The 115,343-nt window shown below is 71.2% G+C and carries 91 protein-coding genes and 1 pseudogene (2 of these 92 only partly in view); 59 read left to right on the top strand and 33 right to left on the bottom strand.

Going from position 1 to position 115,343, the window contains the following annotated elements:
* The 3 genes from kdpA to ACQEVZ_RS56285 form a co-directional block, all read right to left on the bottom strand.
* Nucleotides 1-493: the 5' end (the start) of a potassium-transporting ATPase subunit KdpA gene (gene kdpA / locus ACQEVZ_RS56295; protein WP_433384370.1), read on the bottom strand. 1,169 nt of this gene lie to the left of the window's left edge; the window shows 493 of its 1,662 coding nt (coding positions 1-493); it begins with the start codon at nt 491-493; its stop codon lies off the left edge, out of view.
* A complete protein-coding gene (gene kdpF, locus ACQEVZ_RS56290) occupies nt 493-582 on the bottom strand; it encodes a K(+)-transporting ATPase subunit F (protein ID WP_344502038.1) in 90 nt (29 codons plus the stop codon). Before kdpF ends, kdpA begins: the two co-directional genes overlap by 1 nt.
* Before the next feature lie 261 nt (nt 583-843).
* Nucleotides 844-1,302, bottom strand: a complete 459-nt coding sequence (locus ACQEVZ_RS56285; protein ID WP_433384367.1) for a hypothetical protein — start codon at nt 1,300-1,302, stop codon at nt 844-846.
* Between the two features lie 159 nt (nt 1,303-1,461).
* Between ACQEVZ_RS56285 and ACQEVZ_RS56280 the strand changes: the two genes are divergently transcribed.
* On the top strand, nt 1,462-3,852 hold the full coding sequence (locus ACQEVZ_RS56280; RefSeq protein ID WP_433384364.1) for an ATP-binding protein: 2,391 nt from the start codon (nt 1,462-1,464) through the stop codon (nt 3,850-3,852).
* On the opposite strand, the gene ACQEVZ_RS56275 is transcribed toward ACQEVZ_RS56280, so the two are convergent.
* Entirely contained in the window at nt 3,818-4,483 is a 666-nt protein-coding gene (locus ACQEVZ_RS56275; protein ID WP_433384361.1) for a hemerythrin domain-containing protein, read from the bottom strand. The two genes, ACQEVZ_RS56280 and ACQEVZ_RS56275, sit on opposite strands and share 35 nt — an antisense overlap.
* Before the next feature lie 212 nt (nt 4,484-4,695).
* Between ACQEVZ_RS56275 and ACQEVZ_RS56270 the strand changes: the two genes are divergently transcribed.
* On the top strand, nt 4,696-7,119 hold the full coding sequence (locus tag ACQEVZ_RS56270; protein WP_433384358.1) for a phosphoketolase family protein: 2,424 nt from the start codon (nt 4,696-4,698) through the stop codon (nt 7,117-7,119).
* Between the two features lie 32 nt (nt 7,120-7,151).
* Here ACQEVZ_RS56270 and ACQEVZ_RS56265 read toward each other — a convergent pair whose 3' ends face one another.
* Entirely contained in the window at nt 7,152-9,032 is a 1,881-nt protein-coding gene (locus tag ACQEVZ_RS56265) for a glycoside hydrolase family 15 protein (RefSeq protein WP_433384355.1), read from the bottom strand.
* A 138-nt stretch (nt 9,033-9,170) separates the two neighbouring features.
* Entirely contained in the window at nt 9,171-9,602 is a 432-nt protein-coding gene (locus tag ACQEVZ_RS56260) for a DUF7144 family membrane protein (protein ID WP_433384352.1), read from the bottom strand.
* A 221-nt stretch (nt 9,603-9,823) separates the two neighbouring features.
* Here ACQEVZ_RS56260 and ACQEVZ_RS56255 point away from each other — a divergent pair, with 221 nt between their 5' ends.
* From ACQEVZ_RS56255 to gdhA, 3 genes are all read left to right on the top strand, one after another.
* The gene (locus ACQEVZ_RS56255; RefSeq protein WP_433384349.1) at nt 9,824-10,789 is read left to right on the top strand and encodes a YihY/virulence factor BrkB family protein; all 966 of its coding nucleotides are present in this window, start codon (nt 9,824-9,826) and stop codon (nt 10,787-10,789) included.
* A gap of 107 nt (nt 10,790-10,896) precedes the next feature.
* Complete coding sequence (locus ACQEVZ_RS56250; RefSeq protein WP_344502047.1) at nt 10,897-11,532, top strand: class I SAM-dependent methyltransferase; 636 nt, start codon at nt 10,897-10,899, stop codon at nt 11,530-11,532.
* Between the two features lie 277 nt (nt 11,533-11,809).
* Entirely contained in the window at nt 11,810-13,156 is a 1,347-nt protein-coding gene (gene gdhA / locus ACQEVZ_RS56245; RefSeq protein WP_433384346.1) for an NADP-specific glutamate dehydrogenase, read from the top strand.
* A 126-nt stretch (nt 13,157-13,282) separates the two neighbouring features.
* Here the strand turns inward: gdhA and ACQEVZ_RS56240 are convergent, their stop codons facing one another.
* Complete coding sequence (locus ACQEVZ_RS56240) at nt 13,283-14,326, bottom strand: phosphotransferase family protein (protein ID WP_433384343.1); 1,044 nt, start codon at nt 14,324-14,326, stop codon at nt 13,283-13,285.
* Nucleotides 14,319-15,506, bottom strand: a complete 1,188-nt coding sequence (locus tag ACQEVZ_RS56235) for an acyl-CoA dehydrogenase family protein (protein WP_433384340.1) — start codon at nt 15,504-15,506, stop codon at nt 14,319-14,321. The genes ACQEVZ_RS56240 and ACQEVZ_RS56235 overlap by 8 nt, the downstream gene beginning before the upstream one ends.
* 105 nt (nt 15,507-15,611) lie before the next feature.
* Between ACQEVZ_RS56235 and ACQEVZ_RS56230 the strand changes: the two genes are divergently transcribed.
* The 5 genes from ACQEVZ_RS56230 (at nt 15,612) to ACQEVZ_RS56210 (ending at nt 19,603) form a co-directional block, all read left to right on the top strand.
* A complete protein-coding gene (locus ACQEVZ_RS56230) occupies nt 15,612-16,205 on the top strand; it encodes a TetR/AcrR family transcriptional regulator (protein ID WP_433384337.1) in 594 nt (197 codons plus the stop codon).
* A gap of 248 nt (nt 16,206-16,453) precedes the next feature.
* The gene (locus tag ACQEVZ_RS56225) at nt 16,454-17,065 is read left to right on the top strand and encodes a hypothetical protein (protein WP_344502052.1); all 612 of its coding nucleotides are present in this window, start codon (nt 16,454-16,456) and stop codon (nt 17,063-17,065) included.
* A gap of 215 nt (nt 17,066-17,280) precedes the next feature.
* Nucleotides 17,281-17,559, top strand: a complete 279-nt coding sequence (locus tag ACQEVZ_RS56220; protein ID WP_433384334.1) for a hypothetical protein — start codon at nt 17,281-17,283, stop codon at nt 17,557-17,559.
* A complete protein-coding gene (locus tag ACQEVZ_RS56215) occupies nt 17,451-18,689 on the top strand; it encodes an LLM class flavin-dependent oxidoreductase (protein WP_433384331.1) in 1,239 nt (412 codons plus the stop codon). The genes ACQEVZ_RS56220 and ACQEVZ_RS56215 overlap by 109 nt, the downstream gene beginning before the upstream one ends.
* A 209-nt stretch (nt 18,690-18,898) precedes the next feature.
* On the top strand, nt 18,899-19,603 hold the full coding sequence (locus tag ACQEVZ_RS56210) for a FadR/GntR family transcriptional regulator (RefSeq protein WP_433384328.1): 705 nt from the start codon (nt 18,899-18,901) through the stop codon (nt 19,601-19,603).
* On the opposite strand, the gene ACQEVZ_RS56205 is transcribed toward ACQEVZ_RS56210, so the two are convergent.
* Entirely contained in the window at nt 19,589-20,392 is an 804-nt protein-coding gene (locus tag ACQEVZ_RS56205; protein WP_344502058.1) for an amidohydrolase family protein, read from the bottom strand. The genes ACQEVZ_RS56210 and ACQEVZ_RS56205 overlap by 15 nt on opposite strands.
* Complete coding sequence (locus tag ACQEVZ_RS56200) at nt 20,389-21,531, bottom strand: acyl-CoA dehydrogenase family protein (RefSeq protein ID WP_344502059.1); 1,143 nt, start codon at nt 21,529-21,531, stop codon at nt 20,389-20,391. The genes ACQEVZ_RS56205 and ACQEVZ_RS56200 overlap by 4 nt, the downstream gene beginning before the upstream one ends.
* A gap of 87 nt (nt 21,532-21,618) precedes the next feature.
* Between ACQEVZ_RS56200 and ACQEVZ_RS56195 the strand changes: the two genes are divergently transcribed.
* The 7 genes from ACQEVZ_RS56195 (at nt 21,619) to ACQEVZ_RS56165 (ending at nt 28,086) form a co-directional block, all read left to right on the top strand.
* Nucleotides 21,619-22,821: a thiolase family protein gene (locus tag ACQEVZ_RS56195; RefSeq protein WP_433384323.1), complete on the top strand. Its 1,203-nt coding sequence runs from the start codon at nt 21,619-21,621 to the stop codon at nt 22,819-22,821.
* Nucleotides 22,818-23,582, top strand: a complete 765-nt coding sequence (locus tag ACQEVZ_RS56190; protein WP_433384320.1) for an SDR family NAD(P)-dependent oxidoreductase — start codon at nt 22,818-22,820, stop codon at nt 23,580-23,582. The genes ACQEVZ_RS56195 and ACQEVZ_RS56190 overlap by 4 nt, the downstream gene beginning before the upstream one ends.
* Nucleotide 23,583: 1 nt before the next feature.
* A complete protein-coding gene (locus ACQEVZ_RS56185; RefSeq protein WP_344502062.1) occupies nt 23,584-24,405 on the top strand; it encodes a crotonase/enoyl-CoA hydratase family protein in 822 nt (273 codons plus the stop codon).
* 21 nt (nt 24,406-24,426) lie between these two features.
* Complete coding sequence (locus ACQEVZ_RS56180) at nt 24,427-25,188, top strand: enoyl-CoA hydratase/isomerase family protein (RefSeq protein WP_344502063.1); 762 nt, start codon at nt 24,427-24,429, stop codon at nt 25,186-25,188.
* 194 nt (nt 25,189-25,382) lie between these two features.
* Nucleotides 25,383-26,453, top strand: a complete 1,071-nt coding sequence (locus tag ACQEVZ_RS56175) for an ABC transporter substrate-binding protein (RefSeq protein ID WP_433384315.1) — start codon at nt 25,383-25,385, stop codon at nt 26,451-26,453.
* Nucleotides 26,454-26,479: 26 nt separating this feature from the next.
* Nucleotides 26,480-27,256 carry an ABC transporter ATP-binding protein gene (locus ACQEVZ_RS56170; protein ID WP_433384312.1) on the top strand — a complete coding sequence of 259 codons (777 nt, stop codon included), beginning with the start codon at nt 26,480-26,482 and terminating at the stop codon, nt 27,254-27,256.
* The gene (locus tag ACQEVZ_RS56165) at nt 27,253-28,086 is read left to right on the top strand and encodes an ABC transporter permease (RefSeq protein WP_344502066.1); all 834 of its coding nucleotides are present in this window, start codon (nt 27,253-27,255) and stop codon (nt 28,084-28,086) included. The genes ACQEVZ_RS56170 and ACQEVZ_RS56165 overlap by 4 nt, the downstream gene beginning before the upstream one ends.
* Nucleotides 28,087-28,143: 57 nt before the next feature.
* Here the strand turns inward: ACQEVZ_RS56165 and ACQEVZ_RS56160 are convergent, their stop codons facing one another.
* The 4 genes from ACQEVZ_RS56160 to ACQEVZ_RS56145 are packed head-to-tail and all read right to left on the bottom strand — an operon-like array spanning nt 28,144 to nt 34,401.
* Nucleotides 28,144-30,093: an FAD-dependent oxidoreductase gene (locus tag ACQEVZ_RS56160; protein ID WP_433384309.1), complete on the bottom strand. Its 1,950-nt coding sequence runs from the start codon at nt 30,091-30,093 to the stop codon at nt 28,144-28,146.
* Complete coding sequence (locus ACQEVZ_RS56155; RefSeq protein WP_433384306.1) at nt 30,093-32,192, bottom strand: acetate--CoA ligase family protein; 2,100 nt, start codon at nt 32,190-32,192, stop codon at nt 30,093-30,095. The genes ACQEVZ_RS56160 and ACQEVZ_RS56155 overlap by 1 nt, the downstream gene beginning before the upstream one ends.
* Nucleotides 32,193-32,218: 26 nt before the next feature.
* The gene (locus tag ACQEVZ_RS56150) at nt 32,219-33,220 is read right to left on the bottom strand and encodes an NADPH:quinone oxidoreductase family protein (RefSeq protein WP_433384303.1); all 1,002 of its coding nucleotides are present in this window, start codon (nt 33,218-33,220) and stop codon (nt 32,219-32,221) included.
* A complete protein-coding gene (locus ACQEVZ_RS56145; RefSeq protein ID WP_433384300.1) occupies nt 33,217-34,401 on the bottom strand; it encodes a CaiB/BaiF CoA transferase family protein in 1,185 nt (394 codons plus the stop codon). The genes ACQEVZ_RS56150 and ACQEVZ_RS56145 overlap by 4 nt, the downstream gene beginning before the upstream one ends.
* Nucleotides 34,402-34,583: 182 nt before the next feature.
* On the opposite strand from ACQEVZ_RS56145, the gene ACQEVZ_RS56140 reads away from it, so the two are divergent.
* The 4 genes from ACQEVZ_RS56140 to ACQEVZ_RS56125 all read left to right on the top strand — a co-directional run bounded on the left by ACQEVZ_RS56140 (nt 34,584) and on the right by ACQEVZ_RS56125 (nt 38,320).
* Nucleotides 34,584-35,336, top strand: a complete 753-nt coding sequence (locus ACQEVZ_RS56140) for an SDR family NAD(P)-dependent oxidoreductase (RefSeq protein ID WP_344502071.1) — start codon at nt 34,584-34,586, stop codon at nt 35,334-35,336.
* 45 nt (nt 35,337-35,381) lie between these two features.
* Nucleotides 35,382-37,010 (top strand): AMP-binding protein, encoded by a 1,629-nt coding sequence (locus tag ACQEVZ_RS56135; protein WP_433384297.1) that lies wholly within the window; start codon nt 35,382-35,384, stop codon nt 37,008-37,010.
* 66 nt (nt 37,011-37,076) lie between these two features.
* Nucleotides 37,077-37,922: an FAS1-like dehydratase domain-containing protein gene (locus ACQEVZ_RS56130; RefSeq protein ID WP_433384294.1), complete on the top strand. Its 846-nt coding sequence runs from the start codon at nt 37,077-37,079 to the stop codon at nt 37,920-37,922.
* 23 nt (nt 37,923-37,945) lie between these two features.
* Nucleotides 37,946-38,320, top strand: coding sequence for a CoA transferase (locus ACQEVZ_RS56125; RefSeq protein WP_433384291.1), 375 nt, complete (start codon nt 37,946-37,948; stop codon nt 38,318-38,320).
* A gap of 24 nt (nt 38,321-38,344) precedes the next feature.
* Here the strand turns inward: ACQEVZ_RS56125 and ACQEVZ_RS56120 are convergent, their stop codons facing one another.
* On the bottom strand, nt 38,345-39,193 hold the full coding sequence (locus ACQEVZ_RS56120) for a sugar phosphate isomerase/epimerase family protein (RefSeq protein WP_344502074.1): 849 nt from the start codon (nt 39,191-39,193) through the stop codon (nt 38,345-38,347).
* A 9-nt stretch (nt 39,194-39,202) separates the two neighbouring features.
* Nucleotides 39,203-40,363, bottom strand: coding sequence for an acyl-CoA dehydrogenase family protein (locus ACQEVZ_RS56115; RefSeq protein WP_344502339.1), 1,161 nt, complete (start codon nt 40,361-40,363; stop codon nt 39,203-39,205).
* Nucleotides 40,364-40,502: 139 nt separating this feature from the next.
* On the opposite strand from ACQEVZ_RS56115, the gene ACQEVZ_RS56110 reads away from it, so the two are divergent.
* Genes ACQEVZ_RS56110 through ACQEVZ_RS56090 form a run of 5 tightly spaced genes read left to right on the top strand, consistent with a single transcriptional unit; the run spans nt 40,503 to nt 44,827 of the window.
* Complete coding sequence (locus ACQEVZ_RS56110) at nt 40,503-41,405, top strand: HpcH/HpaI aldolase/citrate lyase family protein (protein WP_344502075.1); 903 nt, start codon at nt 40,503-40,505, stop codon at nt 41,403-41,405.
* A complete protein-coding gene (locus ACQEVZ_RS56105) occupies nt 41,402-41,869 on the top strand; it encodes a MaoC family dehydratase (RefSeq protein WP_344502076.1) in 468 nt (155 codons plus the stop codon). Before ACQEVZ_RS56110 ends, ACQEVZ_RS56105 begins: the two co-directional genes overlap by 4 nt.
* Entirely contained in the window at nt 41,866-43,011 is a 1,146-nt protein-coding gene (locus tag ACQEVZ_RS56100) for an acyl-CoA dehydrogenase family protein (protein WP_433384287.1), read from the top strand. The genes ACQEVZ_RS56105 and ACQEVZ_RS56100 overlap by 4 nt, the downstream gene beginning before the upstream one ends.
* Nucleotides 43,011-44,102: an acyl-CoA dehydrogenase family protein gene (locus ACQEVZ_RS56095; protein WP_344502078.1), complete on the top strand. Its 1,092-nt coding sequence runs from the start codon at nt 43,011-43,013 to the stop codon at nt 44,100-44,102. Before ACQEVZ_RS56100 ends, ACQEVZ_RS56095 begins: the two co-directional genes overlap by 1 nt.
* A complete protein-coding gene (locus tag ACQEVZ_RS56090; protein WP_344502079.1) occupies nt 44,099-44,827 on the top strand; it encodes an enoyl-CoA hydratase-related protein in 729 nt (242 codons plus the stop codon). The genes ACQEVZ_RS56095 and ACQEVZ_RS56090 overlap by 4 nt, the downstream gene beginning before the upstream one ends.
* A 46-nt stretch (nt 44,828-44,873) precedes the next feature.
* Here ACQEVZ_RS56090 and ACQEVZ_RS56085 read toward each other — a convergent pair whose 3' ends face one another.
* From ACQEVZ_RS56085 to ACQEVZ_RS56065, 5 genes are all read right to left on the bottom strand, one after another.
* Nucleotides 44,874-46,028 (bottom strand): CaiB/BaiF CoA transferase family protein, encoded by a 1,155-nt coding sequence (locus ACQEVZ_RS56085; RefSeq protein WP_433384283.1) that lies wholly within the window; start codon nt 46,026-46,028, stop codon nt 44,874-44,876.
* Nucleotides 46,021-47,562: an AMP-binding protein gene (locus ACQEVZ_RS56080; RefSeq protein WP_433384280.1), complete on the bottom strand. Its 1,542-nt coding sequence runs from the start codon at nt 47,560-47,562 to the stop codon at nt 46,021-46,023. The genes ACQEVZ_RS56085 and ACQEVZ_RS56080 overlap by 8 nt, the downstream gene beginning before the upstream one ends.
* Before the next feature lie 85 nt (nt 47,563-47,647).
* A complete protein-coding gene (locus ACQEVZ_RS56075; RefSeq protein ID WP_433384277.1) occupies nt 47,648-48,034 on the bottom strand; it encodes an AtuA-related protein in 387 nt (128 codons plus the stop codon).
* Complete coding sequence (locus tag ACQEVZ_RS56070; protein WP_344502083.1) at nt 48,031-49,374, bottom strand: acyclic terpene utilization AtuA family protein; 1,344 nt, start codon at nt 49,372-49,374, stop codon at nt 48,031-48,033. The genes ACQEVZ_RS56075 and ACQEVZ_RS56070 overlap by 4 nt, the downstream gene beginning before the upstream one ends.
* A 30-nt stretch (nt 49,375-49,404) precedes the next feature.
* Nucleotides 49,405-50,433, bottom strand: coding sequence for an LLM class flavin-dependent oxidoreductase (locus ACQEVZ_RS56065; RefSeq protein ID WP_433384273.1), 1,029 nt, complete (start codon nt 50,431-50,433; stop codon nt 49,405-49,407).
* A gap of 73 nt (nt 50,434-50,506) precedes the next feature.
* Between ACQEVZ_RS56065 and ACQEVZ_RS56060 the strand changes: the two genes are divergently transcribed.
* The 7 genes from ACQEVZ_RS56060 (at nt 50,507) to ACQEVZ_RS56030 (ending at nt 58,038) form a co-directional block, all read left to right on the top strand.
* Nucleotides 50,507-51,658 carry an acetyl-CoA C-acyltransferase gene (locus ACQEVZ_RS56060; RefSeq protein WP_433384270.1) on the top strand — a complete coding sequence of 384 codons (1,152 nt, stop codon included), beginning with the start codon at nt 50,507-50,509 and terminating at the stop codon, nt 51,656-51,658.
* A 157-nt stretch (nt 51,659-51,815) separates the two neighbouring features.
* On the top strand, nt 51,816-52,892 hold the full coding sequence (locus tag ACQEVZ_RS56055) for an ABC transporter substrate-binding protein (protein WP_354891150.1): 1,077 nt from the start codon (nt 51,816-51,818) through the stop codon (nt 52,890-52,892).
* Complete coding sequence (locus tag ACQEVZ_RS56050) at nt 52,892-54,034, top strand: ABC transporter ATP-binding protein (RefSeq protein WP_433384266.1); 1,143 nt, start codon at nt 52,892-52,894, stop codon at nt 54,032-54,034. The genes ACQEVZ_RS56055 and ACQEVZ_RS56050 overlap by 1 nt, the downstream gene beginning before the upstream one ends.
* Nucleotides 54,024-55,772, top strand: coding sequence for an ABC transporter permease (locus ACQEVZ_RS56045; protein WP_433384263.1), 1,749 nt, complete (start codon nt 54,024-54,026; stop codon nt 55,770-55,772). Before ACQEVZ_RS56050 ends, ACQEVZ_RS56045 begins: the two co-directional genes overlap by 11 nt.
* Before the next feature lie 4 nt (nt 55,773-55,776).
* The gene (locus ACQEVZ_RS56040; RefSeq protein ID WP_433384260.1) at nt 55,777-56,277 is read left to right on the top strand and encodes a nuclear transport factor 2 family protein; all 501 of its coding nucleotides are present in this window, start codon (nt 55,777-55,779) and stop codon (nt 56,275-56,277) included.
* Between the two features lie 31 nt (nt 56,278-56,308).
* On the top strand, nt 56,309-56,683 hold the full coding sequence (locus ACQEVZ_RS56035) for a hypothetical protein (RefSeq protein WP_433384257.1): 375 nt from the start codon (nt 56,309-56,311) through the stop codon (nt 56,681-56,683).
* Nucleotides 56,680-58,038 (top strand): FAD-binding protein, encoded by a 1,359-nt coding sequence (locus tag ACQEVZ_RS56030; RefSeq protein WP_433384254.1) that lies wholly within the window; start codon nt 56,680-56,682, stop codon nt 58,036-58,038. Before ACQEVZ_RS56035 ends, ACQEVZ_RS56030 begins: the two co-directional genes overlap by 4 nt.
* A 35-nt stretch (nt 58,039-58,073) precedes the next feature.
* On the opposite strand, the gene ACQEVZ_RS56025 is transcribed toward ACQEVZ_RS56030, so the two are convergent.
* The gene (locus ACQEVZ_RS56025; protein WP_433384251.1) at nt 58,074-59,750 is read right to left on the bottom strand and encodes a copper resistance CopC/CopD family protein; all 1,677 of its coding nucleotides are present in this window, start codon (nt 59,748-59,750) and stop codon (nt 58,074-58,076) included.
* Complete coding sequence (locus ACQEVZ_RS56020; protein ID WP_433384248.1) at nt 59,747-60,520, bottom strand: YcnI family copper-binding membrane protein; 774 nt, start codon at nt 60,518-60,520, stop codon at nt 59,747-59,749. Before ACQEVZ_RS56020 ends, ACQEVZ_RS56025 begins: the two co-directional genes overlap by 4 nt.
* A 182-nt stretch (nt 60,521-60,702) precedes the next feature.
* Between ACQEVZ_RS56020 and ACQEVZ_RS56015 the strand changes: the two genes are divergently transcribed.
* Entirely contained in the window at nt 60,703-60,927 is a 225-nt protein-coding gene (locus ACQEVZ_RS56015; protein ID WP_344502098.1) for a tautomerase family protein, read from the top strand.
* Between the two features lie 87 nt (nt 60,928-61,014).
* Here ACQEVZ_RS56015 and ACQEVZ_RS56010 read toward each other — a convergent pair whose 3' ends face one another.
* Nucleotides 61,015-61,794 carry an IclR family transcriptional regulator gene (locus ACQEVZ_RS56010; protein ID WP_433384244.1) on the bottom strand — a complete coding sequence of 260 codons (780 nt, stop codon included), beginning with the start codon at nt 61,792-61,794 and terminating at the stop codon, nt 61,015-61,017.
* On the opposite strand from ACQEVZ_RS56010, the gene kduI reads away from it, so the two are divergent.
* The 8 genes from kduI to ACQEVZ_RS55970 all read left to right on the top strand — a co-directional run bounded on the left by kduI (nt 61,711) and on the right by ACQEVZ_RS55970 (nt 74,311).
* Nucleotides 61,711-62,772 carry a 5-dehydro-4-deoxy-D-glucuronate isomerase gene (gene kduI / locus ACQEVZ_RS56005; RefSeq protein WP_433384241.1) on the top strand — a complete coding sequence of 354 codons (1,062 nt, stop codon included), beginning with the start codon at nt 61,711-61,713 and terminating at the stop codon, nt 62,770-62,772. The two genes, ACQEVZ_RS56010 and kduI, sit on opposite strands and share 84 nt — an antisense overlap.
* A complete protein-coding gene (gene kduD / locus ACQEVZ_RS56000; protein ID WP_433384238.1) occupies nt 62,769-63,524 on the top strand; it encodes a 2-dehydro-3-deoxy-D-gluconate 5-dehydrogenase KduD in 756 nt (251 codons plus the stop codon). The genes kduI and kduD overlap by 4 nt, the downstream gene beginning before the upstream one ends.
* A 100-nt stretch (nt 63,525-63,624) precedes the next feature.
* A complete protein-coding gene (locus ACQEVZ_RS55995; RefSeq protein WP_344502101.1) occupies nt 63,625-64,710 on the top strand; it encodes a sugar ABC transporter substrate-binding protein in 1,086 nt (361 codons plus the stop codon).
* A 2-nt stretch (nt 64,711-64,712) separates the two neighbouring features.
* A complete protein-coding gene (locus ACQEVZ_RS55990; RefSeq protein WP_433384235.1) occupies nt 64,713-65,708 on the top strand; it encodes an ABC transporter permease in 996 nt (331 codons plus the stop codon).
* On the top strand, nt 65,705-67,222 hold the full coding sequence (locus ACQEVZ_RS55985) for a sugar ABC transporter ATP-binding protein (RefSeq protein WP_433384232.1): 1,518 nt from the start codon (nt 65,705-65,707) through the stop codon (nt 67,220-67,222). Before ACQEVZ_RS55990 ends, ACQEVZ_RS55985 begins: the two co-directional genes overlap by 4 nt.
* Before the next feature lie 82 nt (nt 67,223-67,304).
* Entirely contained in the window at nt 67,305-68,285 is a 981-nt protein-coding gene (locus ACQEVZ_RS55980) for an ABC transporter permease (protein WP_354902620.1), read from the top strand.
* 28 nt (nt 68,286-68,313) lie between these two features.
* Entirely contained in the window at nt 68,314-69,810 is a 1,497-nt protein-coding gene (locus ACQEVZ_RS55975; protein ID WP_433384228.1) for an aldehyde dehydrogenase family protein, read from the top strand.
* A gap of 205 nt (nt 69,811-70,015) precedes the next feature.
* Nucleotides 70,016-74,311, top strand: a complete 4,296-nt coding sequence (locus ACQEVZ_RS55970) for a LamG-like jellyroll fold domain-containing protein (protein WP_433384225.1) — start codon at nt 70,016-70,018, stop codon at nt 74,309-74,311.
* A 90-nt stretch (nt 74,312-74,401) separates the two neighbouring features.
* Here the strand turns inward: ACQEVZ_RS55970 and ACQEVZ_RS55965 are convergent, their stop codons facing one another.
* Nucleotides 74,402-75,331 carry a helix-turn-helix transcriptional regulator gene (locus ACQEVZ_RS55965; RefSeq protein WP_433384222.1) on the bottom strand — a complete coding sequence of 310 codons (930 nt, stop codon included), beginning with the start codon at nt 75,329-75,331 and terminating at the stop codon, nt 74,402-74,404.
* On the opposite strand from ACQEVZ_RS55965, the gene ACQEVZ_RS55960 reads away from it, so the two are divergent.
* Nucleotides 75,308-76,366 carry an alpha/beta fold hydrolase gene (locus ACQEVZ_RS55960; RefSeq protein ID WP_433384219.1) on the top strand — a complete coding sequence of 353 codons (1,059 nt, stop codon included), beginning with the start codon at nt 75,308-75,310 and terminating at the stop codon, nt 76,364-76,366. The genes ACQEVZ_RS55965 and ACQEVZ_RS55960 overlap by 24 nt on opposite strands.
* Nucleotides 76,367-76,786: 420 nt before the next feature.
* A complete protein-coding gene (locus ACQEVZ_RS55955) occupies nt 76,787-78,145 on the top strand; it encodes a hypothetical protein (RefSeq protein WP_433384216.1) in 1,359 nt (452 codons plus the stop codon).
* Nucleotides 78,146-78,392: 247 nt separating this feature from the next.
* Here ACQEVZ_RS55955 and ACQEVZ_RS55950 read toward each other — a convergent pair whose 3' ends face one another.
* A complete protein-coding gene (locus ACQEVZ_RS55950) occupies nt 78,393-82,358 on the bottom strand; it encodes a LamG-like jellyroll fold domain-containing protein (protein ID WP_433384213.1) in 3,966 nt (1,321 codons plus the stop codon).
* A 318-nt stretch (nt 82,359-82,676) separates the two neighbouring features.
* On the opposite strand from ACQEVZ_RS55950, the gene ACQEVZ_RS55945 reads away from it, so the two are divergent.
* Together ACQEVZ_RS55945 and ACQEVZ_RS55940 are read left to right on the top strand one after the other, a co-directional pair.
* On the top strand, nt 82,677-89,477 hold the full coding sequence (locus ACQEVZ_RS55945) for a polymorphic toxin-type HINT domain-containing protein (RefSeq protein WP_433384210.1): 6,801 nt from the start codon (nt 82,677-82,679) through the stop codon (nt 89,475-89,477).
* A 1-nt stretch (nt 89,478) separates the two neighbouring features.
* Nucleotides 89,479-89,706 carry a hypothetical protein gene (locus tag ACQEVZ_RS55940; RefSeq protein ID WP_433384207.1) on the top strand — a complete coding sequence of 76 codons (228 nt, stop codon included), beginning with the start codon at nt 89,479-89,481 and terminating at the stop codon, nt 89,704-89,706.
* A gap of 97 nt (nt 89,707-89,803) precedes the next feature.
* Here ACQEVZ_RS55940 and ACQEVZ_RS55935 read toward each other — a convergent pair whose 3' ends face one another.
* Nucleotides 89,804-91,246 (bottom strand): hypothetical protein, encoded by a 1,443-nt coding sequence (locus tag ACQEVZ_RS55935; protein WP_433384205.1) that lies wholly within the window; start codon nt 91,244-91,246, stop codon nt 89,804-89,806.
* A gap of 53 nt (nt 91,247-91,299) precedes the next feature.
* Here ACQEVZ_RS55935 and ACQEVZ_RS55930 point away from each other — a divergent pair, with 53 nt between their 5' ends.
* From ACQEVZ_RS55930 to ACQEVZ_RS55900, 7 genes and pseudogenes are all read left to right on the top strand, one after another.
* Complete coding sequence (locus tag ACQEVZ_RS55930) at nt 91,300-91,632, top strand: hypothetical protein (RefSeq protein ID WP_433384202.1); 333 nt, start codon at nt 91,300-91,302, stop codon at nt 91,630-91,632.
* Between the two features lie 223 nt (nt 91,633-91,855).
* Nucleotides 91,856-92,605, top strand: coding sequence for a hypothetical protein (locus tag ACQEVZ_RS55925; RefSeq protein ID WP_433384200.1), 750 nt, complete (start codon nt 91,856-91,858; stop codon nt 92,603-92,605).
* 464 nt (nt 92,606-93,069) lie between these two features.
* Nucleotides 93,070-93,564 (top strand): hypothetical protein, encoded by a 495-nt coding sequence (locus ACQEVZ_RS55920; protein ID WP_433384197.1) that lies wholly within the window; start codon nt 93,070-93,072, stop codon nt 93,562-93,564.
* A 69-nt stretch (nt 93,565-93,633) separates the two neighbouring features.
* The gene (locus ACQEVZ_RS55915) at nt 93,634-94,125 is read left to right on the top strand and encodes a hypothetical protein (protein ID WP_433384194.1); all 492 of its coding nucleotides are present in this window, start codon (nt 93,634-93,636) and stop codon (nt 94,123-94,125) included.
* A gap of 1,853 nt (nt 94,126-95,978) precedes the next feature.
* Nucleotides 95,979-102,137, top strand: a complete 6,159-nt coding sequence (locus ACQEVZ_RS55910; protein WP_433384191.1) for an RHS repeat-associated core domain-containing protein — start codon at nt 95,979-95,981, stop codon at nt 102,135-102,137.
* A gap of 410 nt (nt 102,138-102,547) precedes the next feature.
* On the top strand, nt 102,548-103,984 hold the full coding sequence (locus ACQEVZ_RS55905; RefSeq protein WP_433359550.1) for an IS1380 family transposase: 1,437 nt from the start codon (nt 102,548-102,550) through the stop codon (nt 103,982-103,984).
* Between the two features lie 208 nt (nt 103,985-104,192).
* Nucleotides 104,193-104,496: pseudogene (locus ACQEVZ_RS55900) on the top strand (ArsR/SmtB family transcription factor).
* A gap of 221 nt (nt 104,497-104,717) precedes the next feature.
* Here ACQEVZ_RS55900 and ACQEVZ_RS55895 read toward each other — a convergent pair.
* Both ACQEVZ_RS55895 and ACQEVZ_RS55890 read right to left on the bottom strand, forming a co-directional pair.
* Entirely contained in the window at nt 104,718-105,746 is a 1,029-nt protein-coding gene (locus tag ACQEVZ_RS55895) for a tyrosine-type recombinase/integrase (RefSeq protein ID WP_433384188.1), read from the bottom strand.
* Nucleotides 105,736-106,200, bottom strand: a complete 465-nt coding sequence (locus ACQEVZ_RS55890) for a hypothetical protein (RefSeq protein WP_433384185.1) — start codon at nt 106,198-106,200, stop codon at nt 105,736-105,738. Before ACQEVZ_RS55890 ends, ACQEVZ_RS55895 begins: the two co-directional genes overlap by 11 nt.
* A gap of 446 nt (nt 106,201-106,646) precedes the next feature.
* Between ACQEVZ_RS55890 and ACQEVZ_RS55885 the strand changes: the two genes are divergently transcribed.
* The 4 genes from ACQEVZ_RS55885 (at nt 106,647) to ACQEVZ_RS55870 (ending at nt 108,406) form a co-directional block, all read left to right on the top strand.
* Nucleotides 106,647-106,907: a hypothetical protein gene (locus tag ACQEVZ_RS55885; protein WP_433384182.1), complete on the top strand. Its 261-nt coding sequence runs from the start codon at nt 106,647-106,649 to the stop codon at nt 106,905-106,907.
* 275 nt (nt 106,908-107,182) lie between these two features.
* On the top strand, nt 107,183-107,452 hold the full coding sequence (locus ACQEVZ_RS55880; RefSeq protein ID WP_433384179.1) for a hypothetical protein: 270 nt from the start codon (nt 107,183-107,185) through the stop codon (nt 107,450-107,452).
* Complete coding sequence (locus ACQEVZ_RS55875) at nt 107,449-107,853, top strand: hypothetical protein (RefSeq protein ID WP_433384176.1); 405 nt, start codon at nt 107,449-107,451, stop codon at nt 107,851-107,853. The genes ACQEVZ_RS55880 and ACQEVZ_RS55875 overlap by 4 nt, the downstream gene beginning before the upstream one ends.
* A 46-nt stretch (nt 107,854-107,899) precedes the next feature.
* Complete coding sequence (locus ACQEVZ_RS55870; protein WP_433384173.1) at nt 107,900-108,406, top strand: hypothetical protein; 507 nt, start codon at nt 107,900-107,902, stop codon at nt 108,404-108,406.
* 50 nt (nt 108,407-108,456) lie between these two features.
* Here the strand turns inward: ACQEVZ_RS55870 and ACQEVZ_RS55865 are convergent, their stop codons facing one another.
* Complete coding sequence (locus ACQEVZ_RS55865) at nt 108,457-109,416, bottom strand: phytanoyl-CoA dioxygenase family protein (protein WP_433384170.1); 960 nt, start codon at nt 109,414-109,416, stop codon at nt 108,457-108,459.
* 148 nt (nt 109,417-109,564) lie between these two features.
* Entirely contained in the window at nt 109,565-110,815 is a 1,251-nt protein-coding gene (locus ACQEVZ_RS55860) for an MFS transporter (RefSeq protein WP_433384167.1), read from the bottom strand.
* 193 nt (nt 110,816-111,008) lie between these two features.
* Between ACQEVZ_RS55860 and ACQEVZ_RS55855 the strand changes: the two genes are divergently transcribed.
* The gene (locus ACQEVZ_RS55855; RefSeq protein ID WP_433384164.1) at nt 111,009-112,325 is read left to right on the top strand and encodes a hypothetical protein; all 1,317 of its coding nucleotides are present in this window, start codon (nt 111,009-111,011) and stop codon (nt 112,323-112,325) included.
* Between the two features lie 20 nt (nt 112,326-112,345).
* Nucleotides 112,346-113,605, top strand: coding sequence for an ATP-grasp domain-containing protein (locus ACQEVZ_RS55850; RefSeq protein ID WP_433384161.1), 1,260 nt, complete (start codon nt 112,346-112,348; stop codon nt 113,603-113,605).
* On the opposite strand, the gene ACQEVZ_RS55845 is transcribed toward ACQEVZ_RS55850, so the two are convergent.
* Nucleotides 113,592-114,956 carry an iron-containing redox enzyme family protein gene (locus ACQEVZ_RS55845; RefSeq protein WP_433384158.1) on the bottom strand — a complete coding sequence of 455 codons (1,365 nt, stop codon included), beginning with the start codon at nt 114,954-114,956 and terminating at the stop codon, nt 113,592-113,594. The genes ACQEVZ_RS55850 and ACQEVZ_RS55845 overlap by 14 nt on opposite strands.
* Nucleotides 114,953-115,343, bottom strand: the end of a protein-coding gene (locus tag ACQEVZ_RS55840) for a 50S ribosomal protein L11 methyltransferase (protein ID WP_433384155.1). 671 nt of this gene lie beyond the right edge of the window; the window shows 391 of its 1,062 coding nt (coding positions 672-1,062); the start codon falls outside the window, past its right edge; the stop codon is at nt 114,953-114,955. Before ACQEVZ_RS55840 ends, ACQEVZ_RS55845 begins: the two co-directional genes overlap by 4 nt.

Below are 115,343 nucleotides of genomic sequence, written 5' to 3'. Positions count from 1 at the left end.
AGTTGCCGAGCTGCTCGGTCCTGGACCGGGCGAACCCGCGGACGAGGGCGACCGCGACGGCGACGCCGACGGCGGCGGAGGTGAAGTTCTGCACGGCGAGCCCGGCCATCTGCACCAGGTGACCCATCGTCGACTCGCCCGAGTACGACTGCCAGTTGGTGTTGGTGACGAAGCTGACCGCCGTGTTCCACGCCTGGTCGGGCTTGACCGGGTCGAAGCCCAGCGACAGCCACAGGTGGTTCTGGACCCGTTGGAACAGGTACAGGGCCAGGATCGAGACGGCGGAGAACGCCAGGACGCTGCGGGCGTACACGCCCCAGGACTGCTCGCCGTCGGGGTTCACGCCGACGGCCCGGTAGACGAGCCGTTCGGCGCGGGTGTGCCGGGCCGAGGTCACCGACCGGTACATGTGGTCACCGAACGGCTTGTACACCAGCACCAGGGCGAGGATCAGCGAGGCGATGAAGACGACGCCCGCTCCCGCGGTGCCCATCAGAACCGCTCCGGGAAGAGCAGGGCCGTCACCAGGAACGCGGTCAGGGCGACCGCGAGGACGAGACCGACGAGGTTCTCGGCGTTCACAGCCGCTCCACCGCCCGCACCACCAGGCCGAGGACCGCGAACAACGCGATCGTCAGCAGCACGAACCACAGGTCAGCCACGAGGGATCTCCTCCTTGATTCCACTTCGCGCGGCCGACGTCCGGCCGCATCCGAAGTGAAGCCCCGGCGGCATGCCCTGCCCAGATGCGTTGATGCGATCCATACGCCGCGACCGCGTCCTTGACGGTTTCTTAACGCCCGCCCGAGCTCGGCCCCGGCCCCGCGGCCGTCCCGGGCGGCGTCACCGCGGGGTGAGCGTCGTGCGCCGCAGCCGCTGTACCCCGAGGTACGTCGCCGTGACGAGCAGCCCGACGTAGACGTCGTTCTCGAACCACCCGAACGTCGTCTGCTGCCGCGGCCCGAACGTCGTCGGGTAGTAGAAGACGGAGATCGCCAGCAGCGCCGTGAGGTAGGCGAGCACCGCCGCCTGCGCCGCGCGCCCGGTCCGCCGGGCCAGCACCGCCGCCCCGAACCCGACGACGTAGAACGCCCACGCGAGCGGGGTGGTCACGGTGAACGTGGGGTCCTCGATGCCTTCGACGCTCGCGTAGACGGTGTGCCCCGCCGACAGCGTGAAGGCCGCGACGAGCACGTTGGACATGTGGCGGCCGTACGGTGCCGTCCGCCTCCCGCTCGCGGTGCCGGTGCCGGTGCCGGTGGCGGTGGCGGTGTTGGTGGCGGTGGCCGGTGTCGTGGTCATGGTCTGTCCTCTCGTCGTGAGGGCGGGGATGCCGTCGGCTCCCAGCCTCGGGCCGCGCCGGGCGCCACCCCACCCACAGCGGGCCCACACCGGCACCACAGCCGGTCGCCCTCCCGTGTCGCGGCCGCCCACGGCACCCGCGCGACTAGCATCTGAGCTGTGGAGGGGGCGGCGGCATCCGGCGAGTTCGCCGCCGTGCTGCGCCGGCTGCGCGAGGCGCGGTCGCTGACCCAGGAGGAGCTCGCCGAGCGGTCGGGCCTCACGGCGAAGGCGATCGGCGCCCTCGAGCGCGGCGAACGGCGCCGGCCCTACCCGCACACGGTGCGCTCGCTCGCCGACGGGCTCGCCCTCGACGACGGCGACCGGGCGGCCCTCGTCGCCGCGGTCCCCAGCCGGGAGGCGTCCCCGCCCCCGGCCCCGTCCTCGGCAGCGGGTGTGTTCCCGGCCGCGGGTGTGTCGCCGGCCGCGGCCGCTGTCCCGTCGCCGGCCCACGTTCCGGTGGGTCCTGGCACGCCGCTCATCGGCCGCGACGGCGAGCTCGCTGTCCTGCTGGCCCTCGTCCGCTCGGGCACGCGCCGGCTGGTGACGGTCACCGGCCCCGGCGGGGTGGGCAAGACCAGGCTCGCGATGGAGGCGCTGCGCCTCGCGGCACCGGGCTTCCCCGGCGGCGCCCGGGCCGTCGACCTGTCCGCGGTCCGGGAGCCGAAGCTCGTCGTGCCCGGGATCGCCGCCGCGCTCGGGCTGCCCGACGAGGTCGGCCTCGACCCGCTCGACGCGCTCGTGCCCCACCTGGCCGGCCTGCGGATGCTGCTGGTGCTCGACAACCTGGAGCAGCTGACCCAGGCGGCGCCGGCGCTCGCCGGCCTCGTGGCGCGCTGCCCTGAGCTCGTCGTGGTGGCGACCAGCCGCGCGCCGCTGCGGGTGCGCGCCGAGCACGAGCTCGTGCTGGGGCCGCTCACCACGCCCGCCGGCGACGACGTGGACGCGGTGGCCTCCTCGCCCGCCGTCGCCCTGCTCCTCGACCGGGCCGCGGCCGCCGGGTCCCCCACGGCCGTCACCGCCGCCGACGCTCCCGCCCTGGCCGCGATCGTCCGGCGGCTCGACGGGCTCCCCCTCGCGGTCGAGCTCGCGGCGCCCGGCCTGCGGCTGCTCACCCCGCCGGCCCTCCTCACCCGGCTGGAGCGGCAGGGCCCCGGCGCGGGTCCGCGCGACCTGCCCGAGCGGCACCGCACGATGGCCGCGGTGCTGGAGTGGAGCATGGATCTCCTCGAGCCCGAGGAGGTCGCCCTCTTCGAGCGCCTCGCGGTCCTCAGCGGCGGGTGCTCCCTCGACGCGATCGAGGCCGTCGCCGGCGAAGACGCCGACGTGCTGCCCGCCCTCGGCGCGCTCGTCGACCAGTCGCTGATGCTCCGGGTGCCGTCGCCCGACCCGCAGCCCCGCTTCCGGCTGCTGGAGCCGGTGCGGCAGTTCGCGATGCGGCGGCTGCACGCGTCTGGGCTGGCCACCGCGACCGCCGACCGGCACGCCGCGCACTTCCACGCGCGGGCCACGGCCTCGGCGGTACTGCTGGAAGGGCCGGACCTCGCGGCCGAGCTCGACCGGCTCGACGCCGACCACGCCAACCTGCGCTCGGCCTTCCTCCGCCTGCTCGAGCTCGACCGGGACGTCGACGCCGCCGAGCTCGCCGGCAGCGTCTGGCTCTACCTCGCGCTGCGCGGCCACGCCCGCGAAGGGCTCGCGTGGCTGGAGCGGATCGGCCCCGGGGCCTCCGACGTCGCCCGCTGCCGCGCCCTGGCCGGCCGGCTCGGGCTGCAGTTGCTGGCCGGCGACACCGCCTCGATGCTGCGCGACGCCGGCGACGCGGTGGCGCTGGCCGGTCGGGTGGCCGAGCCGACCGTGACGTGCGAGGTCCTGACCCTGGCCGGTCAGGCGGCGGTCTTCGCGGGCGCCCTCGACGACGCCGACGCGCTGCTGGGCCGCGCGCTGGCGCAGGCGGAGGCCGCCGGACGTCGCTGGGTGGCCGTGCACGCCCGGCTCGCGCGGTGCCAGCTCGCCCTCGTCGCGGGCGACCTCGCGACGGCCGGGCTGACCCTGCCGGAGACGGTGCGCGCGGCCCGCGCGGCCGGCAACGCCTTCACCCTCGCCACCGCGCTCAACGTGCACGCGACGCTCACCGAGCTGCTCGGCGACGAGCCGGCGACCGCCACGCTGCTCGGCGAGGCGGTGGCCCTGTCGCTCGCCGCCCGGATGAGCTGGACCCTCGGCTACGCGCTGCCCGCCCTGGCGAGCCTCGCGCAGCGGGTCGGCGACCCGGTGTCCGCGGCCTGGCTCTTCGGGGCGGGCGCCTCGATCTCGGCGGCCGACGCCGTCGACCCCACCTTCCCGGTCTCGCGGGCGCTGTCCGACCGCGGGCTCGACGCCACCCGGGCCGCCCTCGGGGACGAGGCGTTCGCCCGCGAGTGGGACGCCGGGCGGGCCGCGAGCGGTGCCGAGATCCAGGCCCGTGCCGCGGTGGTCACGACGCGCGCAGGCGGCGGACGTAGCGCCTGAACTGCCAGGCGCCGGCGGTCTTCAGCAGCAACCGGACCGGCAGCGGGAGGTTGCCGAGCATGCGGGCGCGCTCCTCGCCGTCGGCGTCCTGCAGCACCAGGCCGAACATGACCGGCAGCTGGCTGGGGGTCATCGTGTCCTTGCCGTGCTGCCCCATCTGGTTCCACTCGGCGGCGGTGACGTGGCGCGAGGCCAGCGGCAGCACCTCGCGCTCCTCGAGGTCGAGGTGCTCGAGCAGGGCCGCCGTGAACCGCTCGCAGAGGGCCGCGAGGCGCTCGCCGGCGGCCCCGGTCGGGGCGGCCTCCCAGGCGGCGAGCGCGGGGGTGATGGCCTCGACGAGCTCGTCGATGCCGTGGTGCTGGGCCTGCATCGTCTCGACGAGCCCGGTCGACGGCGCGGACCGCTCGAGCAGCAGCGGCCAGAGCACGATGTCCTCGCCGGTGTGGTGCATCTCGAGGCCGGCGGCGCACAGGCGCAGGTGCTCCGCGACGATCCTCGCGCGGCGGGTGTCGCCCGCGGGGGTACTGCGGACAAGGCCGGCGGCGGCGCCGAACTCCCGCCGGAAGGCGCGGTGGACGACCACCATCTCGTGGACGTCGGGACGCCGGTCGGTGCGGGTCAGGGCGGTCACGGTGACTCCTCGTGGCTGGACGGATCTGGTGCGTCCAGCCTCCCGGCCGGTGCCGTCCCCACCCCACCCACAGCGCCCACACACTCGCCCCACAGACCCGCGATCCCGAGGGTGAACGGCCGGGTTATGCCCGCCGTCGCGATCACCATCCTTGCGGGACAAGGCCGACAATTCGGATAGCGCGATCAGCCGTTCCCGGAGGTAGGCCCGCAATGCTCAAGTTCGACGTGCAGCACTCCAGCGCGGTCCGCACCACGGAGGAGCGCGAGGCCGCGGCGGCCGGGCCGCTCCCCCCGACCCTGCTCGACCAGATGCAGCGGTACTGGCAGGCCGCCAACTACCTGACCCTCGCGCAGATCTATCTCCGCGACAACCCCCTGCTGCGCGAGCCGCTGCGGCCGGAGCACGTCAAGCCCCGGCTGCTCGGCCACTGGGGCACCTCACCCGGCCTGAACCTGGTCTACGTCCACCTCAACCGGCTGATCCGGGAGCGCGACGCCGACGTCATCTACCTGGCCGGCCCGGGCCACGGCGGACCGGCGCTGGTCGGCAACGCGTACCTCGAAGGCACCTACTCGGAGGTCTACCCCGAGGTGACGCGGGACGCGGCGGGCCTGCGGCTGCTGTGCCGCCGCTTCTCGACCCCCGGCGGGATCCCCAGCCACGTCAGCGTGCAGACCCCGGGCTCGATCCACGAGGGCGGCGAGCTGGGCTACGTGCTGGCCCATGCGTTCGGCGCGGCCTTCGACGCGCCGGACCTGATCGTCGCCGCGGTGGTCGGCGACGGCGAGGCGGAGTGCGGGCCGCTGGCCGGGGCCTGGCGCAGCACCGCCTTCCTCAACCCGGCCCGCGACGGCGCGGTGCTGCCGATCCTGCACCTCAACGGGTACAAGATCAGCGGACCCGCCGTGATCGCCCGCGACAGCGACGCCGACATCGCGGCGTTCCTGCAGGGCAACGGTTACGACGCCCGGTTCGTCGAGGGCGACGACCCGCGGCACGTGCACCAGGCGTTCGCGGCGACGCTCGACTGGTGCTACGACCGCATCCGCGGCATCCAGCGCGACGCCCGGGCCGGCGGCGTGACCGGGCGGCCCCGCTGGCCGGCCATCGTGCTGCGCACCCCCAAGGGCTGGACGGGCCCGAAGGAGGTGGACGGGCAGCCCGCGGAGGGCACCTTCCGGTCGCACCAGGTGCCGATGGCGGACATCCGCACGAACCCGGCGCACCTGGCCCAGCTGGAGTCCTGGATGCGCTCCTACCGGCCGGATGCGCTGTTCGACCGTGACGGCACACTCGTGCCCGACCTCGCCGCCCTCGCGCCGCGGGGCGACCGCCGCATGAGCGCCAACCCGCGGGCGAACGGCGGCACGGTGCTGGTCGACCTGGACCTCCCGGACTTCCGCGACTACGCCATCGCCGTCGACCGGCCGGCCGTGGTGCGGCGGGAGTCGACCCGGCAGCTGGGCAAGCTGCTGCGCGACGTGTTCGTCCGCAACGCCGGGGCGGCGAACTTCCGGCTGTTCTGCCCGGACGAGACGAACTCCAACCGCCTCGGCGACGTCTTCGAGGTGGAGAACCGGTGCTTCGTCGGCCCCGGCCTGGACGTCGACGACCACCTGTCGGCGGACGGCCGCGTCATGGAGGTGCTGAGCGAGCACCTGTGCGAAGGCTGGCTGGAGGGCTACACGCTGACCGGCCGGCACGGGCTCTTCGCCACCTACGAGGCGTTCGCGATGGTCTCGGCGTCCATGACGGTGCAGCACACCAAGTGGCTGCAGGAGGCGAGGAACCTCCCGTGGCGGGCGCCGGTCGCCTCGCTGAACATCCTGCTCACCTCGACGTGCTGGCGCAACGACCACAACGGCTTCAGCCACCAGGGTCCCGGCCTGATCGACGTGATGCTGTCCAAGCGGGGCAGCGTGACCCGCATCTACCTGCCCCCCGACGCCAACTGCCTGCTCTCGGTCGCCGACCACTGCCTGCGCAGCCGCGACTACGTGAACCTGATCGTGATCGACAAACAGCCGCAGCTGCAGTTCCTGGACATGGCGGCGGCGATCGAGCACTGCGCGAACGGCGCGTCGATCTGGCACTGGGCCGGCACCGACGACGGCGGGGAGCCGGACGTGGTGCTCGGCTCGGCCGGTGACATCCCGACGCTGGAGACGCTCGCGGCCGCGTGGTATCTGCGCCGGCTCGTCCCGGACCTGCGCGTCCGCGTCGTGAACGTGGTCGACCTGATGCGGCTCTTCCCGGCCCGGCACCACCCGCACGGCATGACCGAGGCGCAGTTCGTCGACCTGTTCACCGCGGACAAGCCGGTCGTGTTCGCGTTCCACGGCTACCAGCGGGCGATCCACGAGATCGTGCACGGGCACCCGGACGTCGACCGCATCCACGTGCGCGGCTTCAACGAGCAGGGGACGACCACCACGCCGTTCCAGATGGTCGTGCTGAACGAGATGAGCCGGTTCCACCTGGCGGCCGAGGCGATCCGGCGCGTGCCGCGGCTGCGCGACCGCGCTCCCGGGCTGCTGGCCGAGTGCGACGCGCGCATCGCCGAGGCCAACGCGTACGCCCGCGAGCACTTCGAGGACCAGCCCGAGATCCGCGACTGGGTGTGGAGCGACTGAACCCCGGAGCGCGGGCCGGTGCCGTCGGCCCGTCAGGCCGATGAGGTCGCCATGCCGTGGCGCAGCACCGGTTCGACGACTCTGCCCGCGCCGTGGTCGAGCTGGTAGTCGAGGTTCATCGCGGCGCTGATGAGGGCGAGGTGGCTGAAGGCCTGCGGGAAGTTCCCGATCTGCTCGCCGGTCGGTGCGATCTCCTCGGCGTACAGCCCGAGATGGTTGCTGTAGGTCAGCATCTTCTCGAAGGTCAGCCGGGCGTCGTCCAGCCGGCCCGCGCGGGCGAGGGCGTCGACGTACCAGAAGCTGCACATCGTGAACGTGCCCTCGGAGCCGCGCAGCCCGTCCGGGGACGCCATCGGGTCGTAGCGGTAGAGCAGGCTGTCGGCGACCAGCTCCTCCTCCATCGCGCGCAGCGTGGTGTGCCACATCGGGTCCGTCGGTGCGAGGAAGCCGACCAGCGGCATGTACAGCAGCGACGCGTCCAGCACCTCGGTGTCGTAGTGCTGGACGAACGCCTCCCGCTTGGGGTGGAAGGCGCGCTGGATGACCTGCCGGTAGACCATGTCGCGCATGTTGGTCCAGCGACCGAGGTCGGCGGGCCGGGCCCGGTGCTGGGCGAGCTGGATCGCCCGGTCGAAGGCGACCCACGACATCACCCGCCCGTAGGTGAAGTCCTGCCGGCCGCCACGGGTCTCCCAGATCCCGTCGTCGGGCTGGTCCCAGTGCTCGCAGAGCCATTCGATCACGTGCGAGACGTGCTGCCACGCATCGTGGGACAGCTGCAGTCCGTGCGCGTCGGCGAGGTGGAGCGAGTCCAGGGCCTCGCCGTAGATGTCGAGCTGGAACTGGTTCGCGGCGGCGTTGCCGATCCGCACCGGGGACGACTGCTGGTACCCCTCCAGGTGATCGAGGATCTCCTCGTCGAGGTCCGGGGAGCCGTCGATCCGGTACATGATCTGCAGGGGCGACGAGTGCTCGCTCGCGTGCTGCACGCGGTCGTTGAGCCAGTTCAGAAACGCCTGCGCCTCGGCGGTGAAGCCCAGCCCCAGCAACGCGTAGACGGAGAACGAGGCGTCGCGGACCCAGGTGTAGCGGTAGTCCCAGTTCCGCTCGCCGCCGATCTGCTCGGGCAGCCCGGCGGTCGGCGCCGCGACCAGCGCTCCGGTCGGCGCGTAGGTCATGAGCTTGAGCGTCATCGCGGCGCGCTCCACCATCTCCCGCCACCGCCCCTTGTACCGGGACCGGCCGATCCAGCCGCGCCAGAAGTCGCGGGTCTGCTGGAACATCTCGACGATCTCGTCGGCGGACACCGCCCGGGGTGGTCCCGCGGGCTGGGTCTCCAGGACCAGGCCGCCGACGTTGCCGGCGGACAGGGTGCCGATCAGGCGGAGGCCGTCGTCGCTGCGCTGGATGTCCTCGGGCCGGAAGAGCTGTTCGCCGCGGCGGGCGGGGTTGACGTTCACGGTGAAGCCGGGGCTGCGGAACGCGACGCCGTCAGGGGTGATCTCGACCTCGTGCGCGTCGCGCCCGTAGTTGAACCGTGGGTGGCACTCGATCCGGAACCGCATCTGGCCACGGACGACCCGCACCATACGGACGAGGCGGTGCACGTCGGTGGCGTGGTCGCCCGCGATCGGCATGAAGTCGATCAGCTCGCCGACGCCGTCCGCGCTGAGGAAGCGCGTGATGAGGATCGGCGTGCCGGGCAGGTAGAGCTGCTTGCTGACGTACGAGATGCCGTCCGGGACGACCTGGAAGTAGCCGCCCTTGCTGCGGTCGAGCAGCGAGGCGAAGATGCTCGGCGAATCGAAGCGCGGTGCGCAGAACCAGTCGATGACGCCGTCGTTCGTCACGAGGGCCGCGGTCTGCAGGTCGCCGATCAGCCCGTGATCCTCGATGGCCGGATATGCGTTCACGGCGGGCCTCCCGACTCGTGCTGCTGCGGCGCATCCCCGCACGCCTGCTGTCGTGCGTGCGGGTGCCCAACTGCAACCGTTGTCGCGCCGCCGCCGGGCCGCCTCGCCCGAAAGGAGTGACGATCGCCGCGCCGGCCGTCACTCCGGGACGCTGCGGCCCTGCACGGCCAGCGCCCAGATGATGAACACGTCCAGCGCGATGATCAGCAGCGACCACAGCGGGTAGTAGGGCAGGAACATGAAGTTGGCGATGGCGCTCAGCCCGGCCAGGACGATGCCCACGACCCGGGCCCACAGCCGTCCGGTGAACACCGCGCAGCCGGCCAGGAGCACCACGACGCCCACGACGAGATGGATCCATCCCCACCCGGTCACGTCGAACGTGTACAGATAGTCCGCCGTGACGACGAAGAACTTGTTCTCGATGATCGCCGCCAGGCCGGTGGCCAGGTGGAACAGGCCACCGATGATCATCATGATCCCGGCGAAGACGGTGAAGCCGCCGGCCCATCCGCCCGGGGGCTCCTCCCGGACGGCCACCGTCTCCTGCTGCGCGCTCTGTTCAGCCATGCTCGGCACTCCCTCCACTCAGCGGGCGCCGGACGACAGGTCACGCCCGTGCGTGACCCTGGTCAGCGTCCACAACGCCGGATGCGGGACAGACGGGACGGGCCTACCCCCGCGGACCGCGGACAATCCTGCCGCGACCGCCTTCGTCCCGGACGCCGCACGGGGCGGACGCCGGGCGTGACGCTGGGACGGCGGGGTAACTGGTCGCGGTGGTCGCGTGGTTGGATCGTTTCCAGCGTCGGCACGTCTGGCTGGGATTCCCGCTGGCGGTGGTCTACAAGTTCGTCGACGACCGTGGCCCGTACCTCGCCGCGATGGTGACCTACTACGGCTTCGTCTCGCTGTTTCCGCTGACGCTGCTGTTTCTCACCGGGCTGGGCTTCTTCCTGGAGGCCAACCCCGAGCTGCACCAGGAGCTGGTGCAGTCGGCGGTGGGGGACCTGCCGGCCATCGGGCCGGAGCTGCAGCGCAACGTCAGCGGGCTGGTCGGCAGCGGCACCCGCCTGGTGCTCAGCGTCCTCGGCGCGTTGTACGGCGGGCTGGGCGCGATGCAGGCCGCGCAGGCCGGCATCAACCACATCTACGGCGTCCCGCGCAACGAGCAGCCCAATCCGATGCGGTCCAGGCTGCGCAGCCTCGGGCTGCTGCTGATCCTCGGCGGCGCGGTGCTGCTGTCGGCGGCGGCCGCGACGTTCGTGGCCTTCGCCAACGAGCTCACCGGCCGGTCCGGGCCCAGGCTGCAGATCCTCGGCTACCTGCTGACGTTCGTGATCAACGCCGTCCTGTTCACCGCGGCGATGCAGCTGCTGACCGCCCGGAAGCTGCGGGTGCGCCAGGTCATCACCGGCGGGTTGATCGCCGCGACCTCCTGGATGGCGCTGCAGACCGCCGGCGCCCAGTACGTCGCCGCCCGGCTCAGCCGCGCGAGCGAGCTCTACGGCACGTTCGGGCTCGTCCTGGCCGCGCTCGCCTGGATCTACCTGCAGGCGCTCGTGCTGATGCTCTGCGCCGAGATCAACATGATCCTGACCTACCGCCTGTGGCCCCGGGCCCTGCTCACCCAGTTCACCGACGACGTCGAGCTGACCGAGGCCGACCGGCGCATCTACACGTCGTTCGCGACCGCGCAGCGGTTCAAGGCCTTCGAGACGGTCGAGGTCGACTTCGGCCCGCCGCCGCGAGGGTAGGCGCCACGACCCGCGCACTTGAACGGCGGCGCCGAGGGGCCGACCATCATGGGGTGCCGCCGGCGCCGCCGGCGGTGACCGCTCCTCCCCGCGCCGAAGGGACCACCGTGACCAGGGACGCCGAGACGCCCACGGCCCGCCAGCAGCGGGTGTGGGACCGCAACGCACCCGGCTACGACAAGCAGATCGGCTTCTTCGAACGGGTCTGGTTCACCGGCGGACGGGAGTGGCTCGGCGGACGCGCACACGGCCGGGTCCTCGAGGTCGCTGTCGGCACCGGCCGCAGCCTGCCCCACTACCGGCCCGGCGTCGTCCTCACCGGCATCGAGCTGAGCCCCGCGATGCTGGCCATCGCCCAGCGGCGCGCCGCCGACCTCGGCCGCCCCGCCGACCTGCGGCAGGGCGACGCCGAGCGGCTGCCCTTCGCGGACGGCACCTTCGACACCGTGGTGTGCGCGCTGTCGCTGTGCACCATCCCGCACCCGGCCGCCGCGATCGCCGAGATGCACCGCGTCCTCGTCCCCGGCGGCACCCTGCTGCTGCTCGACCACATCGGCAGCAGCTGGCCGCCGGTCCGCGCCGCCCAGTGGCTGCTCGAGCAGCTCACCGGCCGCGCGGCGGGGGAGTACTTCACCCGCCGCCAGCTGCCCCTGGTGCGCGCCGCCGGCTTCGACGTCGAGGAGGCGGAACGGCACAAGGCCGGCACCATCGAACGCGTCCACGCCCGCAAGCCGGCCGCCTGAGCACTCCTGGCAGCCGCGTCGCAGCAGGTCGCCTGGCGCCGTCCACCCCCGAGGCCGGCCCGTCCGGCGACGGCCGGGCTGTGTGCTGATCAACACGGACGGTCGCGCCTGTGGTTGCAGTGATGCAACGATGAACGGGAGGCAAACACGCGATGTTGCTCGGCCTGGCCTTCAGCAGGGCACGGCCCCGCGCGAGGCGAGACCGATCCACAACGGTGTGGGTGTCCCGGCACTCGGCTCAGCGGGTGCTCGGACAGGCCAAACCGGAAGGACGACGGTGTCGGTACAGGACAAACTTGACTCGATCTTCACCGCGGTGGTCCACCGCAACCCTGGTGAGAGCGAGTTCCACCAGGCGGTTCGCGAGGTGCTCGACAGCGTCGCCCCCGCGCTGGGCAAGCACCCGGAGTACGCCCAGGCCAAGATCATCGAGCGGATCTGCGAGCCGGAGCGGCAGATCATCTTCCGGGTGCCGTGGGAGGACGACCGGGGCGAGGTGCACATCAACCGCGGCTTCCGGGTCGAGTTCAACTCCGCGCTGGGTCCGTACAAGGGCGGCCTGCGGTTCCACCCGTCGGTCTACCTCGGCATCGTGAAGTTCCTCGGGTTCGAGCAGCTGTTCAAGAACGCGCTGACCGGCATGCCGATCGGCGGCGGCAAGGGCGGGTCGGACTTCGACCCGAAGGGCCGCTCCGACCGTGAGGTGATGCGGTTCTGCCAGTCGTTCATGACCGAGCTGTACCGGCACATCGGCGAGTACACCGACGTGCCCGCCGGCGACATCGGCGTCGGCGGCCGGGAGATCGGCTACCTGTTCGGGCAGTACAAGCGGATCACGAACCGGTACGAGTCCGGGGTGCTCACCGGCAAGGGTCTCGTGTACGGCGGTGCCCAGGTGCGCCGGGAGGCGACCGGCTACGGCGCGGTGTTCTTCGCCGAGGAGATGCTGCGGGCCGCCGGCGACGGCATCGAGGGCAAGCGCGTGGTGGTGTCCGGCTCCGGCAACGTGGCCATCTACGCGATCGAGAAGGTGCACCAGCTCGGCGGCCTCGTGGTGGCCTGCTCCGACTCGTCCGGCTACGTGCGCGACGACAAGGGCATCGACGTGGCGGTCCTCAAGGAGGTCAAGGAGGTCCGGCGGGAGCGGATCGAGCAGTACGTCCGCCACCGTCCCGGGGCGACCTTCACGCCCGGCGGCGGGCTGTGGCGGGACGTGCCGTGCGCGGTCGCCATCCCGAGCGCCACGCAGAACGAGATCGACGCGGACGACGCGGCCGCGCTGGTCGCCGGCGGCTGCGTGGCGGTGGTGGAGGGGGCGAACATGCCGACGACGCCGGCGGCGGTCCGCGTGTTCGCCGGGGCCGGCGTGCGCTTCGCGCCGGGCAAGGCGGCCAACGCCGGCGGGGTCGCCGCCAGCGCGCTGGAGATGCAGCAGAACGCCAGCCGCGACTCGTGGACGTTCGAATACTCCGAGCAGCGGCTGCACGGCATCATGCGCGACATCCACGCCCGCTGTTACGCCACCGCGGAGGAGTACGGCATGCCGGGCAACTACGTCGCCGGCGCCAACATCGACGGCTTCCGGATGGTCGCCGAGGCGATGCTCGCCCACGGCCTGATCTGACCCACCGGCGCCACGAGCGCCGCACACACGTCGCGGGACCGGTCCTCATCGCGGGCCGGTCCCGGCCCGGCGCCGAGGCGGCTGTGGTGGCGATCAGCAGCTCGATGAGCTCGTCCGCGGTGCGGCTCAGGCGCCTGACCCGTCCAGCCGGCGCAGGCCGCGGGCCACGAGCACCGGCACCGCGGCGCCGACGTTGTCGTAGCCGGCGGTGACCGTCTTCCCGCCGAGGAACCGCGCGTGCACGCCCTCCAGGATCACCGCGAGCTTCATCGCGGCGAGCGCCAGGTGGAACGGCAGGGTCGTCAGGTCGCGGCCGGTCCGCAGGGCATACCGCTCGGCCAGCTCGTGGGTCCGCGGGAAGCCCTCGTGCGCGGTCACGCCGGCGGCCACCGGGATCAGGCCGCGCTCGTCGTCGCCGGGGTCGTGCCAGTAGGACAGCGCCACGCCGAGGTCGGCGAGCGGGTCACCCAGGGTGCACAGCTCCCAGTCCAGCACGGCGGTGATCCGCGCCGGCCCGGTCAGGTCGACGACGGTGTTGTCGAGCCGGTAGTCGCCGTGCACCAGCGCCGACCCGGCCTGCGCCGGCAGCCGCTCGGCGAGCCGGGCCAGCAGGCGGTCCATGTCCGGCAGGTCCCGGGTCCGCGACCGCTCCCACTGCCCGCCCCAGCGCCGCAGCTGGCGTGCCGCGTAGCCGTCCGGCCGCCCGTAGTCGGCGAGCCCCACCGCCGCCGGTTCGATCGCGTGCAGGTCGGCGAGCGTGGTGATCAGCCGGTCGGCCAGCTCGGACCGCACCGTGGGGGACAGCTCCGCGGTGTCCGCGGCGGTGCGCAGCACCCGCCCCCGCGCCTCGGTCATGACGTAGAACGGGCAGCCGAGGACCTCCTCGTCGGTGCACAGCACCAGCGTCCGCGGCACCGGCACGGCCGTGCCGCCCAGCGCGGTGAGGACGCGGTGCTCGCGGCGCATGTCGTGCGCGCTCGGCAGCACCTCACCCAGCGGCGGCCGGCGCAGGATCACCGCCTCACCGCCGGCGGGCACGATCCGGTACGTGATGTTGGACAGCCCGCCGGAGATGAGCTCGGCGTCCCAGCCGCCGGGGAAGCGCTCCGGCAGGTGCTCGCGCAGCCACGGCCCGATCCGGCCGGACGGCAGTCCCGGAAGCTCAGGCATCGGTGGTCCTCCGGCCCTCGGCGCGCCGCACGACCCGGCGGGCGATGGACATCCGGTGCACCTCGGAGGCGCCGTCGTAGATGCGGAACGCGCGGATGTCGGCGTAGATGCGGCCGATGACGAGCTCGTCCGACGTGCCCATCCCACCGGCCAGCTGCACCGCGCGGTCGACCACCCGGCAGGCCGCCTCGCTGATGAAGACCTTGGCCCGCGACGACTCCTCGGTGCCGCGGGCGCCCTCGGCGATCTGCCAGCAGGCGTGCCACAGCAGGGCCCGCGCCGCGGCGAGGTCGATCTCGTTGTCGGCGATCAGCTGCTGTGCCATCCCGTGACTCGCCAGCGGGGCGCCGAAGAGCTCCCGGCCGAGCGCCCGGTCCAGGGCGATCCCGTGCGCCCGTCGGGCGGCGCCGAGCCAGCGCATGCAGTGGGTCAGCCGGGCCGGGGCGAGCCGCACCTGGGCGTACCGGAAACCCTGCCCCGGCTCGCCGAGCACCGCCGCGTCCGGGACGAACGCGCCGTCGAACGTCACCTGGCAGTGGCCGCCGGGCATGGTGGCGTCCAGGGTCCGCGCGTGGGCGCCCACCGTCATGCCCGGGTTGTCCGCGTCGACGAGGAACATGCTCGCGCCGTCGCGGTCGTCGTGCCGGGCCATGACGATCGCGAAGGCCGCGCCGTCCGCGCCGGTGATCAGGTGCTTGTGGCCGTTGATGCGCCAGCCGCCGGGCGCGCGGGTGGCGCTGGTGCGCAGCGCGGCCGGGTCCGAGCCCGCGCCCGGCGGCGGCTCGGTCATCGCGAAGCAGGACCGGACGTCGCCGGCGGCCAGCGGCCGCAGGTACGCGTCCCGCTGGTCGCCGGTGGCCACCGCGTCGAGCAGGTGGATGTTGCCCTCGTCGGGTGCCGCGCAGTTCAGCGCCAGCGGGCCGAGCAGGCTGGTGCCGGCCTCCTCGAGCAGCACCGCGGCCTCGTCGAAGCGGAACCCGCCGCCGCCCAGCCCGGCGCTCACCTGCGGCGCCCACACGCCGGCCGCGCGCGCGGCCCGCTGCAGCTCGGCGCGCAGCGCGTCGGTGACCCCATTGGCGAACGCGTCCTGCTCGCGGGGGATCACCTCGTCGCGGACGAACGCGGCGATCCGGTCCCGCCACTCGGTGGTCCGCTCGCTCAGCGAGAAGTCGAAGCTCATGACCCCTCCCGTCTCCGGCCCGCCGTCCGCTTGCTAACCATCATTAGCGCAGTTTAGGTATGCTGCTACGAGCAAAGTCAAGCAATAGTGACGAGTAGGCTAACGATGATTAGCGAGCCAGGCCTGGAGGCGGCGGAGATCCGCCGTGCCGCGCTGCGCCTCTTCGCCGACCGCGGCTACCGCGCCACCACCATGGCCGACGTCGGCGCCGCGGTCGGCGTCCGCGGGCCGAGCCTCTACCGGCACGTCAGGTCCAAACAGGACCTGCTGGTCGCCGTCATGGTCGAGACCATGGAGGCGCTGCTGGACGCGCAGCGCGCCGCCGCCGGCGCCGGCGGCGGACCGGTCCTGCGGCTGCGCCGGATGGTCGAGGCCCACGTCCGCTACCACGCCGGCCACCGCGACCAGGCCTTCGTCGGCAACCGTGAGATCGGCAACCTGGAGCAGCCCGCCCGCGACCGGATCCTGGCCATGCGGGCGGCCTACGAGCGCACCCTGCGCGGCGTGATCGAGGAGGGCCGTGACGCGGGCGTCTTCGCCGTCGAGCACCCGCGCCTGGCGTCGTACTCCATCCTCGACATGGGCATCGGCGTGGCGGCCTGGTTCCGCCCGGACGGCCCGCACAGCGTGGAGCAGGTCGCCTACACGTACGCCGACCAGGCCATCCGGATGCTCTCGCCGGCCCCGCCGGAACGATGACCTCCGGCGTGCCCTCCCCGCGACACCCTCAGATGCCCCCGATTCCGGACTTTCCGGCCGGTCGGGTGTGCCGATAGCATCGGGCGTCACCACGCCCGGGTGGTCGGTCTTCGGCGAGCCTTCCGTCCCGGCGGCAGCCGAACGCGCCCCCAGGAGCTGTGATGCCACCCCGTTCGCCGAGTCGCGCCCGTCCGTTGCCTGCCCGCGCCCGTGCCACCGGCGGCGGTGGTTTTCGGTGGCGGCCCGTCGTGATCGCGGCGGCCGTCGCGCTCGTCGTCGGCGGGCTGATCGGGGGTCTCGTCGGCGGCGCCGTCGCCGACCCGCGCAGCGACACGCAGCGGCGCATCGACGAGCTGCAGGTCGCGGAGGTCAAGCGCGACGCCGACCAGGTCGTGGCGCTCACCGACCAGGCGCGCCGGATCCTGGAGCTGCTCGGTCCGGCCGTCGAGCAGCTGGCCACGGCGCTTCCGCCCAAGGGTGCGCCGGGACCGCTGGTCGAGCAGGGCAAGGTCGACGGATGGAAGGCGGCCACGCGCAAGGGTGTCGAGGAGTTCAAGGACCCGCCGTCGGCCGGGACGGCGGTCAACATCGCCCGGGGCAGCCTCGCCGGCGGCGCCCGGCAGCTCGACCTCGCGGTGGACACGTACGCCGCCGCGGTCAAGGCCCCCGAGGCGGACCGGGCGGCGCTGCTGAGCCTCGCCAGCCGCCAGCGTGACCTGGCGGTCGCCGGCTGGTCGGTCGGCGCCACGCAACTCGACCAGCTCAACGTCGACATCGGCCGGGGGCACCAGCACGCCTTCCTGCCGTCGGCTCCCGGTCAGGAGGCGATGACCTCGGACGGCTCGAAGGAAGGCGAGTGACCGGCTACCGCGCGCAGTCGTACAGGGTGTAGAGCCCGGTGCTGAACCCGTCGACGAGTCGGCAGGACGGCCCAGGGGACGTAGCCGAACATGAAGCTGAATATGTGAAGAGTTGCGCCATCCGCGTCGGCGCCCCTTTGGGGGCGCGCCCGGAGCTGCCCGTGGACCGGTTGCCGCCGGAAACCGGCCGAGCGAGGATTGAATGTGGACCCCGGATGCCGGCGGGGGTGGTCGCGGTGGAGTTCGCCGTCTTCTTGATCGTCCTGATCTTCGTGGCGATCCTGTCGTCCGGCAGTGCGTGGATCGCCAGGCGCCGGAGCCGGGAGTCGCTCGGGTTCTCGCCGGCGTCGCCGCGGGCCGAGCGGGCCGAGGCCGTGCTGACCGAGTGGCTGCTCGCCGGCTACCTGTCGGCCGAGCAGTACCGGCGGGACATGGCCACGCTCGCCGCGCGGGAGGCGGACCGCCATCCGCCGCCCGCCCCGTTCGGTCCGTGACCGCCCACCCGGAGACGACCGGGCGAACGCCCTTGTGCACTCTCGCTTGCTGGCGACAATATCCTTATAATCGTTATATCGTGCAGCAGCGTTGGGCGTCGAAGGGGTTACGGGCCGTGAAGTTCGGATTAGCGATCATGAATGACTTCCCGCAGGGGACCATTGCCGCCGAGCGGGTCGGCGAGCTCCGGGAGCAGGTCTCCGTGGCGCGGGAGTGCGGGATCGACAGCATCTGGCTGCTGCACCACTACCTCGGCAGCATGCCCACCCTCCAGCCCATTCCCACCCTGGCGGCGCTCGCGCAGCAGGCGGAGGGGATGGGGATCGGGACCAACATGTTCATCCTGCCGCTGCACCACCCCGTCCAGGTCGCCGAGACGTTCGCGACGCTCGACCACCTGAGCGGCGGACGGGCGATCGCCGGCTTCGGCATGGGCTACCGGGAGAACGAGTTCGCCGCGTTCGGCATCCCGCTCGACGAACGCGTCTCGCGCTACACCGAGAGTGTCGAGATCATCCGCGGGCTGTGGTCCGGTGAGCCGGTGACCTACGCGGGCAAGCACTACTCGCTCGACGACGCGCGGATCAGCCTTCCCCCGGTGCAGCAGGGTGGGCCGCCGATCTGGGTCGGCGCCGGAATGCACAAGGCGGGCGCCAGGCGGGCCGCTCAGCTCGGCGACGCCTGGATCGTGCCGCCGCACGCGTCGGTGGCGAAGCTCGCCGAGCTCGTCCAGGTGGAGCGGGCGGAGCGCGCGCGGCTCGGCCGGCCGCTCAACGGTGAGGTGGTCGTCCGCCGCGAGCTCGTGCTCGACCCGGACCGGGAGCGGGCCCGCGAGCGCGGCCTCCGCGCCCGGCTCGGCGTGACCCAGCAGTACGCGAAGTACAACGCCCCGGATGCGACGGCCCAGTATCGTCACCTGCAGAGCGAGGCGGCCGCCGCGGAGGTGGCCGACGAGGCGTACCTCTTCACCGACCCCGCGACGTGCGTCGCCAGGCTGCGCGAGCTCGAGGAGGCCGGCGTGACGACGGTCATCCTCCGGGCGCAGTGGTACGACCTGCCTCACGAGGACATGCTCGCCACCCTCAAACTGTTCGCCGACGAAGTGCTGCCCGCGCTGGGTCGGCGCTGATCGTATTGACGGCGGTCACGCAGCGCGATAGGGATGGTCACATTCCTCGCACATTCTCGACATCGGGGGGAAATGCGGACGCCGGGCTGGTGGGGGCGGGTAGCGAACACGCCCTTTCGCTGAATATCATAGGAAGCAATGAGCCTCAGGGGAGGCCGACGCAGAAGGGGGGTGCGGCAGTGAACCGTGACCGTCCGCAGAAGACCGCCATGCTCGTGGCGCAGCGCATCGTCAACGAGATCAGCAGGCAGGGCCGGCAGGTCGGCGACAGGCTCTCGCCCGAGCGGGTCATGCTCGAGGAGTACCAGGTCGGCCGCGGCACCCTCCGGGAGTCGCTGCGGTTTCTCGAGTTGCAGGGCGTCATCTCCCTCAAGCCGGGGCCGGGCGGCGGTCCGATCGTAGAGAAGCCCGACGCCTCTCATCTGGCGACGTCCCTGATTCTGTTGCTGCAGTTCGAGCAGGCGCCATTCCGGTCCATTCTGGAGACCCGTGCCGCCCTCGAGCCGCTCATGGCCCGGCTCGCCTCGCAGCGCATCGACGCCGAGCGGCTGCGCCAGCTCGAAGAATCGGTGCAGAAAATGGGCGAGCACATCGCAGACCAGGGCGTTTTCCTGGAGACGAACAAGAGCTTCCACGACGTCATTGCCTGGGCGTCGGGAAACACCGTGTTCGGCTTCCTGGTCGACGCGCTGCTCGACATCCTCGACGGCACGGTGCTCGGGGTCGACTACCCCGAGCACCGCCGGGGGACGGTGCTCAAGCGGCACCGGTCCATCTACGACGCCATCGCCGCCAGCGACGGTGACGTGGCCGAGGAGTCCATGCGCGAGCACATCGCGGAGATGACGCGCTACCTGGAGAAGAAGTTCGCCTCCACCATGGACGCCTCGATCACCTGGTCAGTCGTGCGCTAGCGGCGCGATCCCGAGGAGGCGGGCCAGGTTGCCACCGAGGATCGCCTCCTCGTCCGCGGGCGGGAGCCCGAGCGCGCGCACCGCCGCGATCTCCGTCGCCGGATCGCTCATCGGCCAGTCACTGCCGTAGATGATCCGGGACGCGCCGTGCCGCGCGATGATCTCGCGCACCCGGTCGGCGTCCAGCCCGCGCAGGGTGGGCGGCCACGAGGTCTCCAGGTGCACGTCGGTGCCGAGCACGGCCTGCTCGGCCTCGTCGAGCCGGTGGTATCCGCCGAAGTGGCACGCGATCAGCTTGAGGCCCGGCACCGTGTCGATGATGGTGCGCAGATGGTGCGGGGCGCCCCGGTCGTTGGCCTGCGCGTCGCCGCCGGCGCCCGCGTGGGTGATCACGACGATGCCCTCCGCGGCGAGCCCGTGCAGGATCTCGTGCACCGCGGGGTCGGCGAGCGAGAGCCCCTGGAAGAGCGGGTGCAGCTTCACCCCGCCGATGCCGTTGTCCCGCAGCGACGCGATGTTCGCGGCGACCGGCAGGTCCGGGTGCACCGTGCCGAACGGGATGAACCGCGACCGGTCGACGCCGCCGATGAACTCGTTCGTCCGCGCGACGTTCTTGGCCACGGTGGCGACCGCGAGCGTCATCGCGAGGTCGATGCCGGCCTCGTCCATGGTGCGCCGCAGGCCGTCCAGCGTGCCGTCGTGGCGCGGGTCCAGCCCCGCCGGTCGTTGCGCGAGCACCTGCGGGGCGATGTGGTCGGGCCACACGTGACAGTGCGCGTCGATGATCATGACTGCAGTCCCTTCAGCAGTTGCTTCGCCAGCGAATCGAGGATGACCTCGGTCGACCCCTCGTAGATGCGCATCGGCCGCGCGCCCCGGTAGAGCCGTTCGATGAGGCCGCCGCGCACCAGCCCGAACCGCCCCATGACCTGGACGGCGCGGTCGACGACCCGGCCCGCGGCCTCGGTGGCCCCGACCTTCGCCATCGACGACAGGTTGAGCGCCGCGAGGGGGTCGCGGCTCGCGGCCGCGGCGGCGCGGTAGGCGAGGCTGCGCGCCATCTCGATCTCGACCCACGAGGTCGCGAGCATCGAGGGCACCGGGCCGAGGCGGGCCACCGGCACGCCGAACTGCTCGCGGCCGGCGGTGTGGCGCAGCGCCTCGTCGAGGGCCGCCTGCGCGAGCCCGACGGCCGCGCCCGCGACCGAGACCCGGAAGGTCGCCAGCGTGGCGAGCACCAGCGAGAAGCCCTTGCCCGGCGGGCCGACGACGTGGTCGGCCGGCAGGCGCACGCCGTCGAGGTGCAGGTCGCCGAGGACGTGCGGCGCGATGATCTGGTGCGGGTTGCTGGCCGAGAAGCCCGGCGCCCCGGCGGGCACGAGGACCAGCGTGAACCCGTCGCCCTGGCGGCCGAGGACGAGATAGAAGTCGGCGTCGCCGCCGTTGGTGATGAACGACTTGTGCCCCGTGACGACGACGTGGTCGCCGTCGGTCTCCACGGTCGTCGCCAGGTTCCGCAGGTCGGAGCCGACCTGCGGCTCGGTGAGCGCCAGCCCGGCGATGGCCCCCAGCGTGGCGACCTTCGGCAGCCACTCCGCCTTGACCCGCTCCGCGCCGCCGACGCCCAGGCCGTAGCTGCCGATGCCCTGCATCGCGAAGAGGGAGTCGAGATGGGCGCTCTCCGCGGCCAGCGCCTCGCGCACGACGGTCACGGCGAGGGCGTCCACCTTCTCGTGCCGCCCGCCGTACGCGGCCGGCACGACCAGATCGGTGAGCCCGCTCGCCGCCAGCTGGGCGCGCATGTCGGGGTCGATGTGGTCGGCCTCGTCGGCCCGGGCGGAGAACGGCCGCACCGCTCTGGCCAGCGCCTGGGCCTGCTCCTGCAGCGCTCTGTACGCCTCCGGCAGCTCAAAAAGTGCCTCGCTCACGGGGCCTCCGTCCTGTAGTCCTGCACCCGTATCTGTGATATTGGTTTATATAGTTAACGTCGGTCAAGCGGCTCGCAGGAGGTTCTCGTGACTGGTGCCGTCATCGTCGACGCGGTGCGCTCTCCCATGGGGAAGGGCAAGGCGTCCGGCTCCCTGGCCGGGCTCCACCCCGTCGATCTGCTCGGGCAGGTGCTCGCCGCGCTCCTCGAGCGCAACGGTGTCGATCCTGCGCTGGTGGAGGACGTCATCGTTGGCTGCGTCGGTCAGGTCGGCGAGCAGTCGGCGACGCCGGGCCGGCAGGCGTGGCTGTCCGCCGGCTTCCCTGATCATGTCCCCTCGGTGACGGTCGAGCGCAAGTGCGGCTCCGGCCAGCAGGCCGTCGACTTCGCGGTGTGGGGCGTCCTGGCCGGTGCCTACGACGTCGTGATCGCCGGCGGCGTCGAGTCGATGAGCCGGGTGCCGATGGGCTCCGGTCGCATGGACGCCGACCCGTTCGGCCCGCGGACCCGCGCACGCTATCCCGGCCTCGTGCCGCAGGGCGTGGCCGCCGAGCTGGTGGCCGCCAAGTGGGGCCTCACCCGCGAGCAGCTCGACGCGTACGCGGCCGAGTCGCATGCGCGGGCCGCCGCGGCCCGCACCGGTGGCGCCTTCGACCGCGAGATCGTCCCGATCCGGGTGCCGGACGGTGCGGGGGAGCGGGTCGTCGACGCGGACGAGACGATCCGCCCGGGCAGCTCCGTGCAGACCCTGGCGAACCTGTCGCCGGCCTTCGCCACCGACCCCTACACCCGGCGGTTCCCCGAGGTCGACTGGAAGGTCACCGCGGGCAACTCCTCGCAGATCACCGACGGCGCGAGCGCGCTGCTCGTCATGAGCGAGGAACGGGCGTCGGCGCTGGGCCTGCGGCCGCGGGCACGGATCGTCGCCTCCGCCGTGGTCGGCGACGACCCCACCCTCATGCTCACCGGGCCGCTCCCGGCGACCCGCAAGGTGCTCGACCGGGCCGGGCTGCGCATCGGCGACATCGACGCGATCGAGGTCAACGAGGCGTTCGCGAGCGTCCCGCTCGCCTGGCGGGCCGAGTTCCCGGTCGACGCCGGGCGCCTGAACCCGCGCGGCGGAGCCATCGCACTCGGGCACCCGCTCGGCGCGTCCGGAGCCCGGCTCATGACGACCCTCATCAACCACCTCGAACAGACAGGCGGCCGGTACGGGCTGCAGACGATGTGCGAGGCCGGCGGCATGGCCAACGCCACCATCATCGAGATCCTTCAGGAGTCGCCCCGATGAATCTTCAGGGAAACAGTGCCGTCGTCACCGGAGGCGCCTCGGGCCTCGGCCTGGCGACGGCCCGCCGGCTGGTCGACGCGGGGGCGCACACCGTCATCCTCGACCTGCCGACGTCGGCCGGCGCCGAGCGGGCCGCGGAGCTGGGTGACCGGGCGTGCTTCGTGCCCGCCGACGTCACCGAGCCCGACCAGGTCGCGGCCGCCCTCGACGCGGCCGAGCGGGTCGCCCCGCTGCGGGCGCTGGTGCACTGCGCGGGCCGCGGCGGCACCGTGCGCCTCGTCGAGCGCGACGGCTCGCCGGGGTCGCTGGAGCTCTACGAGACGCTGGTCCGCCTCAACCTCGTCGGCACGTTCAACGTGCTGCGCCTCGCCTCGGCCCGGATGGCGGCGAACGAGCCGGTCGACGGCGAGCGCGGGGTGTGCGTGCTCACCGCGTCCGTCGCCGCGTGGGAGGGGCAGGTGGGCCAGATCCCGTACGCCTCGGCCAAGGCGGGCGTGGTCGGCATGACCCTCGTCGCGGCCCGCGACCTCGCGACGAAGCTCATCCGCGTCTGCACGATCGCGCCGGGCATCTTCGACACGCCGATCCTCGACCGCTTCTCCGACGAGATCAAGCAGGGGCTGGCCCGGACGGTGCCCAACCCGGCCCGGCTCGGGCAGGCCGACGAGTACGCGGCCCTCGCCGTGCACATCATCGGCAACGCGTACCTCAACGGCGAGACGATCCGCCTCGACGGCGCCGTCCGGATGCAGGCCCGCTGAGATGGTCGACCACATCATGGAGCGGGTCGCCGCCCCGGCCGTGGCCGGGGACGACCGGTGCCCGCCGCCGGTGCTCGTCGAGGTGTCCGACGGCGTCCTCGTCGTCACCATCAACCGGCCCCAGGTCCGTAACGCCATCGACCTCGCGACCGCGCGCCGGATCGCCGCCGCCATGGAGCGGCTGGACGCCGATCCGGGCATCACCGCCGGTGTCATCACCGGCGCCGGCGGGACGTTCTGCGCCGGCATGGACCTGCAGGCGTTCCTGGCGGGGGAGCGGCCGTCGGTCCCGGGCCGGGGCTTCGCCGGCCTCGTCGAGCGCCCGCCCGGCAAGCCGCTCATCGCCGCGGTGGAGGGCTTCGCCGTCGCGGGCGGGTTCGAGATCGTGCTCGCCTGCGACCTGGTGACCGCCGCCGAGGGCGCACGGTTCGGCCTGCCGGAGGTGAAGCGGGGACTGCTCGCGGGCGGCGGCGGCCTGCTCCGGCTGCCGTCGCGGGTACCGCTGCAGCTGGCGATGGAGTGGACGCTCACCGGCGACACGTTCACCGCGGAGAGAGCGGCCGAGGTCGGGCTCGTCAACCGGCTCACGCCGCCGGGAGGGGCGCTCGACGCGGCGCTCGAGCTGGCGCGTCGCGTCGCCGCCAACGGGCCGCTCGCGGTCCGGGCGACGAAACGGATCATCGTCGAGTCGCGCGACTGGCACTCCTCGGAGGCGTTCGCCCGGCAGGCGGAGATCTACGAGCCGGTGCGGTCGTCGGAGGACGCGAAGGAAGGCGCGCGCGCCTTCAAGGAGAAGCGGCCCCCGCGCTGGCACGGCCGGTGAGCGGGCACCGAAGGAGACGACATGGCTGACATCGAGGTCGAAGAGCGCGGTCACGCCCTGTGGGTGACCATCAACCGTCCGGATCGCCGCAACGCGTACGACCTGGACATGGCGCGGGCGATGACCGCGGCCGTCGAGGGCGCCGCCCGGTTCGACGCCGTCGTGCTGACCGGGTCCGGCGGCGCGTTCTGCGCCGGCGGCGCGCTGGCCAACCTGGGCGATCCCGACCCGGACGCCCTGCGTGAGCTGTTCACGGCGTCCTTCCGGCTCGTCGACGCGATCCGCAACTGCCCCCGGCCGGTCATCGCGGCCGTCGACGGTGCGGCGGCCGGCGGCGGCAACGAGCTGGTCATCGCCTGCGATCTCGCGATCGCCACGCGGCGCTCGACGTTCGGGCAGACCGGCCCGAAGGTGGGCTCGGCCCCGGTGCTCGGGGCGACGAACGTCCTCGGGGTCCAGATCGGCGAGAAGCGGGCCAAGGAGATGGCGATGCTGTGCCGCCGCTACCCGGCCGAGCAGGCCCTCGCGCTCGGCCTCGTCAACGAGGTCGTGCCCGACGGCGAGCTGGAGCCGGCGGTGGAGGCGATGCTCGCCGAGATCCACCGGCTCAGCCCGCGCTACCTGGAGATCACGAAGATCAGTTCCAACCTCTGGTGGAACGCGTCGAAGGACAACATGGCCGCCGGCGTCGGGATGCTCATCCAGGCCATCGGCAGCCCGGACATGGTGGAGGGCGCCCGGGCCTTCCTGGAGAAGCGCCGGCCGAACTTCCGCGGCGACTGACCGGGCTCACCCGCGCCTGCCGGTACGCCGGAGGCCCCCGGCGCGACGCACACCCCTGCGGCGTCGCGGGTGTCTCCCCGAGATGTCCGAACGGTTACCAGGTTGAGCCGTTCGAATTCCTTGTAATGTTGACCACACCCCAATTCATGATTATGGTAACCATAATCCCTTGGTCTTGATGAAAGGAGCGTCGAATGCTCGGCGTTCGCCTCCCCCGGCTCGCCGGCCGCACCGGCGCCGCCGTCGCCACGGCCCTCGCCGTAGCGTTGTCGCTCAGTGCCTGCGGTTCCGATCCCCAGTCCTCGAAGTCGGACGGCACCGGCGGTCCGACCACGGTCCGCGTGGGGATCACCTCCAGCATCAACAACGCGACGATGAACCTCGCCATCGACGGCAAGCTCGGCGACGCGCACGGCATCTCCCTGCGCCGGCAGAACATCGCCGGCGCCGGCAGCACGAACCAGGTGGCGGCGCTGCTCGCCGGCGACGTCGACGTCGCGGTGGGCGGCACCAACACCGTGATCGACGCGATCGCCAAGGGCGCGGACGTGCAGATCATCGCCGGCATGGCGCCGCTGCTGTTCAGCCTGACGATGCGCAACGAGGCGGCCCAGAAGACCGGCGTCGCCCCCGACGCGCCGATCGAGAACCGGCTCAAGGCGCTCAAGGGCCTGCGGATCGCGGTGAGCCCCAGCGGCTCGACCGGCAACATCGTGCTGCGCACGATCCTCGAGGGTGTCGGCCTCAAGCCCGACACCGACGTCCGCTTCGTGCCGCTCAACGACCTCGGCGCCATCCCCGCCGGTCTCATCCAGGGCACGTTCGACGCCAGCTTCGCCGCGGTCGGGAGCGGCGAGGTGGCCGTGGCCCAGGGCAAGGCCGTCACCTGGGTGTCGCTGCCCAAGGGCGACGTCACGTCGCTGAAGGACTACCAGGGCATCGTGACCTATGCGTCGCGGTCGTACATCGAGAAGAACCCCGACACCGTCAAGGCCGTGCACGACGCTCTCAACGACGGCCAGAAGATGACCGTCGACCAGCCGGACAAGGCCGCGGAGCTGTTGAAGAGCAACGTCTTCAAGGAGATGGACAAGGCGGTCTTCGACAACATGTGGGCGCAGTGCAAGAGCGCCTACCCGGCGGGCAGCAACTTCACCGAGGTCAACTGGAAGACGCTCGTCACGCTCTTCGACGCGACGTCGGAGAACGACTACGCCGCACTCAAGTACGACAAGCTCGTGGCGCCCGTCGCCCGGGGGAACTGATGACGGGGCAGGGCACGATTTTCGAGGTGCAGGACCTCGCCATCGGGTTCGGTGAGCGCGACGACATCCTCCACGGAGTCGACCTCACCATCGAGCGCGGTGAGTTCCTCACGCTGCTCGGGCCGAGCGGCTGCGGCAAGACGACGATCCTCAACCTCGCGGCCGGGCTGCTCCGGCCGCGGGCCGGCCACGTCCGGTTCGCGGGGGAGCCGATCAACGGGGTGAACCGCAACGTCGGCTACATGACCCAGGACGACACCCTGCTGCCGTGGCAGACGGTGCAGGCGAACATCGGCCTGCCGCTGCGGATGCGCAAGGTGCCCAAGGCCGAGATCGCCCGCCGGGTCGGCCGGTACCTGGAGATCCTCGACCTCGGCCACGCCGCGAACCTCCTGCCCGGACAGCTCAGCGGCGGCATGCGCCGGCGCGCGCTGCTGGCCCGCAGCATGATCTACGAGCCCAAGTTGCTGCTCATGGACGAGCCGTTCGCGGCGCTCGACGCGCAGATGCGTCACCAGATGCACATCGAGCTGCGCGAGACCGTCAAGCGCGCCGGTCAGACGGTCATGTTCGTCACGCACGACATCACCGAGGCGGCGAAGATCTCCGACCGGGTGCTGATCGTCGGCGGCGGCCCTCCGGGCGGGATCGTGGCGGAGTACCGGCTGCCGTTCGGGGTCGAGCGAGACCTCGACGCGCTGCGGTTCACCGACGAGTTCGCCCGGGTCGAGCAGGAGCTCAACCGTGGTCTGCTCGACGCCAGGTCGAAGGCCACCGCTGACGGAGGAGGCAACGGGTCATGACCGACACGCTCGTCGGGAACCGCCCGGCCCAGAAACGCAAGGCGACGCAGCGCCGCTCGGCCCGCCGGCACCGCCTGATGGTGCTCGGCATCCAGGCGCTCGTCATCGCCGTCGTGCTCGTCGCGTGGGAGCTGGCGTCCGGCCGCGTCGTGCAGGAGCTGCTCATCAGCCGGCCCTCCGAGTTCCTGCCGACGCTGTGGGGCTGGGTGACCGACGGCACCCTGCTGACCAACGCGGCGGCGACCTTCCGCAGCGCCGGGCTCGGCCTGCTGTGCGGCGGCCTGCTCGGCATCCTGGTGGGTGTCGTGCTCGGCCAGGCCAAGACGCTCGCCGAGATCTTCGAGCCGATGATCACCGCTCTCTACACGATGCCGAAGCACGCGCTCATCCCGCTGTTCATCATGTGGGTGGGCATCGGCAGCGGGCTGGGCGTCCTCACCGCGGCCGTGATCGTCTTCTTCCTGGTCTTCTTCAACACCTTCTTCGGCATCCGAGAGGTGCGGCCGTCGCTGGTCAACTCCGTGCGCATCATGGGCGGCTCGGAGATCGACGTCATGCTGCGGGTCCGGCTCCCCTCGGCCCTCATCTGGGTCGTCGCGGCGCTCAAGCTCGCCGTGCCGCAGGCCGTCGTGGGTGTCGTGGTGGCCGAGATGCTCGCCGGCGACAGCGGCCTGGGCTACCTCGTCGCCCGCAACGCGGGCATGTTCAACAGCGCCGGCACCTTCGCGGCGCTGGCCACACTGCTCATCGCCGGGTTCCTCATCGACCGGCTGATGAGCTGGGTGACGAAGAAGCCGCTGGAGTGGAAGAACAACAACAGCGCCATGTGACACGAGGCGGAAAACCGGCGAGGCCCCCGAAACGCTCGCGTTTCGGGGGCCTCGCCGTCAGCGGTCCAGGCCGGCGAGCAGCCGGGCGATGACCAGGGCCTGCCGCGTGGCGAAGACGAGCCGGCGCGGCGCGTAGGCGTCGCCGAGCACGTGCACGTCGGCCCGGCCCTGCTCGCGTGCCAGCGCGTGCAGGCCGGCCTCGGAGGTGCCGCCGCACGCGAGCACGACGGTGTCGAACCCGGTCAGCTCGTGGGCGCGTCCCGAGTACGTGTGGCGCACGTGCACCACCCCGTCCCCGATCGCCACGACCTCCTCCATGATCCGCACCTGGACGCCGAGCGAGTCGAGCCGGCCGAGCACCGAGCCGACGATGTAGCGGCCGAGGAGCTGGGCGGGCACGTGCGTGGAGTAGAGCAGCGTCACCTCGCAGCCGCGGTGCGCGAGGGCCTCCGCGACGGCGAGCGGCGCCAGATGGTCGTCCTGCACGACGACGGCGACCCGCCGGCCCACCGGTGCGCCGCGCAGGGCCGCCCGGCCCCCGACGACGTGGGGGAGGTGCACGCCCGGCAGGTCGGGCACGCGTTCCCGCGCGCCCGTGGCCACGACCAGGGCCGCCCCGGGGTCCGCCGCGGCGAGGTCCGCCGCGCCGAAGGCCGTGCCGAGAAGCACCTGGACGCCGAGCGAGCCGAGCCGGCGCTCCTGCCAGTCGAGGTACTCGCCGAGCCGTCCGAACGACGGGGCGAGCGCCGCCGTGCGCAGCTGCCCGCCGAGCGCGTCGGCCCGCTCGACCAGCGTCACCGCGGCGCCGGCCTCGGCGGCGAGGGCAGCCAGCTCCATCCCGGCCGGTCCGCCGCCGACGACGAGCACCGGCCGGTCGACGCGTGCGCCGTTTGGCCACGGACCGTCGACCTCGCGGGCGGTGTGCGGGTTGACGGCGCAGCCGAACGGCAGGCCGTCGACGTAGCGCCGGTTGATGCAGTCGTTGCCGCCGACGCACGGGCGGATCGACTGGTGCTCGCCGGCCCGCGCCTTGACGAGCAGCTGCGGGTCGGCGACGTGGGCCCGGGCCATCCCGACGAGGTCGGCGTCGCCCCGCGCGACGATCTCGGCGGCCAGTCGGGGGCTGTTGACCAGCCCCGTGTAGACGACCGGCACCGACAGCGTCTCCCGGTACCGCCGGGCGAGCCCCGACCAGGTGCCGGGCTCGTAGAAGTGGGGCTGGATGTAGCTCGGGTGTCCCCAGGTCGAGCCGTAGACCATGTGGAAGTAGTCGACCAGGCCGGTCGCCTCGATGCGGCGGGCGATCTCGACGCCCTCGTCCAGCTCGTAGGACCCGGGCACCGCCAGGTTCATCCGCACGCCGAGCGCGCCGTCGCGGCCGAACGCCGCGCGGGCGCGCTCCAGCACCTCGATCGGCAGGCGCATGCGGTTCTCCAGGGAGCCGCCGTAGTGGTCCGTGCGGTCGTTGGTGCTGGGGGAGAGGAACTGCTGGGTCAGGTCCTCGTGGTTCATGTGCAGTTCGAGCACGTCGATGCCGGCCTGCCGGGCGGTCCCGGCCGAGAACTCGTACTCGTCCAGCAGCAGCGCGAGCTCGTCCACCGTGATCGCGTGCGGGGCGAGGAAGTTCACCGGCGTCGCGAACCGGTCCGACGGGGCGTGCGGGTAGCCGCCGTTCATCGTCAGCTGCGTGGCGGCCAGCGCGCCCGCCTCGTGCATCGCCGCGCTGTACCGGCGCACCCGCTCGACGTAGTTCGCGCCGCGGAATGCCCCGTGCACGACGGCGCTGATGCCGGACGGCTCGAACCCGGGCGCCAGGACGTTGCTGATCCGCCCCGGGATCGTCGACCAGGCGATGCCCGCCCGCGCCCGCTCGGCGAGGTACGCGATCGCCTGCCCGGCCTCCGCCTCGGTGCCCCAGAGGTTCCCGATCGCCGAGGAGTGCGGCGGCATGACGACCCGGCTCCGCGCGGTGAGCGCGCCGATGCGGATCGGTGTGAACAGGTCCATCAGACCTCCCGGACGTGCACGGCGGCGTCGACGGCGACGGCGCCGGTGGCGCCGACGATGACGGGGTTGAGGTCGAGGGCGGCGATCCAGTCGCCGCCGGCGAGCAGGTGTGACACGCGGGAGATCAGCTCGGCGAGGGCGGCGACGTCGTGCCGGGCGCCGCGGTAGCCGTCGAGCACCGGCCAGATCCGCAGCCCGCGCAGCATGGCCTGCGCCTCGTCGGCGGTCACCGGGCAGCGGGCCAGCACCCGGTCGCTGAACACCTCGGTGAGCACCCCGCCGGCCCCGACGAGCACCATCGGGCCGAAGTCGGGGTCGCGCACCCCGCCGACGATGACCTCGGCCCCGGTCGCCTGCTCCGCGAGCAGGATGCCGTGCGGCTGGAGGTGGTGCGTGTCGACGGCCGCGGCGAAGCTCTCGACGGCCGCCCGCACCTCGTCGTCCGTGCGCAGGCCGACGGCCACGAGCCCGAGGTCGCTCTTGTGCTCGATCCCGACGCAGAGCTGCTTCGCGACGAGCGGCCGGCGCAGCCCGGCGGCCGCGCCGAGCACGTCGCCGCCCGGGGCGACGAGCACCTCGCGGGCGACGGCGACGCCGTGCCCGGCGAGGAAGCGTTTGGCGGCGTCCTCCGTCGGCGCGCCCCCCGCCCATGCCGGCGGCGGTGCGGTGCCGACCGGCTGCGGCGCGGGACGGCGGGGCCGCCGCGGGCGCGCGACGACGCCGAGGGCGCGCAGGGCGGCGTCCGTGTCGGTGAACGCCGGCACCCGCGACGTCCGCAGCAACCGCTCGACGGTGGCCGTCATCGCACCCGCCGACCAGCTGGAGACGACGGTCGGCACGCGGGTCGCCGCGGCCGCGTCGAGGATCACCGGCAGCAGGCGCTCGGCGTCGTGCGCGCTCCAGGTGGGCAGCGCGACGAGGACCGCGTCGAACGCGTCGCCGGCGGTCGCCTCGTCGAGCATCCGCCGCAGCAGCGCCGGGTCGCCGATGACGGCGCCGGTGAGGTCGAGCGGGTTGCCGGGCGTGCCGAAGCGCATGAGCCGGCGTAGCCGGTCGGTGCGTTCGGCGTCCAGCGGCGGCGCCGACAGCCCGGCCGCCTCCGCCCGGTCGGCGGCGTAGCTGCACTCGCCGCCGGAGGGGGACACGACGAGCAGGCGGTCGCCGCGCGGGAGCACACCGCGGGACAGCAGGTCGGCGACGTCGACGAGCGCTTCGAGGGAGTCGACGACGTGGACGTCCTCCTCGGCCATGACGGTCCGGAAGACGTCGTGCGAGCCGGTCATCGCGCCGGTGTGCCCGAGCGACGAGCGCGCCGCCGCGTCGCTCGCGCCGACCTTGAGGGCCACGAGGTGCTTGCCGGCGTCGCGCGCGGCGCGGACGGCGGCGACGAACGCGTCCGCCCGCCGCACCTGTTCGAGGAAGAGCGCGATCACCGACGTGTGCGGGTCGCCTGCCAGCGCCGTGACGAGGTCGGCGACGTCGACGTCGCACTCGTTGCCGACGCTGATCAGGGCGCGGGTCCCGAGGCCCCGGGCCGTGGCGAGGTTGACGACGTTGACGCCCATCCCGCCGCTCTGGCTGACCACGGTCACCGAGCCGGGGAGCAGGTGCTGGGCGATGTTGAGGGTCGGCGTCGCGATGACGCCGTCGACGGGGCTGAGCACGCCGATGCAGTTCGGGCCGACGATCCGGGTGCCGGTCGACCGGGCGATCCGGCTCAGCTCGGCCTGCGCCGCCCGGCCGGCCGCGCCCTCCTCGGCGAAGCCGGACGTGCAGACGACGACGTGCGCGACGCCGGCCGCCGCGCACTGCCGGGTGACGTCGAGCACGCGGTCGGCGCCGACGAGCACGTACGCGGTGTCGACCGGCCCTGCGTCGGCGATCGACGGGACGCACGGCAGCCCCAGCACCTCCTGGTACTTCGGGTTCACCGGGACGATCCGCCCGGGGTAGCCGGTGCGCAGCAGGTTGGCGATCGCCCGGCCGGGGTGCCGGTCGACCCCTGGTGAGGCGCCGACGACGGCGATGGATCGCGGGGCGAGCAGCCCGGCGAGGTCGAGCGCGGGCCGGCTCGCAGTAGCGACGGTATCGGCGGTCACGGCGTCCTCCGGAGGGGTGTGGGTGGTCAGCGGGTGAGCAGCACGACCTTGCCGGCGGCCCGGCGCTCCTCGATGTCGAGGAGGGCCTGAACCGCCCGGTCGAGCGGGTAGGTGGCGTGGATCTGCGGGCGCAGGGACCCGTCGGCGAGGCCGGGGGTCAGCGCGGCCCATTGGGCCGCCGGGAAGTCGGGGTGCAGGCGGGTGTACGGCCCCCACGCGACCCCGCGCACGTCGATGTTGGCGAGCAGCAGGCGGTTGAGCCGCAACGCGCCGATGGAGCCGGACGCGAAGCCGAGCACGAGCAGCCGCCCGAGCGGGGCCAGGCAGCGCACCGAGTCGAGCGCGAGCTCGTCGCCGCCGACGGTGTCGACGACCACGTCGACGCCGGCGCCGCCGGTGACGTCGCGGGTCTGGCGCAGGAAGTCGGACGCCTCGACCACGTGGTCGGCGCCCGCGCGGCGGGCCGTCCCGGCCCGGCCGGGGCTGGACACCACGGCGACGACCTCGGCGCCCAGCCACTTGGCCACCTGGACCGTCGCCGTCCCGACGCCGCCCGCCGCACCGTGCACGAGCACCCGGGTCCCGGCCCGGACCTCGCCGCGCACGACGAGCGCGTAGTGGGCGGTGAGGTAGTTGAGGGGCAGGCAGGCGCCCTCGGCGAACGACGTGGCGTCCGGCAGGGGGAAGACGTGCGTCGCCGGCGCCGCGACGGCCTCGGCGGCGGCGCCGACGGGCAGCCAGCCGGCGACCCGGCCGCCGGGGGCGATCCCGGCGCCGGGCGGGGCCTCGCGCACGACGCCGGCGAAGTCGACCCCCAGCGTGAACGGCAGGTCGGGCTTGAGCTGGTAGCGCCCGCGGCTGAGCAGCAGGTCGGGGAAGGCGAGGCCGACCGCGTGCACGTCGACGAGGTAGTGCCCCTCCGGGCGGACCGGCGCGGGCACGGTGGCGACCTCGAGGGCCGCGGGCCCGTCGAGGCGGGTCACCCGCACGGCGCGCACGCTGTGCACGCCGGGGTCCCCGGAGCTCATGCGGCGGCGGGTGCCGACACGACGCCCGCGGCCTGCAGCAGCCCCAGCTCCTCCTCGCTCATGCCGAGGCGGTCGAGGAGCACCTCGCGGGTGTGCTCGCCCACCCCCGGGACGCCGGCGTACGCCGGGCCGTCGTAGCCGTCGATGTGCAGGATCGGCCCCGGCACGACCACGTCGCCGAGGACGGTGCCGGTGAGCGGCCGCAGGGTGCGCTCGCGGAAGTGCGGGTCGCCGGCGATGTCGCTGGCGTCGTTGACCGCCGCCGCGACGACCTCGTGCCGTTCGAGGATCGCCAGCACCTCGTCCCGGCCGTGCTCCTGGATCCACGCCGTGACGATCTTCTGCAGGCTCTCGTTGTTGGTCATCCGCGCGGTGTTCGTCGCGTAGCGCGGGTCGGTCTTGAGGTCGGCGCGGCCCATCGCGTCGAACAGGCGCATCGCGATCGTCTGGTTCGACGCCGCGATGGCCAGCCAGCCGCCGTCGCCCGCCTGGTAGATGCCGCGCGGCGAGGCCGCGCCCGAGGAGTTGCCCTGCCGGCGCATGATCTCGCCGGACGCGGTGTAGTGCAGGACCGCGTCGCCGAGCATGAACATGAGCGGTTCGTAGAGCGCGATGTCGACCTCGGAGCCCTCGCCGGTGATGCCGCGGCGGTACAGCGCCATCGCCGTGCCGTAGGCGGCGGAGATGCCGGCGATGGAGTCGGCGAAGCCGAACGGCGGGGCGGTGGGCGGGGTCTCCGGCCAGCCGTTGAGGAACGCGTATCCGGCGATGACCTCCGCCACCGTGCCGAAGCCGGGTCGCTCGCGGTTCGGGCCGTCCTGCCCGTAGCCGCTGACCCGGCACATCACGAGCCGCGGGTTGATCTCGCGGAGGGCGGCGAAGCCCAGCCCCCACGCCTCCATGCGGCCCGGGCGGAAGTTCTCGATGAGCACGTCGGCGTGCGCGACCAGCCGCTTGACGACCTCCCGCCCCTCGGGGGCGCGCAGGTCGACGCCGACCGAGCGCTTGCCGGAGTTGAGCCGCGCGAAGCCGATCGACTGGCCGAGGTGCGCCGGCTGCCATTGCCGCGCGAAGTCCCCGGCCGCCGGGTCCTCGACCTTGATGACGTCGGCGCCGAAGTCGCGGAGCATGCGGCCCGCGGTGGGCGCCGCGTACATCGACCCGAGCTCGACAACCGTCACTCCTGCCAGGGGTCCTGTCAACCTGACCACGCTCCTTCACTGAATTACTAGGCGCATGATATACATAGATCGACCCGGGGGCGAGCCCCCGTGGCGCCGAAGGAGCCAGCGCGACGGCGTCGCCGGTCATGCCCTGTCCGTCGACGGCGGATACGTGTCCCGCTGACGGAGGGTGGTCCACCATGCACCAGCAGTTCGATCTCACCGGGCGGGTCGTCGTCGTCACGGGCGGCAGCCGCGGTCTCGGGCGGGCGATGGTCGAGGCGTTCGCCGCCGCCGGCGCCGACGTCGTCATCGCCAGCCGCGACGGCCAGGCGTGCGCCGACTACGCGGCGGACCTCTCCGCGCGGACCGGCCGCCGGGCGCTCGGGCTCGGCGTGCACGTCGGCCGGTGGGACGACCTGGAGCCGTTCGTCGACCGGGTCTACGAGGAGTTCGGCCAGGTCGACGTGCTGGTGAACAACGCGGGCATGTCGCCGCTCTACGACGGCGTCGAGAACGTCACCGAGGCGCTGATGGACAAGGTCCTCGACGTCAACCTCAAGGGCCCGTTCCGGCTCACCGCGCTGGTCGGCACCCGGATGGCCGCCGGTCGCGGCGGCAGCGTCATCAACATCTCCAGCGCGGCCGCCACCCGTCCCCGCCCCGGGCTGCTGCCGTACGCCGCCGCGAAGGCCGCGCTGAACGCGCTGACCACCGGGTTCGCGCACGCCTTCGGCCCGTCCGTGCGGGTCAACGCGATCGTCGCCGGCACGTTCCTCACCGACATCAGCCGGTCGTGGGACATGGAGGCCTTCGCGCGGCGGGCGGAGACGTTCGCCGCGAAGCGGGGCGGTGAGCCGCACGAGATCGTCGGCGCGGCCCTCTACCTCGCCTCCGACGCCGCCAGCTACACCACCGGCGCACTGCTGGCCGTCGACGGCGGCCAGCCGTAGCACAGGGCCTGGCCCTCCACACCCCAACCGCACGAGGGAGGACGCGTGCTCACCTACAACGACCTGACGATCCCGATCAAGGATCCGGGCGACTGGACACTTGCCAACGTGCTGCGAGGCCAGGCGGCCGAGCGGCCGGACGCCGTCTACCTCGACGCACCCGAGGAAGGGCGCACCTGGACGTACGCCCAGGTGCTCGACATCAGTGAGAGTGTCGCCTCGACGATGCTCGACGCGGGGCTCGTCGTCGGCGACCGGGTGCTCATCCAGGCGGGCAACTCCTCCAAGCTGGTCTTCACCTGGTTCGGGTCGATGGTCGGCGGGCTCGTCGAGGTGCCGATCAACACGGCGTACGAGTACGACTTCCTCGCCCACCAGGTGCGCACGAGCGACCCGCGCTGCGCGGTCATCGACGACGTGTTCGCCCAGCGCTTCGTCGACGTCGCCGACGCCTGCGCGGGCATCACGCGCTACTGGGTCATCGACACCGGCCACCTGGACGAGGCGCTGGCCACCCTGCGCGGCGCCGGCTGGCAGGCGGACCCCTTCGACGACCTCCTGGAGCGCCGCGACGTCACGCTTCCCGTGCCGCGCGGCCGCGAGCTCGGCGCCATCTTCTTCACGTCGGGCACGACGGGCCCGTCGAAGGGCGTCGCGATGCCGCACTCGCAGTTCTACTTCGACGCGTGCGAGAACGTCGCGCTGACCCGGCTGACCGCCGACGACGTGTACATGGTGACGACGCCGCTGTTCCACGGCAACGCGCAGTGGCTCGCCGCCTACCCGGCGCTCGTCGCCGGCGCCCGGTTCGTGCTGCGTCGCAAGTTCAGCGCCAGCCGGTGGATCGACTGGGTGCGCGAGAGCGGCGTGACGGTGACCAACTTCCTCGGCGTCATGATGGACTTCGTCTGGAAGCAGCCGGAGCGGCCGGACGACGCCGACAACGCGCTGCGGTGCATCTTCGCGGCCCCGACCGCGAGCAGCATCCTCGACGGCTTCCGCAAGCGGTTCGGCGTCGAGGCGTTCGTGGAGGTGTTCGGCCTCACCGAGACGTCGATGCCGATCCTCTCGCCGTACGGGGTGGAGCGCCCGCCGGGCGCCGCGGGGCTGCTCGTCTCGGACTGGTTCGAGATCCAGCTCGTCGACCCGGAGACCGACGAGGAGGTGCCGGTCGGCGAGGTCGGCGAGATGGTCGTGCGGTCGAAGTACCCGTGGACCCTCAGCTCCGGCTACTACGGCATGCCGGAGAAGACCGTCGAGGCATGGCGCAACCTGTGGTTCCACTCGGGTGACGCGCTGCGGCGCGACGAGGACGGGTGGTACTACTTCGTCGACCGGTACAAGGACGCCCTGCGCCGCCGCGGCGAGAACATCTCCAGCTACGAGGTGGAGCAGGCGATCCTCGCCCACCCGGGCGTGGTCGAGTGCGCGGTGGTCGCGGTCCCGGCACCGGTCGAGGCCGGCGAGGACGAGGTGCTCGCCTGCGTCGTCGTCACCGGCGCGGCCGACCCCGCCGAGATCCGCGAGTTCGCCTCCCGCCGGATGCCGGCGTTCGCGGTGCCCCGCTTCATCCGGGTCGTGGACGCGCTGCCCCGGACCCCGTCGGAGAAGGTCCAGAAGAACGTGCTGCGCCAGGCCGGGGTCACCCCGGACACGTACGACGCTCTCGCCTGAGAGACCAGGAGGGCCGCTCGGCGGGCGGCCCTCCTGCTACATCGATCGGCCACAACGGAGGTGGACATGTCGAGCCAGTCGAACTCTTCCGGCCGGCTGACGGATCAGGACCCGGTGGCGGCCGGCGCCCCGTTCCGGTTCGTGGTGGAGGAGGGCAAGGTCCACGAGTTCGCCCGGGCGACCCGGTCGCGGTGCGAGGAGCACCTGCGGCCGGAGGACCCGCTCGCGCCGCTGACCTTCCTCACGGCGTCGCAGCTGTGGATGGCCCCGGAGCACAGCGCGTGGCACGGCGTGGAGCGCGACTTCCGCTCCGTGCTGCACGGGGAGCAGGAGTACGTCTTCCACGCCGGGCCGCTGCGCGCCGGCGACGTGCTGACCGCCCGGCAGTTCATCGAGCGGACCTACGAGAAGGCGGGTCGGCGCGGCGGGACGATGCGGTTCACGGACGTCGTGACCCGGTTCTGGCGCGCCGGTGAGGCGGAGCCGGTCGCCGACATGCGGACGGTGACGATCACCGTGGAGTCGACCGCCGGCCCGGCCGCCGCGGCGCCGGCCGCCGCCCCCGTCGCGGGCGACGAGCCGCCGCTCACCGTGACCGACTTCGTCCGCTACCAGGGCGCGTCGGGCGACTTCAACCCGATCCACCACGACCCGGGCTTCGCCCGGGCCGCCGGCTACCCGGGGCCCTTCGCGGTCGGGATGCTCGCCGCCGGCGTCGCGGCGAACCGGATCGCCGAGCGGGCCGGGACGGCCGCCGTCCGCCGCCTGCGGATCCGGTTCCAGTCGACGGCCTGGCCGGGCGACGTCCTCTCCTACGTGGTCAGCGAGGACGGCCCGACCCTCAGCGCGACGGTCACGCGGCCGGACGGGTCGGTGCACCTGACCGCCGGCGCCGAGCTGGGCGCGTCCTGAGCGGGCCGCTGCGCGGCGTCCGCGTGGCGGCGATCGAGCCGCAGTTCTTCGCGGCCCTGCTCGACGGGCTGGGCCTGGCCGCCGAGGGCGACCAGCACGACCGGACCACGTGGCCGGCCCTGCGCGCCCGGATCGCCGGCCGCGTCGCCTCGCGCACCCGCGACGAGTGGGTCGAGATCTTCGCGGGCCGCGACGCCTGCGTCTCGCCCGTGCTGTCCTTCGCCGAGGCCGCCGCCCACCCGCAGGCCCGGGCCCGCGACGCGTTCGTCACCGTCGACGGTGTCGTCCAGCCGGCTCCGTCGCCCCGCTTCGCCCGCACCCCTGCCGCCCCGCGTGGCACCGCCCGGGACACAGCGCCCACCGATCTCGGCACCGTCGTCGCCGCCTGGCGCCCCTGACAGGAAGGGCGCCGGGCGGCGGCTTCAGTGCGCGGCGCTGCCGCCGTCGCGGGCGGCGGCGAGCACGGCGCGGGTGGCCTCGAGGCCGAGCCGGGCGCGTTCGGGCACCGGCAGCGCGCGCATCCGGTCGCTGAGGACCTCGACGCCGACCGGTGCCGTGACGCCCAGCGACTCGACCAGGCGCATCAGGCCGGCGAGGTCGAACTCGCCCTCACCGGGCAGCTCGCGGCGCTGGAAGGTGTCGTCGAGGTGGCCGCCGACGACCTCGTGCCGGCCGTCGCTGATCTGGATCGTGAGGATCCGCTCGGGCGGGATCGCCCGCAGCATGTCCTCGGTGGTGCCGCCCCGCCGCAGGTGCCAGGTGTCGAGCACGATGCCGCCGTTGCCGCGGCCGGCCTGTCGCACCAGGTCCCAGCCGAGGCCGAGGTCCGGGACGCCGGTCCACGGCAGGCACTCCAGGGCGACCTTCAGCCCGTGCCCGGCGGCTCGGTCGCAGACCGCCGCGAACCTTTCGGCGAGCATCTCAAGGGCCTGTTTGGGGGGCAGGTCGACTGCGCCGGTGATGAACAGGACGTGCCGGGCGCCGACGGCCTCGGCCAGCTCGTAGAGTGCCCGCTCGTGCGCCACCGCCCGGGCGCCCTGCTCGCCGTCGGCCCACCAGTCGGCCGCGAAGCCGACCTCGATCACCTCGAGGCCGTGCTCGTCCAGCCGGGCCCGCAGGTCGGCGTCGGTGCGGCCCGCGGCGCGGTCCTCCTTGACGTGGGCCGGCCGCAGCCCGATGCCGTGATACCCGGCGGCGGAGGCCGCCGCCAGGCGCTCGTCGAAGGACGCCTCATTCACCATCGAGGCGCAGAGATAGATCTCCCGTAGCACGCGGCCTCCTCAGTACGACCTGGGCAGGCCGAGCACCTTTTCGCCCAGGTAGGCGAGCACGAGCTCGTTGGCGATCGGCGCGATCCGCTCGATGCGGACGTCCCGCCAGTAGCGCTCGACGTGGTACTCCTTCGTGTAGCCGTATCCGCCGTGCACCTGGATGGCCCGGTCGGCGGCCTCGAAGGCCCACTCCGACGTGAGGTACTTGGCCTCGTTCGCCTCCTTGGCGCACGGCAGCCCGTTGTCGTAGAGCCAGGCGGCCTTGCGGATCAGCAGCTCGGCCGCGTCGAGCTTGGCGAGCGAGTCGGCGAGGGGGAACTGCACGCCCTGGTTCATCCCGATGGGACGGCCGAACACCACCCGCTGCTTCGTGTACTCCACCGCGCGGCGCAGCGCGGCGCGGCCGATGCCGAGGCAGACCGAGGCGACGATGATGCGCTCGGCGTTGAGGCCGGCCAGCAGGTACTTGAAGCCCTGGCCCTCCTCGCCGATGCGGTCCTCCTCGGGCACGAACAGGTCGTCGATGAAGAGCGTGTTCGTGGACACGACGTTGCGCCCCAGCTTCGGGATCGGCTGGACGTCGATGTGTGCACGGTCCATCGGCGCGAGGAAGAGCGTCATGCCCTGCGTCGACTTCTCGACGTCCTTCTTGGGCGTGGTACGGGTGATGAGCAGCACGCGGTCGGCCTGCTCCGCGCGGGAGATGAAGATCTTGCGGCCGTTCACCAGGTAGCCGCCGTCGACCTTCTTGGCGAACGTCGTGATGCTCGTCGTGTCGGTGCCGGCGTCGGGCTCGGTGACCCCGAAGCAGACCTGCAGCTCTCCGGCCGCCGCCGCGGGAAGGAAGCGCTGCCGCTGCGCGTCGCTGCCGTACTTGACGACCGGCTCCAGCCCGAAGAGCGCCACCTGGACCATCGTCGCCGCGTTGAGACCGCCGCCGTTGCCGGCTACCTCCTCGATGAGCAGCGCCGCCTCCTGCACGCCGGCGCCGCCGCCGCCGTACTCGGCCGGGGTGCAGATGCCGAGCCAGCCCGCCTTCGCCATCGCGTGGTAGAAGTCCCAGGCGAACTCGTGGTCGCTGTCCTTGCGCATCCAGTACTCGTCCGGGAAGTCCTTCAGGACCGCCCGCACGCCCTCGCGGATGTCCCGCTCGGCTTCGGCGCTCAACATGTCGACCACGTGGCGACCTCCCCAACTTGGCAATTCATGATTATGATACGTAGCATACCGTCCGGTCGACGCCTTGGGAACGCCCGGGCGCGGGACGATGTGGGGAGCCCAGCCGACGATGCTGCGACCGTACCGATCAATGCTGTTCCTGCCGGGACACCGCCCGACCTGGGTGGAGAAGGCGATCCGCGCCGGCGCGGACGCGATCTGTCTCGACCTGGAGGACGCCGTCCCGGCGGGGGAGAAGGAAGCGGCGCGGGCCGTGGTCGCCGAGTCGGTCGGCCGCGCCAAGCGGCTCAAGCCGAACATCGGCGTCCTCGTGCGGGTCAACGGCCTGCCGACCGGGATGACCGGATTCGACCTCGAAGCGGTGATGGTGCCGGGCGTCGACGGGATCTTCGCGCCGAAGATCGAGGACGCCGCCGACGCGCTGCGCTTCGACACGCTCGTCGAGTGGTTCGAGCGGCGCAACGGCGTCAGCGACGTCGGCCTCGCGATCCCCATGGAGACCGCGAAGGCGTTCGCGAACGTCGAGGCGATCGCCGCGTCGACCCCGAGGATCGGCATCATCCTCGGCTCGACCGCCGAGCACGCCGACGTCGCGCGGGAGATCGGCTTCGAGTGGACCCCGCAGGGGCTGGAGACGCTCGCCCACCGGGCGCGCGTGCTGCTCGCCTGCCGCGTCGCCGGGGTGCACGCGATGACCGGGCTGTGGGAACGCATCCACGACCTCGACGGGCTGCGGGCCTTCTGCGACCAGGGCCGTCAGATCGGCTTCCGCGGGCAGATCGCCATCCACCCGTCGCACGTGGACGTCATCAACCAGGCGTTCGGCCCGTCGCCGGAGGACATCGCCTTCTACCGCGGGCTCGTCGAGGCGTACCAGGCGGCGGCCGACGCCGGCAGTGGCGCGGCCGTCTACCGCGGCCGCCACATCGACAAGGCGCACGTCGACAAGGCGACCGAATGGTTGGCGCGCGCCGAGCAGGTCACGGAGTTCGACGCGGCACCGGCCGCCGAGGGAGAGGGGCAGCACGCATGACGCTCAAGGGTCTGTACTTCGAGGAGATGGAGATCGGGGCGGAGTTCAAGCACGAGCTCACCCGCACGGTCACCGAGATGGACAACGTGCTCTTCACGTCGTTGACGATGAACGTCGCGCCGCTGCACCTCGACGCCGAGTACACCAAGACGCTGCCGTACGGCCAGCGCCTGGTCAACAGCCTCTACACGGTCGGGCTCATCGGCGGCATGACCGTGCCCGGCCTGGTCTTCGGCACGTCGCTGGGCAACCTCGGGTACACGCTCATCGAGTTCCCGAACCCGGTCTTCCACGGCGACACCCTGCGCGCCGAGACGACGATCCTCGACAAGCGCGAGTCGAAGAGCGACCCGACCCGCGGCATCGTGTGGTTCGAGCACCGCGGCTACAACCAGCGCGACGAGGTGGTCTGCCTCTGCAAGCGCACCGGCATGATCATGCGCCGCCCACCGGCCGAAGGATGAGCCTCGTTCCCGCCGGCGGCATCGAGGGGCCGGTGCTCACCGAACTGCGTGCCGAGGTGCGGCGGTTCCTCGCCGAGGAGATCGCCACCGGGGCGTTCGTGCCGCGCGTCGACACGTGGGTCACCAGCTGGGACGTCGAGTTCACCGGCCGGCTCGCCGCCCGCGGCTGGCTGGGCATGGTCATCCCCCGGCGGTACGGCGGCCAGGAACGCACCTTCCTCGAACGGTTCGTCGTCACCGAGGAGCTGCTCGCCGCCGGTGCCCCGGTCGCCGCGCACTGGATCGCCGAGCGCCAGATCGGCCCGTCGCTGCTGAAGTACGGCACCGAGGAGCAGAAACACGCCTACCTCCCCGGCATCAGCCGGGGCGAGATCTTCTTCGGCATCGGGATGAGCGAACCCGACTCCGGCTCGGACCTCGCCAGCGTGCGGACCCGCGCGGAGCGGGTCGACGCGGGGTGGCGGCTCACCGGCACGAAGGTGTGGACCAGCGGGGCGCACCACGCCGACGCGTTCTTCGCCCTGGCCCGCTCCGCGCCGCTGGACCCGGCGCGCCGCCACGACGGCCTGTCCCAGTTCATCGTCGACCTGCACGCGCCCGAGGTGCACATCCGGCCGATCGTCTCGATGGGCGGCGACCACCACTTCAACGAGGTCCACCTCGACGGGGTCTTCGTCCCCGACGACCGGGTGCTCGGGGCGATCGGCGACGGGTGGCGGCAGGTGACCTCCGAGCTCGGCTTCGAGCGCAGCGGGCCCGAGCGCATCCTGTCGACGTACCGGCTGCTCGCGGCGACCGCCTCGGCGATGGCCGACGGCCGGCTGCCGCGCGACGCCGGTCTGGGCCGGCACGTCGCCCGGACGGCCGTGCTGCACCAGATGTCGTTCGCCGTGTCGACCGCACTGGAGGAACACGCCGACGCCGACACCGCCGCCGCGCTGGTCAAGGTGCTCGGCACGACGGGGGAGGGCGACATCGCCGACTACGTCGACATGCTCATCGGGACCGGCCGGGCGCCCGGCGACGAGGAGCTGGTCCGGCTGCTGCGCTCGGCGGTGCTGCAACGGCCCGGATTCACCCTGCGCGGCGGCACGAACGAGGTGCTCCGCGGTGTGATCGCACGAGGACTGGGGCTGCGCTGATGACCGATCGCCCGACCGAGCTCGTGACGCCCGTGGTCGCGGACCCCGACGTCGTCGCGCTGCTCAATGACATCTTCGGCCGGTACCGCAAGGAACGGCCGCCCCGGCAGGCGGACGCCGACCTGGACCGCGACCTGTGGCGGCAGCTCGACGACCTCGGGCTGACCCGGCTGTCGGCGCCCGAGGCGAGCGGCGGCAGCGGCGCGAGCTGGGCCGAGGCCGCCGCCCTGCTGTCGGTCGCCGCGGGCGCCGCCGCGCCGGTGCCGCTCGCCGAGCACGACGTGCTCGGCGCGTGGCTGCTCGACACCGCCGGGCTGCCCCACGACGGCGCGCTGCGCACGGTGTGCCGGCCCGACCCCGCGGGCGCCGCCGCCGACGTGCCGTGGGCGCGCTCCGCGGACGCCGTGGTGGCCCTCTGGCGGGACGACCGTGACCGGTGGCTGGTCGCCGACGTGCCCGCCGCGCGGCTCGCCGTCGACGAGCGCCGCAACCTCGCGGGCGAGCCGTCCGACACGGTGCGGTTCGACCGCGCCGACCTCGCGGCGGGCGTCGAGGTGCCGCCGGCGGTCGCCGAGCAGTTCCGCCTGCGCGGCGCCCTGGCCCGCACGGCGCAGGTCGCCGGCGCGATGGAACGGGTCCTGGAGGTGGTGCTGACGCACGCCAACGAACGGGTCCAGTTCGGCCGCCCGATCGGCAGGTTCCAGGCCATGCAGCACCTCGTGACGGACATCGCCGCGGAGACCGCGCTGGCCCGGGCCGCGACGGACGCCGCGGTCGCCCGCGCGGTGGCGTCGGACTGGCAGGATCCCGGGATGCTCTTCGCGGTCGGCGTGGCCAAGTCCTGTGCGGGCCACGCCTCCTCCGTCGTCGTCCGCGGGGCGCACCAGGTCGTCGGCGCCATCGGCACCACCCTGGAGCACGAGCTGCACACCCTGACCCTGCCGATCCTCGTCCGGCGCGGCGAGTACGGATCGGTGCACCACTGGGACGAGACCATCACCCACCTGGCGGCGTCCGCCGGCCACGACGGGCTGTGGACACTGATCACCACGGGCCGTTCCGGCCAGGAAACCGAGGAGGTTCGCGCATGACCGAGATCCGCTACGAGGTCGGCGACGGCGTCGCCCGCATCACCCTCGACGCCCCCGACCGGCGCAACGCCCTGTCGGTCGAGATGTCGCGGGAGCTGACCGACGCGGCGCTCACCGCCGGGGCCGACAGGTCCGTGGGCGCGATCGTGGTCAGCGGCGGCGCCCACTTCTGCGCCGGCGCGGTCCGCAGCGTGCTCGCCGACGCGGGCCGGGACCCGGCGGAGGACGGCGCCTACCGCAACCTGGAGACGGTCTACCAGGCGTTCACGACCGTCGGCTCGGTCGGCGTGCCGACCGTCGCCGCGGTGCGGGGTGCGGCCGTCGGTGCCGGCCTCAACCTGGCGCTGGCGACCGACCTGCGCATCGTCTCCCGCACCGCCCGGTTCCTGCCCGGCTTCGCCCAGATCGGCATCCACCCCGGCGGCGGTCACTACACGCTCCTCGCCCGGGTGGCCGGCCGCGAGGCGGCGTCCGCGCTCGGTCTCTTCGGCGACGAGGTCGACGGCGAGCGTGCGGTCGCGCTCGGGCTGGCCTGGGCGGCGTACGACGACGGCGAGGTCGAGGAGCAGGCCCTGACCATGGCGCGGCGCGTGGCCCGGGACCCGGAGCTGGCGCGGCGCATGGTCGCGAACTTCCGCCGCGAGACGACCTCGGGCGGGGTGTCGTGGGACGTCGCCGTCGAGCTCGAACGCCCCGCGCAGATGTGGTCCCTGCGCCGCCGATGACCGAATGGGTGCCCCGTGCCGCCTGGCTGCACGGGGCACCTTGCGCTCACCGTCCGGCGACGGCCCCGTCGGCCAGCAGCTGGTCGATCTTCGACGGCGGATAGCCGAGGCCCGTCAGCACGGTCCTGGTGTCGGCGCCCGGACCCGACCCGCGCGGCGGGACAGGGGTGCTGCTCCTGGAGAAGCGCGGCGCCACGCTCGGCTGGTGGTGCTCGCTGTCAGGGATCGGGACGTACGACATCCGGGCGGCGCTCTGCGGATGGAGACGGGCCTCGTCGAGGTCCAGCACCGGCGTGACGCACGCGTCGACGCCGTCGAACGCCCGGGCCCACTCGTCTCTCGTCCGGGACCTGAACGCATCCGTGAGGAAGGCCCGGAGTGCCGGCCACCGGTCACGGTCCTTGTGCGCGTCGGCAAGCTCCTCGTCGGCTCCGCCGAGGACCGCGAGCGCGTTGCGGAAGAACCGCTCCTCGATGGCGCCGAAGGCGACCCACCGGCCGTCGGCGCAGGTGTAGACGTCGTAGTAGGGGCACCCGCCGTCGAGCAGGTTCGAGGCCCGCTCGCCGGACCAGCGGCCCTGCGCCCGCAGCCCGTGGACGAGGCCCATCAGGCCGGCGGTCGACTCCAGCACGTTGGCGTCCACGACCTGCCCGTGCCCCGAGCCCCTCGCCTCCCACAGCGCGCAGACGATCCCGAACGCGAGCGACGCGGCCCCGCCACCGAAGTCGCCGATCAGGTTGAGCGGCGGGACGGGCGGCTCGCCGGCGCGTCCGATGCTGTGCAGCGCGCCGGACATGGCGATGTAGTTGATGTCGTGGCCGGCGACCTGGGCCAGCGGCCCGCTCTGCCCCCAGGCGGAGAGCCGGCCGTAGACGAGGGCCGGGTTGCGCGCGTGGCAGACGTCGGGGCCGAAGCCGAGGCGTTCGGCGACCCCCGGGCGGTAGCTCTCGACCAGGACGTCGGCCGCCGCGACCAGGTCGAGGAGGACCGCGAGGCCGGCGTCGGTCTTGAGGTCCACCGCGATCGACCGCCGCCCCCGCTCGATCACCGGGTTGGGCGTGTAGTCGGGGTTGGGCCCGCCGGTCCGGTCGACGCGGACGACGGTGGCGCCCATGTCGGCGAGCAGCATGACGGCGAACGGTCCCGGCCCGATGCCGGCCAGCTCGACCACCCGCACGCCCGCGAGGGGTCCGCTACTCATCGGTGCCCGCCTCGGCCAGCAACTGGCGGCGGAGCGTCGCCTTGGCCACCTTGTCCAATGTGGACCGCGGCAGCGCCGTCACGACGCGGATCTCGCGGGGGCGTTTGTACGGGGTGAGCAGCTCCTCGCAGCGGTGGGCGGCGGCGGCGACCGACACCTCCTCGCCGGGACGGGCGGTGACGAAGGCGACCGGGACCTCGCCGAGCATCGGGTCGGGCCGGCTCACCACCGCCGCCTCGCTCACGCCGGGGACGCCGAGCAGCACCCGCTCGACCTCGGGGGCGCCGATGTTCTCGCCGCCGACCTTGAGCACGTCGGAGTCCCGTTCGAGGAACCACACGCTGCCGTCCTCGGCCACCCGGACCCGGTCGCCGGTGTGGAACCAGCCGTCGGCGTCGAAGGCCGCCGCGGTCAGCTCGGGCGCGTCGAGGTAACCGGCGAAGAGGGAGACGCCCGGCACGCCGCGGACCAGCAGCTCGCCGGTGGCGGCGGTGCCGGCGGGGACCTGCGCGCCGTCCTCGGCCAGCACGGCGACGTCGTACTCGGGCGCCACCCGGCCCATCGACCCGGCGGCGACGGGGTGGTGCGGGTCGCTGACCACCGGGTGCGAGACCGTCTCCGTCATGCCGAACCAGCCCATGACGGGGACGCCGCCGGTGGCGGGGCCGGCGTCGACGACGGAGCTGCTGGCCCAGCCCCGGAAGCGGTGCCGCTCGGGCACCTCGTGCACCCGCAACGCCCGCAGGCAGAAGCTCACCACCGACGTCCAGGTCGCGCCGTGCTCGACCGCGGCGGGCCAGAACCGGCTCGCGGAGAACCGGGGCTGGAGCACCACCGACCCGCCCGACCACAGCGACGACAGGAACGAGTAGGACAGCGCGTTGGTGTGGAACAGCGGCAGGTGCACCAGGTTGACGTCGCCGGGGGACAGCCGCTGATGGGCCGTGCCGGTCTGGCCGCTCCACAGGCAGTTGCCCTGGGACCAGATCACGCCCTTGGGCCGGGCCGTGGTGCCCGACGTGTACTGCACGCTGGCCGGGTCGGACCAGTCCGTCCGCACCGCCGGCGCGGCCAGGCCGGCCGCCAGCAGCGCCGCGAAGCCGTCCGGGCCCGGGTCGCCGTCGACGATCACGCGGGGTCCCGCGGCGGCGACGTCGCCGGCCCGGTCGGCCGTGGTGAGGGCGAACGTGGAGCGGCTGTGGCCCAGCGCGTACGCCAGCTCGTCGCGGGACGACTTCGGGTTGAGGCAGACCGCGACCGCGCCGAGGGAGGTGACGGCGCACCAGGTGATCAGGAAGGCCGGGGAGTTGGGCAGCACGATCGCGAGCCGCCCACCGGGGCGCAGCCCGGCGGCGGCCAGGGCGCCGGCGACCCGGTCGACGTCGTGGGCGAACTGCCGGCGCGTCCAGGTCCGTGCCTCGCCGTCGAACGGCGCCCAGGTGAGGAAGGGCCGGTCGGGCGTCCGCCGCGCCCACGTCTCGACCAGCCACCGCACGTCGCGGCCGAGATAGCGCGGCAGCACAGTACCGCTCACGCCGTCACCTCCGCTTCGCTCCGGTGCCGCCGCGAGCCAGGCACTGCACCCATGGTTCGCAGCCCTCCGCTGCGCTCCGGGCCGCTCACGCTGCCGGCTCCAGGTCGATGTCCAGGTCGATGTCCAGGTCGATGTCCAGGTCGATGTCCAGGTCGATGTCCAGGTCGATGTCCAGGTCGAGGATGAGCGACTGCAGTGCCTTGCCGTGGGGGTCGACCCGCAGGGTCATCGAGACCCCGCCGCCGAGGGCCTGCTGCAGCACGAAGTTCAGCCCGTGCACCCGGGGCAGCTCGTAGCGGGTGACCGGGCCTCGGGCGATCGGCCCGAACGCCGCCGCGACCCGCTCGGCGGTCAGCTCCCGGACCAGCGCCGGATAGTGCGCGGGGTCGTAGACGAAGACGCAGATGTTGCTGACGTCGCCCTTGTCCCCGGACCGGCTCGCCGCGATCTCGCGGAGCTTGACGGTGCTCACGACTCGCTCACCTCCACCTCGATCGGCACCAGCTCCCGCGGCAGGTAGGCCGGCGTGACCCCGATCGCCGGGACGATCGAGGTCGTGTTGCCGCCACCGCCGGCGGGCCCGAAGTACAGCAGCTCGGTCTCGTGGGCGGCCGTCGCCGCCACCTCGCGCGACCGCGACCGGACCGCCAGCCGCAGCCGCACCTCGCTCGGGGCGCCCCCGCGTAGCTGGTCGCCGTACAGCGAATCCACCCCTTGCAGGTCGATGCGAAGCTCGTCGATGTCGGCGGCGTACGGCTCCAGCCGCCGGCGCACGATCTCCTCGGCCCGGCGGGCCCGCGCGACACAGCCCGGCCCGCCGTAGGACATCTCGCCGACCGCTCGCCAGCCCTGGTCCACGCCGACGAGCACCTTGAGAGTGTCGGGCCGGGCCCGGCCCCTGGCGCCGGTGACCCGGACCCGGTCCCCGCCGAGGTCGTCCACGTCGACGGCGCTGAAGTCGGCGGTGACGTCCGGGGTGAGGTACGTGGCCGGGTCGTGGATCTCGTAGTACAGCTGGGTCTTCATCGTCATGGCGTCGACCAGGCCGCCGGTGCCGGGCAGCTTGGTGATGGTCACCGCGCCGTCGGTGATCTCGCCGATCGGGAAGCCGAGGTTGTGCGGGTCGGGCACCACCCGGTAGGGCGGGTCCTCGAAGTTGCCGCCGGTCGAGTGGACGCCGCATTCGAGCAGGTGCCCGGCCAGGGTGGCCAGGCCGACGCGGTCCCAGTCGTCCAGCGCCCAGCCCAGCTCGTGGCAGATCGGCCCGACGAACAGCGACGGGTCGGCCAGCCGCCCGCCCAGGATGATCTGCGCGTCCTGGCGCAGGCAGTCGACGATGCCGTCGGCGCCGATGTAGGCGTTCGCCGACACGACCCGGTCGCCGAGCTCCTTGACGGTCACCCCGAGCTCGGGCAGCTCCACGTCGTGCTCGGCCAGCACGTGCCGCACGTCGTCGCCGTGGATCGTGCCGATGCGCACGCCGCTCAGGCCGAGCCGGGCCAGCCCGCGGGCGAACTCGTCCCGGGCGGCGCCGGGGTTGGCCGCCCCGAAGTTGCCGACGACCCGGCCGCCGGCGGCGAGATAGCGGTGCAGCAGCGGCAGCAGCGCGCCGATGCGCCGGTCGTGCCCCGCGGCCGGGTCGGCCATCCGCCGGATCTGGGCCAGCGCGAGCGTGCGCTCGGCCAGGCAGTCGAATCCCAGATAGGTGACCCGTCCGCTGTCGGCCATGGCCGCGACCGCGTCGAGCCGGTCGTCCGCGTACGCCGACCCCGAGCCGATGCTCAGGACCGCCGCGGGTTGCCGAGCGACCACTGCGAACCTCCTTCGTGACGTGGGAGAAACTCAGACCCGCACGACCCGGTCGACCGGGGTGAGCCCGGCGACCGCGGGCACGATGTCGCGGCCGAGGTCGTCGAGGTAGGCGACGACGTCATCGCCGCTCATGGTCGGCCACTGCGCCCGGACCAGGATCGGGTCAACCGGGAAGACCTGCGCGAACTCGGCGATCTGGCGCACGCACTCGTCGGGCGTGCCGATGAAGGTCTCCTTGCGGGCGACCTCCCGGAACTCGCGGTCGAGCTCGCCGGCGTCGCGGGTGGCCAGCTGCCGGTTCGCGTACGCGAGCAGCCGCTCCTTGGCCATCGCCTCGAACCGCTCGTAGGCCGCCTCGGTGCTGGCGGCGGGGATGATCTCGCGCCGGAGCGGGTTGCGCACGAGCGGGCGGCCGAGCCGGATCCGCTCGTCCTCGTAGAGCGACATCAGCCGGACCAGCTCGGGGCCCCGGATCTCGGGCGTGACCGGCCAGCCGTCGCCGAGCCGGGCCGACCGCCGGACCCCCTGCTCGCCCATGGCGCCCAGCCACAGCGGCGGATGCGGGCTCTGGAACGGCCGGATGTGGGTGTGCCCGTCCTGCACGGTCCAGTACCTGCCGGCGTAGGACACCTCGTCCTGCGTCCACACCTGCTTCATGATCGTGATGCTCTCCTCGAGCATCCGGAACCGCTGGGTGTAGTCGACGCCGAGGGCGTCGAACTCGTCGCGCCGGTAGCCGGCGCCGATGCCGACGACGAGCCGGCCGCGGGTGAGGATGTCGAGCGTGGCCAGGTCCTCGGCCAGCATCACCGGGTGGTAGAGCGGTGCCTGGACGATCGTCGTGGCCAGGGTGACGTGCTCGTCCAGCTCGGCGGCGAGGCGCGCGAGCGTCGGGATCGGCTGGAGCCAGCGCAGGTCGCCGTAGAGGAAGTGCTGGCCCATCGTGATGTGCGAGAAGCCGTTGCGCTGCGCCGCCTCGACCTGGCGCAGCAGGGCGTCGAGGTGCTCCGCCGGCGGCAGGCTCTTACGGACATCGCCCAGGATCACTCCGAGTCTCACGCAACTCCCCGATCGATCGGCATAATCTATGCTCATCATAGTTATGAGAGCAATGGAAGGGAAGGTGGGTCGCGTGGTCTTCCAGGCATTCATCGTGGGCGCCGTGCGCTCGGCCGTCGGGCGCCGCAACGGGGCGCTGGCCGGCGTCCATCCGGTCGACCTCGGCGCGGCCGTGCTGTCGGAGCTGATGACGCGTACGGGCGTGCTGCCGGCGGCCGTCGACGACGTGATCTGGGGCTGCGTGGGCCAGGTCGGCCCGCAGGCGTCCAACATCGGGCGGGCCACCGCCCTGTCCGCCGGCCTGCCGGAGTCGGTGCCCGCCACGACCATCGACCGCCAATGCGGATCGTCGCAGCAGGCGGTGCACTTCGCCGCCCAGGCGGTCATGTCCGGCACCCAGGACCTCGTGGTGGCCGGCGGGGTCGAGGTGATGAGCCAGGTCCCGATCGCCTCGCCGACCACGATGGGGGTCGAGCGCGGGATGGCCCACCCCCGCGGCGGCCGGCGCTGGGCCGAGCGCTTCGGCGACGAGGAGATCTCCCAGTTCCGTGGCGCCGAGTGGATCGCGCGGCGGTGGGACCTGTCCCGTGCGGCGATGGAGGAGTACGCGCTGGAGAGCCACCGCCGCGCCCTGGCCTCGACCGCGGCGGGCGAGTTCGACGCCGAGATCGTCGAGGTGCACGGTCTCCGCCGGGACGAGGGGCCCCGCCCCGACTCGACGGCGGAGAAGCTGGCCGCGCTCGGCCCGCTGCGGGAGGGTGGCCGCATCACGGCGGCGCTGGCGAGCCAGATCTCCGACGGCGCCGCCGCCGTCCTGGTCGCCTCGGAGCGGGCGGTGCTGCGGTGGGGCCTGACCCCCCTCGCGCGGGTGCACACGCTGACCGTGGTCGGCTCGGACCCGGTCGCGATGCTGACCGGGCCGATCCCCGCGACCGCCGCCCTCCTGGAGCGGTCCGGGGTCGCCCTGACCGAGATCGGCTCCTACGAGGTCAACGAGGCCTTCTCCAGCGTGCCGATGGCCTGGCTCGCCGAGACCGGGGCCGACCCGGCCCGGCTCAACCCGCAGGGCGGCGCGATCGCGCTCGGCCACCCGCTCGGCGCGACCGGCGCCCGGTTGATGACGACCCTGGTGCATCGGATGCGCCGGGAGGGGCAGCGGTTCGGGCTTCAGGCGATGTGCGAGGGGGGCGGCATGGCCAACGCCACGCTGCTCGAACTCGCATGACGGGGGAGCGGTCCGAAATCCAGGCACTTCGACTGTTGTGACGGCGGCCACGCGTCTGTAGATTGTGCCTAATCATTGAAATGGTGAGCATGAAATCTGCTGCGCGGTCAACACCCCGAGGACCGGCGCCGCTCACCCACTCGAGAAGGTGGAATCAATGACGTCCTATAGATCGTCGCGGCGTCGGCCCTCATTCCGTCTCGCCGCCGTCGCCGTCGCCGCCGGTCTCCTGCTCGCCGCCTGCGGTGGTGGCGGCGCCGGCGACTCGACCGTCGGCCAGAAGCCCGAGCAGGCGGAGGGGCTGGCCGAGTCGACCATCAAGGCCGCCGCCCAGGCCGAGGGCAAGGTCGTGTGGTACACCTCCATCCCCGAGGCCGCCGTGAAAGAGGTCGCCGCCGGGTTCAAGGCCGCCTACGGCATCGACGTCGAGGTCGTCCGGCTGACGTCGACGACCCTCATGCAGCGCTACGCCTCCGAGCGGGACGCCGGCGCGGTGAAGGGCGACGTCATCAACGTCGCCCAGACCGCCTTCTTCGAGGACGGCGTCAAGAAGAACTGGTGGTCGAAGCTGACCGAGCCGGAGGCGCCGATGCTCGCGAGCTGGCCGAAGGATCTCGTCCACAAGGACCAGTACACGCTCATCAACACCCAGCCGATCGGCATCGCCTACAACAAGGACCAGGTCAAGGAGAGCGACGTCGACACCTGGCAGAAGATCGTCGACCCCAGGTTCAAGAACAAGGTCGTCCTGGTCAACCCGGCCAACACCCCGTTCTACCTGTCGTGGCTGAAGCTGATGGAGACCGAGTACGGGCCCGACGTGCTCACCCAGTTCGCCGCGCTGAAGCCGACGGTGACCGACAGCGCCGTCCCGGGCGCCCAGCAGCTGGCGGCGGGGGAGCGCGTCCTCATGGTGCCGAACGTGCTGTCCGGGGTGAAGGAGGTCGTCGACGCCGGCGCTCCGGTGGCCACGGTGACCCCCTCGCCGACGGTGGGCGTCGAGCAGTACGCCGCGGCCAGCGCCGACGGCCCCCACCCGAACGCCGCCAAGCTGCTGCTCGGCTACCTCCTCACCCGCACCGGTCAGGAGCAGCTCAACCGGGGCTACGCCGCCTCTCCGCTGTCCGGCATCCCGGGAAGCATCCCGATGCCCAAGGACTACCGGTCCACCGACACCGCCGCGATGCAGGCCGACAAGTCGCGGCTGCTCGCTGCCGTGGGACTGTCCTCGTGATGCAGGCACCTGACCTGCTCCACCGCAATCCCGGCACCGTGCAGGCCGGAGTCCGGGTCTCCGGCCTGCACATGGTCTTCCGGGACGCCAAGCACGCCGAGGTGACGGCCCTCCAGGAGGTGGACCTGGAGGTCCCGGCCGGCCAGTTCTGCGTGCTGCTCGGCCCGAGCGGCTGCGGCAAGACGACCCTGCTGCGGTGCATCGCCGGCCTCGAGTCGCCGACGGCGGGCACCATCCTGGTGGACGGCCAGACCGCCGTCCTCGACGGCCGGGTCGTGCTGGAGACGCAGAACCGGCCCGTCGGGATGGTGTTCCAGAGCTACGCGCTGTGGCCGCACATGAACGTCGCCCAGAACGTCGCCTACCCGCTGACCACGGGACCCCGGGGTGCCCGGCCGGCCAAGGCCGAGGTGCAGCGGCGGGTCGCCGAGGTGCTGGAGAAGACCAGGATCGCGCACCTGGCCGAACGGCGGATCGGGCAGCTGTCGGGCGGCCAGCAGCAGCGGGTCGCGCTGGCCCGGGCGCTGGTCGCGGGCAACAGCGTCGTGCTGTTCGACGAGCCGCTGTCCAACATCGACGCGAAGATCCGGGAGAACCTCCGGGCCGAGCTCAAGGCCATGCAGGAGGAGTGGGGGTTCACCGCGATCTACGTGACGCACGACCAGGTGGAGGCGCTCGACCTGGCCGACCAGATCGTCGTGCTGGACCACGGGCGGATCGTGCAGACCGGCACCCCGCAGGACATCTACTTCCGGCCCATGTCCCGCCACGTCGCCGACTTCGTCGGCACCAGCAACCTCATCGCGGGCACGGTGCTGTCGCAGGCGGCCGACCGGGTGGGCCTGCAGACCGCGCTCGGCCGGGTGGACGTGCCCGGCCCGCCCGGCATCGGCCCCACGGCGCTGCTGATGACCCGGGCCAACGACTGGTGGCTCCAGCCGCAGGACACGTCGGCCCGTGACGGATGGAAGGGCGTGGTGAAGGCCCGCCACCTGCTGGGCGCCTACACCGAGTACCTCGTCGAGGTGGGCGAGTTCACGGTGCGGATCTGGGACCGCTACCACGAGTGGGGCGGGCCCGGCGCCGGCGTCGTCACCGGCTTCGACGCCGACGCCGCGTGGGTGGTGCCCGATGGCGGCTGACCTCGGCATGCGGCCGGCGCCGGCCGCGGCACCGACGACCTCCACGGCCACGCGCCCACGCCGTCGCGGAGTTCTCTGGTACAGCGGCGTGGCCGCGACGGTCGTCATCATCTTCGTCATCGTCTACCCCCTCGGCCGCACGGTGCTCGGCGTGTTCGGCGTCAGCGGCGACTCCACCGCGGACAGGATCGTCGAGGTCCTCACCGCCGGTAGAACCTGGCGGATGGCGGGCAACACGGTGCTCGCGGTCGCCGTCGGAGGGACGCTGGCGCTGGCGATCGGCGCGGTCTTCGCCTGGATCAACGAGCGCACCGACGCGCGCATGGGGTTCGTGGCGCGGATGCTGCCGCTCATGCCGATGTTCGTGCCGTCCATCGCCGGCGCGATCGGCTGGGTCTTCCTGGCCTCGCCGCGGGCCGGGCTCCTCAACGGCTGGATCCGCCAGTTCCTGGAGCTGTTCGGGGTCAAGGTGACCGAGGGCCCGATCGACATCTACTCGTGGCCGGGGTTGATCTTCGCGTACGTGCTGTTCCTGACGCCGTACGCCTACCTGACGATCTCCAGCGGCCTGCAGTCGCTCGACCCGGCGCTGGAGGAGGCGTCGCGGTCCTCGGGTGCGGGCGCGCTGACCACCTTCCGCCGGATCACGTTGCCGTCGCTGCGGCCGGCGATCGGGGCGAGCATCCTGGTGATCGCGACGATGGGCATGGCCATCTTCTCGATCCCGCTGGTGATCGGCACGCCCGCCGGCATCGACGTCCTGCCGGTCGAGATCGTCAACCTCATGACGCACAACTACCCCCGGGACACCGGCGGCGCGCTCGGCCTGTCCATCCTGGTCATCCTCGTCGTCGGCGCCTGCTGGCTGGTGCAGCGGCGGATGGTCGCGCTGCAGTCCCACGCGACCATCACCGGCCGGTCCAGCGCCAGCGCCGCCGTGCCCCTCGGCCGCTGGAAGTGGGTGGCCCGGCTGACGATGGTCGGGTTCCTGCTGCTGACCTCGGTGCTGCCGCTGGGCGGGCTGGTCCTGGTGTCGTTGCAACGGTTCTGGGGCGCCCGGATCCAGTGGGACAAGCTCACCTTCGTCAACTACCAGTACCTCGTCGACAACGAGCTGGTCTGGAGCGGTCTGCGCAACAGCCTCGTGCTGGCCGTCGTCTGCGCCACCGTCGCCGTCCTCCTCGCGGTGCTGGTCACCCAGACCGTCACCCGCCGGGCCGGCCTCGCCGCCGGCGCGGTCGACGGCATCGTGAAGATCCCGTCGACGCTGACCCACGTCGTGCTGGCGGTGGCGTTCATCGTCGCCTTCGCGGGCCCGCCGTTCGACCTGGCCGGGACCAGCCTGCTGCTGGGACTGGCGTACGTGATCCTCTACATCCCGCAGGCGACCTTCTACGCCTCGGCGGCGCACCAGCAGATCGGCCCGCAGCTGACGGAGGCGTCGGCCGTCGCCGGCGCGAGCGACGCGACCACGACCCGCCGGATCCTCCTGCCGCTGATGGCGCCCAGCCTGATCGCCGGCTGGTCGCTGCTGTTCGTCCTCATGACCGGCGACATCACGGCGTCGTCCATGCTCGCCGGCACCCACACGCCGGTGGTGGGATTCGTGATCCTCGACATGTGGACCGGTGGCAGCTTCCCCAAGCTGGCCGCCCTGGGCGTGCTGATGACCGTGGTCGCCAGCGCCGTCGTGCTGCTCGTCATGCGCCTGCGTGACAAGTTCTTCCTGGTGAGGTGAGGCAATGACCCCGCTCGACGTGACCGTCGAGGACCGCCTGCTCCTGCAGGAGCTGATCGCGAGGTACTCCCTCGCCCGCGACGACCGTGACATCGACCTGCTGATCTCGCTGTTCGCGCCGGACGCCCAGTTCGAGCGGGCCGGCCGGGTCGTCGACGGGGCGGACGGCATCCGGGAGTTCTTCCTCGGCTCCATGCGCCGCTACGACCTGACCAACCACGTCAACCACGGCCAGGTGCTCGACCCGGTCGAGGGCGCCTCACCGCGGGAGCGGGTCGCCGGCCGGGTCTCCGGGCACGCCGAGCTGGTGCCGTCCGGGATCCTGCACGTCGCCGCCTACCGCTACCACGACCTCTACGTGAAGTCCGAAGGACGGTGGCGCTTCCAGCGCCGGTCGCTCAACTTCATCTACGCGATGCCCGTCGACCAGCTCGCCGCCGGCTTCGCCGACAACCTGCGGGTGCGCTGGCACGGCGACCAGCCGCGCCCCGCGGACCTGCCCTGACCGACCACCCCCGGGAACGGAGAAACCTTCGATGCCATCGAATGTCATGATCGTGCTCAGCAACACCCGCCCGGAGGTCGAGGACGAGTTCAACGCCTGGTACAGCGACGTCCACGTGCACGAGGTCGTCGACGAGCTCGACGGCTTCGCCACCGCGCAGCGGTTCAAGCTCGCCGACCAGCAGGTCGAGGAGGGCGCGACCTGGAAGTACCTGGTGATCTACACGATCCCCGAGGGCAGGCTGGCCGACGCGCAGGCCGCGATCCGGGCCCAGCGGGCCGAACGGGCGGAGGCCCTGGCGGCCGGCCGCAAGCCGTGGATCTCGGCCCGCTCCGACCTGTTCGACGGCAAGCACCACAGCTGGTTCTTCACCGCGGTCACGGACGAGATCGCGGGCCGGTCATGACCGAGCCGGCGTCGCCGTTCGTGGTGGCCGGCGCCGGCGCCGCCGGACTGCTGGCCGCGCTCACCGCGGCACAGGCCGGCGTCGACGTCCTGCTGCTGGAGAAGGACATGCGGCGGGGCTGCAACGCCGAGTTCTCCGGCGGGCTGGTCCAGGGCGCCGGCACCCGGTTCCAGGAGGCCGCCGGCATCGACGACTCGCCGGCGACGCTGCTGGCCGACATCCTGCGGCAGAACCGGGGCCGGTGCGACCCCGCCGTCGCCGAGCTGGTGGCGGACCGGTCCCGCGACGTCGTGCACACCCTGGCCGACACCGTCGGCCTGGACCTGCACATCGACGCGGTCGCGTACGCCGGGCACTCGGTGCGGCGCCTGCACTGCACCCCGGCCGAGACCGGGAAGGAGCTGGTCGCCGGCCTGCGGGCGTACGTGCGCGCCCTCGACCGCGTCGACTTCGTGGACGCCGCCGAGGTGGTCGACGTGAACATCGCCGACGACGGCACCCTCGACGTGGCCGTCCGGCGGGGCGGGACCGGCCACGACCAGCTGCGCGCCCGGCACGTCCTGCTCGCCACCGCCGGCTTCGGCGCCAACCGGGCCCTGCTGCGCCGCTACATCGGCGACGCCGCCGCCGACAGCCACTTCATCGGCTCCGAGAACAGCACCGGCACGGGCCTGGAGATCGGGCTGCGGCTGGGCGCGGGCACCGCCTACCTGACCGCCTACGAGGGGCACAGCCACCTCAACCCCAAGTACGGCACCCGGCTCGGCGGCGCCCTACCGGCCCTGGGCAGCATCATCGTCGGCACCGACGGGCGCCGCTTCGCCCGCGAGGACGTCTCCAACTCGGGGTTCGCCGCGTCGCTGGCCGCCCAGCCCGGCGGGCGCGGCGTCGAGATCTTCGACGAGCCGATCCACCGCCGGGCGCTGGCCAACGGCGCCTACGCCGAGGCCTTCTCGGCCGGCGTGGTCGCGACCTTCCCCACCCTCGACACGCTCGCGGACACCTTCGGCCTCCCCGCCGCAGCACTGACGGACGAGGTCGAGCGCTACAACGCCGCCGTGGACGCCCCCTGCTGGCTCGGCCGCGCCGCCCCCCGGCGCCGGCTGCACCCGCCGTACTACGCCTCGGCCGTCTCCAGCGGCCTGGTGCACACCCAGGGCGGCCTGACCATCGACACCGCCGCCCGCGTCGTGCGCCCCGGCGGCGACCCGATCCCCGGCCTGCTGGCGGCCGGCGGCGCCGCCGCCGGCATCTCGGGCGACGGCCCCGACACCTACCTGCCGGGCAACGGCCTGGCCCACGCCTTCGCGACCGGCCTGGTCGCCGCGGAGACGGTCACCGCCGCACTCGCGTGAGGGGTGGACGTCGAGCTGAACGACGACCGGCGCGGTCATCCTCTGACGAGGAACTCCAGCTCGCCCACGGGGTTGGCGAACTGGGTGACCCGCAGGGACACCTGCATCCGCCACTTCCCGGACACCGGGAGCACGACCTGCGCCGTGTAGAGGCCCGCCGACACCTGGGTCAGCGGGATGTCGCCGAGCGTCGTCCCGTCGGTCGACAGGCGCACCACCGGCGGGGCGACGCCCTCGGCGGGTTCGCCGGCCGGGGAGCTCAGCCGGAGGGTGACGGTGTTGGGGCCGCGGGTGAGCGGGGTGAGGGAGGCCCGCACCGTGATGTCGCCCAGGGTGGTCGTGTGGGTGTCGGAAGCGGCCTCGGCCGACACGCTCGCGGGCCGGGAGCCGCCCTCGGGGCTCGTGTCGACGAGGAAGCCGGTGACGATCAGGGCGACGACGAGGAGCGCGCCCTCGACCGCGGTGGCGCGCACGACGGGGCGGGAGCGCGCCTCCCGGCTGTTCCTGTTCGCCGCCCGCTGGAGCCGGGGGAGGAGCGACCACCTGTTCCACGCCGCGATGGCGACGGTGACCAGCACGATGGCGATCTTGGCCAGGACCAGCCGGCCGTAGGTGGTGTCGACGACCGCCGTCCAGGACCCGAGGATCCGCCACACGAGCAGCGAGCCGGTGGCGACCAGGGCCGCGAGGACGCCGGCGGCGGCGGTGGAGAAGCGGGCGAGCACCCCGGCGGCGGTGGCGTCCCGGCCGGAGAGGGCCGGCAGGGTCAGCGCCAGGCCGGCGAGTCCGCCGAGCCAGACGCCGCCCGCGAGGAGGTGCAGCACGTCCGCACCGACGGCGAGGAGCGCGGGGCTCGCCGCGCGGGTGTGCCCGACCAGCGCGGGGGCCGTGACCGCGACCGCGGCGGCCGTCACCGCCGCGACGCGTCGCCGCCGCGCTGCCGGCCCGGGGCCCAGCAGGACCACGGCGAGCGCCGGTCCGCCGGCGACGGCCGCGGCGACGGCGTACTCGACCGGCGGCAGCGACGTCCACGTCGAGCCCTCGGTGAGCAGCGCCGGCCCGCCGCCGAGCAGGTAGACCGCGGTGATCGGCAACGCGGCGAGCCACGCGACGGCCGCGACGGCCGCGGCGGTGCGCGCGGTGACGACCAGGCGGCGGCGCGGGCGGTCGACGCCGGGGCCGGTGGGCAGGAACAAAGCGGCGAACACGACGAGCCCGGCCGCGAGCAGGAGACCGGCGTAGCCCACCCCGCGGGCCAGGGTCAGCGTCCAGGGGGCCGCCGGGACGCTGTCCGAGCCGTCCGGAGCCGGGGTGGTGACGGGGGTGGGCGCGCCGACGGAGAACGTGAGGGCGCCGCTGATGGGGTGCCCGTCCTCGGAGACGACCCGCCAGGTGATCACGGTCGTGCCGTTGCCCAGGCGTCCCGGCAGCCCGACCTCGAGCTCGGTGCCCTTGACGGCCGGTCTCGCCTCGACCAGCGCACCCTGGGCGTCGAAGACCTGCACGCCGCCCGGGACGCCGCGGACGGCCTCGTCGAACGTGAACAGGATCCGGTCGGGTGCGGTCTGCAGCACCGCGCCCTCGGCCGGTTCGCTGCGGGTGAGGTGCGCGTGCGCGTGCGCCGGTTGGGCGAGCCCGAGCAGCATCGCCGGCACGAAGACCAGGATCAGCAGTGCCGTCGCCCCGACCCGGCGCGGCCCTCGGCCGGTCATGTCCGGCGGCGCTGTCGGACGAGCGCCGCGCCGCCGAGGAGCGAGCCGAGGATGCCGGCCGCCAGCGCGGCGAGCGTCAGGGTGTCGTCCCTGGCCGGCGCGGGCGTGGCGGCCGAGTTGCCGGCGAGCGTGTGGTGGTGCGTGCCCCCCGTGCCCCCCGTGCCCCCCGTGCCGTCCGGGCCCTCCGTGCCGTTCAGGGGCGCGGCGACGACGAAGCTCGGGGCGGGCAGCTGGAGCTCCCCGACGTCCTTCCCGTCCTGCGGGACCTCCGTCCAGGCGGATTCGCCCCGCTCGCAGGTCTGGATGGTCGGGAAGACGAGCCTGGTCCCCTCGGCCTCGGGCAGCTGGACCGTGAGCTCGAAGACCTCGCGGTAGCCGTCCGGCAGCGGGGTGTCCGTGCTGAACGTGACCGAGGCGACCCGTTGCACGACCTTGTTGCCGTGGGCGTCCACCGCGGGCGGGTCGACGGTCTCCGTCTGCTTCGTGACCTTCCACAGCGCGGTCCGGGTGGGGGTGACCGAGGTGATCTGCGCCGGGATCTGGATGGTGATCCTGGTGGTCGGCGAGTCCCCGCAGCCGTGCCCGACGGCGAACTGGAGGAGGGCGTGGGCGCCGGCCGCGGTGGTGGAAGGCGTCACCGTGACGTGCGCGCCCGCCGGGGACGCGATCCCCACCAGGCCGACGACCACCGCGGCGGCGCCGGCCCGCGCGGCGCGCCGCGACCACGGTCGAGCCGGGGTCCGGGCAGGTCCGATCTCATTGCGCCGCATGTCGCATCCTCGCGCCTCAGGACGAGTGTGGGTTGCAGAGATTCGACCAACATGCCGAACCGATGTCAAGTATGTGAACTGATACGGGCATCGCATTGTGGTGATCCGGGCAGCGCGGTAGTGTGCGTTCACACTAGTGAACTCAAGTCCATATGATGGACAGCTGGTAGGAGAGGGGCACCATGCCGAACATCACCGTCGAGCTGCTCGCGGGCCGATCCATGGAGCAGCGCAGGGCCTTCGCCCGCGCTGTGGCCGACAACGCCGTCGAGATCCTCGGGGCCCGTCTGCAGGACGTCCGCATGGTGTTCACCGAGATCACCGCGGACGACGTGGCCAACGGGGGTGTCCTGGCCAGCGAGGACGCCTCCCGCGCCGGCGTGGTCGCCGCGCTCGAGAAGCGCTGAGATCGCCGAGGTCGCTGAGGCCGCTGCTCATACGCGATGGGGCCGACCCGCAGCCGGGTCGGCCCCATCGTCGTGTGTGGGAGTGCGTCAGCGCACCAGCCTGTTGTCGCGCATCGCCGACAGGCGGGCCTTCACGCTCAGCAGGGTCTCGATGATGAAGTCCTCCCGGCCGTGCTTGAGCCGGCTGATCGGGACCGCGATGCTCAGCGCGTCGACCGACCGGCGGGAGAAGGGCAGCGCGACGCCGAAGCAGCGCACGCCCAGGCAGGACTCCTCGCTCTCCTCCGCGTAGCCGACCTGGGCGGCCTTGTCGATGATCGCCAGCAGGGCGTCCCGGTCCGTGGTCGTCTGGGTGGTTATGGCCTTGATCTGATGGGGGACGAGCGGCTCGCGGACGTCCTCGGGCATCTCGGCCAGCATCGCCCGGCCGAGGGCCGTGCTGTAGGCGGGAAGGCGCCGGCCGACCGCCGAGTACATGCGCAACGGATGCTTGGACTCGCGCTTGGCGGTGTAGATGACCTCGGCGCCTTCCAGGCGGCCCAGGTGCACGGTCTCCTCGGTGGCGGCCGCGATCTCGTCCATCACGGCACTGGCGCGCGACAGGACCGGGTCGCCGTCGATGTACGCGGAGCTCACCGTGAGTGTGTGCACGCCGAGCCGGTAGACGCTGCCGGTCTGGTCGGTGTCCAGCCATCCGCGGGCGCACATGGTGCGCAGGAGCGCGTGCAGGCTGCTCTTCGGGATGCCCAGGCGGGTGGCCAGCTGCAGTTGGGTGCCCGGGCCGTGGGCGGCGATGTCGTCCAGGACGTCGAGGACCCGTGCAGCCGACTTCACCTGCGAGGTTGCAGCCGTTTTGTCCGTGTCCACCCGAGGCCTCCTCATCAACGGTGCGTGTGCGCCCGGCGTCCAACACTAAACCACAGTTCACATAGAAGAACAGACTTCAGCCCCTTGACCTGTGATCGGAGCCATAGGTATCGTCGCCTCAGTTCACGTAGCGGAACGCGGTTCACAAACGAGGAGAAAGTTTTGATCGAAGTGAGGTACTCCGCATCGCCGTCCACGGTTGAGACGGCAACGACTGCGGAGTTGCGAAAGAACTTCCTCGTGGAGCGCCTGTTCCGTACCGGCGAGGTGCACGGGGTGTACACCCACGACGACCGGCTGGTCGTCGGCGGCGCGGTTCCCGGTGACGGCCAGCTCGAGCTGCCGGCCTGGGACGTGCTCGGCACGCCGTCGCACCTGGCGCGCCGCGAGCTCGGCATCGTCAACGTCGGCCAGTCCGGTCACGTGCTGGTCAACAACGAGAAGTTCGAGCTCCGCCACCTCGACGGACTGTTCGTCGGCCGCGGCAACGAGGTCGTCTTCACCGGCCCCGAAGCCGCGTTCTACTTCGTCTCCGCCCCGGCGCACGCGGCGTACCCGACGGCCCTGCTGAGCCACTCGGCGATCGAGCCGATCAAGCTGGGCACGGCGCAGGGCGCGAGCGAGCGCAACCTCTACAAGTACGCCTGGGGCGAGGAGCTGCAGACCTCGGTGCTGCAGTTCGGCGTGACCGTCATCGCCGACGGCTCGGTGTGGAACACGTTCCCGCCGCACCTGCACGACCGGCGCACCGAGGTCTACATGTACGTCGACCTGGACGAGAAGGACCGGGTCTTCCACCTGATGGGCCAGCCCGGCGCCGCCCGCCACCTCGTCGTGCGCGACCGCGAGGCCGTCATCTCGCCGCCGTGGTCGATCCACTCCGGCGTCGGCACCGGCTCGTACGCCTTCATCTGGGCGATGGGCGGCGAGAACAACGACTACACCGATCTGACCCCGGTGCCGCTGGAGGATCTGTGACCTCGCCGTTCGACCTGACCGGCCGCTGCGCCGTCGTGACCGGCGCCGGTCGCGGCCTGGGACAGGCGATCGCGCTCGGGCTCGCCCAGGCGGGCGCCGACCTGGTCCTGCTGGGCCGGCCGGGCAGCCAGTCGGCCACCCGGGAGCAGGCGGCCGGCCTCGGCCGGGACGTGGAGGTCGTCGACCTCGACGTCAGCGACCACGACGCGGTCGTCCGGGTCGCGGCCGAGGTCAACGGCCGCCGTCAGGTGGACATTCTGGTCAACAACGCCGGCATCATCGACCGCCAGGACTCGGTGGACGTGAGCCGGCAGTCGTGGGACCGCGTGGTGGACACCAACCTGAGCGGCCTGTTCTTCCTCTGCCAGGCGTTCGGGCGGCCGATGACCGAGCGTGGGCACGGCAAGATCGTCAACGTCGCCAGCCTGCTGTCCTTCCAGGGCGGGCTCCGGGTGGCGTCGTACGCCGCCAGCAAGCACGCCGTCGCCGGCGTCACCAAGGCCCTGGCGAACGAGTGGGCGCGGCTCGGCGTGCAGATCAACGCCATCGCGCCCGGCTACATGACCACCGACAACACGACCGCGCTGCGTGCCGACCCGGACCGCTCCCGGTCCATCCTCGAACGCATCCCCGCCGGCCGCTGGGGAGAGGCCGCCGACATCGCAGGCGCGGCCGTCTTCCTGAGCTCCGCCGCCGCCGACTACGTCAACGGCCACGTCCTGGTCGTCGACGGAGGCTGGATGGCCCGCTGACCCTGGCCTTCAGCGCACCGAACCAGCAAGATCAGACGACTCCTCTCTGTTGTGCCACCCCGCCGGCTCCCACCGGCACTGAAGAGATTGAGGATCAACCATGACGATCACCCCTCGTCCCGCCGCAGCGTTACTGACCCTGACACTGGCAGCCGCCGTACTGGCCGGCTGCAGCGAGGAGGCGGCCGGCGACAACAAGGCCGCCGACGCGGGCGGCTGCAAGCCGGCCGACGTGAAGCTGGTGGGTCAGGTCCGTAACGAGTCCAACCCCTACGAGGCCGCGTGGCTGGGCGGCGGCGACGCCTTCGCCAAGTCGGTCGGCCTGACCCAGGAGCGGCTCACGTACGGCGGTGACTCCACCAAGCAGCAGGAGCAGATCAGCCAGCTGCTGGCCGGTAACACCAAGTGCCTGGTCATGAACGTGCTGCCCAACGGCGACTCGGACACCGCGCCGATCGTCAAGGGTGCCGACAAGGTCGGTGCCTACCTCGTCACGCAGTGGAACAAGCCGGCCGACCTGAAGCCGGCCGACTACAAGACGTGGGTCAGCCACATCACCTACGACGGCGTCGAGTCCGGCCAGCAGATCGGCGACGCGCTCGCCACGGCGATCGGCGGCTCGGGCGGCATCATCGCGCTGCAGGGCATCCTGGACACCGCCGCCGCCAAGGACCGCTTCGCCGGCCTCCAGGCGTCGCTGAAGAAGAACCCGGGCGTCCAGCTGCTGGACCAGCAGGCCGCCAACTTCTCCCGCGCCGAGGCGCTCACGGTGACCAAGACCCTGCTCACCAAGCACGGCGACAAGGTCAAGGGTATCTGGGCTGCCAACGATGACATGGCGCTCGGCGCCCTGGAGGCCCTCCAGCAGGCAGGCCTCTCCGGCAAGGTGGCCGTCGTCGGCATCGACGCCGTCCCGGACGCCGTCAAGGCCGTCCAGGGCGGGACGATGACCGCCACGGTCTCCAGCGACGGCGCCTGGCAGGGCGGCATCGGCCTGGCGATCGGCTACTGCGTGGCCACCGGCAAGCTGGCCGTCAAGGACATCACGGCCGACAACCGGGCGTTCTTCGCCAAGCAGTTCCTCATCACGAAGGCCAACGCCGCCGACTTCGCCGCGCCGAAGACGGACCCGTCGGACTTCGAGTGCGGCAACGTCTTCAAGCGTGTGGCCGGGCCCCTGAAGTGACCATGACAGCCGAGGTCGTCACAGCGCCTCGCCGTAGCTCTCGGCGAGGCGCGTCGTTCCGAGACGCCGGCCCACCGGTCGCGCTGGTCGTCATCTGGCTGGTGTTCGCCGCGCTGAGCCCGCAGTTCCGCAGCATCGGCAACGCCCAGAACATCATGGACGCCGCCGCGGTGCTCGCGGTCGTCACCTGCGGTATCACGTTCGTGCTGATGATGGGGTCCATCGACCTGTCCTCAGCGGGCGTCATGGGCGCCTCCGCCCTGACCGTGTCGCTGCTGGTGGCCAACAATCGCAACGACAACGACTTCGGACTGTTCGGCATCCTGGTCGCCGTCGTGCTGGGCTGTGCGTTCGGCTGCCTGAGCGGCCTGGCGCTGGTACTGCTGAAGGTGCCGTCGTTCATGGCGACGCTGGGGGTCTCGGCCGTCGGGCTCGGCGTCGCGACCCTCATGTTCGCCGGCGTCCAGCCCAACATCTCCGACGCCATGCTCAAGGGCTGGGCGATCGAGCGCTTCCTGGGCCTGTCCTATCTCACCTGGATCGCCGCCGCGTGTGTCCTGGTGGGCTGGCTCATCCAGCGCTACACCCGGCTCGGCCGGTACGCCTTCGCCATCGGCGGCGCCGAAGAGGTGCTCGCGCTCTCCGGTGTCCGGGTGAAGCCGTACAAGGTGGCGGTCTTCGCGCTCGCCGGGGCCTTCTACGGCCTCGGCGGGGTGATGGTGACCAGCCAGCTCGGCGCCGGCCTCGTCCAGGCCGGCAACGGCTACGACTTCTCGGCCATCACCGCCGCGGTCGTCGGCGGCACCCTGCTCACCGGGGGCCGCGGCGGCATCCTGCACTCCGCCGTGGGTGTCCTGCTCGTCGTGGTGCTCACCAACGGTCTCGTGCAGGTCGGGGTCAGCCCGTACTGGCAGGGCGGCGTCGAGGGCCTCATCGTCGTGACCGCGGTCGCCGCCGCCGTCATCCCGCAGCGCCGACGAAACCAGGTGACGAAATGAGTGCACCAGCGCTGGAGGTGCGTGGCCTCGTCAAGCACTACCCGGGCGTGAAGGCGCTCGACGGCGTCGACTTCGTGGTCAACCAGCACGAGGTCCTCGGCCTGGCCGGGGAGAACGGCGCGGGCAAGTCCACGCTGCTCAAGGCCCTCGTAGGCCTCGTCACCCCGGACGCCGGCGAGATCTACGTGCGCGGCGAGGCCGTCAAGCTGCGCAGCGTCGTGGACGCCGCCAACCACGGCATCGGGATGGTGTTCCAGGAGCAGTCGCTGGTGCCCAACCTGACCGCCGCGGAGAACATCCTCCTCGGTAGCGAAGGCGTCGCGGTCCGTCGCGGCGTCTACCGCTGGGACGTCATGCGCCGCCTCGCCCAGGAACAGCTGGACAAGATCGGCTCGCACATCGACCCGCTCGCCCGGACCGACTCGCTGTCCTTCGCCGACCGGCAGATGGTGGAGATCGCGAAGGTGCTGCGCATCGAGGAGCGCAGCCAGCACCCGCCGGTCATCATCCTGGACGAGCCGACCTCGGTGCTGGAGTCCAAGGAGATCGACACCCTGTTCGCGCAGATCCGCCGGCTGCGCGAGTTCGCCTCGGTCGTCTTCGTCTCGCACCGTCTCGACGAGGTGCTGGACGTCTGCGACCGCGTCACCGTGCTGCGCGGCGGCCAGTCGGTCGGCGAGGTCGCCACGGCGGGTGCCGTCCCGCGCGAGCTGCACCGGATGATGATCGGGTCGACCGGGTCCGACGACCACTACCACGAGAACGCCGCCGCGCCGGTCACGGCCGAGCAGCCCCGGCTGTCGGTCCGCGGGCTGTCGGGCAAGACGTTCCGCGACGTCGACCTCGACGTCGGGGTCGGCGAGATCGTGGCGATCGTCGGGGTCCACGGATCGGGCCGCGAGGACGTCTGCCGCGCGCTGTTCGGCGCCGAGCCGACGACCGCGGGCGAGATCCGGATGGACGGCACGAAGATCGACCTGCGCAGCACCCGCGCCGCGTGCGCCGCCGGCATCGGCTACGTGCCGGCCGAACGCAAGATCGAGGGCATGGTCGGCCCGATGTCGGTGGCCGAGAACATGACCCTGGCCAAGCAGCAGGCCCGCTGCGCCGGCCCGTTCGTGGCGCCGAAGAAGCAGGCCGGCCTGGTGGACCGCTGGATCGAGCGGCTGTCCATCCGTACGCCGGGCCGCGACACCGCCATCCAGCGGCTGTCCGGCGGCAACCAGCAGAAGGTCGTGCTGGCCCGGTGGCTGGTCGGCGGCGACATCCGCCTGCTCCTGCTGGACCACCCGACACGAGGGCTGGACATCGGCGCCCGCTCCGAGGTGTACCGGCTGATGCGGGAGCTCGCCGCGACCGGGGTCGCCACGGTGCTGCTGGCCGACAGCCTCGAGGAGGCGATCGGCATGGCCGACCGGATCCTCGTCATGAACGACGGGCGGGTCGCGGCCGAGGTCGCCTGCCCGAGCGGCGGCAAGCCGAGCCCGCTGGACCTCGTGAAGGAGATGGTATGAGCGGCCAGCGGAGCGGCTTGGGCCGCTCATCGTGTTGCAGGTTCGGCTCAGGCCGACGCCGGAGCGCAGCGGAGGTGGCGGCATGAGCACTTCCGTCGCCGAACCCGCGTCCGGCATCGCGGCTCCCCGCCGTACCAGGCGGATCACCGGGTTCATGCCGCTCATCGCCCTGGTGGCGCTGGTGGCCGCCCTGACCATCGCCGACCCCGACTTCCTGACCACCCGGAGCCTGACGGCGGTGTTGCGGACCGCCGCGCCGCTCATCGTGCTCGCCGCCGGGGCGACCCTCGTCGTCCTCTGCGGCGGCATCGACCTGTCCATCGCGGCCCTGGCGTCGCTGACGACGGTCCTGCTGGCCCTGTGGCTGCCGGACCTCGGGGGCCTCACCACGCCGATGGTCATCCTGGTCGCGGCGGCGATCGGTGCGGTGCAGGGCGCGGCGCACGTGCTGCTGCGGATCCCGTCGTTCGTCGTCACCCTCGGCGGGATGAGCATCCTGTCCGCGGTCGCGCTCGTCGTCTCCGGCGCCGGCACGGTGCGGGTCGTGGACGACTCGACGGTCAAGTGGCTCGAGCTGTACGTCGCCGGCTACGTGCCGATGTCGGCCGCGATGGCGATCGTCGTCGTCGCCGTGATCGCGCTGGTCCTCAAGGTGACCCCGCTGCAGAGCTGGATCTCCGCCACCGGCTACTCCGAGTCGGCCGCGCGGCTCGCCGGCACACCCGTCGACCTCGTCAAGATCGGCGTGTTCTGCGCCTCCGGCGCCTGCGCCGGGTTCGCCGCGGTCATGCTGGTCTCCCGCCAGTACAGCGGCGGCCCCACCATGGCCGACAACCTGCTGCTGCCGGCGGTCGCGGCGATCGTCGTCGGCGGCACCGCGATCACCGGTGGTCACGGCAGCGTGTGGCGCAGCCTCGCCGGCGCGCTCGTCGTGACGCTGCTGCGCGTCGGCCTGCCGATCGTCGGCGTGCCGTCGGCCTACGAGCAGATCCTCTACGGCGTCATCATCGTCGTCGCCGTCGCGCTCACCCTCGACTATTCAAAGATCTCGATCATCAAATAGCCGAACCCGGCACCTACGGAAGGCCATCATGCCCCACGAGAACCCAGCGCTCCTGCCCGCCGTCCGGTCGTTCCTGTCCTCACCGAAGCAGCTGCTCATCGGCGGCGAGTGGGTGGACGCGAAGGACGGCAGAACGTTCGAGACCGTCAACCCGTCGACCGAGGAGGTGCTGGTACAGGTCGCGTACGGATCCGCCGTCGACGTGGACCGCGCGGTCGTGGCGGCCCGCACGGCGTTCGAGCACCGCTCCCCGTGGTCGAGGATGACCCCGCGCGAACGCTCCCACCTGCTGTGGCGCATCGGCGACCTCATCGACGCCCACGCCGACGAGTTCGCCCAGCTGGAGGCCCTCGACAACGGCAAGCGGGTCGAGGCGGCCCGCGACGGTGACGTGGCGATCGCCGCCGAGCTCTTCCGGTACTTCGCGGGCTGGGCGACCAAGATGGAGGGCACCTCCATCCCGATGTCCGTGCCGGGCCGGGAGTTTCACGCCTACACCCGCCGCGAGCCGGTCGGCGTCGTCGCGGGCATCGTGCCGTGGAACTTCCCGCTGCTCATGGCCTGCTTCAAGATCGTCCCGGCGATCACGGCGGGCAACACCGTCGTGCTCAAGCCGGCCGAGCAGACCCCGCTGACCGCGCTGCGCCTCGGCGAGCTGCTGCTCGAGGCCGGCCTGCCCGCGGGCGTGGTGAACGTCGTGCCCGGCTTCGGTGACACCGGTGCCGCGCTGGTCGACCACCACGGTGTGGACAAGGTCGCGTTCACCGGCAGCACCGAGGTCGGCAAGAAGATCGCCGCCGCGGCGTCGGGCAACCTCAAGAAGGTCTCCCTCGAGCTCGGCGGCAAGGCGCCCAACATCGTCTTCAACGACGCCGACATCGAGGCGGCCATCGCCGGCGCGGTCCTGGGCGGCTACTTCAACGAGGGGCAGTGCTGCGTCAACGGCTCGCGCCTCTACGTCCAGCGCGGCGTCTTCGACCAGGTCGTCGAGGGCGTCGCCGCGGCCGCTCGGGCGATCAAGGTCGGCGACGGCTTCGACCCGGCGTCGCAGATGGGTCCCCTCGTGTCGCAGGAGCAGCACGAGAAGGTGCTCGGCTACATCCGCGGGGCGGTACAGGACGGCGCCGTGCTGAACGCGGGGAGTGCCGACGCGGTCGGCGACCGCGGCTACTTCGTGGCGCCGACGCTCATCACCTCCGTGAACGAGCAGATGGCCGTGCAGACCGACGAGATCTTCGGTCCCGTCGTGACCGCCATTCCGTTCGACATCGAGGACGAGGTGGTCGCCGCCGCGAACAACACGGTGTACGGGCTCGCCGCGGGCGTGTGGTCGCAGAACATCGGCACGGCGCACCGGGTCGGTGCCCGCCTGCGGGCCGGCACGGTGTGGCTCAACACGTGGCACGCCGACGACGTCACCCTGCCGCGCGGCGGCTTCAAGCAGTCGGGCTGGGGCCGTGAGCTCGGGTCGTTCGGCCTGGACGACTACACGGAGCTCAAGACCGTCATCGCCGAGCTGCGCTAGGCACCGCCGATGCAGGCCCCCGGAACGGGGTTTCCGGGGGCCTGCGTCATGTCCGGACGCAGTTCTCATATGGGAATCACTGAAAATCTCGGTTCACGTACGCAGACACAGTTCTTGACGACGTATTCATGTTGCCCTACGTTCAGGCTCTCCGTGGTTGGTGTCCGCCAGGCCGCCACGTCCGCCGAACCTCAAGGGATCTCTTATGAAAGTGCCCCGCAGGTCAGCTCACTTCCGCCTCTCGACGTATTTGTCCGGCCGGGCCGCCGCGGCGTTCGCCGCCCTGGCGCTGATCGCCAGCTCGGCCGCCACCGTCGCGCTTCCCGCCGTGGCGCATGCGGCCCCCGCCGACGACGGCCGGCTCAGCGTGCTGTTGTTCTACAAGGCCAACTTCCACGCCTCCAACGTGGAGGCCCGGCAGGCCGTGCGTGACCTGGCGACCCAGCTCGGCGCCCAGTACAACCAGCCGGTGGACATCCAGGAGACCGACGACCCGGCGGCGTTCACGACCGCGAACCTCGCCATCCGTGACACGGTGGTCTTCGCGCAGACCGGTGGCGTGCTGTTCAACGCGGCCCAGCGCTCCGCGCTCGAGGCCTACATCCGCGGTGGCGGCGGGTTCATGGGCATGCACTACACCGGCTGGTCGGTCGGTGAGAGCGAGCACGACGTCAACCCGTTCTACGCCCGTCTCGTCGGTGCCGCCTCCGAGGGACACCCGGAGAACCCCGGCGTGCGGCCCGGCCGGGTGTTCGTCTCGGACGCCACGCACCCGCTCGTCGCGGGCGTGACGACGAGCATCACCCGCAGCGACGAATGGTACGACTGGGTCGTCAACCCGGCGCCCAACGTGCGGACCCTGGTCGAGGCCGACGAGGCCTCCTACGGCATGGGCCGGCAGGGCTCCAAGCACCCGCTCACCTGGTGCCAGACGATCGACTCCGGCCGGTCCTGGTACACCTCCATGGGCCACGAGGGCACCGCGTACTCCGAGACGTACATGCGCGCCCAGATGAAGAACGGCCTCGCCTACGCCGCGAAGCTCCTCGCGGCGGACTGCTCGCCGCCGAGGAAGGACCTGGCCGGCGCCTGGAGCGGCGTCACGCCGTGGCCGCTGGTCCCGATCAACGTGGCCCTGACCTCCGACGGCCGGGTGCAGTCCTTCGGCAGCGTCGGCGGCTGGGCCAACGACACCACGCCCTACGACTGGACCGGCAACGACGGGGTCACCCAGGGCGGCCAGATGGAGGTCGACATCTGGAACCCCTCCACGCCACGCACCCTGGCGAACCTCCGCGCCGGCATCATCCCCAACACCACGTACACCGACCTGTTCTGCTCCATGCAGGTGCAGAGCCCGCACGACCACTCCACCATGACGGTCGGCGGCGACGACGGCATGGGCGGCAACGCCCCGAACGACGGCGGGATCGGCGTCACCAGCTACTCCACGAACAACGGGCTGCAGACCGAGGCGCCGCTGAACTACCCGCGGTGGTACCCGACGGGCACCACCATGCCCAACGGCTCCGTCGTCGTGCAGGGCGGCAGCCTCACCGGTGGCCCCGGCGGGCGCGGTGTCCTCACCCCGGAGATCTACACCCCGGAGTCTGGCACGGGCTGGAAGCTGCTCACCGGCGCCACCAGCTCGGCAGCCTACGGTGACGGCGGCACGGACCACCCCGGCAACGACGAGAACCGCTGGTGGTACCCCCGCGCGTTCGTCGCGCCGACCACCGGCACGCTGTTCAACATCACCGGCACCCAGATGTACGAGCTGAACCCGGCCGGCAACAACGGCACCGGTCAGATCACGCTGCGGGGCACGCTGCCCACCAACATCTCCAACCAGGGCGGCAACGGCAACCCGGTCGGCGCCACGTCCACCGCGGTCATGTACCGCCCGGGCAAGATCATGCAGGTCGGCGGCGGCTGGTGGGGCAACGGCGGTGGCCCGGACGGCGCCCGCGCCGGCTTCACCGTCGACATCACCGGCGGCACTGCCAACCCGGTCGTCACGGCGATCCCGCCGATGAAGTACCAGCGCCACTGGCTGACCTCGACGCTCCTGCCCGACGGCCGGGTCCTGATCACCGGCGGCAGCCGGGAGAACAACGGCAACGGCGGGTACGTCACCAACCCCGAGATCTGGGACCCGACCACCAACACCTGGTCCGAGGTCGTCATCCCGCACGAGCACGCCCGGCTGTACCACTCCACGGCCCTGCTCCTGCCCGACGGCCGGGTCATGGTCGGCGGCGGCGGCGCTCCCGGTCCGCGCAACTACACGGACGTGGAGTACTACTCGCCGGGGTACCTGTTCAACGGCGACGCGCTCGCCCCGCGCCCGGTGATCAACACCGCGCCGCAGAAGATCGGTTACAACGGCAACTTCCAGATCGGCGCGACCGGCACGGTCTCCCGGGTCACGCTGGTCCGCAACGGCTCCGTGACGCACGGGTTCAACAACGACCAGAACTTCCAGGACCTGGCGTTCAGCCAGTCGGGTGGCACGGTGAACATCACCTCGCCGCTCAACGGCAACCACGCCCCGCCCGGGTCGTACATGCTGTACGTCTGGGACAACACCGGCACCCCGTCGGTCGCGAAGATCCTGCAGATCGACCCCGCGGTGGTCATGACGCAGCTGAACCCGCGGGTCGTCGACCAGTTCGAGTACCCGCGCCTGCCCGCCGAGTGGCGCACCAACGTCGCTCCCGCGACCGTCGACGTCGCCGCCGGCAACAGCCGGATGTCGCCGTGGAACGTCGCGAGCCAGGTCCAGCTGGTGCGCGGCAACGCCGCGGGTCAGGGCGGCCTCGGCTTCACCGGGTACCAGCTCAGCCTGGGCACCACGGGCAACATCACCCGCACCGTCAGCGACCTCACCCCCGGCAACACGTACCGGATCTCGCTGCGTTACGCCCGCGACGCCCGGTCGTCCGGGACCGCCGCGGCGACCGGAACGCTGACGATCGGCAACCTCAACGCCACGCTCACGGCCACGACCGCCCTGCCCTCGACGGCCGCCTACGGCTCGTACGTCGGCACCTTCACGGCCGCGACCGCCTCGCAGGTGCTCAACCTGAAGGCGGCCACGGGGACCGGCGCCGGTCTCATGATCGACGACCTGGTGATCGTGGGCGACAACCCGCCGCCGCCGGCCACCGGCATCCCGATCCGGTACGAGTTCGAGGAGGGCACGGGTACCACGGCCGCCAACACCGGCTCCGTCGGCTCGGTGGGGGCCGCGGTCCTGACCGGGACCACCGGCTGGTCCACCAACGGCGTGCTCGGCAAGGCGATCAACTTCCCCGGTGCCAGCACCGCGAACGCGGTCGACCTGCCGGACAACCTGCTCCAGGGCGCGGCGAACTTCTCCACCGGGTTCTGGGTGCGCCCCGACACGAAGAGCAACTGGACCGGCCTGTTCCACATCGGTGACGGGCTCGGCTCCGCCGGCAGCTACTACCAGATCCAGATGCAGACCCAGGCCAGCGGGAGCACCGGGCTCGCGGTCACCTTCAAGGCCAAGACCGGCCCCGAGGAGCGGGTCTACGCCAGTCCGGCCCAGGACGTGGTCGCCGGCCAGTGGAACCACGTGGCCTTCACCCGCCAGGGCTCGATCGGCACGCTGTACCTCAACGGCCAGGTGATCGCCACCCGTACCGACCTGACCATCGGCATGACGGAGATCGGTCCGACGACCAACAACTGGCTGGGCCGCAACGGCTACGGCGACGCGGCGTACGACGGCCTGATGGACGACGTCCGGATCTACACGTCCGCGCTGACCTCGGCGGACGTGGCCGCGATGTACAACGAGGGTGTCTCGGTCCGGTACACCTTCGACGAGAACACGGGCACCGCCGCCGCGAACACGGGCGCGAAGTCCTCGATCGGCGCCGCGACCCTGACGGGCACGACGTCGTGGAGCGCGTCCGGCAAGTACGGCCCCGCGGTGAACCTGCCGGGTGGCGACGCGGCCTCGGGCAACCAGGTCCGGCTGCCCGACAACATCGAGGCCGGCCTGGACACGCAGTTCACGGTGTCCTTCTGGGCCCGGCCGGACACCCTGCCCAACTGGGTGCCGCTGGTGCAGATCGGCAGCAGCACGGACACGTTCTTCCTGCTCCAGTCCGCCACCAACGGCAACACCACCGGGTTCGGTGCCACGTTCAAGGCACCGGGCGTGGCCACCCAGGAACGGCTCCTGCTCGGCGCCGGCAACGACCTGCCGCTCAACGCGTGGACACACGTCGTGTTCACGCAGAACGGCTCGGTCGGGAAGATCTACTTCAACGGCGTCCTGAAGGCCACCCGTACCGACTTCACCATCAACATCGGCAACGTCGGCGTCGGCGGCAACACCACCGCCAACTACATCGGCGGGACGAGCTGGGGTGACGCGAGGTTCGACGGGCTGATCGACGACTTCCGCCTGTACGGTTACGAGCTCAGCGCCGAGCACGTGACGCAGCTGTACGCGGGTCGCCGGTAAGCACACCGCGCCCGTAGGGCGGCAATGACGGCGTGGGCCCTGGGTGAACTCTCCCAGGGCCCACGTCCTGTGTCGCCCGCGCGCCCGGTCTCAGCCGTACCGCTCGACGAGGGCCTTGCCGATCGAGGCCAGGTGGTCCCGCACACCCGGAGGGCCGGTCACCTCGATCCATTCCACCAGCCCGGCAAGCTCGCCGGCGAGTATGTATTCGTCGTTGCCGCGGATCACGACCTCGATGCGGCCGTCGGCCGCGGCACCTCCCACCTCGAGCCGGCCGCCGAACCCCATCCGGAGCACGCCTATCCCCTGGGGCGCGCACACCGCCCGGGCCTCGAGGGGTGTTCGCTTGCGTTCGACCTCGTCGGCGATCTCCCGCCAGCTCTCGGCAAGGTCGAAGTCCTCGGGCCGGTGCACGGGATCGCCGGTCGGGTCGGCGGACGACACGCGGTCGATCCGGAAGGTGCGCCGGCCGGCGTCGGTGTTGGCGACGAGGTACCACGACGGACCCTTGGCGACGATGCCCAGCGGGTGGACGGTTCGCTCGGTTTCGGTGCCGTTGCCGTCGACGTAGCCGAGCCGCACCTGGACGCCGCGGATCACCGCGTCCTGGAGTTCGTCGAGGAATCGGGGTGGTGGGTACTCGATCCGGCTCGACCCCCATCGTTGCGGGTCCGTGACCAGCGACGACGCCGCTGCCTCGGCCTGCACCCGGAAGGGCTCCGGCAGGGCCTGGACGAGCTTGCGCAGCGCCGCCTTCACGGCCGGTGTCGCGGCCGAGGCCGGGCCGGCGACCAGGAACAGGGCGCGGGCCTCACTCGCGGTCAACCCGGACAGGTCGGTGCGGGCGCCGCCCACGAGGCGCCAGCCACCGCCCCGGCCCTGCATGGAGTACACGGGCACCCCGGCCATGCCCAGGGCGTCGAGGTCGCGGCGGGCGGTGCGCTCGGAGACCTCCAGCTCCCGGGCGACCTCGGCCGCTGTCACCTGCTCGCGCTGTTGCAGCAGAAAGAGGATGGCCATCAGCCGGTCGGCTCGCACCCCGGCAACACTTCCACAGAAACCGGTCATGAGGTGACCGGTTTCGGTCGGCAGGATGGCCGCATGATCACCGATTTCCCCGAACCCACCATGATCGCGGTCAACGGCGTGGAGCTCGAAGTCTTCGAGGCCGGCAGGCACAATGCAGGGCGACCCGTCGTGCTCTGTCACGGCTGGCCGGAGCTCGCCTATTCCTGGCGTCATCAGATGCCGGCCCTGGCCGCAGCGGGCTACCACGTCATCGTCCCGAACCAACGGGGCTACGGAAACTCGTCCCGTCCGGCCGAAGTGACCGCCTACGACATCGAACACCTGGCGGGTGACCTCGTCGCGCTGCTTGACCACTACGGCTATGACGATGCCACCTTCGTCGGCCATGACTGGGGTGCGTTCGTCGTCTGGGGCCTGACCTTGCTGCACCCGAACCGGGTCAACAAGGTGATCAACCTGAGCCTGCCGTACCAGGAGCGCGGAGAAAGGCCCTGGATCGAGTTCATGGAAGAGGTGTTCGGCGGCGACTTCTACTTCGTCCACTTCAATCGGCAGCCGGGCGTCGCGGACGCCGTCCTCGAGGCGCACACGTTCCAGTTCCTTCGCAACCTGTACCGGAAGAACGAGCCCCCCGCGGAGCCTCAGCCGGGCATGTCGTTGATCAATCTCGCCAGAGCGGAGACTCCGCTCGGTGATCCCTTGATGGGCGACCGCGAACTGGCCGTCTTCATCTCCGCGTTCGAGTCGTCGGGGTTCACGGGCGGCATCAACTGGTACAGGAACCTCGACCGCAACTGGCATCTGCTGGCCGACGCGGACCCGATCATCCGCCAGCCCACCCTCATGATCTACGGCGACCGCGACGCGGTCGCGAAGTCGGAACGACTGACCGACTTCGTGCCGAACGTGGAAGTGGTCAATCTCGACTGCGGCCACTGGATCCAGCAGGAAAGGCCGGAAGAAACAACCCAGGCGATGCTCAAGTGGCTGGACCAGCAGGCGCGGGAAATGCCGTGGCCGAAGTGATCGTATGACCGGGTCGGCGTGCGGTGGCGGCGAGGCGGCCACCGCACACCACACCGGTCAGTGCGTCAGCCAGTCGACGCGCGCTTGAGCAGGCGAGGGCATCAGCGTACCTAGATAATACGTATTACCGTCTTGACTGCCCGGAGTGCGCCTACCACCATTCGAGAAACACGCCGGTAACACTCAGCGGCAGGAGGGCCACATGGCGTATTGCTACGACCAGCCGGCACCCGCCACCGCCACCGTCAGCGGCGTGACCGTCCATTGTGGAACCCCCGGTTCCGATGTCGAACCCCTGCTCGATCTCCACCGTTCACCGTTCATCACCCGGACGGTCGGTCGTGCCTGTCGAACGACCGCCGCCGGCGCCGGTTCGCCCGCCGCGCGACGTCGACCGCCGTCCACCAAGGGAGAAATTCTGTGACATCTCAGCGCCTCGTCCGCCGTACCGCCTGCGCTGCGGCGACCGGACTCGTCACCGCCGCCCTCGCCGCGACACCGGCCACGGCCGCGTCGGCCGACACCCCGTTGAGCTTTCCCAGCTTCACCTACGTCGGCACGGCGTTCGACAAGACGAAGCTGAAGTACAACCCGACGAACGAGTTCATCTTCCCCAGCGTCATCCGGGCGGCCGACTACTTCGCGCACCCGCTCGGCACCTACTACCTGTACTACGCGCCGCACGAGAAGCCGGGCGGCATCTCCCTGGCCTACTCCGACTCCATCAACGGCCCCTGGACCGAATATCAGAGCAACCCGCTGGTCTCCAACACCTGGCTGCCGTACTACAACACGGTCAGCCACATCTCCTCGCCGCACGCCATCTGGATCGAAGGCGAGCAGAAGCTCTTCCTCTACTTCCACGGCGAGAACTCGATCACCCGGTACGCCACGTCCGACGACGGCATCCACTTCGAATACGGCGGCGCGGCAGTCCAGCGCGACGACAGCACCGGCGGCGAGACCTCGTACGCCCGGGTCTTCGAACAGTCGATTCCGCGGCTCGGCAGCCGGTACCTGATGCTGTTCATGGACAACCCGATCAACGCGCTCCCCGGCCCGACCGGTCCGGTAGCGCGGCGCATCCGCTGGGCGGTCTCCACCGACGCCCGGAACTGGACGATCCAGCCGCAGCCGATCGTCACCCCGCAGGGCGTCGAAGCCCCCAACGCCTCCGGCCCGTTCTACCTGCGTTGGCAGGGCCGCAACCTGGTGATCTTCCACGCGGCCGACGGGGACATGCACGCGGTGGACGTCGGCGAGAACTTCGACCAGGAGGTTCACCTGGGCGTGGTGCACGACTCGATGACGGCCGCGCCGGATCTGGGCCGCTCCGCGGCACCGACCTTCTACTTCGACGGCACCACCGTCCACATGTACTACGAGGCCGGTGCCCGGCTCACCGCCACCATCGGGCACGCGGTGGCCACGCTGGACGAACCGCTGCCCGAGCGGCAGCTGAACTGCACGGTCGACCGGCCGCGGCTGTGGCCACCGAACCACCGCATGGTCGACGTCAACGTGAGCGTCGACCTCCCGGACGGCGTCCTCGGACCACGCGCGTTCCAGCTCGCCGACGTCACCGGTGGCGACGCTTCGGACGTCACGGGGTTCGCCCCGGGGCAGCCGTCGCTGACCGGGCAGCTGCGCGCCGAGCGCGCCGGCAACGGCGGCGACCGGGTCTACACGCTGACCTACCGCGGTCACGACGAGATCGGCCGTGCGGCCGGCTGCACCGTCACGGTCACCGTTCCGCACGACCAGGGGCAGGGCCAGTGAGCGCCGCCGCGATGCGCCCGGGTCGGTAAAGATCGGGGTTGAGCAGGCCCGGTGCGCGGGCCTGCTCAACCGCCTCAGCGGACCCCGTCCTCCTTGAGCGGCCTCCTGTCCGGTGCGCTTCGCCTGGTCGAAAACCTTGGCAGTGGATGGTCCCGCGCATCCGCGACGCCCGGCTGCTGTGGAAAACGGCGGTGGGCCGCCCCGCAAGGGACAGCCCACCGGGCTCTTGTGCTTTGTGCTGGACGGGTTACGGCGTCGCGAGCTGGGCGATCTCGTAGGAGGACGCCGCGTGGTCGAAGATGTCGACGCTGTCGATCATCCCGCCCACGTAGTTGAAGCCGCCGGTCACGCGCCCTTCGCCCCGGCCGATCTGGATCGGGCCCCAGGCGTTCCACGGGGTCGCCCGGACGCCGGTGCCCTCCAGCACGCCGTTGAGGTAGAGCTTGATCGTGCCGGTGTCCCCGTCGTAGACGCCCGCGAGGTGGGTCCAGGTGTTGGCCTGTGCCAGTGTCTTCGCCTCCGCATAGAAGTACCCCGCCGGGTACTGCACGTCGTCGTTGGAGAACACCATGCGCCACTGGCCGCCGATGGTGCACTGCAGGTAGAAGCCGGACTGCCAGGTGCCCTGCGAACCGAGCACCGTCTGCCAGCTGTTGGTCGCGGTGATCCGCACCCACGCCGCGACGGTGAAGCTGCGGTCGGTCCGCACGACCGCGCCGCTGGTGGCCGCCCACTGGTTGGTGCCGTTGAGCGACAGCGCCCGGTCGGACGGGTCGGTGGCGAACTTGCGACCGTTGACCCGGGTCCCACCGGCGAAGACCTTCGCCGGGTAGTCGCCGTACTCGTCGAAGACGGCGGTGCCGCTGCCCGTGTCGTCGAAGCGCCACGCGGCCCGCCGCTCGGGCTTCTCCGACACCGTCCAGCTGCGCACCATCAGCGGCGCCGCGGTGAAGCCGGTGCCGGAGTTGCGCACCGTGTGCAGCTCGGTGGTGCCGACGATCGAGCTGTCGCGGAAGATCGCCAGGTCGTCCTTGCCGTCCCCGTCGAAGTCCGACGCCTGGAGTTCCTTCACCTTGCGCACGTCGAACGAGGTCCAGGTCGGCGACACGCTCAGCGAGGTGATCGCGGTGCCGTTCCAGCCCCACACGGCCAAGTTGCTGCTGGTGCCGTAGTCGTACAGGACCGCGATATCGATCTTGCCCTTGCCGTTGGTGGTGTCGCCGTCGAAGTTGCCGGTGACGAACCGTGCCCGGCGGTACTCGAAGTTGCCCGCTCCCGACGACCAGGCCGACCCGCTGGGCGTCTGGAACGTCTGCGCGGCCCCGTTGGACTTGTAGACCAGCGCCGACATGGTGTCGACCGCGTCGGCCTTCATGAACGTGACGTCGGTGTCACCGTCGGCGTCGAGGTCGGCGCCGACCGGGGTGGAGGTGGTGATGTTGATCGCCGGCGTGCTCGCCCACTGCGTCGCGGTGTACTGGGCCGAACCGGAGCTCTGCTTCCACACCCAGATGGTCGAGCCGTTGCCGGTCACGTCGCCGCGGACCGCCGCGACGTCGGCCTTGCCGTCGCCGTCGAAGTCGCCCGGCATGAACCGCAGGTTGGCGATGTTCCACAGTGGATCGACCGGTGCGGCCGGGCTGGTCCAGACCGGGTCCTGGAGGATGTCGAAGCGGTTGCCCCGGGCGGTCAGCAGGTACATGCGGATCAGGCCGTCCGGGTCCTGCCGGAACAGTGCGTGGTCGGACAGTCCGTCCGGCGCTCCGGAGGGGCCGGTGAAGTCGCCGGTGACGAAGCGCATCGTGACGAACGAGGAGCCGTCCCGGCCGGTGTCCCAACCGACGGTCTGGGTGGAGAAGGCGAGGTTGTTGTCGACGTCGAGGCCGTTGGAGGTCAGCGTCCAGGCCCGCAACCGGTCGCCACCGGCGTCGATGATCGCTGAGATGTCACCCTTGCCGTCGCCGTTGACGTCGCCGCGTTTCTTCGGCGGCACGGCACCGTTGTCGTTCGCCATCAGCTGGTACGGGTTGGCAGTGGTGACGCTCTGGTTGCCGGCGAAGTCCTCCGAGCGCACGTACAGGTCGCTGCTCGCGTAGCCGGTGTCGGGGTCGGTCCACAGCGTGATCGGGATGGTGGCGTCGCCGGTGCTGTCGGCGGGCACCCACCCGGTCAGCTTGTCCGCGGCGAACCCGTAGGCGTAGCCGGCGATGTCGGTGTCGGCGGGTGCGTGCTTGAGCAGCACGCTGCCCGTCTGGCCGACGTCCTTCACCGGGTTGCCGTCGGGGAAGTCGGTGCTGCTGATCGTCGGCACCGACGGCCCGGTGGTGTCCACGACGAAGTAGCAGCGGTTGCTCCACGGGCTGTTGCCGACCCCGTCGCCGGTGCGGGCCCGGTAGGAATACACCGTGTTGGCCGCCAGGACCCCGGCCGGGGTGGCCGGCCACGACACCGCGGAGCCGTTGGCCACGCCGACGGTGCTGGTGCTGTGCTTCACGGTCTCGGTGTTGCCCAGCAGCACCTGCAGGTCACCGTGGACCGTGTTGGCGTCACTGTCCAGCAGCAGCGCGCTGAACTTCGTGTTCTGCATCGCCGCCGGCAGCCGGGTCGGCCTGCTCTCCGAGCCGCACGTGGTCGCCGGGACGGTGTTGAGCTCCTGCGGCACGTCGGGCGTGGTGTTGTACTCGAAGGTCATCGCCGCGCTCCACGGGTGGAACTGCTTCCACTGCAGCTTCTGGCCCTCGTCGACGGCTCTGATGCCGAAGGTGATCTGGCCGCCGAACTCGCCGTTGGCGGCGCGCTGCATGTGCTGGCGGACCAGCGGGTAGTCGTAGCCGCCCATCCACATCGTCATGTCGGCGGCCGCCTGGCCGCCGCAGCCGGTGTCCTCGTTGGCGTGGCCCCAGCCGTTGGCGACGTGCGTCGCCCAGATGTTGCTGCCGCTGGAGTTGTTCCAGGTGACCGGGCCCGCCGAGCTGACGTTGTTGGTCCCGTACAGCATCACCTGGGTGTCGCCGCAGCTGGCGGAGTGGTCAAGGGTGATCGAGAACGCCGCGTTGGTGAGCTGCTTGCCGGCGAGGTTGTCCACGACGAAGAGGAAGTAGGAGCGCCACGGCGTCTTCGTGGTGGCGTAGCCGGAGTAGCCGACCTTGGCCCGGTCCCGGTCGGTCGACCAGTAGGAGGTGTTGCCGTTGGCCTGGTTGATGTGCGTCCAGTTGCCGTTGTTGGTGACGTTGCCGGACGGGTCGATGTACACCGGGAAGTTGAGGTCGGTGCGGGCCAACATCGCCCGGTCGGGCTCGACCGACAGCTGGTCCTTGCCGATCACCGAGCGCATCGTGGCGTGGTGGGCCGGCTCGACGAGCTCCGCCTCCCACGTGCTCAGTCCGGCCGGGACGACCGGCTCGTCCCACATGACCGGTGCGTCGCTGATGAGCACCGGCTTGCCTTCGCGGTTGACGAGGCTGAAGCCGCCGTCCGCCTCCGCCTCGACCTTGAGGTCGCTGGTGCGCAGTCCGAAGGTGAGCTTGCGCAGCGCCGGGTTGTCGGCCGCGGCCCGGTTCTTGACCACGAAGACCTTGCTGAACCCCTCGCGCTGCGCGGTGAGCCGCAGGTCGACGCCGGGCAGCAGATCGGCATAGGTGGCGTTGGGCCCGTCGAGCGTCGGCTTCGGCACCGCCGTCGGCCAGGTCAGCGCGAACGTGCCGCCGATGCCCTTGATCGTGAGCAGGTCGCCCTTGCCGCCGCCGGAGAAGCTGACGTCGACGGTGGTGGCCTTCGGCCGCACCACGCCCTTCGCGTCGCGGACCAGCGTGGTGTCGATGTCGGCCCACTTGCCGTCCTGCTTGACGCGCACCGGAGCGGCGAACTGCTTGGTGGTGTAGGTGCCGGACGGGTTGATGAAGGTCTGCGCCGTCGCGGTGCGACGTTGCACCACCTCGACGGGTTTGTTGGTGAGCTTTGCCTCGTTCAGCAGGGCAGCGGGCGAGACGTTCTCCGTGGTATCTACCGGGTCCTGAGCGGTGCCCGAACCGTTCGCCTCCGAGCCGCTCCCGGCAGCGCCGGCGGCGTACGCGGTGGTGTCGGTTGACTGCTGAGCGTGACGGCCGTCCGGCCCGAACTGCGTGACGACAAGCGCCGAAGCGGCTAGTCCGGTCACTGTGAGTGCGATGGCCCATTTCTGGGCACGGCGCAGCGGGATGCTCTCGCCCACCATGGTCCTCCCCGTCTGGTCGATGGCAGCGGCCGCAGCTTAAGGAAGGGAGCCAGGGAACTCAATCCCTTGTCCGGCGATGCATCTACATGCATGATTCGTCTGCCATCCGCCTGTGGGCGGATCTACGGTTGCCGATACGGGGAGGACGCCGCGGTGCGGTCCATGCTGCACGCTGTTCGAGATCCATTGCCGGACCATCGACGGTGGCGCAGCTGGCGCCGCCGGGCGGTCGGTGCGACGGTCCTGACGATCACGTTGTCGTTGCTGGCCTCAGGGCTGGCGACGCTGCCCGTGGTGGCGGCGCCGGTCGATCCGTTGGTGGCGAGTCCGAATCAGGTGGACCGGAAGGTGCCGGAGGACACCTCGAAGCGGGTGAAACCGGCAAGGTTCGCGGATGCCGAGCAGGGCCTGGGGCTGACCGCGGCGCCCGCCGTGAGCTGGCCGAAGGCCGAGTCCGCGACCGTCGACCTGGCCGCGCGGCGGCTCGCCGCCGAGCCTGCCCGAACCAACGCGGATGTCGTGCGGGCCGCGAAGGCGGGTCCGACGCGGGCCGGCGGGAGCCCGGTGTTCATCGGTGACGCCCGTGATGCGGTGCAGGAGGATCTGCGGAAGGTCCCGCTGGCCGGACCGGCGGCGGTCCGCGTCGAGGTGTTCGACCGTGCGCGCACGGCGAAGTCCAAAGTGGACGGCTTGCTGCTGAAGGTGGCTCGTCCGGACTCCGCGTTGAGCAACAACCGGATCTCGGTCGAGGTGAACTACGGCTCGTTCCGCGACGCGTACGGCGGTGCGTGGAGCTCCCGGCTGCGCCTGGTCGAGCTGCCCGAGTGCGCGGCCACGACGCCGGAGCGCAGCGAGTGCCAGGTGGGCAAGCCGCTGCGGTCGGTGAACAACACCGGCGCCGGCGTGGTCGGCAGCGACCTCGACCTGGCCGGCGGGGCGTCGAAGATGCTCGCTTTGCAGGCCGGCGGTTCCGGCGGAGCAGGCAACTTCGGGGCGACTTCGCTGAGTGAATCGGCGGCGTGGGGTGGTGGCGGTTCGACGGGTGACTTCACCTGGTCCTACCCGCTGAGCGTGCCGCCCGCCAACGGCGGTCCGTCGCCGACGATCTCCCTGGCCTACGCGTCCAGCGGTGTTGACGGCCGGACGGTCGGGGCAAACAACCAGGCGTCGTGGATCGGCATGGGCTTCGAGTTCGCGCCCGGGCAGATCGAGCGGCGCTACAAGCCGTGTGCGACGGACGTCGAGGGCGACGCGAACAACAAGACGCGGCCGACGGGGGACCAGTGCTGGTATTCGGACAACGCCTCGATCACCCTCAACGGTAGGGCCTCCGAGCTCGTGCGGGTCGGCACGAGCAACACGTGGAAGCTGAAGAACGACGACGGCTCGAAGGTCGAGCAGCTGTTCAACACCGGGCTCAACAACGGTGACGACAACGGTGAGTACTGGAAGTTCACCTCACCCGATGGCACCCAGTTCTTCTTCGGTCAGAACCGCTTGCCGGGCTGGACGAGCGGCGAGGAGACGCAGTCGGTCTTCACGGTGCCGGTGTACGGCAATCACCCTGGTGAGCCGTGCAACGGTGCGAATTTCCAGGCGTCGGGTTGTCGGCAGGCGTACAAGTGGAACGTCGACTACGCCGTGGACGTGCACGGCAACACGATGTCGTACTTCTACGAGCGGGAGACGAACAACTACGCCCGCTACGGCGACGCCGATCACCCCGACTGGTACGTCCGCGCGGGCAACCTGAAGCGGATCGACTACGGGCAGCGCAGCGACGCCATCTACAGCACGCCCCCCTTGGCGAAGGTGTTCTTCGACACGGAGAACCGGTGCGTGGGCGGCTGCTCGGCGCCGACGGATTTCCAGGACACGCCGACCGACCTCACCTGTGACGCGGCGCCGTGCAACCAGACGTTCTCGCCGGCGTTCTTCACCAGGAAGCGGCTGAACAAGATCCGCACCGAGGTGTTGAACAACAACGGTGTCGGGTTCCGTCCGGTCGACGAGTGGACGTTGCGCCAGTCGTACATCCGTGACGACGCCTCCACGGGCTATGCGATGTGGCTGGAGGGCATCACCCACAAGGGCCTGGGCGCCACCCCGGCGATCACCGCGAACGAGGTCACCTTCGACGGCGCGCCGATGGACAACCGGGTCGACGATCTCAGCGCGAACGTGCCGCCGTTGAAGTGGCGCCGGATCATCGGGATCACCAGCGAGTCCGGTGGCAAGCTCGCGGTGCGGTACATGCCCACGAACTGCTCGACCACCAGCCTGCCCGTCTCGCCGCAGGCGAACACGCTGCGGTGCATGCCGGTCAAAGGCGTGGACGAGGCGTACCCGAACCGGATCGACTGGTTCCACAAGTACGTCGTGGACCGCGTGACGCAGGCCGACGCGTACAGCGGCATGCAGCCGGTGGTGACGGATTACGAGTACGTCGGCGACGCCGCGTGGCACTTCGACGAGATCGACGGCATCATCCCGGTCGAGGACAAGACCTGGTCGCAGTGGCGCGGCTACGGCACGGTGATCACCCGCACCGGCGACGGCACGGACGGGCTGCGGCGCAAGACCGAGACGCGGTTCTTCCGTGGCATGCACGGTGACCGCAACGGCTCGGGTGGCACGAAGACGGTCAACGTCACCGACTCCCGCGGTGGCTCGATCCCGGATGACGACCGGTTCGCGGGCATGACCCGCGAGACCACCACCTTCCTCGACGAGACCACCCGCCTGAGCACAACCATCGACGACCCGTGGGTGTCGGCGGCCCAGGCCACTCAGACCAAGCCGTGGGGCACCACGGTCGCCACCAGGGCCGACGTGTCGGTCACCCGGACATTCACCTACCTGACCCCGACCAACGTGCGCGAGACCAAGGTCGTCAAGACCATGGCCACCGACGGCACGGTCACCCAGATCGAGAACCAGGGTGTGGTCGGCGACCCCAACGACGACAAGTGCACGAAGTACACGTTCGCGTCCAACGCGACCAAGTACCTGATCAACCTGCCGGTGCGGGTGCAGCAGCTCACCGTCGCGTGCTCGGTGACCAACCCGGCCAAGGGCGACGTCCTCACCGACTCGCGCAACTACTACCAGTCCGCGACGCTCGGTGTGATCGGCGACCGCGGTGTGGTGACGAAGGTCGAGGAGGTCAACGGGTTCACGGGTACGGCGGCGAGCACGGCGACGTACCAGACGAAGTCGACCGCGGTCTACGACGAGGTCGGCCGGGTCACCGATGCCACCGACGTCAAGGGCAACCTGACGCACACCGACTACGTGCGCACAGGCAACGGCCCGATCACCCGAGTGATCACCACCGACCCGATCGGGCGGATCACCTTCACCGACAACGACCCCGCGTGGGGCGCGCCGGTGAAGATGGTCGACGACACCCATGACGATCTCACGACCGAGGCGGAGCTCGACGCGCTCGGCCGGGTCATCAAGGTGTGGGGCCCGACCCGCAAGCGTGGCGTCGACTCGCCGGACAGCACCTATTCGTACCTCATCAGCCAGACCGGCTACTCGGTCGTCATGACCTCCACCCTGCAAGCGCCGTCCCAGGTGGCGGGGCAGCCGGCGGGCACCTTCGCACCGCAGTACACCTCCAAATACGAGCTGTACGACGGTCTACTGCGGCTGCGGCAGACCCAGATCGCCAGCCCGTCGGGTGGTCGGTCGGTCAGCACGCTGGAGTACGACACGCAGAACCGGATCGTGAAGCGTTCCGGGCCGATGACCAACGACGCACCACCCGGTTTCTCATTCCTGCCGGTGAACGAGGCGTCGCTGCCGAACCAGGTCCGCACCGAGTACGACGGCGCCGGTCGCACCACCGCCGAGATCCTGTACGGGCACATCTCGACCGGCCTGGCCGAGAAGTGGCGCACCACCACTGCCTACAGCGGTGATCAGGTTACGAAGACCCCGCCCGCCGGCGGTGTCACCACGACGGTGACCTACGACCCGGATGGCCGGCCGTCGAAGCTGTGGCAGTACAAGGCTGCGGGGGTTTACGACGAGACGAAGTTCAGCTATGCCAAGGACGGCCAGCAGAGCGTCGTGGAGGACTCCGCGGGCAACAAGTGGGAGTACTTCTACGACGACCTGCACCGCACCAACCGTCTGAAGGAGCCGGACCGGGGCGAGTCGACGCTCACGTACAACCAGTACGGCGAGGTCGCGACCACGACCGATGCCCGTGGCAAGAAGCTGGGCATGACGTACGACTCGGTCGGGCGGCCGACCGAGGTCAACGACGTCACGACGACCCCGCAGAAGAAGCTCACGTCGTGGGTGTACGACACGCTGAAGCTGGGCCTGCCGACGTCGTCGTCGCGGTGGGTCGGTTCGGACGAGTACCGCACGTCGATCGTCGAGTACGACGCGTACCTGCGGCCCACGAAGACCCGGGTCGGTATCCCGATGATCGAGGGTGGCCTGGCCGGGACGTACGACTACTCGGCGACGTTCAACTTCGACGGCTCGCCCGACACCACGTCGATGCCTGCGCTGGCGTCGCTACCGGCGGAGACGCTGACGGCGCGGTACAACGGGTGGGGTCTGCCGATCTCGACCATTGGCGCGTCGACCTATGTACAGGCGACGGCGTACAACTCATTCGCCGAGCCGCTGAGCGTGACGGTCGGTGCGACCGGCTCCGGTAAAAAGTCGCTGCTGTTGCAGTTCACCTACGAGGAGGCGACCCGCCGCCTGGTGACGGCGAGCGCGAGGCCCAACGGCGGGGCGAGCGTCGCGAACGTGGCCTACACGTATGACGCGGCCGGTAACGTCACCGCGGTCTCGGACCAGCCGACCGCGTCCGGTCAGGTGGCCGACTACCAGTGCTTCAGCTACGACTACCTGCGCCGGATGACCGAGGCGTGGACGCCGGCCACGGCCGACTGCTCCGCCTCGGGCCGGACGGTGGCGAACCTGGGTGGCCCGGCGAAGTACTGGAGCAGCTACACCTTCGACAAGACGGGCAACAGGAAGACCGAGCAGCGCCACGAGCTGCCAGGTGAGCCGACCACCACCTACAACTACGGCACGACGGGGCACCGGCTCAACAGCACCAGTGTCGGTGGCAGCACCTTGACGTCGTACCAGTACGACGCCGCCGGCAATACCACCCAGCGCGTGGTCGGTGGCAGTACCCAGGACCTGGAGTGGGACGCCGAGGGCAACCTGGTCAAGGTCACCGAGGGTTCGAAGGTCACCCGGTATCTCAACGACGCCTCGGGCAACCGGTTGATCCGCCGGGACGACACCGGCACCACCCTGTACCTGCCCGGGCAGGAGTTGCACCTCAGCACAGCCAACGTGAAGTCCGCGACGCGGTACTACACCCACGCCGGGGTGCCGGTTGCCGTGCGCACCAACGACGGCAATCTGACCTACCTCGCCTCGGATGCGCACGGCACGGCGACGGTGGCGATGGACTCCGTCACCGGCACGGTGCAGAAGCGGCGCTCGACACCGTTCGGTGAGGACCGCGGTGCTGCGGTGGTCGGATGGCCGGGTGACAAGGGCTTCGTCGGCGGTACGAAGGACCAGTCCACGGGGCTGACGCACCTGGGCGCCCGGGAGTACGACCCGAAGCTCGGCCGGTTCATCTCCGTGGACCCGTTGACGATCCCGGAGGATCCGCAGCGGCTCAACGGCTACGCGTATGGCAACAACTCGCCGATGACCAACGCCGACCCGTCCGGTGAGGCGTTCCCCGCCGACCCGGACGCGTTCCCGCCGCCGCCGGCCCCGCCAGCGAACCCGGGCAACCCTTCCGGGAACCCGGGCGGTCTGTCGGATGAGGACCAGAAGGCCCGGCTCGAGGCCGAGGCGCTCAAGAAGAAGTCCATGATGGACATGCTGGTGGAGCAGGGTCTGTCCTTCCTGCTCGACTTCCTGGGCATCACGGACATCGTCAACTGCATCACCAAGGGCGACGTCGGCGCCTGCGTCAGCACGCTCATCGGGATGATCCCGTGGGGCAAAGTCTTCAAGGCGGGCAAAGCCATCGTCAAGGGCGTCACCAGAGCCTTCGACGCCTACAAGTCCTGGCAACGCGCGATCAAGATTGCCGACGACGTCATCCGGCGCACCGACGACCTGATCGCCGCGGCCAGGAAGAAGGCCGACGAACTCGCCCAGTCGGTAGGCGCCGGGGCCAAGAAGGCCGACGACGCTCCGGGCGGTCTTGCCGACAATGCGGCCGGTGCGGCCGGGGACTGTGCCCACAGCTTCGATCCCGACACCCAGGTGCAGATGGCCGACGGCTCCACTAAGGCCATCAAGGATGTCGGGGAAGGCGACGAGGTTCTCGCGACCGACCCGGAGACCGGCGAGACCACGACCCGCACCGTCGTCAGGAAACACGTCAACTTCGACACTGACCTGACGGATGTGACGCTGACCGGCGAGGCGGGCCCGGAGACGCTGCACACCACGCAGCACCACCCGTTCTGGTCGCAGACGCGGCAGGCCTGGGTGGATGCTGCACAACTGCAACCCGGCGAACACGTCCGGGCGCTCGACGGGTCCCTGGTGACGGTCGAGAGCGTGCGGAGCGTCGACGACAGCCGGGTGATGCACGACCTCACGGTTTCCGAGATTCACACGTACTATGTGATCGTCGGGGCCCGCCCGGTCCTGGTGCACAACTGCGACATCATCGACGTCTACCACGGGACGTCCAAGAACGGTGCGAAATCGGTGCGGGACAACGGTGTCGACACGCAGTACGCCGACCCGGACAAGGATTTCGGTCAGGGTTTCTACACCACGACCAGCCGGGAACAGGCCGAAACCTGGGCTCGGAGCAGGTTCGGCGGCAACGGCGAGGTCATGCACTTCCGGGTGGATCTCAGGGAGCTCGCGAAATTGAACGGTAAGATCTTCCCCGATTCGGGTGGTCCGGAGTTCGAGGCATTCGCCCGCGGGCAGCGCACCGGCTCGGCTCCCATGCATGGCTATCACTGGGTGGAGGGCCCGATGGTGAAGAACGTCGGAAGGTTCAAACGCGGCGCGCGGGCCGAATTGATCGGCCAGCAACTATCGTTTCACACGGCTGCGGCAGCGTCCCTGTTGAAGTTGGTCAGCTGACATGACGGGCAGACACGAGTTCACGTTCCCGGTGATCGACGAGATGCGGGACTACGTGTCATCGATCGTCGAGGAGATGGCCAGGACCTTCAACATCTCCGAGGCTGAGGCGTTGTCGATCATCAACGATCACTGGGCATTCCACGAGATCGGACCGGACAACCTACTCGGCCATGAAGAACCGGACTACTGGGCACGCACGATTTACGGGCAGTACCGATGGGTGTGACCTAACGCGTCGCTGACGGCGGGCGGGAATGCGATGACGCATTCCCGCCCGCCGTTGTTTTCTGCGTTCCTCAAGATTTCGGAAAGCCCTTGCGCGGTCATGTATTTACTTGCATGACTCGTCTGCCATGCGTCGGGTCTGTTGCGTTGAGCGTTGCCTTGGTCGGGCACGCTTGAGCCGTGACGGTCTCGAACCGTTCGAGCAACTTCGGCAGCGTCCGAGGCACTGCGTCACCAAGGTCGCGCACCAGTGCGCTGTCGGAGATTGGCTGGTACGCGGTGGCAAGGTGATGTGTGTAGATCCTGGCGACGAGGAACTCGCCCCAGCGCTGGCCTTCGTCGTCGGCAGGCGAGCCGGTCAGCGTGCTCGCAATGCGGGCAGCCAGGATGCCCCGCGTCCCCGCGTAGTTGTCGTCGTCGTACGGGCCGTGGTGACGCAGCAGCTTCCCCACGTAGTTCTCAAGATCCAGCTTGAGGCTCCGGCGCTGCACGGCATCCAGGTCGATGAGCCCTCGGCCGGCCTCGGCGAGCTCCCGCAGCGGGTTGAGTTCCGCCCAGGATCGCATGCCGACCAGCAGCCGGCACGCAACTGTTCCGTCGTGCCGGGTCAGTCGAGCCAGCGGCAGCAGCAGGTCCATGACCTGCGTGAAGTTGACGGTTTCGTCGAGCGCGTCGATGACCAGCACCGGTCGATCGTTTCGCCCAGACGACCGGTTCCAGTCACGGATCAGGCGCAGCAGGTCGCTCGTCTCCAAGGCGCCATCGTCGGCGGGTGACAGCCTGAGCTGCCGGGCAAGTGATGCGACGATCTCTCGCAGTGCGCGACCGCGGGCGTGCACCGCCGCGAGCAGATCGTTGACAATCGGTGTCCACGTGTCATCTATGCGCCATAGACGTTCGGTGGCCTCGTTGAGCGTCGGATGAGCGGCGCAGACGACCATTCCGATCAACGCAGACTTCCCAGCCCCCGGACTGTCGGTGACGACCCGGACCGGAATACTGTCGCGGCCGTCGCACCAGTCCGTGAGCTTGCGCATCTCGCTCCGCCGGCCGCTGAGGCAGCCAGACCCTTCATGCCCATGGGCGTTGAGCCGACCACTGGCCCGCTGCATGAAGTGGACGGGGTCGAGGCCTTCGTCGACATCGGCCCAGAACGGTGACAGGCCCCTCTCCCGTAGCAGGAGCAGCCCTCGTTCGGTGTCGAGGTCCTGTAGCCGCAGCCTCAGGGCGCCGCTGCGTCGGCAGGCGGTCTCGGTGTGCAGGCGAAGCAGCAGTGCGTCGAGGATGGTGTCGTTGCCGGTGGTCCGGGCGACCTGGTTGATCTCGGTGAGTTCGTTGGAGGTCAGTGCCCGGCGGGTGCTCGGCAGGCGTCGGGGTTTGCTGACGCGGTGTGCGGGGCTGTCCGTGGCTTGGATGAGGTCGTCGGTGATGGCTCGGTTGTAGAAGGCGCGGGCGGCGGCGACGAACAGTTCGCCGGCGTGGCGTGCAAGCCATAACCGTGCTGCATCACGTCGAGACCCGCCACGATGCAGCATGAGCATGCCTGCATCGCGCTTTCCTTGCGGCGCACCGGGCCGGAATCTAGCCTGCACGGATGCAGGCGGAGCCACGCGGCACGATGCACGGCTGGATCTGGCGTGTGAATCTGCTGCCGTTCGTCGAGACGATTGCTGACCTTATCCGGTGCAGGGTTGATGACGGCGCGCTCACTGCCGGCTTCGAGCGCTCTGACGCCGACGACGACAGCTGGTTCACGTTCGTCCTGGACGGGCACCCCCGCGTCGAGATGCGCTTCGCGCGCACTCGCACGGACGACACGGTGCTGGTCGACGTGGAGTTGGACGGCATCGACGAGCCACTCGAGATCAGGACTGCTCTGTTACTGGACGTCTGCAACCGATACCAGCTGACACCCGAGGCAGGTTGATCTGAGCCCAACGTCCACGCTCAGCAAAGAAATCCCGCTGCGAAGGAACCCCAGGGCCACACCGTTGATGCCTCATCACGATGAAAATGGCTCGTGGGAGGTGCAGTGAGATCGAGGGCATCCGCAGGATCAGGGAGCTGGGTGCCGTGCCACTACATACAACGGCTATGGCGCTCCAAAGCCGTAGCATAGGCCTGGTGCGGCACGGGACGATCGTGAATCCGTGCGGGCTCTGTGGGCGGTTGTTGAGTCATCTGAACATGACGCATGGGTAGCTAGCGGATTTCTGGAGGTTGCTGTGCCATCGGATTTCGTGATGGATTCGCCGCAGGGGTTGTCCCATCGGGCCACCGCTTTCCTGGCACAGCATGCCGCTCGTGTGGAAGTTGATCCCGGGTTGACGGGCGACGCGCTTCGAACTGCACTGGAAAGCGTCCGCGGAGCGGTGGACGAAGTTCTGATACAAACGTTGGAGGGTCTTCAAGCTCGATACGCCGGCCTCACGTATCCCAGTCGGTTCTTCGACTCGGTGGTCACCTTCGTGCCGGTCTGTGAACCCGACCCGTACGAGGGCGAGGACGAGATCTCCTATGTCGTGGAAACGGGTACGGACTGCGGCGGGTCGGCGACCCGGACAGGTGAACTGGTGGTGTCGGAAGGTACCGCCAGCACCATCGAATTCGGGTCCGTCGACGCCCTGATCGAAAGCGATGCGATGTTCGAAGCTGCGGTCCACCGATCCGCGTACCGGGAGGTCTATGCGAACAAGCGGCTGGCCGGGCCGGCCGACATCATGGGCCGGGTCGGCTCGGTGCGACCCGTCGGCCCGGCCAGTGGGCGGTGGACCCAGTGGTTGACTGACGGGACCACCGATATCTTCTACTGTGCCATCTGGTACGAACTGACGAAGATGTCGCTCCCGTACATCAAGATTTGGACCGACAATCCGGACGTGCTTCAGGTGTTCAATTAGCCCGAAAGATCTTTCGGATAGTTTGATCCCTCGTTGCCGGGTCGATGTTCCTGTCGGCCCGGTAATGAGGCGTTTCCGTGTTCTTTCTTCGCAATCGCCCTGTTCGCCCCTTGATTCATGAAGAATTTACCTGCATGATTCGTTGCCATCCGCCTGTTGAGAGGCGGTGATGCCTCAAGATCATTCGGCCGGCTGGCCTGCGGATGACGCCGGTGTGGCGGCCGCGCGGCTGGGCGGTGCACAGGCCCAGCCGGCGCAGCCGATCAGGGCGCCTGCAGACCGGGACCCGGGTCGTCACCAAGCCGTTCTTCTCGGCTCCCAGCAAGGAGCCCTGGGGCAATCCCTGCGAGCGGGACCCCAACGCGTCCTCGGTACTCTACGGCACGCTCAACCTGCTGAAGGAACTGTTGTAGGACGTTGCGGAGCCAGCCCGGGAGCATGCTCCCGGGCCGGAAGGACGGCCCATGCGGAAGGTCGCGCTGGCGCTGGTGGCACTGGCGTTGATGGCCTGCGGGTTCGGCGCCGGCGTCGATCCGGGCCCGGACGAGACCGTCGACCTGGCGTCGGCCATGGTCGTCGGCACGTGGCGCAACGCCGAGCGGGACGCCACGTTCATGTTCGCGGCCGACAACACGTTTCAGGCGCTGAACGTGCCCCGCGAGTTCTTCCCGTCCTTCGCCGACGCGATCGCACCCGGGTTCGACCCGGCCCGGGACCGGATCGACACGCATGGCACCTGGGCGGTTCCGGGGCGGAGCCCGTCACCCCTCGACCGGCGCCGTAACCTGCTCACCATCAGGTACGAGCCGGGCGGCTTCGTCCCGGCGAGTGGGGTGAGCGGGTTCGAGGCGTGGTGGCAGGGGTCGCAGCTGATCCTGCTGACCGGCAGAATCGGGTTCCTGAAGTGTGCCGAGCCCTGCGGCATCGGCAGCGGTCTGCCCTCGACGTCACCCCGCTGACGCGGCGGTGGCCGTGCGGCCGTCACCGACGTTCCAGGCACGCCAGTACCCTGTGCGGAAGGACAGTGGATGCGAAAGGTAGCGTTCGCGCTGGTAGCGCTGATGCTGATGGCCTGCGGGCTGCGGACCGTGGACTCGCGGCCGGAAGCGATCGTGGACGTCACCCCGGAGATGGTCGTCGGCACCTGGCGCAACGCGGGGCGTGACGCCACCTTCGTGTTCGCCGCCGACGGCTCGATGCAGGCGCTGCATGTGCCGCCGGAGTTCTTCCTCGATTTCCAGTACGCGCTGACCCCCGATTTCGACAGGAACCGGGACCGGATCGACGCGGCCGGCAGCTGGACCCTGCCGGGCGGCAAGCCTTCCGCCCCTGCTCTGGTCCGCAACACGGTCAGCCTCACCTTCGAGCCCGGAGGGTTCATCCAGAACCGTGGCGGTGGCGGGCTGGAGGTGCATCGGCAGGGCTCCCAGACCATGCTGCAGTTCCGGGCCATCGTGTTCACGAAGTGCCCCGAGCCCTGCGCGGGCGGCAGCGGGGTGTCGCCGTCGCCGTCCCGGTGATCCGGCGACCGCGCCGCGTCACCAGGGGTCGAGGCGGAGTCGTGCGTGCTCGACGGTCATCATGAGGGCGCTGAGCGCGACGTACTCGTTGCCGCGCGGTGGCCGGAATGTGCAGGTGACCTTGCCGGGTGACGGTGAAGACGCCGCCCGAGTCTGCGTCGATGAGCAGCAGGCCGCCGCGCTCCCGGATGGCGTACCGGGTGCCGGCCTCCCAGCGCATCACGCGGACGATGGTGTGGTCGGCGAGCCTGCCGCTGGAGTCGATCGCCGACAAGGCGTAGACCATCCGGCGTTCCCGCGGGCCGATGAGGGCTGGCAGCGGCAGTGGACCGCGGACGGATCGCCTCGTCATGCCTTGGCCACTTGCCGGGTCGCCTGAGGATCGGGGGACGACCGCGGGCACGATGCCGGTCATGGACAGCACCGCCCACCTGAAGCGGGCACGGATGCTGTGTTGGCGTGTTCAAGGACGCTCGAACACCAGTACGTCAGACGACGCAGGCATGCTTTGAATCTGTGTCGAAGGGGGGATGTGAACCCCCACCCATAGCACCCCTGCAAGAAGCAGGGATACATGCGTTTGACCCTATCGACGCAGAGCCATTCTCTCAAGCCGTGCACATCTGCCGGTCCGCGATGTTATGGCCCGAGTGCCTGGGGAGGCCGGGGGTATCCGCGCGGATGACGGCGGAGTGTCCAGCAAGCCGCCGCGCGAGTTCGTCCGCGCTGCGATCCTCGGCGCTGGCCCAGAACGCCATGGTCGGTGAGTCGAGACGGAGATGCATCCGTGCAACGACTTGCCCCGCCGGGGTCGACCCGCATGACGTGTACGTAGTCGGCCGCTGCCCTCTTTCGGAGTGCCCCGATTCCCTGGCGAAACAGCGGCCCGCAATCCGCGGATGAGCAGGTCCAGTTGTCTACGTTGGCGGCGAGTCCGGTGCGAGCGATCCCGACCGGAACCGTCAGCAGCAGTTCCGGGCATCTCCGGCCGGGGCCGTGAACGCTGCGTCGGCCTCCGCGCTCACCCGCATGGCGCAATCGACGAAGGCGTTCGTCTGGCGCTCTCGAACAGGTTCGTCGTGACGGCCGTCATCGCCTCGTGTCGGTCGCGGTGGCGGCTCTCGGTAAACGGCCCTGGTCCAGCCGGCCATTCGACGCGGCGTCGGCGAGCCCGGTCGGACGTGTCTGCACGGTTCACCTTTGGTCCGGCGGAGCGCACGGGTAACACCGGTGCTGCCCCTTCCGAGGGGGCGGATCGCGTTGTTTCAAATGACGACGTACGAGCTGTGCGGGCAGCGACCACATCATTGCCCCGAGATCGCCGAATCTGTGCAGGAATTAAATTGGAAAAGTGACCGACGAGCAATCCGTGATTGCGTGGTACGTGCGTGGAGCGCGTTTACCTCTGTCAGCCATTCGAAATTCGAGAACCCGAACAGGCTACCTGTGTCGATGTAGGTCGCGAGGAGATCGCGTCTGGTTGATCATTGACCATGAACATGCACAATACAGTACTACGTGATGGTGTTGGTTTGGTTCGGCGTCGAAGCGCGTCGGCAATTGATGAAAATTCTGATATTGACATCTGCGATGGTGCGGAGGACTGTCATGACCGATCGTCAGCGAGCTCTCACGGGGGAGTGTTCATGCGTGCTGTCCGTCGCGTGTCCGCGGATTGCGAGCCCATTCCGTGGTCCGCCCGCCACGTCCATGTGGTTGTTCGACAGGTGGCGGCCGTGGTTGGTATCGCGGCCATGATGTTGTCCTCGGTGAGTGTGCCCGGCGTGGCGCCGGCGTCAGCGTCCCCGCCTCCCTCGCCCCGGCCCGGCACCTCGTTGCTGCAGTCGCCCGCAGTGAGCCGGGCGGCCACGACGCCGTCGGGGCAGTATGCGGCGGACCTGCGGCATCGGACGAAGCCCACCGCCGTGCAGGAGATCGTGGCTGGCCGCACGGCCTACACGTCGACGTGGCGCAACTCCGACGGCAGCCGGTCGGTGCGCCGGTACGCGACGCCCCAGTTCTACCGGACCCCAGCGGGAACGTGGTCGAGCATCGATCCGAGCATCTCGCCGGCGTCTGGCAAACCGGGCTGGTGGACCTCGGGGGCGAACAGCTGGTCGGTCGGGTTCGGTCCGATCGGCGCCCAGGGAGGCGGCATCCGGTTCGCGGTGGGTCCGCACACGTTCGGACTGACCCCGCAGGGCGTCAACGACGCCGATCAGACGCCGTCGGTGTCCGGCCGGACGGCGGGCTACACCGGCGTCTGGCCGGACGTCGACATCGCTGAGCACGTCGGTGCGGACGGCGTGAAGGAAGACCTGATCATCAAGGGTCCGGGCGCGCCGTCGACCTTCTCGTTCCGGCTGTCCGACGCGACGGCGACCCCGACGGCCGCCGGTGGGCTTGACGTCCTCGCCGATGGCGAGCGGGTCGGGACGGTGCCGGCGCCGACGGTGACCGTCGCCGCGGCGAAGCAGCGCAAGGACCAGACGGCCGCGTCCAAGGCGCGGCTGACGGTGGCTGGCGACGTTATCCAGGTCTCGGTGTCACCGGACTGGTTGGCAGGCCTACCGGCCTCGGCGTTCCCGGTGGTGCTCGATCCGACCGTCGGCGAGTTCACGCCGGCCTCCAGCTGGGTGGTGTCCAGCGTCAGCAACGGCGGCCAGACGGTCAATGGCGTGGTGCAGATCGGTCACGACACCGCCGGCAGCGACTGGCGCGCCCAGGCGTACGTCCCCGCGCCGGCCCCGCCCACCGCGGCGCCGGGCGAGCAGCCGTGGCAGTTCGTCGGGGTGTGGCTCAGCACCCAATGCGACTGCCAGCTGACCGGCGCTCCGATCTACGGACTGTCCGGTGCCGCTTCCTACTCCGGAATCCAGGCCGGTCAACCGCTCGTTACGCTCGGCGGGCCGTCGGCGACCCTCGGCTTCTTCTCCATCATGCAGTGGGACGCCGCGTGGACGTACCTGTCCGGCCGCACCGACGGGTGGTGGTTCGGGTTCGGCACGCCCGGCACCGTCGCTGGCGACGACGGCGGCGGCCTCGGCACGATCGACACCGGCACCATGTTCTTCGAAGCCGCGTACGCCCAGCAGCCGAACCCGACGAGCATCACCTCGCCAGCCAACGGCAGCGTCGTGTCGACGCTGACGCCGAAGTTCACCGCTCCCGCGGTGACCGTCGAAGCGAACACCGCCATTTACTACGACTTCCGGGTCACCGCGTCCCCGGACGGCACCGGCACCGTCATCGACTCCGGCTGGCTGCTCGGTTCGACCCTCAGCGACCCGGTGGTCTGGACGGCACCGGCGGGCAGCGTCCATGACGGCGCGACCTACTACGTCAAGGTCCTGACCTCGATCACCTCCATCTACTCCGGCGACCCCAACGCGCCGGGATTCCGGCCCACGGCGAGCCCCGCCGTCAGCTTCACCGTCCGGCAACGGCTCGGCGACGGAGGCCCGTCACCAGCGGACACCGTCGGCGCGCCACCGGCCGGCACGACCACCCCGAGCAAGGGCGCGCCGTCACCGGGGGTGCCCGCGGCCAGCGAGACCGTCAACCTGCTGACCGGCAACCTGTCCATGGTCGTGGGCTCGCCGAACATGCAGACCGTCGCCGGCACGGCCGGACCGGCCCTGACCTACAACTCCGCCCAGTCCTCCGTCGCGAAGGGCGGCAACTACGGACTGACCGCCCAGTACTCCGTCGACCCGGGCACGCACACGTTCACCAACCCGGTCGTCGGGCAGCGCACCGACGCCGCGGTGAACACGACCTGGAAGGGCGGCAGCATCAACGCCCCGATCGGCGGCTTCGGCGTGACCCAGGGCGCAAACCTGCCGTTCCTGGTCCGCTGGACCGGTGTGCTGAGCCTGCCGGCCGGGACGTGGAAGCTCGGCGGCCTCACCAACGGCGCGATGCGCGTCTACCTCAACGGCTCGTCCACCCCCACCTACGACGACTGGGCGGGTACCGCCAGCGCCACCAGCCCCGGCTACGGTTCCGCCACGGTCAGCGGTGCCCACACCTACCAGGTCAAGGTCGAAAGCTGGGTCGCCGGTACGGCGGGCATCGACTACACCGTGCAGCTGTGGGCGAAGAACACCGACATCACCGACCCGGGCACGACCTCCGAATGGGTGGTGCCCAGCGGGTGGCTCACGCCGACCTCGACCGGCGTGCCGCCGGGCTGGAGCCTGCTGGCCAACCCGGCCACCGCGCAATGGGTGCACGCCGACGACGAAGGCAGCCAGGTCGTGCTCCAGGGGGCCTCCGGGCAGACGGCGACGTTCACCCGCACGGCGCCGGGCTACTACCAGGCGATGCCGGGGAACAACGACCACCTGAACGTCGACGGCAACCAGCACCTGCAACTGGCGACCGCCGACAACCAGCTGTACACGTTCAACGCCGACGGGAGCCTGGCCGCGATGACCAGCGCCACCGACGACCGGCACCCGTCCGCGCTGCAGTACATCTACTCCGGTACCCCGGCGCTGCTGCGCGGCATCACCGACCCAGTCTCGGGACGGGTCATCACCTTGTCCTACGGCCCCGACGCGGCCTGCCCGACCACCAACCCGGCGCCCACCGGCATGCTGTGCAAGATCGCCTACTGGGACGGCACGGCGACGACGTTCGGCTACAACGGCAACGGCCAGATCGCGTCGGTGACGAACCCCGGCAATCAGACCGTCCTGCTGGCCTACGACAGCGACGACCGCCTCGCTGACATCCGCGACGCGCTCGCAGGCGCTGCTGTCGCCGCCGGTACCCCGGCCGGCACCGCAGTCGCCTGCCCGGCCGGCAGCACCGGACTGCCGGTGACCCCGGTCGACACGCAGATCTGCTATGACAGCACCGGGCGCGTCGCCACAGTCATCCAACCCGCCCCGACAACCGGAGCGGCCCGGCCGGCCCGCACCTACACCTACGCGACCGACCACACCGACACCGCCATCGCCGGGTTCAGCCCGGCGTCGGGCTACGCGTCCCGCACCACCTACGACACCCAGGGCCGCATCATCCAGCAGACCGACTCATCGGGGCACGTCACGACGAGCGTCTGGGGCAACGCCGTCGCGGCCGGCAACGCCTGCACCGGCGCGTGCGGCAGCGACCTGCCGATCGTCACCGCCACCCCGGCCGGCCAGCAGACCAGCACCGTGTACGACACCAACGGCAACGTCACCGACGTCTACGGGCCCGCGCCGCTGGCCTGCTTCAGCGGCGGCTGGCCGGCGAGCGCCACCCCGACCGCCCCGGTCCAGGGCTACCTGCCGGTCGCCAACCCGCAGGGCACGGCCGGCTGCGGGATCGCCGCCGTGCCGCACACCACCAACCGGTACGACGAGGGGATGACCGGTCTCGCCGCCGCCTTCTGGTCCAACGGGCAGGCCGCCGGCACGGTCACCGTCCACGCCAACGGGCCCGACGGCACGCAGCCGCAGACGCTGTGCGGCGCCACCAGCGGGCGGCTGTGCGCGCACTGGGCCGCCGGCGCCCCGCCGATCACCTCCGACGCGTCCGGGCACTGGACGCTGCGGCTGACCGGCACGATCACGTTGGCCTCCACCGGGACGTACAACCTCGGCATCGCCAGTAGCCAGGCCATGACCGTCGCCTACGACGGGACCCCGCGGGTTCACGACGGCCCGGACGTCACCGGCTTCGTCGCCGGGCAGACCCGCACGACCTCCACGAACGGCGTCCAGTTCAGCGCCGGCGTTCACACCATCCAGGTGGACTTCCAGGGCTCCGCGACACAGCTCAACGACTTCGCCGTCATGCTGACACCGGCACCCGGCACCGGCGGGGTCATCCTGAACAGCATCCTCGGCCCCGGATACCGACTGAGGACCGGCAGCACCGACCCCGACGGAGTCGTCACCACCACCAGCTACACCGACAGCACCGTCGGCCCGCAGTACGGGCTGGTCACCGCCACCACGGTCGGTGCCGGCACCGGCGCGGCGCTGACCACCGCGACCAGTTACGAGGCGCCCGGCACCACGACCTACCTGCGCAAGCTCAGCCACACGCTGCCGGCCGGCAACGCGACCACCTACACCTACTACACCGGCACCGCCGGCCCGCTGGCCGCCGTGTGCGGGGTCACCGCGAGCACCCCGCAGGGCGGGCTGCTGCAGACCCAGACCGACCCGGCCCCTACCGCAGCAACGGCCCGCGTGCAGCAGTTCATCTACGACGCGGCGGGACGCCGCGCCGGCCGCCGAGTCGCCGCGTCGAGCAGCATCAGCACCGCACCGTGGCAGTGCACCGCCTACGACGCAGTCGGCCGGTACAGCAGCCAGACCTGGCCGGCGTTCAACGGCGCGGCGGCGCGAACCGCCACGTACACCTACAACGTCGGCGGCAACCCGCTGGTCTCCAAGGTTGTCGACCCCACCGGCACCGTCACCACCACCGTCGACCTGCTGGGCCGGCTGGTCAGCTACACCGACACCGCCGGGAAGGTCAGCGGCATCACCTACAACCAGGCCGGGCAGGTCACTGCCACATCGGGTCCGCAGGGCGCGGTCAGCAACACCTACAACGCCAACAGCGGCAGCCTGGCCACCGTCACCGTCGGCGGCACCCTGCTGGCCACCACTCACGACGACCCCGGCACGGGCCGCCTGTCCAGCGTCACGTACGCCAACGGCACGACCGGCACCCTCGGCTATGACACCTACGGCAACCAGAACAGCCTGGTGTTCACCACGACGGCCGCCGGCGCGCTGGTCGCCGGGGACCAGACCACCCTGTCCGCCGGCAAACGGATCACCCGCGAACTGGAGGACATCAACGGCACCGCCCTGACCAACCCGAATCCGGCGGGATCTACGGCCACCACCTACACCTACGACGGCGCAGGCAGGCTCGCCACCGCCTACCTACCCGGCGCCGCCGTGACCTACGGGTATGCCGCCAATCCGGTCGGCGACAACTGCACCACCCCGGGAGCGGGCGCCAACGCGAACCGCACCAGCGTCACCGTCACTCCCACCGGCGGCAGCGCCAGCAGCATTCACAACTGTTACAACACCGCCGACCAACTCGTCTCGTCGATCACCGGGACCGGCACCAACACCCAGTACGCGTACGACGCGCACGGCAACCAGACCAACAACCACGGCACCACCCTCACCTGGGACGCCGCCGACCGATTGGCGACCGTGACTCCGTCGGGCGGCGGCACCACCGGCTACAGCTACGACGCCCTCGACCGGGTCGCCTCGCACACCGCCGGTGGCACTACCGTGCGCTACGCCTACGCCGCGTTCGGCGACTCGCCCGTCGCCACTCTCGACGGCGCCGGCACTGTGTTGCAGCAATTGATCATGCTGCCCGGCGGTGTGCTCGTCACGGTCCAGTCCAGCGGCGAGGTGTGGTCGTACCCCGATCTGCGGGGCAACGTGACGGTCACCGCGAACAACACCGGCGTCCGCCTGAACACCCCGGTCACCTACGACCCGTGGGGGACGCCCACTGCGGGCAGCGCGACCCTCGGCAACGCCACCGGCGGAAACGTCTTCGGCGCCTTCGGGGCCAACAGCAAACTCACCGATACCACCCTCGGGATCACCTTGCTCGGCGCCCGCGCCTATCAGGCATCAGACGGCCGGTTCCTCAGCGTCGACCCCGTCGAGGGTGGCTGCGCCAACAACTACGTCTACGTCTTCGGCGATCCCCTCAACAAGAACGACCTCACCGGCCGGAACGTCTGCGAGATCACGATCGAAAAGGATCCGAGGAAACGTGCCAACGTGTACTGGGGATCCGTGGGTGCCGCATCCGGGGCCGGGGCCGGGTACGGCGGCGTGCGAGCTGGACACGCGCTGTTCAAGGGCGGATCGATGGGCTGGCGGGCAGCGGGCTCCGCTACCGGGCTCGGCTCGCTCTACGGCGACTTCATGTTCCAGTACATCACCACCGGGAAATACGACTGGTGCGAAGGGCTCATCTTCCTCGTCGGCGGCCTTCTCGCGGGAGCCGCGTTCGCCTAGTACGTCAGTGACGTCCAATTTTGAACTTGACGGGCCTACGAGATGCATCAACGCTTGGACGAGAACAGCGAGAACGGAGCGTGTGCCCGGTGTCGGACAGGCCGCCCCTAGTCTGGCGGATTGTGGTGGTGATCGCCGCAGCGGCAATCATCGCATTGGTGATGGTGTACGTCCTGCATCGTCCGGTGGTGTTGGTCGTGGTGATGTTTCTCGTCATCACCGGCTGTGTGCTGGCGACCAGGTGGTCTGACGTCACTCGGCGCTGGAGGAGGAAACGTAGGCCGCCTCAGCCCTGATCCACCGACGAATTGATGTGACCGTGATGGGCCGGGCGCGACGATGCCCTCGCGAGCTGGAAAGATAGAGGTTCTTGAGGCTTCCATCGTCCGGTTCGAGAGGGCACCGTCGAGGTGAGAATATCGCACGGCGCGACGCGGGTGCGCGCATCGTTTGATGATCCGAATCTGGTGTCGTGCGCTGGTGTGGAGCCGGTGATGACCCTCGCCCAGCGGTGTGACCTGCACGGCATCGTGGCTGCTCGGCTGCGTGTGCCAACGGACAAGGGGTCCAACGCGGCGGGGAAGGTCGCTGCGATCGTGGCGGGCATGGTGACCGGTGCGGACTCGATCGACGATCTGGACGTGTTGCGTCACGGTGGGATGCCGCTGCTGTTCGACGGGGTGTATGCGCCCTCGACGCTGGGGTCGTTCCTGCGGACGTTCACCCATGGCCACGTCCGGCAGTTGCAGGCAGCGTCGCGGCAGTTCCTGGTCCGGATGGCCGGACAGGCCCGGTTGCTGCCCAGCGCCGGCGCGGTCACGTTCGTCGACGTCGACTCGCTGCTGCGCAGGGTGTACGGCAAGCAGAAGCAGGGCGCCGGGTTCGGTCACGCCAAGGTCGGCGGCTACCAGGTGCTGCTGCGTGGCCTGAACCCCCTGGTGGCCACGATCAGCACCCCGGACGCGGCGCCGGTGATCGCCGCGACCCAGCTGCGCGCCGGCAACGCCGGCTCAGCCCGCGGAGCGGCATCGCTGATCGCCGAGGCCGTCGCCACCACCAAAGCGGTCCTGGCAGCCCAAGCAGCCCAACCCGCCACCGCCGCGACGACAGCCGCAACGGTGGCGGCTGAGATCATGGTCCGTGCGGACTCGGCGTTCTACTCCCGCACGGTGATCACCGCCTGCCGCCGGGCCAGGGTGCGGTTCTCCGTCACGGTCCGCATCGACGCCAAGGTCCGCGCGGCGATCACCGCGATCGACGAGGACGCCTGGACCGAGATCCGCTACCCGCAACCGGTCTGGGATGAGGACCAGCAGCGGTTCATCTCCCGCGCACAGATCGCCGAGACCACCTACACCGCGTTCGAAGGCACCCGCCACGAAGTCACCGCCCGGCTCATCGCGCGTCGCGTCCCAGACCTGAACAAGTCCACAGTGGATGGTCAAGGTGAGCTGTTCACCGTGTGGCGGTACCACGCCGCGTTCACCGACAGCCCCTACGTGCTCGTCCAGGCCGAAGCCCAGCACCGCGGCCACGCCATCATCGAACAGGTCTTCGCCGAACTCATCGACGGACCCCTCGCCCATCTACCCTCCGGCCGGTTCACCGCCAACAACGCCTGGCTGACCTGCATCGCCATCGCCCACAACCTCACCCGCACCGCCGCCACCCTGGCCGGACGACCCCACGCCACAGCCCGCGCCGCCACCATCCGCCGACACCTGATCAACGTCGCCGGCCGGATCAGCCGACACGCCCGCGAGGTCACCATCCACCTACCGCAACACTGGCCCTGGCAACACAACTGGCTACGACTGTTCACCACCGCGCACGCCCCACCCACCTGACCATCCACACAGGACAGTCACTCGCAGCCGACGCCGGCCACCCCACAACGACAGACCCCACCGAGACACGGAGCGCACCGGCAACCCGGCCGGTCACCCCCACGCGCCCGACCAACACCCAAGATCATGAACTCAGACCAGCCGAGCATCGAAACCTCATCGGTGGATCAGGGCTCAGTAGGGATGCCGTGGCCCGTGATGCCCGCCGATCGCACAGCGCCGCATCCTGGCAGAGACAGCGACGGTGCTCGCCCCAAGTCGGAGGCGCTCGGGGACCCGGTCCGGCTGCTGCCATGCCGATGATCGCCTCGGCCGAGGGCGGCGAGGCGTGCGTGTGCGACCTGACCCCGGCGTTCGAGCTGTCCGGGCCGACGACCTCGCACCACCTCAGGACCCTGCATGAAGCCGGTCTCATCGACGCCTTACGCCGTGGCGCCTGGGTCTACTACCGCGCCCGGCGCAACATCATGGGCCAACTCGCCGCCCTGCTCACGGTCGCCGACCAGGCGTGATCCACGCGGCTCGACCAGTACATCCAGCGTATGGCGCAGCAGGGAGCGGGATTCGTCGAAGCGATGGCAGTGGTATGTCGCGGAGGACCCTATTGACGGTCACGGCCAGAAAGTGGCGGAGCTACATGAGGCAGTTCTGCGCCGCTTCGAGCCGTGGTCCCTTCGGGATCCTTTCGGCGACTCCACTGCAGCGCTGCGACACAAACGTGTTCAAGGCTTCGCTAGACCCCCCGATCGTCGTCGATGGGTTGCGCGAGCGGGTGCGGCTGACCGGTCATCGCAGCGAGCGCGGCGGCGACGGCTTGCAGGTCGGCCCGGATGTAGGTCGTGGTGGCCGGCCCGGTGGTGTCGGTGTGGCCGGCGTAGGCGCGGGCGGTGCCGTACCCGAAGTGCCGTTCGACCCAGGTGAGCGTGCTGTGGCGCAGCCAGTGGGCGGTGATGCCCTGGGCGGCGACCCACGGCAGGTGCCGGCCGATGCGGCGCCACAGCTCGTCGTAGCGGCGGCTGGTCAAGGCTCTGCCGTTGCGGTACCGCAGCAGCGCGTCGGTGGGCAGAAGCGCGCCGCGGGCCGTGGCGTGTTGGGCGAGGCTGGTGGCGAGGTCGAGGCTGATCGGCTGCCAGTGGACGGTGCCGCCCTTCTCGCGCAGCTGCAGGAGGCCGCGGTCGGCGTCGAGGTCCTGCAGCCGCAGCCCGAGGGCCCCGGCGCGCCGGCACGCTGTCTCGGTGTGCAGGCGCAGCAGCAGTGCGTCGAGGATGGTGTCGTTACCGGTGGTGCGGGCGACCTGGTTGATCTCGGTCAGTTCGTCAGGTGTCAGTGCTCGCCGGGTGCTTGGCAGCCGCCGAGGCTTGCCGACCCGGTGGGCCGGGCTGTCCGTCGCCTCGATGAGGCCGTCGGCGATGGCCTGGTTGAAGAAGGCGCGGGCGGCGGCGATGAGCAGCTCACCGGCGTGGCGGCCGCCGCGGCTGTTGCGTCGGGCGCGGGTGTTGGCGACGATGCGTCGCTGGAGCGCCTGGATGTCGCTGGCGGTGACCGTGTCGATGGGGAGGTCGCCCCAGGCTGTGGTCATCCGCTGCCAGTAGCTGCGGTAGGCGCGCAGCGCGCCCGGACCGGCCGCGGCGAGAACCTGCGGCAGGTACTCGTTGAAGGTGGGCACTGCCGGTCGGGCGTCGCGTTGCAGGTCGGCGAGGGTGACGCCGAGCTCGGCCAGGGCACTCCAGGCGGCGTCGAGCCGCTGACGGTCAGCCGGCATCGCCCGTGGGGAGCCCGGCGGCCAGCAGTCGTGCGACGGTCCGGGCCGGGTATACCAGCAGCAGGTCATGAGCGGGGTCGGCGAGCAGGACGACCACGGCGCCGGCGGCGAGGTGACACAGCTGGCGGACCGGCGCCGGGATGGCCAGGAGGCCGGTGGCGCCGATGGTGTGCCGTCCGGCCGGGTCGGAGGTCGCGGTGATGACGCCAGCCGTGATGTCGAACGTGACCCGGTGTCCAGGTGGCCAGCCCAGCAGGTGCAGCAGTGCGCGGGCCGAGATCCGGCCGGACGGGTCGAGCCGGCCGGCGTCCAGGTGCGTCTCGGCCTGCTCAGGCCCGGTGCGGGGTGCGGGTAGCTGGGGCAGCGGTGGCCGTGGCGGCCGGGCGCGGGGGAGCGGCGCGGGGATGAGTGTCGCGATCATCTGCTCGGCCGGGGCCGGATTCCTGCGTCGCACGCGGGTCATCGTCGCCGCCCGGGCGCGGTCCGCACATGCGGAAACCCGACCGGGTGGTCACCCGCTCGGGTCTGCTGCTGGGATGCTATGGTCCCCACGATCTTGGTAAACATTCACCAAGACCAGTGTCGAATGATTGACACTCATGAAACCCACACGGTGATCGTATCCAGAGAGTTGCCGGTCGAGCTTCCCTCGTAGCGCTGGTGGTCGATCGCTGTCGGCGGCGGCTGCGGGAGAAGGAGCCACCTCATCCTTACGCGGCCGTCGACAGCGCTCAGGTTGCCGCGGACCATCTCTGTCGACGTGGCCGCTCCACTCATTGCTCGCCATCAACGACCTGAGACACGACTCGGACAGGTCCGCATCCGGCGCCGCCGGTGATCTGCCAGAGTTCTACGCGGGTGCGAACGTGCCGCTTGACCTGCCAGGATGACATTTTCGGCATGCACAGAGTCCACCCGTTCGAAACCAGCCACGCCGCCTGGCATGCCCTCAGCCACGCAATCGACCCACTCCACTGCCTGCGGTCCGTGCTCCGCGACGCCCGTGCCATCCACATGTACGCGCCGTACGCCCTCATCCGCGCCGCGCTGGAGAACGCCAGCGCTGCCGTGTGGCTACTGCACCCCGGCAGCCGGACCGAGCGCATCACCCGCCGCCTGCGGTTCGCTGCCCTCGACATCCGTAGCGGGGACCGCGCCTAGGACGGGCCGGTCACCAGCCACGAGCCGACGGGTCCCTCGACCTCCAAGTACCCGCACCTGCCGCGACCGGCGGTCGGCGGCCCGGGTCAGGTGTGGGCGCTGCTGGAGGCGAGGGCGGCGAACAACCCGGCGTACAACGACAGCCTGGCGACCGTGCCCGACCTGCCTGTGTCGCTCTACCAGTGTGTGCCCGACCAGGTAGGCGCCTCGACGGCGCTCACCTCGTTTCAGCAGAGGGCGACTCCGGGTCGGTCCTGGTCGATGAGGACCGGGCGGTGGTCGGGATCGTCAACGACTGTGGGCTGACGAACCTCAGCGTGCGCAACTGGATCGGCGGCGTCGCGGTGCCGATCGACCTGGTCGTGACGGCGCTGCAGGAGGCGTTCGACATCGAGTACGGCCGGACCGGCGCCACGCCCGACTGGCCGGCGCCGCGGGTGCCCGACTCCGGTACGACCCTCACCGTGCCGGACCGCACCGTGCCGCGGAAGCCGGCGCCGGTCTGGTACGGTCTCGCGCTGCCCCGGATCCGGGCGGCCCAATGAGCGACCCGGCCGCGAGGGCCCTACGCGACACCCTGGCCCGTCGGCTACGCGGCGCGGCCAACGTCCACGGCGTCGGGCTCGGCGGGCGCTGGCGGGCCGACGAGCCGACCGGCGAGGGATGCCTGACCGTTTTCGTGGAGCGCAAGGTGCACCGGCACGCGCTGAGCCGGGCCGATCTCGTCCCGACCGGTCTGGGTGACCTGCGTATCGATGTGGTCGCGGTGCCCCGCCCGCGCCGGTTGAGCACCGTGCCGTACGAGGTCCCCGGCGCGCAGCATGTGCCGTCGAAGCTCACCTGGCGGCTGGTCGCGGACAACCGGACGTACCCGGTGCTGTGCGGCGGTATTCAGATCATGAGCAACGTGCGCCAGCCCGGTCAGGCTGCGCACCGGCTTCGGTGAGCACGGCTACCGGGTCTTCGCCGACGGCGGCGAGACCGGCCTCGTCGTGTGCACCTGGCCGCACGGCGGGCGCCCGGAGATCCCGCTGCGCTACTGCGACGAGGTGTGGACCGGCGTGGAGTACCAGGTCGCGGCGCACTGCCTGGACGAGGGCATGCACACCGAGGCGACGGCGATCCTGACGGCCTGCAGCAGCGCTACGACGGCACCCGCCGCAACCCGTTCAACGAGGTCGAGTGCGGCGACCACTACGTGCGCGCCATGGCCGGCTGGTCCCTGCTGGACGCCTACACCGGCTTCCGCTACGACGCCACGACCCGCACGCTGCGCGTCGGCACCCGGCCGGGACGCTTCCCGTTCGTGGCCGGCACCGCCTGGGGCACCGTCACGGTCGCCGCCGACGGCACGGTCGACCTCGACGTCCTCGGCAGCACCCTGCCCGTCGACGTCACGACCCGCTCATGACACCAACAGCGTCCCGCCGCCCTTGACCCCGCCGCCCTTGACCCGGCGCACGACGGGCGCGACTGAGCGGCATCGCGACGCCCGATGAGCGCGGCCCGGCCAGCCCGAGGTGGGTCGGCCGGGCCGCGGTGCGCGCCGTCAGTGGCGGAGGGCGTTGCGGTCCTCGACGGCACGGCCGGCGACGAGCAGGCTCTCGTGCTTGCTGATGTCGAGGTTGGAGCCGTCGATGACGACGCCGTCGAGGCGGCCCGGGTAGACGAGGGTGTCGGCGCGGGTGAGGCGGCAGTTGACGGCCATCCGGCGCCGGTCGGAGTTGTTCGGCGGGGAGCCGTGCATGGTGCGCTCGCTGAAGATGACGAAGCTGCCGCGGGGCATCACCATCGTGGCCACCGTGCCCGGGGCCGGCTCGAAGTCGGTGAACTTCGCCAGTAGCTCGTCGAAGCGGCCGTGCAGGTAGGTCGTGAGGTCGTCGAGGCTCGCCGCGTCCACGTCGTAGCCGTCGAGCCAGTTGGCGGTGTCGATGTCCAGGACCAGCTCGCTGCGGCGGGTCCGCTCGGCGACCTGCTGCTTGGTGAGCCCCACGAACGGCTCCTCGTAGAAGGCCGACTGGGTCATCGGCACCTTCACCCACGGCACCTTCGTCGTGTTGGTGCCGGCGGCGAACTGCAGCGGGCCGTTCTCCGGGGTGACGTCGTCGAGGGCGACCCACACCGTGAGGTCCCAGACGTCGTCGCCGGACCCGGCGGGCTGCAGCGACGGGGTCGAGTTGCCGATCTCCTCGCCGTCGAACCTGCCCCACTCCTGGTGCCAGCCGATCGCGTCGGCGCCCGGCGGTTTGTAGAAGATCTTCGAACGCCACAGGAGCAGGTCCGGGCCGAGCAGCTCGGCGACCCGTCCGATGATCGTCTCCTGGGTGAACACGCGCTCCAGGTCGCGGTCGACGAGGTGCCAGTCGCGCAGTGCGTAGCGGCCGTACAGCGGCTGGGTGTGCCGCTCCTCGACGATGCGTTCGCACCGGTCGGCGAGCTCGGCCAGCTCCCTGTCGGGCAGGCCGAGCGGGAACGGTCCCGCGAATCCTTCGCGCCAGAACCTTGCCACCCCGGCCGGCCCGAGTGTGCCCGGTCCTTCGGTTGTCAACGTGTTGGTGCCACTCACCTAGCTGACCTCCTGATCATCTTTGATCCAAAGAGGTGGACCCCCGTGCGGTCGCCAGGGGCTTCGAACCTCCCAACGTGCCTGCCGCACACTACGGCACAGGTTCATCGGCGGCTGCCCCTTCCTTGACCCCGGTCTCGTCGGCGGTCGCCGATGTACCGGAGGCCGGCGCCGTGGCGTGGACCGCGTCGATGGTGCGGGTACCGGCGAGCACGGCGAGCACGGCCACGGCGGCGAGGGCGCCGCAGATCCAGAACACGGCGCCGCCGACGCCGGCCCAGATCGCGGTGCCGATGACCGGGCCGACGGAGTAGCCGATCTGGTTGGCGACGTTGGTCGCGGCGATGTACCTGGCCCGCAGGTGCGGCGGCGCGACCATGGCCGGGTACGCGAACATCGACGGGCTCGCGACGACCTCGCCCATCGTCCACACCAGGGTGGCGACGACGAGGCCGGCGATGCCCAGCTCGACGCTCCACAGGCTGAGCCCGATCCCGGTCAGCGTCATCCCGATCGCGATCGCGGTCCGCGGCTGCCACCGCTGGGTGAACCTGGTGACCGGCACCTCGAGGCAGATGACGGTGAGGGCGTTGAGGGAGACGAGGGCGCCGAACACCGCGGTCGGGTAGCCCAGGCCGTCGAGGTGCAGCGACAGCGTGGCGGGACCCTGGATGTACACGATCCCGTTGACCAGCAGGGCGAACAGGAACAGCGCGAAGCCGCCGTCGCGCAGCACGCGACCGTAGCCGCCTCGCTGCGGCGCCGGCGCGGGGGTGTCGGCCGGTGCCGGGCGGGCGACGGACGGCAGGGCCACCACCACCAGCACACCGAACAGCGCCGACGAGCCCGCCTCGACCCAGAACAGCAGGTCCCACGAGATGCGCGACAGCAGCGCGCCCAGCACCGGCGCGACGAAGACGCCGACGTTGAACGCGAGCCGCCAGAACGCCGTCACCATGACGAGGTGACCCGGCGGCGTCGCCTCGGTGATCATCGCCTGCGCCGGCGGGCGCCAGATGCCGTTGAGTGAGGCGCCGGCGAGCGCGGCGGCCACGACCAGCCACGGGTTGCCCAGGTTGGCGGCCCCGATCAGGGCCGCGATCAGCGCCGCGGTGGTGAACATCGACAGCGCCATCGCGAACCGGTAACCCGTCCGGTCGGCGATCGTCCCGCCGATGAACGCGCCGGCGATGCGGCCCGCGCCCCACGCGCCGAGCGCCAGCCCGGCGTGGAACGGCGAGAAACCCTTCTGCGTCAGGTACAGCGTCAGGAACAGCATCAGGAAACTGCCGACGGTGTTGACCAGCGTGCCCACGAGCAGCACCCAGACCGGCAACGTCATGGCGCGCACGGTCGCCAGGACCGTCGGGGGAGGTGCCTCGGCTGTCATCGCAGCGAACTCCGTTCGACAGGGCCATTCACAGGGGTCAACCAGGGAAGGCGATCGGGGCTAGGCTGTGGACCGTTTCGCATTGTGGAGGATGATCGATGCGTATTCCACCCCGTGCCAGCGGCACCGGTCTGTCCGGTGCGGCATGAACCGGGTCACCGAGGCATACCTGGCGGCGTTCCCGGGCACGTCCGGTCCGCTGCCGTCGGTCGGGCGGGAGCTGCCGCTGGAGCCCGCGTTCGGCGGCGTCTACGGCACCCGGATGCTGTCCCGGCCGCTGTTCGTGCCGGATGCGGTGCTGCGCCGCGCGGCGGCCGACCTGCGCACCGTCATCGACCTGGTGGCGTCGCTGCCGGACCGGCTGTTCGGCGGTGACCGGCGCCGCCTCTGCGCGGAGCTCGGCGTCGACGCGCGGGCCACCGACCTCGCCTGCGCCGTTGCGGCGGATGCCCGCACCCCGCTGTACGCGCGGCCCGACCTGTACCACGACGGCACCGGCTTCCGGCTGCTCGAACTCAACGCCGGCAGCGAGCTCGGCGGCGTCGACTGGGCCGCGATCAACGACGCCTACCTGCGCCTGCCGGACTTCGGCCGGTTCGCCGCGGAGCACGACCTCCGCCACGTCGACATCGGCGAGGAGATCGCCACCTACCTGCGCCGGCTCGCCGCGCCGGTGACCGGCGGCGCCGACCCGGTGGTGGCCCTCGCGGACATCTCCAAGACGATGGCCACCTACCACGCCAACTACGTGTCGTTCGTCGAGCACATGGCGGACCGCGGCATCGACATCCGCATCACCCACATCGCCGACCTCGTCGAACGCGACGGCCGGCTGCACGTCGACGGCACTGCGGTCGACGTCGTCATGCGGTATTTCACCCTCGAGGAGTTCTGCGCCGAGCCGCGCGCCGAGGAGTGGCTCGCGCCGGTGCTGCGCGCCCAGGACAAGGGCAGCGTGGTGTTTTTTGCCTCGTTCGACCACGGCATCACCGCCAACAAGGGCAGCCTCGCGCTCGTGTCGCAGCTGCACGACGACGGCCGGCTCAGCGCCGAGGAGGCGGCCGCCGTCGACCGGATCCTGCCGTGGACGCGGCGGCTGACGCCCGCGCTGCTGCCGCGGTGCCGCGCCGACCGGCAGCGGCTGGTGCTGAAGCCGGGCTCGGGCTCCAGTGGCGCGGGCGTCACCGCCGGCTGGGAGGTCACCGACGCCGAGTGGGAGCGGGCGCTCACCACCGCGCTCACCGGGTCGTTCGTGGTGCAGGAGCGCGTCACCGGGGCCCCGGAGACCGTGCCGGACGGCGACGGGACGTCGGACTGGCTGCCGGTGTGGGGCGTGTTCGTCTTCGAGCAGGGCTACGCCGGGACGCTGATCCGGGTGTCCCGGGTCGACGCCGGCGCCGTCGTCAACGAGGCGACCGGCTCCGCGTTCAGCTGCGCGTTCACCTATCCGGACCCGCAATGACGCGGGTGGAAAGAGGAGTCATGGACCGACCCGTCGTCGTGCTCGCCGAGCCGTTCTCCTCGGCGAGCCTGATCCCCGCCGCGCTGCGCGAGGCGGGCCTCACCCCGGTCGCGCTCATCGACCCGTCCGTCGCCGGGATCGGTGTGCTCACCGCGTTCCGCGACGACGAGTACGCGGCGGTGATCGAGCACCACGGCGACGATGCGGCGACCGCCGAACGGATCCGGGCGCTGGGGCACACCGTCGGCATCGTGCCCGGCACCGACCGGATCGAGGGGCTCTGCGGCCGGCTCGGGCAGATCCTCACCCCGGACCGGATCAACGTGCCGGGGCTCGCCGCGGCGCGGCGCAACAAATACCTGTCGCACCAGGCCGTCGCGGCGCACGGCCTGGACATCATCAAGCAGACATACTCGTCGGACCAGGCGGAGATCGCGAGCTGGATCGAGCGCGAGGGGCTCGCCGGCCGCGACCTGGTCGTGAAGCCGGCCACCAGCGCCGGCACCGACGGGGTCGGCTTCGCCCTCGGCGGGAAGGGCTGGCAGGACCTTGTCGACGGGCTCATCGGCGCCGTCAACCGCTACGGCGCGGTCAACGACAAGGTGCTGGTGCAGGAGTACATCACCGGCATGGAGTACGCGATCGACACGGTCAGCTTCGACGGGCGCCATTCGCTGACCGACATCACCCGCTACCGGAAGGTGCAGAACGTCAACGGCTGGGCCATCTACGACAACGTCGAGTGGTTGCCGTACGACCTCGACGAGTACGGCCACGTGCTGGACTACACGTTCGGCTGCCTCGACGCGGTCGGCTTCCGGTACTGGGCCGCGCACACCGAGGTCATGGACACCGAGCACGGGATGCGCCTGGTGGAGATCAACCCGCGCCCGGCGGGGGCGATGAAGCCGCTGTGCAGCGAGGTCGCCACGGCGGGGGAGAGCAGCCAGGTGTCCCGCATCGTCGACATCTGCGCCGGTCGGGGCGCGAGCCTGCCGCCCGGCTTCAATCTGCACAAGCGGGCGATGGCGGTGTTCCTCATCGCCGAGACCTCCGGCGTGGTGCGCAACGCGGAGGTCTTCGACCGGGCCCGGGAACTGCCCAGCTACCACTCGCCGGTGTTCCTGGTGCGCACCGGCGACCGGGTCGCGGCCACCACCGACCTGGTGTCGAGCATGACGATGGGGTACATCCTGCTCGCCCACGACGATGTCGAGCAGGTGTACGCCGACCGGGAGGCGATCCGGGCCCTCGAGAAGGAACTCGTCATCGAGCCGTGACGGTCGCCGACGCGGTGGCCGCCTTCAGTCCGTGCAGGCGGCCCCGCGGCACCCGCAGCGCGTCGCCGCGGCGCAACCGGTGCGGTCGTCGCGTCGCCCACGCGTACACGTCGATCTCGCCGTCGCGGACCACGAGGGCGGTGTCCTCGTCGTACACCCGCGTCACGAACGGCGAATCCGGCCGCAGGGTCCACGTGGAGCCCCCCTCGTCGGCCGCGCCGCGGGTCGTGTGCGCGTCGAGGTTGTCGGCCCAGCGGATCTGCGCGAGGAAGTCCTCCTCGCCGAGGCGCATCATCACCTTGGTCTCCTCGACGCCACGGACCAGGTCGGGGATGATCGCGTCGCCGTGGGCGCGGGCGAAGCCGAGCAGCAGGTGCTCGAAGGTCATCCGGCCGTGGTGGATGTCGATGTGCGCGTGTTCGTCGCAGTACCGCGTGTCGACCCGGTCCCCGAACACGGTGCGCAGCATGGTGCCCATGTCGGCGAAGCCCTGCGCGAACAGCCACTCGAGGTAGGTCACCGCGCCCATGTAGCGGAACATGCCGGCGTGGTTCTCGCTCACGTGGTTGAAGTAGCTGGTGCCGGCCAGGGAGCTGGTGAGGTAGAAGTTCCAGTACGCGTGCACGTCGGGGTGCAGGTCGATGCTGCGCAGCAGGCCGCGGAAGATGGTGCTGTGCTTGGCGGAGTGCACGCCGTAGCCGAATTCGTCGATGAAGATCTTGAACAGCTCGGACTGTTCGGGACCGTAGGACCCGCCGAGGTTGCGGGCCATCGCCGACGCTTCGGTCAGCGCGTCCAGGCCGAGCTGGAACAGGTACAGCGCGGCCGCCTCCTCGGCGTGGCGGCACTGCGTGATGGCCAGCATGGTGCCGCGCAGCGGGGCGGTCGCGGTGACCTCGGGATTGTTGCCACTGCCGTCGGCGGGCGAGCCGACCGCGTCGACCTCGGCCATGAACCAGGCCCGCAGCTCGTCCAGGGTCCGCACCGGCGGCGTCGCCGCCGCGTCCCGCAGGAACCCGAACGAGCACCGCTCCAGGTCCGGCCAGAGCGCGTCGCGCAGCCGCCGCGCCTCCTCGCCGTAGAACGCGTCGAAGTCCGCCTTGACCGGGCCGACGCTGCCCTCCGGGAGCAGGATCATGCTGCTCTCGTAGGCGTTGCAGAGGATCCGGCTCATCACCAGGTGCCGGTGCTCCAGGAACCCGGCCTCGGTCACCGGCCGGGTGAAGTCGCGGTCGGCGAGGTCCTCCAGCCCGATCGTGCGGCGGTACGGGTTGCCCACGATGACGACCTCGGGCCCCGCCTGGAAGAGCCGCTGCCCGCAGTACCGCTCGACGGCCTCGGCGACGGTCATCGCTCATCCTCCTGGCTGATCCGGGTGAAGCAGATGCGCAGCCCGTCGTGGCGCACGTCCACGTCGAGCGGGTCGTTCGGGTGTATGCCGACCGGGTGCGGCAGGCACTGCACCGCCTGCTTCCAGTGCGTCGTCGGATGATCGGGCGCGTTCGTCACGGTGATGCCCGGCACCAGCTCCAGCTCGAACCAGAACACCACCGCGTGGCAGGTGCCGGCGGCCGTCGGCGGCACCCGCAGCGTCACGCGCTGCGGGGCCGGGCCGTCGCGGTGGAAGTCAAACCGGAACACCTCGAACGGCGCGGACAGCACCCGGTGCTCGTGCCGGCGCAGCCGCGAGTCGAAGTACTCCAGGGAGGCCAGCTCGTTGAAGCCCGACAGGTCGAAG

Source organism: Dactylosporangium sp. CA-152071 (assembly GCF_050936335.1).
Lineage (GTDB): Bacteria > Actinomycetota > Actinomycetes > Mycobacteriales > Micromonosporaceae > Dactylosporangium > Dactylosporangium maewongense.
The sequence above is the reverse complement of the archived record's forward strand: the minus strand, read 5'-3'. Positions and strand labels throughout refer to the sequence as shown.

Bases quoted from the DNA above. Each gene is read 5' to 3' on its own strand.
- ACQEVZ_RS56285 (WP_433384367.1), bottom strand. From the start codon at position 1,302: ATGACCACGACACCGGCCACCGCCACCAACACCGCCACCGCCACCGGC.
- ACQEVZ_RS56270 (WP_433384358.1), top strand. From the start codon at position 4,696: ATGCTCAAGTTCGACGTGCAGCACTCCAGCGCGGTCCGCACCACGGAG.
- ACQEVZ_RS56260 (WP_433384352.1), bottom strand. From the start codon at position 9,602: ATGGCTGAACAGAGCGCGCAGCAGGAGACGGTGGCCGTCCGGGAGGAG.
- ACQEVZ_RS56240 (WP_433384343.1), bottom strand. From the start codon at position 14,326: ATGCCTGAGCTTCCGGGACTGCCGTCCGGCCGGATCGGGCCGTGGCTG.
- ACQEVZ_RS56235 (WP_433384340.1), bottom strand. From the start codon at position 15,506: ATGAGCTTCGACTTCTCGCTGAGCGAGCGGACCACCGAGTGGCGGGAC.
- ACQEVZ_RS56230 (WP_433384337.1), top strand. From the start codon at position 15,612: ATGATTAGCGAGCCAGGCCTGGAGGCGGCGGAGATCCGCCGTGCCGCG.
- ACQEVZ_RS56220 (WP_433384334.1), top strand. From the start codon at position 17,281: ATGCCGGCGGGGGTGGTCGCGGTGGAGTTCGCCGTCTTCTTGATCGTC.
- ACQEVZ_RS56210 (WP_433384328.1), top strand. From the start codon at position 18,899: ATGCTCGTGGCGCAGCGCATCGTCAACGAGATCAGCAGGCAGGGCCGG.
- ACQEVZ_RS56205 (WP_344502058.1), bottom strand. From the start codon at position 20,392: ATGATCATCGACGCGCACTGTCACGTGTGGCCCGACCACATCGCCCCG.
- ACQEVZ_RS56190 (WP_433384320.1), top strand. From the start codon at position 22,818: ATGAATCTTCAGGGAAACAGTGCCGTCGTCACCGGAGGCGCCTCGGGC.
- ACQEVZ_RS56185 (WP_344502062.1), top strand. From the start codon at position 23,584: ATGGTCGACCACATCATGGAGCGGGTCGCCGCCCCGGCCGTGGCCGGG.
- ACQEVZ_RS56180 (WP_344502063.1), top strand. From the start codon at position 24,427: ATGGCTGACATCGAGGTCGAAGAGCGCGGTCACGCCCTGTGGGTGACC.
- ACQEVZ_RS56175 (WP_433384315.1), top strand. From the start codon at position 25,383: ATGCTCGGCGTTCGCCTCCCCCGGCTCGCCGGCCGCACCGGCGCCGCC.
- ACQEVZ_RS56165 (WP_344502066.1), top strand. From the start codon at position 27,253: ATGACCGACACGCTCGTCGGGAACCGCCCGGCCCAGAAACGCAAGGCG.
- ACQEVZ_RS56160 (WP_433384309.1), bottom strand. From the start codon at position 30,093: ATGGACCTGTTCACACCGATCCGCATCGGCGCGCTCACCGCGCGGAGC.
- ACQEVZ_RS56150 (WP_433384303.1), bottom strand. From the start codon at position 33,220: ATGAGCTCCGGGGACCCCGGCGTGCACAGCGTGCGCGCCGTGCGGGTG.
- ACQEVZ_RS56140 (WP_344502071.1), top strand. From the start codon at position 34,584: ATGCACCAGCAGTTCGATCTCACCGGGCGGGTCGTCGTCGTCACGGGC.
- ACQEVZ_RS56130 (WP_433384294.1), top strand. From the start codon at position 37,077: ATGTCGAGCCAGTCGAACTCTTCCGGCCGGCTGACGGATCAGGACCCG.
- ACQEVZ_RS56115 (WP_344502339.1), bottom strand. From the start codon at position 40,363: ATGTTGAGCGCCGAAGCCGAGCGGGACATCCGCGAGGGCGTGCGGGCG.
- ACQEVZ_RS56110 (WP_344502075.1), top strand. From the start codon at position 40,503: ATGCTGTTCCTGCCGGGACACCGCCCGACCTGGGTGGAGAAGGCGATC.
- ACQEVZ_RS56105 (WP_344502076.1), top strand. From the start codon at position 41,402: ATGACGCTCAAGGGTCTGTACTTCGAGGAGATGGAGATCGGGGCGGAG.
- ACQEVZ_RS56100 (WP_433384287.1), top strand. From the start codon at position 41,866: ATGAGCCTCGTTCCCGCCGGCGGCATCGAGGGGCCGGTGCTCACCGAA.
- ACQEVZ_RS56095 (WP_344502078.1), top strand. From the start codon at position 43,011: ATGACCGATCGCCCGACCGAGCTCGTGACGCCCGTGGTCGCGGACCCC.
- ACQEVZ_RS56090 (WP_344502079.1), top strand. From the start codon at position 44,099: ATGACCGAGATCCGCTACGAGGTCGGCGACGGCGTCGCCCGCATCACC.
- ACQEVZ_RS56085 (WP_433384283.1), bottom strand. From the start codon at position 46,028: ATGAGTAGCGGACCCCTCGCGGGCGTGCGGGTGGTCGAGCTGGCCGGC.
- ACQEVZ_RS56055 (WP_354891150.1), top strand. From the start codon at position 51,816: ATGACGTCCTATAGATCGTCGCGGCGTCGGCCCTCATTCCGTCTCGCC.
- ACQEVZ_RS56050 (WP_433384266.1), top strand. From the start codon at position 52,892: ATGCAGGCACCTGACCTGCTCCACCGCAATCCCGGCACCGTGCAGGCC.
- ACQEVZ_RS56045 (WP_433384263.1), top strand. From the start codon at position 54,024: ATGGCGGCTGACCTCGGCATGCGGCCGGCGCCGGCCGCGGCACCGACG.
- ACQEVZ_RS56040 (WP_433384260.1), top strand. From the start codon at position 55,777: ATGACCCCGCTCGACGTGACCGTCGAGGACCGCCTGCTCCTGCAGGAG.
- ACQEVZ_RS56035 (WP_433384257.1), top strand. From the start codon at position 56,309: ATGCCATCGAATGTCATGATCGTGCTCAGCAACACCCGCCCGGAGGTC.
- ACQEVZ_RS56030 (WP_433384254.1), top strand. From the start codon at position 56,680: ATGACCGAGCCGGCGTCGCCGTTCGTGGTGGCCGGCGCCGGCGCCGCC.
- ACQEVZ_RS56025 (WP_433384251.1), bottom strand. From the start codon at position 59,750: ATGACCGGCCGAGGGCCGCGCCGGGTCGGGGCGACGGCACTGCTGATC.
- ACQEVZ_RS56020 (WP_433384248.1), bottom strand. From the start codon at position 60,520: ATGCGGCGCAATGAGATCGGACCTGCCCGGACCCCGGCTCGACCGTGG.
- ACQEVZ_RS56015 (WP_344502098.1), top strand. From the start codon at position 60,703: ATGCCGAACATCACCGTCGAGCTGCTCGCGGGCCGATCCATGGAGCAG.
- ACQEVZ_RS55995 (WP_344502101.1), top strand. From the start codon at position 63,625: ATGACGATCACCCCTCGTCCCGCCGCAGCGTTACTGACCCTGACACTG.
- ACQEVZ_RS55990 (WP_433384235.1), top strand. From the start codon at position 64,713: ATGACAGCCGAGGTCGTCACAGCGCCTCGCCGTAGCTCTCGGCGAGGC.
- ACQEVZ_RS55985 (WP_433384232.1), top strand. From the start codon at position 65,705: ATGAGTGCACCAGCGCTGGAGGTGCGTGGCCTCGTCAAGCACTACCCG.
- ACQEVZ_RS55980 (WP_354902620.1), top strand. From the start codon at position 67,305: ATGAGCACTTCCGTCGCCGAACCCGCGTCCGGCATCGCGGCTCCCCGC.
- ACQEVZ_RS55975 (WP_433384228.1), top strand. From the start codon at position 68,314: ATGCCCCACGAGAACCCAGCGCTCCTGCCCGCCGTCCGGTCGTTCCTG.
- ACQEVZ_RS55970 (WP_433384225.1), top strand. From the start codon at position 70,016: ATGAAAGTGCCCCGCAGGTCAGCTCACTTCCGCCTCTCGACGTATTTG.
- ACQEVZ_RS55965 (WP_433384222.1), bottom strand. From the start codon at position 75,331: ATGGCCATCCTCTTTCTGCTGCAACAGCGCGAGCAGGTGACAGCGGCC.
- ACQEVZ_RS55950 (WP_433384213.1), bottom strand. From the start codon at position 82,358: ATGGTGGGCGAGAGCATCCCGCTGCGCCGTGCCCAGAAATGGGCCATC.
- ACQEVZ_RS55940 (WP_433384207.1), top strand. From the start codon at position 89,479: ATGACGGGCAGACACGAGTTCACGTTCCCGGTGATCGACGAGATGCGG.
- ACQEVZ_RS55935 (WP_433384205.1), bottom strand. From the start codon at position 91,246: ATGCTCATGCTGCATCGTGGCGGGTCTCGACGTGATGCAGCACGGTTA.
- ACQEVZ_RS55930 (WP_433384202.1), top strand. From the start codon at position 91,300: ATGCAGGCGGAGCCACGCGGCACGATGCACGGCTGGATCTGGCGTGTG.
- ACQEVZ_RS55920 (WP_433384197.1), top strand. From the start codon at position 93,070: ATGCGGAAGGTCGCGCTGGCGCTGGTGGCACTGGCGTTGATGGCCTGC.
- ACQEVZ_RS55915 (WP_433384194.1), top strand. From the start codon at position 93,634: ATGCGAAAGGTAGCGTTCGCGCTGGTAGCGCTGATGCTGATGGCCTGC.
- ACQEVZ_RS55895 (WP_433384188.1), bottom strand. From the start codon at position 105,746: ATGCCGGCTGACCGTCAGCGGCTCGACGCCGCCTGGAGTGCCCTGGCC.
- ACQEVZ_RS55885 (WP_433384182.1), top strand. From the start codon at position 106,647: ATGCACAGAGTCCACCCGTTCGAAACCAGCCACGCCGCCTGGCATGCC.
- ACQEVZ_RS55875 (WP_433384176.1), top strand. From the start codon at position 107,449: ATGAGCGACCCGGCCGCGAGGGCCCTACGCGACACCCTGGCCCGTCGG.
- ACQEVZ_RS55860 (WP_433384167.1), bottom strand. From the start codon at position 110,815: ATGACGTTGCCGGTCTGGGTGCTGCTCGTGGGCACGCTGGTCAACACC.
- ACQEVZ_RS55855 (WP_433384164.1), top strand. From the start codon at position 111,009: ATGAACCGGGTCACCGAGGCATACCTGGCGGCGTTCCCGGGCACGTCC.
- ACQEVZ_RS55850 (WP_433384161.1), top strand. From the start codon at position 112,346: ATGGACCGACCCGTCGTCGTGCTCGCCGAGCCGTTCTCCTCGGCGAGC.
- ACQEVZ_RS55845 (WP_433384158.1), bottom strand. From the start codon at position 114,956: ATGACCGTCGCCGAGGCCGTCGAGCGGTACTGCGGGCAGCGGCTCTTC.